This window comes from Bradyrhizobium sp. AC87j1 (assembly GCF_002936975.1).
GTDB lineage: Bacteria > Pseudomonadota > Alphaproteobacteria > Rhizobiales > Xanthobacteraceae > Bradyrhizobium > Bradyrhizobium shewense.
Map to the genome: position 1 here is coordinate 1 of NZ_PTFE01000027.1, position 85426 is coordinate 85426.

At 65.1% G+C, this 85426-nt stretch carries 65 protein-coding genes, 1 pseudogene and 1 riboswitch; of the genes and pseudogenes, 15 read left to right on the forward strand and 51 right to left on the reverse strand.

What is annotated here, in order from left to right:
* From CV770_RS16245 to CV770_RS16275, 7 genes are all read right to left on the reverse strand, one after another.
* Positions 1–606: precorrin-3B C(17)-methyltransferase (locus CV770_RS16245; RefSeq protein ID WP_104463057.1), on the reverse strand; the 606-nt coding region annotated here is incomplete at its 3' end.
* A complete protein-coding gene (locus CV770_RS16250; protein ID WP_104463017.1) occupies positions 603–1334 on the reverse strand; it encodes a precorrin-2 C(20)-methyltransferase in 732 nt (243 codons plus the stop codon). The genes CV770_RS16250 and CV770_RS16245, both read right to left, overlap by 4 nt.
* Before the next feature lie 2 nt (positions 1335–1336).
* Positions 1337–1966 carry a precorrin-8X methylmutase gene (locus CV770_RS16255; protein WP_091952801.1) on the reverse strand — a complete coding sequence of 210 codons (630 nt, stop codon included), beginning with the start codon at positions 1964–1966 and terminating at the stop codon, positions 1337–1339.
* Entirely contained in the window at positions 1966–3129 is a 1164-nt protein-coding gene (cobG, locus tag CV770_RS16260; protein WP_091952805.1) for a precorrin-3B synthase, read from the reverse strand. Before cobG ends, CV770_RS16255 begins: the two co-directional genes overlap by 1 nt.
* Positions 3126–6374, reverse strand: a complete 3249-nt coding sequence (gene cobN / locus CV770_RS16265; RefSeq protein WP_104463018.1) for a cobaltochelatase subunit CobN — start codon at positions 6372–6374, stop codon at positions 3126–3128. Before cobN ends, cobG begins: the two co-directional genes overlap by 4 nt.
* Positions 6374–7408 carry a cobalamin biosynthesis protein CobW gene (gene cobW / locus CV770_RS16270; protein ID WP_091952810.1) on the reverse strand — a complete coding sequence of 345 codons (1035 nt, stop codon included), beginning with the start codon at positions 7406–7408 and terminating at the stop codon, positions 6374–6376. The genes cobN and cobW overlap by 1 nt, the downstream gene beginning before the upstream one ends.
* The gene (locus tag CV770_RS16275; protein ID WP_018315957.1) at positions 7405–7779 is read right to left on the reverse strand and encodes a DUF1636 family protein; all 375 of its coding nucleotides are present in this window, start codon (positions 7777–7779) and stop codon (positions 7405–7407) included. Before CV770_RS16275 ends, cobW begins: the two co-directional genes overlap by 4 nt.
* Before the next feature lie 95 nt (positions 7780–7874).
* Positions 7875–8094: riboswitch (cobalamin riboswitch) on the reverse strand.
* A gap of 40 nt (positions 8095–8134) precedes the next feature.
* Between CV770_RS16275 and cobO the strand changes: the two genes are divergently transcribed.
* Together cobO and CV770_RS16285 are read left to right on the forward strand one after the other, a co-directional pair.
* The gene (gene cobO / locus CV770_RS16280; RefSeq protein WP_028142439.1) at positions 8135–8770 is read left to right on the forward strand and encodes a cob(I)yrinic acid a,c-diamide adenosyltransferase; all 636 of its coding nucleotides are present in this window, start codon (positions 8135–8137) and stop codon (positions 8768–8770) included.
* Between the two features lie 5 nt (positions 8771–8775).
* Positions 8776–10224, forward strand: a complete 1449-nt coding sequence (locus tag CV770_RS16285; RefSeq protein WP_104463019.1) for a cobyric acid synthase — start codon at positions 8776–8778, stop codon at positions 10222–10224.
* Here the strand turns inward: CV770_RS16285 and cobD are convergent.
* A complete protein-coding gene (gene cobD / locus CV770_RS16290) occupies positions 10213–11178 on the reverse strand; it encodes a threonine-phosphate decarboxylase CobD (RefSeq protein ID WP_201759879.1) in 966 nt (321 codons plus the stop codon). The two genes, CV770_RS16285 and cobD, sit on opposite strands and share 12 nt — an antisense overlap.
* Before the next feature lie 11 nt (positions 11179–11189).
* Positions 11190–12131 carry an adenosylcobinamide-phosphate synthase CbiB gene (gene cbiB, locus CV770_RS16295; protein ID WP_245453769.1) on the reverse strand — a complete coding sequence of 314 codons (942 nt, stop codon included), beginning with the start codon at positions 12129–12131 and terminating at the stop codon, positions 11190–11192.
* 121 nt (positions 12132–12252) lie between these two features.
* Between cbiB and cobU the strand changes: the two genes are divergently transcribed.
* Genes cobU through bluB form a run of 3 tightly spaced genes read left to right on the forward strand, consistent with a single transcriptional unit; the run spans position 12253 to position 14175 of the window.
* Positions 12253–12759: a bifunctional adenosylcobinamide kinase/adenosylcobinamide-phosphate guanylyltransferase gene (gene cobU / locus CV770_RS16300; protein ID WP_104463021.1), complete on the forward strand. Its 507-nt coding sequence runs from the start codon at positions 12253–12255 to the stop codon at positions 12757–12759.
* Entirely contained in the window at positions 12756–13538 is a 783-nt protein-coding gene (cobS, locus tag CV770_RS16305) for an adenosylcobinamide-GDP ribazoletransferase (protein WP_104463022.1), read from the forward strand. Before cobU ends, cobS begins: the two co-directional genes overlap by 4 nt.
* Before the next feature lie 4 nt (positions 13539–13542).
* Positions 13543–14175 carry a 5,6-dimethylbenzimidazole synthase gene (bluB, locus tag CV770_RS16310; protein ID WP_104463023.1) on the forward strand — a complete coding sequence of 211 codons (633 nt, stop codon included), beginning with the start codon at positions 13543–13545 and terminating at the stop codon, positions 14173–14175.
* Positions 14176–14277: 102 nt separating this feature from the next.
* Here bluB and CV770_RS16315 read toward each other — a convergent pair whose 3' ends face one another.
* The 3 genes from CV770_RS16315 to CV770_RS16325 form a co-directional block, all read right to left on the reverse strand.
* Positions 14278–15966, reverse strand: coding sequence for a ShlB/FhaC/HecB family hemolysin secretion/activation protein (locus CV770_RS16315; protein WP_104463024.1), 1689 nt, complete (start codon positions 15964–15966; stop codon positions 14278–14280).
* A gap of 11 nt (positions 15967–15977) precedes the next feature.
* A complete protein-coding gene (locus CV770_RS16320) occupies positions 15978–33014 on the reverse strand; it encodes a leukotoxin LktA family filamentous adhesin (RefSeq protein ID WP_104463025.1) in 17037 nt (5678 codons plus the stop codon).
* Between the two features lie 69 nt (positions 33015–33083).
* Positions 33084–33833, reverse strand: coding sequence for a hypothetical protein (locus tag CV770_RS16325; RefSeq protein ID WP_104463026.1), 750 nt, complete (start codon positions 33831–33833; stop codon positions 33084–33086).
* Between CV770_RS16325 and CV770_RS41630 the strand changes: the two genes are divergently transcribed.
* The 4 genes from CV770_RS41630 to CV770_RS16340 all read left to right on the forward strand — a co-directional run bounded on the left by CV770_RS41630 (position 33826) and on the right by CV770_RS16340 (position 39029).
* Positions 33826–34089 (forward strand): hypothetical protein, encoded by a 264-nt coding sequence (locus CV770_RS41630; RefSeq protein WP_146101295.1) that lies wholly within the window; start codon positions 33826–33828, stop codon positions 34087–34089. The genes CV770_RS16325 and CV770_RS41630 overlap by 8 nt on opposite strands.
* 38 nt (positions 34090–34127) lie before the next feature.
* Entirely contained in the window at positions 34128–35159 is a 1032-nt protein-coding gene (locus CV770_RS16330; protein ID WP_104463027.1) for an ABC transporter substrate-binding protein, read from the forward strand.
* A complete protein-coding gene (locus tag CV770_RS16335; protein ID WP_104463028.1) occupies positions 35156–37849 on the forward strand; it encodes a hybrid sensor histidine kinase/response regulator in 2694 nt (897 codons plus the stop codon). Before CV770_RS16330 ends, CV770_RS16335 begins: the two co-directional genes overlap by 4 nt.
* A 220-nt stretch (positions 37850–38069) precedes the next feature.
* On the forward strand, positions 38070–39029 hold the full coding sequence (locus tag CV770_RS16340; protein ID WP_245453770.1) for a c-type cytochrome: 960 nt from the start codon (positions 38070–38072) through the stop codon (positions 39027–39029).
* Positions 39030–39173: 144 nt separating this feature from the next.
* On the opposite strand, the gene CV770_RS16345 is transcribed toward CV770_RS16340, so the two are convergent.
* Positions 39174–39650 (reverse strand): hypothetical protein, encoded by a 477-nt coding sequence (locus CV770_RS16345; protein WP_104463029.1) that lies wholly within the window; start codon positions 39648–39650, stop codon positions 39174–39176.
* A 457-nt stretch (positions 39651–40107) separates the two neighbouring features.
* Complete coding sequence (locus CV770_RS16350; RefSeq protein ID WP_165637099.1) at positions 40108–41016, reverse strand: LysR family transcriptional regulator; 909 nt, start codon at positions 41014–41016, stop codon at positions 40108–40110.
* A 129-nt stretch (positions 41017–41145) separates the two neighbouring features.
* On the opposite strand from CV770_RS16350, the gene CV770_RS16355 reads away from it, so the two are divergent.
* Both CV770_RS16355 and CV770_RS16360 read left to right on the forward strand, forming a co-directional pair.
* Complete coding sequence (locus CV770_RS16355) at positions 41146–42084, forward strand: ring-cleaving dioxygenase (RefSeq protein WP_104463030.1); 939 nt, start codon at positions 41146–41148, stop codon at positions 42082–42084.
* A complete protein-coding gene (locus tag CV770_RS16360; RefSeq protein ID WP_091952844.1) occupies positions 42081–42707 on the forward strand; it encodes an alpha/beta hydrolase in 627 nt (208 codons plus the stop codon). Before CV770_RS16355 ends, CV770_RS16360 begins: the two co-directional genes overlap by 4 nt.
* 202 nt (positions 42708–42909) lie before the next feature.
* Here CV770_RS16360 and CV770_RS16365 read toward each other — a convergent pair whose 3' ends face one another.
* Positions 42910–43845: a LysR family transcriptional regulator gene (locus tag CV770_RS16365; RefSeq protein WP_104463031.1), complete on the reverse strand. Its 936-nt coding sequence runs from the start codon at positions 43843–43845 to the stop codon at positions 42910–42912.
* A gap of 97 nt (positions 43846–43942) precedes the next feature.
* Between CV770_RS16365 and CV770_RS16370 the strand changes: the two genes are divergently transcribed.
* Together CV770_RS16370 and CV770_RS42610 are read left to right on the forward strand one after the other, a co-directional pair.
* Positions 43943–44818, forward strand: a complete 876-nt coding sequence (locus tag CV770_RS16370) for an aldo/keto reductase family oxidoreductase (protein ID WP_104463032.1) — start codon at positions 43943–43945, stop codon at positions 44816–44818.
* 557 nt (positions 44819–45375) lie between these two features.
* Positions 45376–45528, forward strand: a complete 153-nt coding sequence (locus tag CV770_RS42610; RefSeq protein WP_201759880.1) for a hypothetical protein — start codon at positions 45376–45378, stop codon at positions 45526–45528.
* Positions 45529–45677: 149 nt separating this feature from the next.
* On the opposite strand, the gene CV770_RS16375 is transcribed toward CV770_RS42610, so the two are convergent.
* From CV770_RS16375 to CV770_RS16410, 9 genes are all read right to left on the reverse strand, one after another.
* Positions 45678–46883, reverse strand: a complete 1206-nt coding sequence (locus CV770_RS16375; RefSeq protein WP_104463033.1) for a calcium-binding protein — start codon at positions 46881–46883, stop codon at positions 45678–45680.
* 250 nt (positions 46884–47133) lie between these two features.
* Positions 47134–48336, reverse strand: a complete 1203-nt coding sequence (locus CV770_RS16380; RefSeq protein WP_104463034.1) for a calcium-binding protein — start codon at positions 48334–48336, stop codon at positions 47134–47136.
* A 258-nt stretch (positions 48337–48594) separates the two neighbouring features.
* Entirely contained in the window at positions 48595–48738 is a 144-nt protein-coding gene (locus tag CV770_RS42150) for a hypothetical protein (protein ID WP_161499997.1), read from the reverse strand.
* A 159-nt stretch (positions 48739–48897) separates the two neighbouring features.
* Positions 48898–50394, reverse strand: a complete 1497-nt coding sequence (locus CV770_RS16385; RefSeq protein WP_104463035.1) for an ABC transporter substrate-binding protein — start codon at positions 50392–50394, stop codon at positions 48898–48900.
* A 54-nt stretch (positions 50395–50448) separates the two neighbouring features.
* Positions 50449–51453, reverse strand: a complete 1005-nt coding sequence (locus CV770_RS16390) for an ABC transporter ATP-binding protein (protein ID WP_104463036.1) — start codon at positions 51451–51453, stop codon at positions 50449–50451.
* Positions 51450–52463, reverse strand: a complete 1014-nt coding sequence (locus CV770_RS16395; RefSeq protein ID WP_201759881.1) for an ABC transporter ATP-binding protein — start codon at positions 52461–52463, stop codon at positions 51450–51452. Before CV770_RS16395 ends, CV770_RS16390 begins: the two co-directional genes overlap by 4 nt.
* Positions 52464–52465: 2 nt before the next feature.
* Complete coding sequence (locus CV770_RS16400; protein ID WP_091952868.1) at positions 52466–53359, reverse strand: ABC transporter permease; 894 nt, start codon at positions 53357–53359, stop codon at positions 52466–52468.
* The gene (locus tag CV770_RS16405; protein WP_091952871.1) at positions 53356–54306 is read right to left on the reverse strand and encodes an ABC transporter permease; all 951 of its coding nucleotides are present in this window, start codon (positions 54304–54306) and stop codon (positions 53356–53358) included. Before CV770_RS16405 ends, CV770_RS16400 begins: the two co-directional genes overlap by 4 nt.
* Before the next feature lie 84 nt (positions 54307–54390).
* Positions 54391–55812 (reverse strand): amidase, encoded by a 1422-nt coding sequence (locus tag CV770_RS16410; RefSeq protein WP_201759883.1) that lies wholly within the window; start codon positions 55810–55812, stop codon positions 54391–54393.
* A 123-nt stretch (positions 55813–55935) separates the two neighbouring features.
* Here CV770_RS16410 and CV770_RS16415 point away from each other — a divergent pair, with 123 nt between their 5' ends.
* Positions 55936–56823, forward strand: a complete 888-nt coding sequence (locus CV770_RS16415; protein ID WP_091952876.1) for a LysR family transcriptional regulator — start codon at positions 55936–55938, stop codon at positions 56821–56823.
* 159 nt (positions 56824–56982) lie between these two features.
* Here the strand turns inward: CV770_RS16415 and CV770_RS16420 are convergent, their stop codons facing one another.
* The 15 genes from CV770_RS16420 to CV770_RS16490 form a co-directional block, all read right to left on the reverse strand.
* Positions 56983–57918 carry a carbohydrate kinase family protein gene (locus CV770_RS16420; RefSeq protein WP_104463060.1) on the reverse strand — a complete coding sequence of 312 codons (936 nt, stop codon included), beginning with the start codon at positions 57916–57918 and terminating at the stop codon, positions 56983–56985.
* A gap of 5 nt (positions 57919–57923) precedes the next feature.
* The gene (locus CV770_RS16425; protein ID WP_104463039.1) at positions 57924–59570 is read right to left on the reverse strand and encodes an FGGY-family carbohydrate kinase; all 1647 of its coding nucleotides are present in this window, start codon (positions 59568–59570) and stop codon (positions 57924–57926) included.
* A 40-nt stretch (positions 59571–59610) separates the two neighbouring features.
* A complete protein-coding gene (locus CV770_RS16430) occupies positions 59611–60384 on the reverse strand; it encodes an SDR family NAD(P)-dependent oxidoreductase (protein ID WP_104463040.1) in 774 nt (257 codons plus the stop codon).
* A 31-nt stretch (positions 60385–60415) separates the two neighbouring features.
* A complete protein-coding gene (locus CV770_RS16435; protein WP_104463041.1) occupies positions 60416–61423 on the reverse strand; it encodes an ABC transporter ATP-binding protein in 1008 nt (335 codons plus the stop codon).
* Between the two features lie 15 nt (positions 61424–61438).
* On the reverse strand, positions 61439–62269 hold the full coding sequence (locus CV770_RS16440; RefSeq protein ID WP_091952887.1) for a carbohydrate ABC transporter permease: 831 nt from the start codon (positions 62267–62269) through the stop codon (positions 61439–61441).
* Between the two features lie 3 nt (positions 62270–62272).
* Positions 62273–63145, reverse strand: coding sequence for a carbohydrate ABC transporter permease (locus CV770_RS16445; RefSeq protein WP_104463061.1), 873 nt, complete (start codon positions 63143–63145; stop codon positions 62273–62275).
* An 85-nt stretch (positions 63146–63230) separates the two neighbouring features.
* Positions 63231–64544 (reverse strand): ABC transporter substrate-binding protein, encoded by a 1314-nt coding sequence (locus CV770_RS16450; RefSeq protein ID WP_104463062.1) that lies wholly within the window; start codon positions 64542–64544, stop codon positions 63231–63233.
* A 222-nt stretch (positions 64545–64766) separates the two neighbouring features.
* Entirely contained in the window at positions 64767–65717 is a 951-nt protein-coding gene (locus CV770_RS16455) for a sugar-binding transcriptional regulator (protein WP_104463042.1), read from the reverse strand.
* Positions 65718–65724: 7 nt separating this feature from the next.
* Positions 65725–66387: an HAD family hydrolase gene (locus CV770_RS16460; protein WP_104463043.1), complete on the reverse strand. Its 663-nt coding sequence runs from the start codon at positions 66385–66387 to the stop codon at positions 65725–65727.
* Between the two features lie 72 nt (positions 66388–66459).
* Complete coding sequence (locus CV770_RS16465; protein ID WP_104463044.1) at positions 66460–68376, reverse strand: nitric oxide reductase activation protein NorD; 1917 nt, start codon at positions 68374–68376, stop codon at positions 66460–66462.
* Positions 68377–68386: 10 nt separating this feature from the next.
* Complete coding sequence (locus CV770_RS16470) at positions 68387–69196, reverse strand: CbbQ/NirQ/NorQ/GpvN family protein (protein WP_104463045.1); 810 nt, start codon at positions 69194–69196, stop codon at positions 68387–68389.
* 63 nt (positions 69197–69259) lie between these two features.
* A complete protein-coding gene (locus CV770_RS16475) occupies positions 69260–70606 on the reverse strand; it encodes a cbb3-type cytochrome c oxidase subunit I (RefSeq protein ID WP_104463046.1) in 1347 nt (448 codons plus the stop codon).
* A 100-nt stretch (positions 70607–70706) separates the two neighbouring features.
* A complete protein-coding gene (locus tag CV770_RS16480) occupies positions 70707–71159 on the reverse strand; it encodes a c-type cytochrome (protein WP_104463047.1) in 453 nt (150 codons plus the stop codon).
* A gap of 114 nt (positions 71160–71273) precedes the next feature.
* Positions 71274–71534, reverse strand: a complete 261-nt coding sequence (locus CV770_RS16485) for a cytochrome C oxidase subunit IV family protein (RefSeq protein ID WP_165637145.1) — start codon at positions 71532–71534, stop codon at positions 71274–71276.
* Entirely contained in the window at positions 71534–72112 is a 579-nt protein-coding gene (locus tag CV770_RS16490) for a cytochrome c oxidase subunit 3 family protein (RefSeq protein ID WP_104463048.1), read from the reverse strand. The genes CV770_RS16485 and CV770_RS16490 overlap by 1 nt, the downstream gene beginning before the upstream one ends.
* A gap of 173 nt (positions 72113–72285) precedes the next feature.
* Here CV770_RS16490 and CV770_RS42615 point away from each other — a divergent pair, with 173 nt between their 5' ends.
* Entirely contained in the window at positions 72286–72453 is a 168-nt protein-coding gene (locus CV770_RS42615) for a hypothetical protein (protein ID WP_085967637.1), read from the forward strand.
* A 99-nt stretch (positions 72454–72552) separates the two neighbouring features.
* Here CV770_RS42615 and mmsB read toward each other — a convergent pair whose 3' ends face one another.
* From mmsB to CV770_RS16555, 12 genes and pseudogenes are all read right to left on the reverse strand, one after another.
* A complete protein-coding gene (gene mmsB, locus CV770_RS16500) occupies positions 72553–73743 on the reverse strand; it encodes a multiple monosaccharide ABC transporter permease (RefSeq protein WP_018315912.1) in 1191 nt (396 codons plus the stop codon).
* Positions 73740–75317 carry a multiple monosaccharide ABC transporter ATP-binding protein gene (gene mmsA, locus CV770_RS16505; RefSeq protein ID WP_104463049.1) on the reverse strand — a complete coding sequence of 526 codons (1578 nt, stop codon included), beginning with the start codon at positions 75315–75317 and terminating at the stop codon, positions 73740–73742. Before mmsA ends, mmsB begins: the two co-directional genes overlap by 4 nt.
* 117 nt (positions 75318–75434) lie before the next feature.
* Entirely contained in the window at positions 75435–76508 is a 1074-nt protein-coding gene (gene chvE / locus CV770_RS16510; RefSeq protein ID WP_104463050.1) for a multiple monosaccharide ABC transporter substrate-binding protein, read from the reverse strand.
* Between the two features lie 72 nt (positions 76509–76580).
* Positions 76581–77459 (reverse strand): SMP-30/gluconolactonase/LRE family protein, encoded by an 879-nt coding sequence (locus CV770_RS16515; protein ID WP_201759884.1) that lies wholly within the window; start codon positions 77457–77459, stop codon positions 76581–76583.
* Complete coding sequence (locus CV770_RS16520; protein ID WP_104463052.1) at positions 77459–78535, reverse strand: aldose epimerase family protein; 1077 nt, start codon at positions 78533–78535, stop codon at positions 77459–77461. The genes CV770_RS16515 and CV770_RS16520 overlap by 1 nt, the downstream gene beginning before the upstream one ends.
* A 2-nt stretch (positions 78536–78537) precedes the next feature.
* Positions 78538–79464, reverse strand: a complete 927-nt coding sequence (locus tag CV770_RS16525; RefSeq protein WP_104463053.1) for a Gfo/Idh/MocA family protein — start codon at positions 79462–79464, stop codon at positions 78538–78540.
* Positions 79461–80225, reverse strand: coding sequence for a FadR/GntR family transcriptional regulator (locus CV770_RS16530; protein WP_104463054.1), 765 nt, complete (start codon positions 80223–80225; stop codon positions 79461–79463). Before CV770_RS16530 ends, CV770_RS16525 begins: the two co-directional genes overlap by 4 nt.
* Entirely contained in the window at positions 80222–81202 is a 981-nt protein-coding gene (gene yjfF / locus CV770_RS16535; protein WP_104463055.1) for a galactofuranose ABC transporter, permease protein YjfF, read from the reverse strand. The genes CV770_RS16530 and yjfF overlap by 4 nt, the downstream gene beginning before the upstream one ends.
* The gene (locus tag CV770_RS16540; protein ID WP_018315904.1) at positions 81199–82191 is read right to left on the reverse strand and encodes an ABC transporter permease; all 993 of its coding nucleotides are present in this window, start codon (positions 82189–82191) and stop codon (positions 81199–81201) included. The genes yjfF and CV770_RS16540 overlap by 4 nt, the downstream gene beginning before the upstream one ends.
* Positions 82188–83732, reverse strand: a complete 1545-nt coding sequence (locus tag CV770_RS16545; RefSeq protein ID WP_201759882.1) for a sugar ABC transporter ATP-binding protein — start codon at positions 83730–83732, stop codon at positions 82188–82190. The genes CV770_RS16540 and CV770_RS16545 overlap by 4 nt, the downstream gene beginning before the upstream one ends.
* A gap of 118 nt (positions 83733–83850) precedes the next feature.
* Entirely contained in the window at positions 83851–84816 is a 966-nt protein-coding gene (gene ytfQ / locus CV770_RS16550) for a galactofuranose ABC transporter, galactofuranose-binding protein YtfQ (RefSeq protein WP_018315902.1), read from the reverse strand.
* A gap of 268 nt (positions 84817–85084) precedes the next feature.
* A pseudogene (locus CV770_RS16555) lies at positions 85085–85426 on the reverse strand (IS481 family transposase); the annotation flags it as partial.

The window sequence follows — 85426 nt, forward strand, 5'->3', positions numbered from 1 at the left end:
CTCGTCGGCAGCGCTGATCGCGCGTGCAAAAATCACGAGGCGCTCGCCGCAGCCGGCGTCCTTCAGCAGCGCGAGCGCGCGGCCGAATCCTTCCGGCCGGCTTGCCGAGCGCGGATTGTACATCGCAATCGAAAAATCAGCTTCGGCGGCGAGCCGCAGCCGCTTCTCGATGACTGCCCAGGGCTTGAGATTGTCGGAGAGATTGATGGCGCAGAAATCATGGCCGAGCGGCGCGCCTACGCGCGCGGCAGCTGCCAGCATGGCCGTGATGCCAGGCAGCACGCGAATCGAAATATCCTGCCATTGCGGCGCCTGTTCGAGCGCCTCAAACACGGCAGAGGCCATCGCGAAGACGCCGGGGTCACCCGAGGACACGACAACGACCTTCCCGCCTTCGGACGCAAGCCGCAGGGCTTCGCTCGCGCGCTGCAGCTCCTCGCGATTGTCGGAGGGATGCAGCTTCAGCCCAGCACGCGGCGGTACGCGCGCGACATAGGGCGCATAGCCGAGAATATCAGTTGCGGCCGCCAGCGCAGCCGTGACCTCGGGCGTCACCAGCGCATCGCTGCCCGGCCCCAGGCCCGCGATGGTCAACGTGCCCGTCATTCTGCGGCGTCCAGGTGCCGGCCCTTGCCGTGCACCAGCACGATCGCGAAATAGGGACAGTCCGCACCGTCAATGTCGGCGAGCCGAACCACGCGCTCGCCCGCCATGGTGCCGCGCTCGACCAGCCAGGCATCGTCGAGCCGGCCGGCGGAGCGGAGCGCGCGGCGCACCTTTGCGAGATTGCGGCCGGTCTTCATGACGACGAGCGCATCGGAATCGCGCATGCGCCGCTCGAGCTCGCCTTCGGGAAGCGTCCCCATCAGCACGGTCGTCACGTCATCGCCGAGCGCGATCGGCTGTCCGACGCCGTTCCAGCAGCCGACCATGCCGGGAATGCCCGCAATCACCTCGATCTCGACACGGCCTTGCAGGCGCGTGTGCAGGTGCATGAAGGAGCCGTAGAAATAAGGGTCACCCTCGCAGAGCACAACGACGTCGACCGCGCGCGCCAGCCGCGCCAGGCGCTCCGCCCACTCGTCGTAGAAGCCGGCCAGCAGCTGCACGTACTCGGCGCTATCGAAGGCGATCTCCGTCGTAACGGGATATTCCATGGGATATTCGGTGACGTCGGCCCCCAGCATGCCCTGGACGATCCGCCGCGCCTGGCCCGGCCTGCCCTTCTTGCGGAAATAGGCGACGTGGCTAGCGCCGCGCACGGTGCGATCGGCGCGCACGCTCATCAGATCAGGATCGCCGGGGCCGAGACCGCAGCAGATGATGCGTCCCATCGCTATTCGCTCCGGCTCGCCAGCGCGTTCACCGCGGCAACCGTGATCGCGGAGCCGCCGAGGCGACCCTCGACCGTCAGCGCCGGCACCGGCGGATCAGCCATCAGCGCGGCCTTGGACTCGGCAGCGCCGACGAAACCGACGGGACAGCCGATGATCGCCGCGGGCCGCGGGCAATCGCCGTCCTCCAGCATATTGAGCAGATGAAACAGCGCGGTCGGCGCGTTGCCGATCGCAACGACCGCGCCATCGAGATGCGGCCGCCACAGCTCCAGCGCCGCGGCCGAGCGGGTGTTGTGCATCGATTGGGCGAGCGCGGGAACGGCGGCGTCGCCCAGCGTGCAGATCACAGCATTCGCCGCGGGAAGCCTCGCGCGGGTAATCCCTTCCGAGACCATGCGCGCGTCGCACAGGATCGGCGCGCCTCTCTGCAGGGCGGCGCGCGCAGTGGTCGCCATGCCGGGCGTGAAGCGAATATGCGCCTCCAGGCCGACCATGCCGGCGGCATGGATCATCCGCACGACAACTTGCTCCTCGTCGGGCAAAAAGCGCGCGAGATCGGCCTCGGCGCGGATGGTCGCAAAGGACTGCCGGTAGATCGCCGCGCCATCGGTCTCGTACGTGTGGGGCATCAGTTCCCTCCCACCAGGATGGAGGGATCGCTGACGATGTCGGCGCCGTTCAGGCCGCGCAGCACCGGCTCATCGCGGATCGAGCCATCACGGACGAGATCGAAGCCGGCGCGCGTCGCCACCAGCGTGACCGCGGCCGTGCCGGAATGGGCGCAACCCTTGCCGCAGCCGGAGACGTGGAGCCGCGTATCGGCGGCGATGCGCGGGGCGAGCGCTGCTGCGAGCGCGCGCGTATCGGCATGGGCTTCGCGGCAGCGCGGTGCGCCACTGCAGGCGATGACGCGCAGCGCGGGATCAAAGGGCTCGGTGATCAGGCCCGGCGCGTTCGGCATCTCCCGCTTACCCTCGCTCAGCACCATTCGCCAGGGCGTCATGCGCAGCGCATGCCCACAACCGGCGAACTGATGCAGCGTCGTATGCAGCATCTGCCCGAATGCGACGCCGACCATCGCACCTTGCGGATAGTGCCCGGGGCGCGAGGCGGCCATCACGGGCGCGGGCTCGGTCTCGCCGCGTAGCGATTGAGGCAATGCCGCGCCGGACGCAATGTGCGCCGCCATGCGCCCTCGCCCGCCCGTCGCGCCGCCGGAGACCAGGAACCAGCTTGCGAGCGCGAGCGCCGTGCTCACGGCCTCTCCACGTGCGACGGAGCGGCCGAGCTTTGCGCCATCGGCCCGCACCAGGAGGTGACCTGTGCGATCGCGCTCGATGCGTATGTCTGCGGAATCGCCGGCGAGCACGCGCGAGGTCCCGTCATCGATGGCGAAGCCGAATTTCGTTGGAAGCGCGAGCGCATTATCCTCGAGCGCTTCTTCGAGCTCGGCGGCGAGCGATTGTGTCGCGTCGCCAGCGCGCCAGAACGGCGTGACGAGGATGTTGCGACGGGCTTCCGTGGCCGGATCCGGATCGAGCAGCGCCAATCGTGCAAGGCCGTCGATTAACGGCCGATGGCCTTCTTCACTGACGCCCCTGATCTGCAGATTGGCGCGGCTCGTCACGTCGATCAGACCATTGCCGTGTTGCCCGGCGAGCTCGGCAAGTCCTGTGATTTGTGGTGCTTCGAGCCGCCCACCGAACGGACGCACGCGCACCACGAGCCCGTCGCCCGAGAGCATCGGGCGCAGCGCACCGGGACACCAGCCCTTGACCGTGGCCGCACTCATGAGGCCTCCCGCAGCGCCGCCGCGATCGAATTACGGCGCGTTTGCCAAAGCGCCGCATCGTGCAGGCGCGCAAAACAGGTTTCCATCGCGGCGAGAGCGGACGGATTTTCACGCGCCATGAAAGCGCGGACGTCGTCATTGCCGAGCGTCGCATCATAGTAGAGATCGAAAAGATGCGGCGGCACGGCGCCGGCGAGATGCGCGAAAGCGGCCATGTGCTCGAGCGTCGCCGTGATCTCGGCAGCGCCGCGAAAACCGTGACGCATCATCCCACCGATCCACGCCGGATTGGCCGCGCGCGCACGGACGACACGTGAGATCTCCTCGGTCAGGGTGCGCGCGTGGGGCTGCTCGGGACGCGTCGTGTCGAGGTGATAGAGCGAGGGTCCTGCCGCGCCGAGATGCGCCGCAGCCGCCGCAACGCCGGCTTCATGCGCGGCATAATCGGTCGCGAGCAGCAGATCAGTTTCCGGCAAGTCCTGGACATGGACGAAGGCATCGGCCGCAGCGAGGCGCTGTTCGATGCCGGCGCGATTCGGCTGCATCTCGCCGTCGGCCGAGAACGCCCAGGACGATGCCGACAACCAGGCTTCACCGGCGGCTTCGCGTGTCTCCGGCATGAAGGCATCGGGGATCGCGGATAGGCCCACGCCGTATTGTCCAGGACGCGGCGCGAACACGCGGGAGGCGCGGTGGCGGTACGGATTCTCGTCGCCCTCGTCCTCGCGCGCCGCAAGCGCTTCGGAGGCGGCCTCGAACAATTGAGCGAGACCTGCGAAGACGTCGCGGAACAGGCCCGACACCCGCAACGTGACATCGATGCGGGGACGGCCGAGCTCGGCCGGCGCGACGATGTCGTAGCCGGTGACGCGGCCGGAGGCGCGATCCCAGCGCGGCGCAAGGCCGGCCAGATGCAGCGCCATCGCGAACTCCTCGCCCGCGGTGCGCATCGTTGCCGAACCCCAGAGATCGACCACGAGCCCCTTCGGCCAGTCGCCGTGATCCTGCAGATGGCGGCGCAGCAGCTCTTCGGCGAGTTTTATCCCCTGCGCATGTGCCGACGGCGTCGGCACCGCGCGCGGATCGACGGCAAAGAGATTGCGTCCGGTCGGCAGCACGTCTTGGCGCCCGCGATAGGGCGAGCCCGACGGTCCCGGCGCAACGCGCTGGCCGGCAAGCGCGGCACGCAGTGCATCGCGTTCCGCTTCGGCGCAGGCACCGCGGCCGAACACGTGGAGGCCGTCGCCGAACTGGCTTTCCTTGAGATCGCAGACGAAGCGATCAATGCGCGGAATGGCTTCGGCCGGTGCGGCCGAGGCATCCAAACCGAGATCGTCTTCGAGGCCTGCCGCGCGCGCCTCTTCGCGGATCGCAGCGATCAATCGCTGACGGCGCGCGGGATCGAGACCATCAGCAGTCGAGTATTCGTCGAGAAGTCGTTCGAGCCGGCGCAGGGCCTCCGGCACCGAGGATGTTTCCAGCGGCGGTGGCAGATGGCCGATGGTGACGGCGCCAATGCGCCGTTTCGCCTGCGCGGCCTCGCCGGGATCGTTGACGATGAAGGGATAGATGATTGGGAGATCGCCGATCAGGGCTTCCGGCCAGCACGCGGACGACAGCGCCACGGACTTCCCGGGCAGCCATTCCAGCGTGCCATGCGCGCCCATGTGCACGACGGCATCGATGCCCTGCTCTCGGAGCCAGAGATAGAACGCGACATAACCGTGGCGCGGCGTGCGGGCGAGATCGTGATAATCGGTATCGCGCGTGGTTGCATCGCCGCGTTCCGGCTGAACCGCGATGATCGACTTGCCGGAAGCGACGGCTGCGAAGTGAAACGCGCCGTCCTGGCAGCTCGGATCATCCTCCGGCGCGCCCCAGGCTTGCGCGAGATCATCCTGCAAGACTTGCGGCAGGCGCGAAAGCGCCGCGCGATAATCGGCGATGCTCCAGGTGAGTTTCTGCTTGAGCAGCGCCTCGCCGAGCGCATGGACCGGAACAACATCGAAGCCGGCCTCAGCGAGATCGGACAGCAACGCCTCGACCGAGGCCAGCGCATCGAGCCCGACCGCGTGCGCGATCTGGTGCGGTCGTCCCGGATAGTTCGAGAGCACAATTGCCAGCCGCTTCTCGGCAACCGGCTTCACCGCAAGGCTCCGCCAGGCCGCGACGCGCGCGGCGACGGCTGTCACGCGCTCCTCATCGGCGCCATGCGCCAGGTGTGAGAACTGCAGATCGAGATCGCGCCCGGCTGCCGACTTGAAGCTCACCACGCCCGCGAACAGACGGCCATCGACCTCGGGCAGCACCACGTGCATCGCAAGATCGCCGGGCGAAAGGCCGCGCAGCGACTCCGTCCAGTCCTCGCGCCGGGCGGTGGAGAGCGCGACCTGGAACACCGGGCACGATGCGGCATCGAACGGCGTCGTGCCGTCATCGCCCAGGGCTGAGAACGCCGTCGCGTTGATGATCGCCGCCGGAGGATTTTGCGCGAGCTGCGCCCGCAACCAATCCGCTACGCCCGCAGCCTTCAGCGAGGTGACGAACACGCCGCAGGCATCAAAGCCGCGCTCGCGCAGCGCTGCGATCAAGGCATCGACCGGGCCCGGGTCCGCGGCGGTGAGATAGGAACGATAGAACGTTACCAGAGCGCGCGGCCTGCCCTCGCCTTGCGCCGGCGCCGCAATGACGCCGCGGGCGGGATCGTAGAACCCCATCTCGGGCACGGCCGTCTCGCCGATGACTGGCCCGGCATAGAGTCCCGAGGCTAGCGCGAGCTGTGCAATCGCGGCCTGCGCCGCGACCGGACCGCCGGCGTCGCAGAGCACCTTGAGCCGGCGCAGCGTCGAGACAGGCAAGGTCGAGTATGCATCGAGCCGCGTGTCGTCACGGCCATCGGCCGGCAGCACGGCGACCACAATGCCACGGTCCTTCGCGAGCTGCTGGAGCGCCGCAAGTCCATAGGACCAATAGGACTCACCGCCGATCAACCGCACCAGAATGCCACGCGCCTGCGACAGCGTGCGCTCGATATAGGTGTCGACCGAAAGCGGGTGACGCAATTCCGCGAGATTCGCGAGCCGCAGCGTCGGCAGGCTCTCGCGACCACGCCGCCAGCCGGCTGCGAACGCCGCGAGATCTGAATCCGAATACGAGAGCACCACGAGATCGGCCGGGTCCTGGCCGATATCCCTTGGCGTCGCGGTCTCCTCCAGACCGCGGCTCTCGCGGAAGACGACGTGCATCAGATACCTAGTCCTGCCTTGATGGCGGCCTCGTCGATATCGCCGTGCTCGCCGATCACGACGAGCTTCGACCGCCTGTGACCTGCGCCCCAGGGCTTGTCGAACTGATGGCGCACGCGCTGGCCGACCGCCTGCAGCAAGAGGCGCATCGGCTTGCCCGCAACCGCGATATAGCCTTTTGCGCGCAGCACGTTCTGCTCGCGCGCCAGCTTCTGGACGGATGCGACCAGCGCATCGACGTCGGCGACTTCAGGAAGGTCGATCACGACGGAGGCGAAATCATCGTGCTCGTGCTCTTCCTCGCCGTCATGATGCGAGGGACGCGCGGCGAGATCGTTCTCGGCGGCAGCGCCAAGACCGAGGATGACGCGCGCATCGATCGCACCGTCGGTCACGGGGAGCATCGGCACGCGGCGCGGCATCTCGGCGGTGATGGCAGCCTTGGCCGCTTCAAGTCCCGCCGCCCCAGCGAGGTCGGCCTTGGTCAGCAGCACGATGTCGGCGCAGGCGATCTGATCCTCGAACACTTCCGACAGCGGCGTCTCATGGTCCAAATTCTCGTCCGCGGCGCGCTGCGCTTCGACTGCAATCGGATCCGGTGCAAAGCGGCCAGCGGCGACAGCCTCGGCATCCGCCAGCGCGATCACGCCGTCGACGGTGATGCGCGAACGGATCTCCGGCCAGTCGAATGCCTTCAGCAGCGGCTTCGGCAGCGCCAGGCCCGAGGTCTCGATCAGGATGTGATCGGGCCGCACCGGCCGCGCCAGCAGTTTTTCCATGGTCGGAATGAAATCGTCGGCAACCGTGCAGCAGATGCAGCCGTTGGCGAGCTCGACGATGTTTTCCTCCGGGCAATTGGCGTCGGCGCAGGATTTCAATATCTCGCCGTCGACGCCCTCACTGCCGAACTCGTTGACGAGCACGGCGAGCTTCTTGCCGCCGGCATTGCTGAGCAGATGCTGGATCAGCGTCGTCTTGCCAGAGCCGAGAAAACCGGTGACCACCGTCACGGGGACTTTTGCGAGCGAATTCATTCGGCGGCCTCCGGCACGACGGCAATGGGGGGAATGCGGGCAAGCGACTGCTTGCGGAATATTTCCGGCCGGCTGCGCCAGGGCACGAGGCCGTCAGGCGCGGCCGCATAGGCCGCGGCGCCTGCGACCACATCCTGCGCATTCGCATCCGACAGGCGGCCATAGACGTAAGACCACCGGCCGGGCGCGCTGAGCGCGACCGAGCAACCCTGATTGCAGGCCGACAGGCATTCGACGGGAACCACATTGACGCCTTCGGGCACGCCGGCGTCGAGGATCGCACCATGCAGGCGCTTGCCGGGCGTCGCCTCGCCCTCGCCAGGCGTCTCGCCGGCACGGCAGGTGATGCAGACGTGAAGTGTGACGGTCATCGCCTCTTCCAGATAACAGCGGGAGGCGATGAGGCACACGGACCATTCTTCAGAAGGCCCGTTTTCCCCGTCGCGGAACACCCCGTCCGCCGGTCCAAAACTCGTCCGCGCAGGCAGGTCTCCCGGCTTGCGGAGCAGGGTTTTCCCCTTCGATCCCCGCCTTCCCGATTCCCGCGGGAATCAGTGGCTTCGGACATCTCTCCGGTCACGGTCGCGGGGGCGGCTGCATTTTGGACCCAAATCTTGCCGATTCGGACCCTATCGCATTCCCTCTTCGCCTGTCATAGGACAGGAACCAACGCTGGGCCACCATTTGCCGGTGGCCGCCACTTGTCAAGCCGAAGGACCGGGACCGATGACGCCTGAACCGGATACAAAAACGGCCGAGGAAACCGACGCTCGCCACGCCACGAAAATGGCGAAGAAGAAGGCCGCCCGCGACAAGATCATGGCGACCAAGAGCGGCGAAAAGGGCCTCATCATCGTCCACACCGGCGCCGGCAAGGGCAAGTCCTCCTCGGCCTTCGGCATGATCGTCCGCTGCGTCGCCCATGGCTTCCCCTGTGCGGTCGTGCAGTTCATCAAGGGCGCCTGGGATACCGGCGAGCGACGCCTGCTCACCGGCCATTTCGGCGACCTCTGCCAGTTCCACGCCATGGGCGAAGGTTTTACCTGGGAGACGCAGGACCGCGCCCGCGACATCGCCGCCGCGCGCGCCGGCTGGGAGAAGGCCAAGGAGCTGATTCTCGATGAGAGCCTGCGCATGGTCGTGCTCGACGAGATCAACATCGCGCTGCGCTACGACTATCTCGACATCGCCGAGGTCGTCGAGTTTCTGACCACCTCGAAGCCACCGATGACGCATGTCGTGCTCACCGGCCGCAACGCCAAGGACGAGTTGATCGAGATCGCCGATCTCGTCACCGAGATGACGCTGGTGAAACATCCCTTCCGCTCCGGCATCAAGGCACAGGCCGGCGTCGAGTTCTGAGTTCGATGGCACGCGCGCTGATGATCCAGGGGGCCGGCTCGGACGTGGGCAAGTCGCTCATCGTCGCCGGTCTCGCGCGTGCCTTCACGCGGCGCGGCCTGCGCGTGCTCCCGTTCAAGCCGCAGAACATGTCGAACAATGCCGCCGTCACCATCGACGGAGGCGAGATCGGCCGTGCCCAGGCGTTGCAGGCCCTCGCCGCCGGCGTCGAGCCGCACACCGACATGAACCCCGTGCTGCTCAAGCCCGAGACCGATGTCGGCGCGCAGGTGATAGTCCACGGAAAGCGCATCGCGACCGCGCGTGCGCGCGACTACGCGGCCATGAAGCCCTCACTGATGGGCGCAGTGCTGGAGAGCTTTGAGCGGCTGAAGGCGCGCGCCGATCTCGTTCTGGTCGAAGGCGCGGGCAGTCCGGCCGAGGTGAATTTGCGTAAGGCCGACATCGCCAATATGGGTTTTGCGCGCAAGGCCGACGTGCCGGTCGTGCTGGTCGGCGACATCGACCGCGGCGGCGTCATCGCCCAGCTGGTCGGCATCAAGACGGTGATCGACCCCGACGATGCCGCGATGATCCGAGGCTTTGTCATCAACAAGTTCCGCGGCGACCCCACGCTGTTCGACGATGGCTACAAGCTGATCGAGCAAAAGACCGCATGGCGCGGCCTTGGCGTGCTGCCCTGGTTCGCCCGCGCCGGCGAGCTGCCGGCCGAGGATGCGCTCGGCCTGAGCGACGCGCGAAAGCCCGGCCAATGCAAGATCGCGTGCCTGGCGCTGTCGCGGATCGCTAATTTCGACGATCTCGATCCGCTCAAGCTCGAAGCGAGCGTCGATCTCGTGATGGTACGCCCCGGCGAAGCCATCCCCGGCGATGTCCGCCTCGTCATCATCCCCGGCTCGAAATCCACCCGCGGCGATCTCGCCTTCCTGCGCGTGCAGGGCTGGGACATCGATCTGCTCGCGCATCACCGCAGGGGCGGCCATGTTCTCGGTCTCTGCGGCGGCTATCAGATGCTCGGGCGCAGCGTCGCCGACCCTGACGGCATCGAAGGCTCCGCAGGCGACACGCCGGGCCTCGGGCTCCTGGACGTGGACACGGTGATGAGTCCGCAGAAGACGCTGACGCGTGTCGCGGCCGTGCATGCCGACACGGACCAGCCAATCGAGGCTTACGAAATCCACATCGGCCGTACTGACGGGCCGGACCGCACGCGGCCGTTTGCGACACTGAACGGCGAGCCCGAAGGCGCGATCTCGCGCGATGGCCGCGTGCAGGGCAGCTATCTGCACGGCCTGTTCACGTCGGATGATTTCCGCAAGGCGTACCTCGCAAAGCTCGACATTCCCGCTGGCAACGAGCCCTACCACGCCAGGGTCGAAAGCGCGCTCGAGGCGCTGGCCGACCACATCGAAAAGCATCTCGACGTCGAAGGACTGCTCGCGCTAGCGCGCTAGCACCTCGGCAAGGCGCATCCATTCGGCTTCGCTGCCGGGAAGCCCGAGCCGAAGCCATGTCGGCTTTTGCGCGAAGACGCGCGACCAGATCTGGCTTCGTGCCAATCTGTCTTGCGCGGCGAGCGAGTCGGGCGTCTCGTAGAGACGGAAAAGCGGCGTCCCCCCAAGCAGCATCCAGCCCTGCGCTTGCGCAATGGCGTCGAGGCGAACACAGTCCCGGGCAAGTCGCGCTGACGTGGCCTCGGCCCAGGCGTCGTCGCGCAACGCGCGAGAGCCGATCGCGATCGCCGCTCCCGAAACCGGCCATGGCCCCGACATCGACGCAAGCTTGCCAATGTCGGCGGCATTGCCGATCACGAAGCCGAGCCGCAGGCCGGCAAGGCCATAGAACTTTCCGAACGAGCGCAGGATCAGCAGTCCCGGCCGACCGGCTTCCGATGCAAGCGACAGCTGCGGAACGGCATCGACAAAACTCTCGTCGATGACGAGACGGCCGACGCGCGACAGCAGTGCGAGCAGATCCTTTGGTGCATGATGCTGACCGCCGGGATTGTTGGGATTGACGACGATGGCGAGATCCGCGCCCGCCAGCGCGTCGAGCTCCCCGACCTCCTGGACATCCCAGCCTGCGGCCGACAAAACTCCTGCGTATTCATTGTAGGTCGGTCCGAGGATGCGGGCGCGGCCGGTTGGTACCAGTTGCGGTAGCAATTGAATGGCAGCCTGCGCGCCGCCCATCGCAACGATCGGTGCGCTGGTGCGATAGGCATGCTGCGCCGCCTGATGCAGGGCGTTGATGTCGGATCGCGAGGGCAGCGCATTCCAATGGTGCGGATCGATCTCGCCCACGGGATAAGGCAGCCGGTTGATCCCTGTCGACAGGTCAATCCAGTCCTCCGCGCGTCCGCCAAAACGCTGCTGTGCCAGATCCAGATTTCCACCGTGCTCGCGCATGTCCCGTTCTTTCACGCGAAAGCCAGAATCGCAAGGGTGCCAACGAGCAGCAGCATGGCGCGGCGGTAGACCGTCAGTGCCTCGGCGATATCAGCGGAGCGCGGATCGCGCGCGCCTTCGTTGAGCCAGGGCTCGTCGGTCGCGCTGCCTTGATAGATGCGGGGGCCGCTGAGCCGGACGCCAAGCGCCCCCGCCATGGCCGCCTCCGGCCAGCCGGCATTGGGCGAGCGGTGACGGCGTGCGTCGCGCGTCATGCACGACAGCGCCTCCGATCGCCGCGGCGCTAACAGCACGAACAAAAATCCGGTCAGCCGCGCCGGAATGAAATTGGCGACATCGTCAATGCGCGCCGCCGCCCAGCCGAAGGCCTCGTGCCGCTCGTCGCGATGGCCGATCATGGAGTCCAGCGTGTTGATCGCCTTGTAGCCGAGGATGCCCGGGAGGCCGAACAACGCGCCCCAGAACACCGGCGCCACGATGCCGTCGGAGGCATTTTCCGCAAGGCTCTCGATCGCCGCGCGCGCGATGCCGGCTTCATCGAGCGCTGCGGGATCGCGGCCGACGATGCGCGAGACCGCGTCGCGCGCGGCGGCGATATCGCCAGCCAGCAATGGATTTGCGACGGCGGCCACGTGATCATGCAGCGAGCGCAGCGCAACCAGCGGCCAGGCCAGGATACCGACCAGCACGATCTGGATCCAACTCGAGGAAAGCAAGGCCTGAAGCGCGCAGCCGATCGCAACGGAAAATGCGATCACCAGGAGCGCTCCGGCGACACCAGCAGCGCGGCGGAGCGCTGGCGGATCTGACGCGCGATTCCAGCCGTGATCGATTGCACCGATCAATCGACCCAGCCAGGTCACGGGATGACCGATCCGCGCGAACAGCCACGACGGCCAGCCCAGGAGGGCATCCACCGCCATCGCCACCACCATCGCACCCGCAAAGCCCACACACGCCTCCTGTCCCGCCCCTGTTGCGCAAAGCGAAGGCAGAGCGCAAGCCCCCGCCCGGCTGATTTCGGCTTTGTCTTTGGCCGCGTTTGGTGATTAGTCAGGCTCACAGGAGACCTTTATGGCCGTCATCTTGATCACGGGCGGAGCGCGATCGGGCAAGAGCACCCACGCGGAGAAGCGCGCCCTCAGCTTTCCGGGCCAGCCCGTCTACATCGCGACGGCCGAGGCGCTCGATGCCGAAATGGCGGTGCGCATCGCGAAGCATCGAGCCAAGCGCGCGGCCGTCGACTGGATCGAGCGTGAGGTATCGCTCGATCTCCTGCAAGCGCTGATCGACACCGACGGCGGCGGCCCGAGGCTGGTGGATTGCCTGACCTTGTGGCTCTCCAACATGATGCATGCGGGACGTGACTGGGAGTACGAACTGATGAAACTCGCCGCCTTCCTCCGCGGTCAGAAGAGCCCCGTCGTCTTCGTCACCAACGAGGTCGGCCTCGGCATCGTGCCCGACAACGCGCTGGCGCGTAGCTATCGCGACGCCGCCGGAATCATGAACCAAGTCATCGCGGCGGTTTCCAACGAGGTCGAGTTCGTCGTCGCCGGTCTCCCGATGAAACTGAAATGATGCTGCGCGCCGAATTTTTGCGGGACGTCATCGCCGATCTCAGGATGGCGGCGTCGTTCGTCACGATCCTTCCCGTGGCGTCGTCCAAGCCCGCGGCCGATGGCGCCGTCGCGCGTGCGACATGGGCGCTACCCGTGGCTGGACTGCTGGTCGGCCTTGCCGGCGCTTTCGTCTACAAGGTCGCCATCCGCTTCGGACTGACGCCGAACATTGCCGCCCTGCTCGCGCTGGCCACGACCGCCCTCATCACCGGCGCGCTGCACGAAGACGGTCTTGCCGATACCGCCGATGGGCTCGGCGGCGGCCGCACGCGCGAGCGCAAGCTCGAGATCATGCGCGACAGCCGGATCGGGACCTACGGCGTCTGCGCGCTGATCCTGTCGTTCGGCCTGCGCTGGAGCGCACTCGCGGCGATCGCCGATCCCTTGCTGGTTGCATTTGCACTGTTGTCAGCGCATGCCGCCGCCCGCGCCGGCGTGCCGGCCTTCATGTCACTGGTACCGCCAGCGCGGCCTGACGGGCTGTCGGCGAGCGCGGGGTCGCCGCCGGGCCGCAGCGTCGCCATCGCCTTCGCTCTTGGAACGCTCGCGCTCGCTCTCGCGTTGGGGCCGGGCAAGGCGCTGGTCGGCCTGATCCTGCTGTCGCTCGCCGGCCTGTTGCTGGCGCGGCTTGCCGTGCGCCAGATCGGCGGGCAGACCGGCGACATCCTCGGCGCATTCGAGCAGATCGGCGAGATCCTCATTCTGCTGGTCGCGGCATCCTTCCGGATGGGAGGCTGATCTCATGGTCGAGTTCGACGACACCTTCCGTCAGCACTTGCGCGAGCTGTTCGTGTGGCGCCGCGACGTCCGCCGCTTTCGAGCTGACCCGCTGCCGGCCGGCGCCATCGATCGCCTGATCGAGACGGCTTGCCTTTCGCCCTCGGTCGGCCTCAGCCAGCCCTGGCGCTTCGTCACCGTCGATGATGCTGCGCGACGTCGCGCCATCATCGACGATTTCACGGCGTGCAACGCCGAAGCACTGAATTGCTATTCCGTCGAACGTGCGGCCCGCTACGCCACGCTGAAACTGTCGGGCCTCGAACAGGCCCCCGGTCACCTCGCCGTGTTCGCCGATAAGGCCACCGACATCGGCCACGGCCTCGGCCGTGCGACCATGCCGGAGACGACCGAGTATTCCGTGGTCGGCGCCATTACCGCGATGTGGCTCGCCGCACGCGCCGAGAGCATCGGCATCGGCTGGGTCTCGATCCTCAATCCGGATCGTATCCACGCCGTTCTCGACGTGCCCGATACCTGGAAGTTCATCGCCTATCTTTGCATCGGCTATCCGGAAGTCGAATGCGACCAGCCCGAGCTGGAGCAGGCGAAATGGGAGCACCGGCGCGGAGCGGATGAGTTTACGTTGCGGCGTTAACCCCAAGCTCGTCATGCCCGGGCTTGTCCCGGGCATCCACGTCTTCGTTTCCACGTCAAAAGAACGTGGATGGCCGGGACACGCCCGGCCATGACGGAGACACTACGACCTGCTCCTGCCAGCCATCGCCGCCACAGGCGCGGGTGGCTCCGGCTTCTGAAACATCAGCAGCGGCCGGAAGATGACGCGGCCATAGGCCTCGTAATGGTTCTGGGTCGAGACCGCCATCTTCAGCGGCGTCGCGTAATTCGCCTCGAACGTCATGAACGACGCATAAGTCCAGGAGAAGCCGACGCCGACAGAGGCCATTTCGGTGACGCCGGGGAAGGTCGAATACACCGCACCCCAGTCGGTGAAGATGTAGGTGTCGAAACCCCTGAGCCATTGCGACCAGTTGTAGTGCAGCTCGGCGTTTAAATAATAGCCGCTGTCGCCGGAGGCCGCATTGGAGGGATAACCGCGTACGGTGGTGGGACCGCCGATCGAGAAGATCTGATCGCCCGGAAGCAGCTTCTCCTGCGTGTACTGCCAGCTCGCCAGCACATTGGCGCTGAAGTTCTGGGGCCCTGCAGCGCTCGTCGCGATCAGCGAGCCGGTATAGGTGTTGAACGCGCGGTTGTTGCCGAGCACATAGTCATGCCACGCGATGTAGTTCACTGCCGGCGAGACCGTGATCGAATAGGTGTTGCCGGACTTGGTCACCGAGATTCCAGTCGTGGTCTTGTCGTAGTGGTCGTCGGTCACGGCGACCGTGGCAAAGCGGCTGACGGTCTTGCCCTCGGTCAAGGCTGCGTTGAGCAGCACCAGCCAGTCCTGCGTCACCCAGACCGGCTGGCTGAAATTGACAGCGGCCTGGCTCGAGCGACCGGTGACGTCGAGCGCGACGAACGGCCCCTGGACGATCTTGATCTTGCCTTCGGTATAGCTGACGCCGGCGCGGCCGCCCCAGGGATTGACCGGGATGCTGTAGGCGACATTGCCGTTGAGATTGCCGTCGGAGCGGACGCCGTAGAAGGTCAGGCGGTCGTCGACGCCGAACAATCCATGGCGCTTGTAGAAGGCACCGCCCTCCCAACGCCCGGTGTTTTCGGAACCCTGGTTGTCGGTGAAGAGCTGCAAGGTGTCGACCGGCGGCTCGATCACCGCGAATTGGAGGTCGGTGAGGCCGAAGCTCGTGCCGGGCTGCAGCAGCGCCTTGATCTGGACGTCGTTGGTCCGGTTGAACCAGATCACGTCGCGGTTGAGTTTTGGAACGTCGAGGACCTCGCCTTCGGGCTCCTTCACGCGATCGAGGATGTAATCGGTGCGAGTCTGCTTGTTGCCCTCGACGGTCGTCTTCTGCAGCCGTCCCTCGGTCAGCTTGACGCGGACGACGCCGCCCTTGGCATCCTGCTCGGGCAGCGTCGCGATGCCCGTGACGATGCCGCGCGCGGCATAGACCGCATTGATGTCGGCAACGAGCTGCAACAGCGAGGCGATGTCGACGTCCTTGCCGACATATTTCTTCGCGATCTCATCCAGCTCCGCCGGCGTGATGAACTTGGACTCGTCGAACGTGACCTTGCGCAGGCGAAATTTCGGCCCGCCCGGCTTCAGGAGCTGGGATTTTTCCCGCTCGCCGCCGATCACCGCCGGCCCGGTGAGCTTGGGCGGCGCGCTCTGCTGCTCGAGCTGCCGCCGCTGCCGGTCGACGTCGTTCTGGATCACGCCGGGATTGATCGACTGGGCGCGCGCGGACGCGATGCAGCAAGCTGCAAGCCCGATCCCCAACGATGCCCCCAGAATCCGCATCCCGAATCCAATTACCATGCCTGTGCGAGACGGCCAACGGCCGGCTTCGCCGTTTCAACCGCCGCATCCTTCCAGCCCGGACGTCCCGCACGCTGCCCCTTCTGGCGCAGCTTGCGCATGTCGCTGAGCCCTTCGATGTTGACGGCGGGGCCGGACCCGACGGCCTCGACCGGCCGTGGCGTCAGCAGCGCGTCGAGCCGCGCCTGGCCGGAGAGACCGAGCAGGTAGAACGTCCCCCCGTCCTTCTTCGCCAGCCAGGTCTCGATGCTCTCTTTGCCCTCGCCGTCGACCGCGATGTTGCGCATCATGCTCGCGCCGGTGAAGGCGTTGCAGCAGGTGTGGCTCGGCCCGTAATTGGTGACGGTCGCCGAGACGTCGCCGGTGTAGAACACCACATAGGCATTGCTGACATTGGCGTTGCCGACCTGGCTCATCGTGAACACGCCGCCCGGCTGGTAGAGCTGCAGCGAGGGCCAATTGGACGGCGCCGGCGTGCGGTTGTTCAGGAGTATCTGCTGGGTCGCTGTGGTGAGCAGGAGCTGGCCCGGCACATAGCCGTTCAGGATCGAGACAGCCGGCGCGTCGGTCCAGAAGGTCGCGTCCACCACCCTGAACTGGTTGACGATGATTTGGTCGGGGTCGATCGAGATGTTGGCGGACTTCGCAACGCCGCCGTTGTAGCCGGTGACGTTCAGGATCAGCGGGACCGCCGGGTTCGAACGGATCTGCTCGCCCTTGACGTTGATCGTATCAGCCGCGAGGTCGAGCTCCCGCACGACGCTGACCCAGTTGATCGTCAAATCACCCGACGAGGTCATCTTGACGATGTCGCCGCTGATCCGGTCGAGCGAGACCGGTCCGACCACATCGAAATGCGTATCGCCGTGCGCGGAGATCGATCCACCGCGGAGCGAGCCCGTGTCGGACTTGATGTTGAGATCGCCGGCATCGCCCGGGATCCCCGTCGTGGTGAGCTGGCTGAAGACGACGTCGTTCACGGCATGCAGGGTCTGCGTGCCGCCGCTGATGGCGGTGCCGACGGTGAACCCTCCGATCGTCGCGGTGACGTCGAGCGCGCCGCCAACGTTAAGATTATCCCAATGAACGACCGTGCCGCTGAGGACTGCGTTGCCGGTCGTGGTCGTGAGGTTATGGCCGGTATTGGTACCCGCCGCGATCAAGCTCGCCGAGCCGTGGGCCGAGACCGAACCCAGCGTCGGCACGCCGCCTGAAATCACGGTCTGCGCGAGGATGAAACCGTTGCCCGCGGTGACGTTGATGCTGCCGGCATCGCCGTTGATGCCCGTCGCCGTCAACGCGTTGAAGGTGACGTTGTCATGGGCGCGGATGGTCTGCGTGCCGCCGCTCTGCGCGGTCTGGAACGTGATGCTGCCCTGCCCCGCGGTCGCGCCCAGCGTCGTCCCGACATTGAAGACGTTCCAGTTGACCGGGCCGCCGGCAGTCAGCAGGCCCGAGCCCGTCGAAGCCGCGAGCGTGTTGCCGCTGATGGTCGTGGCCGCAACGAGGCTCGCCGAGCCATGGGCCGAAACCGAGCCCAGCGTAGTCACACCGCCCGAGGTCACCGGCTGCGCCAGGATGAAGCCGTGGTCGGCGGTGACGTTGATGCTGCCGGCATCGTTGTTGATGCCCATCGCCGTCAGCGCGTTGAAGGTGACGTTGTCGCGGGCGCGAATGGTCTGCGTCCCGCCGCTCTGCGCGGTCTGGAGGGTGATGCTGTCCTGACTCGACGCCGCGCCCAGTGTCGTGCCGACGTTGAGGACGTTCCAGTTGATCGGGCCGGTTGCAGTCAGCAGCCCCGAGCCGGTCGTGGCGGCGAGCGTGTTGCCGGTGATGGTCGTCGCCGCCAGCAGCGTCGCCGAGCCATGGGCCGAGACCGAGCCCAGCGTGGTCACGCCGCCAGAGGTCACCGTCTGGGCCAGGATGAAGCCGTTGTCGGCGGTGACGTTGATATTGCCGACGTCACCGCTATTGCCCGTGGTCGCAAGCGACTTGAACGTCACGTTCTGGGTCGCATGGATCGACTGCGAACCGCTGCTGTCGGCGGTGCCGATGAGGATGCTTCCATTGTTGGCGATGGCGCGGAAAGATCCGCTCGCGCCCGTCGCCGTGCCCGCCAGCACCTGGTCGAGCGTCAGTCCGCCGGTGCCGATGATGTCCACACTCCCCTTCACCGCGGACAGCAGGCTCACCTCGCTGTCGGTGAGAACCTTGATGTAGATGTCGCCGGCGCTCGCGCTCGCCGACAGACGCGCGGCACTGAGGGTGAACCGGCCGGTCGCGCTGCCGATGCCGTTCGATGCGCTCACCGAGAGTTCGGCGTCCGCACCGGAGGCGATGAACTTGGTCTGGCCGTCGCCATTGTCGATGACCGCGCTGAGCGAAGCGACGCCGCCGGCGGTGACGATGATCGACGGGGTGTTCGAGGCGGCCGCATAGGACAGCGACGAATTCAGCTGGCCGATCGTCGCATCGCCCGTGGTCGTCACCGAGATCAGTCCGGCCGCGTTGATGGCGGAATAAGCGCCCATCGACAGGGTGGAAGCCACCAGCGTCACGCCGTCCGAGTTGCTGGTCGCAACCACCGGCGCCGCGCTGGTGCCGGCGGCAAAGGTCATGCCGCGGTTGGCCAGCAGCTGCATCAGGCCGTGGCTGGTGATGCCAGTATTGATGGTGAGCGCACCGCGCGCCACGTTCAGCGTCAACGCGCCGCCGGCCGTCAGCGCCCCATAGGGACCGCTCGTGCCGACCGCGAGATCGCCGGTCACCGCGAGGAGGCTGAGATCGCCGACCGCCGAGCCGGTCACCGCGCCGGAGATGTTCACCTGCAGCGGCTGGAAGGTCGAGCCGTTGAAGCCGATGCTGCCGCCGGCGCGCAGGTCGAGATCGGTGCCAAGGATGTGGATCGCGGAGCGGTCCGTGAAGCCGGCTTCGGCGTAGATGCTGCCGGTCGCGGCGAGCTGGATCGCATTGCCGGCGGCGATGTTGCCAAGGATGAGATCGCCGGTGGTCTGCTTCACATAGATGCCCTGCGCCGACGAGACCTGGTCGAGCTGGTCGTTACCCGGGTCGGCAAACGCGATCTGAAGCGCGTTCGCGTTGGTCGCGGGATTGCTTCCGGCGGCCCCGGGGGCGCCGACATTGCCGTGCTCGGCGATCAGGGTCAGGTTGGCGATATCGCCCGAAATCACGGCCCCGCCCACATTGGCGGAGATGTTGGTCACGGCGTCGAGCTTGACGTCGCCGCGGCCGGTCACCTCGATGCCGTTGGCCTGCGCGGCCGTGATCGGGCCGTAATTCGCGGTGACGCCGCCGAGCGCAAGGCTGTTCTTGCTGCCGAGATAGACGTTGGTCAGCGCCTTGGCCGAGATCGCGATCGGGTTGTCGACCACGACGAGGTTCTGCTGCGACAGGCTGACCGTATAGGTCGTGACATGGGTCGTCGGGTCCGTGACCGCGCCGACGGTGAGCTGACCGGGACCGGCTGTGGCGAGCAGGCCCCTCTGCTCCGGCGTCAGCGACGAGGAATCGACGCTGGTGAAAGTGAACGTCTGGGGCGCGGCCGAATTGCCGACCGAGCCGCGCGGCGCGTAGAGCATGATCTGGTTGGCACTGACATTGGCGATGACGTTGTCGTCGATCGGCGGCGGTGCCGCGCCAACAGCCGACGACGACACCGTGTAGGCGAGCTGGCTCTGGGTCCACTGCGAGCCCGCGGTGATGATGCCATAGACCCGCTCGGTCGATGCCAGCGTATAGGTGTAGGTCGAGCTGAAATGGCCCGGTTGCAAGGCCGACTGCAGCGCGGCATTGGTCGGCATGTACTGCTGATTGGTTGCGACGCCGTCGAACAGCTTGGTGAACAGGGTCGTCGAGAGCGAGCTGCCGAACACTGACGCCAGCGGGTCTGCAGGTGCGGTGCCGAGCAATGTGGTCAGCGAGCTCTTGAGCTCGGCGGTGTTGATCTGGCCGAGCAGGAACTGATCCCGCAGGAACCGCGTCGTGGCCTCGGTCTTCATCTGCGTCGTCGTGACGTTGGTTGGGTCGATGCCGAGCTTGGCCGCCACCTGCGCCCGCAGTACCGTCAGCCCAACAGACGTCGGGTTGTAGGTGCTGCCGTTCGGGAAGGCGATGTTCTTGAGCTGGAAATAGTCGTTGTAGGCCGACGTCACCATCGACTGGTAGCTGTTGACGGCGTTGGTGGCGGCGTTGCCGCTGAGCAGGTCGAGGCTCGCCCAGACGCTCTGGAGATGCTGGCTCTGCGCCTGGGTGAGACCGACCGCCGCCCGGCCGTTGAGGATGCTGGCCTGGTTGCCGTCTGAGCCGGCGGCTTCCAGGAAGACCGGGCCGCCGGTCGACTGGATCGTACCGAGGCGGAGGTCGCCCTTGGACTGGACGATGTAGGTGCCGGTGGCCGAGGCGCTGTCGAGCACGCCGCCATCGACGGCCCCGCTCGCCTGCACCGTTCCGGTCGCCTGGATCACCAGCGGATTGATGTTGGTCAGGGTGGACGCGCCGTTGACGACCGCGCTCGTCGCGCCGATCGCACCGGAGGCGGAGTTGATCTCGATGTTCTTGCCGATCACGACGGGATTGGCGGGGTTGTAGGCGGAGGCCGAGTTGATGTCGCCGGTCGCCGAGAGGAAGACGTTGCCCTGCGGCGTGGCGCCTGCCGAATTCACCTTCACCTGGTTGATCGACGGCGCGCCGATCGCCGAGATCGCGATGTCGTGGTCGATCGAGCTGGCGGTCAGGCTGCCGCCATAGATCTGCACCTGGACCGGACTCTTGCTGGCGCCGAGCGTGCCGATGCCGCCGTCACCCCGAAGCGTCACGCTCGTCCCCGAGATCACCGGGTTGTTGGCATTGGCGCCGACCGTGATGGACGAGTTGGCGCCGGCGGCGGCGAGCGTCGTCGTCCCCTGCTGGTTGTTGATCGACCCGTTGATGACGATACCGGAGGTCGAATTGACCACGACGTCGCTGCTGCTTCCGCCGGTGAACTTGATGTTGATCGGGTTCGACGCCTTCACCGTGTTGGTCAGCGTGAGCGTCAGGTGATCATAGATCGCCTGGTACCAGTTGTACTGGGCGTCCGCGCCGCAGCAAGCGTTGGAGTGGGTGTTGAGCGGATTGATGTTGCCTTGCGCGTCTACCCCATCTGCCCAGTGATAGCTGCCGGTGGCGGTGGTGACTTTCTGGTAATTGGTGCCCTGCGTACCCGAGACCAGGCTGGTCGTGGTGGTCCAGTTCGCCCCGGTGGCCTGATTGGGCGTGAAGTGCCAGCCGTAATCGAACTGCGTGCTGGTCGTGAGACGATCCAGCGTCGCGGTGTCGACCCACTGGTAGAGCATGTTCGCCTGCGTCCTGTACTGGATGCCTGCCGTACCGGTCCTGGATGTAACCATCGACGGGTCGATCGCGGCCGCAGTGACGCTGTTGGTCTCGTATTTGGTTACCTGCTGGTTGCTCGCCGCCTTGGGATCGTAGACATACCACGTCGTCTTCCCCTGGAGCTGGTCGACGATCTCGACCACGCTCTGGGCGGTGGCGCTGGTATTGATGGTGTTGGTGACGAGCTGGAGCCCGCTGGTGTTGTTGACAGTGACCGTGCCGGCGCCGCCTTTGATCTCGATGTTTCCCTGGGTCTGGGTGTTGTCGGTCGAGGTCGAGATGATCTTGCCGTTCAGATAGACGTAGCCGCCGGCGCCCTGCGCCACGCCGTTCAGGATGAGCTGGTCGGTAAGAGCGTTGTACCTGACCCCGATCTTGGCATCGCCGCTGGCCGACGCCGTTACGGCGCCCGAGACGTCGTAATAGACGCCGTTCCGCGCATTGGTCTGGGCCGCGGCAAAGTCCGCGCCGCCGTTGCGGTTCTTGAGGCCGTTGCTGCCATAGATGGCATCGTACGCCGCGGCGCCGATGTTGACGGAGTAATTGCTGCTCGAGCCGGCCTGGATGGTGCCGTTGATGTTGATCACCGACGCCGAGATGATCACCGCCTGGCCGCTGATGGTCCGGGTGTCTGTCACGGTCGCCGGCGTATTGGCTGTCTTCGGCGTGATCGCATCCGGCTGAATGTTGATCACCTGGAAGAAGCCCGAGCTGTCGCAGGCTGTCGCACAGTTGAACGGCGTCTTGTACGGACCGCTATCGGTGTAAACGTTGCGGCCGTCATAAGTCGTTTTCTTCCACTGCGCGAGCACGACATTGGTCGAGTCCGGCGACTGCCCCTCGATGATCTTGAGGGTCGGGACGTCAGGCACGCTGCCGGCATCGGGAGTGCTGGTGTTCCCAGGCGTACCCCTGCCCACCGGCAGGAAGATCGACGAATAGAGCGAGGTGCCGTCGTAATACGTCATTAGCATGCGCGCGGTGAAGATCGTGCTGGCGTCGGCATTGCCGACCGGTTGATACACGCCGTGGCTGCCGTCGGTGCAGCAGTAATAGAAATACGGATGATCGCTTCCGGAACCGATATGCGGAGCGGTGTAGTAATCGCCATACGCGCCCAGATAGGTCGCCGCCGTCATCACCGCGGTCAGCGCGTCTTCCGGCCTGTTTTCGGTGCTCGCCCATTGCGAAGTGACCGCGCTGCCGCTGTCGTAGAAGCTGCCGATGCCGCCGAGGAAGGTGAACGTGCCCTTGGGCACCACGATCTGGACGGTCGCGGCGCTGAGCGACTGCGATGCGACGACGCTACCCAGATTGTTGACGATCTTGAGCAGGCCGTTCGCGTTGTTGGCGGCGCCGTTGAAGTAGATGTCGGGCGTGCGGGTCAGCAAATTGCCGTTCTGGTCAATGCCCTGGCCGGAGTCGGGATCCAGGCGGTTGTAGGTGGCCGAGACATCGATGACCGGCGTCGCGCTCGGCATCGCGGTGAAGGTCACGTTGGAGTGCGAATCCGGGTCGACATGGTCGATCTGACGGTAGGTGATGTTTCCTCCGCTCACATCGGTGACCGTGAGGTTGCCCAGGCTCATGAAGTCGAGCCCCTTGTTCTCGATCTTGATCAAGGGCGAGCTGCGCGCGATGACTGCGGGCGCGGCCGGGTTCGTGCCGCTGTTGCCGGTCAGCTTCTGCGCCAGGATCGAGACGTTGCCGGCGGACACCAGCATGTCGCCGAACGCGAAGGCGTTGCCGGGCGCATCAGAGGTGAACGGCGCCTGCTTGATCAAGGTGTCGATCTGGCGCTGGATGTCGCCGGTCGGATCGGTGCCGGACGGCGCCATCGTCGCGGGCGCCGTCGGCGTCGCCGCCGCGAGCTGGGAGCGGACCTGCGCCTCCGTCAGGCCGGTCAGCGCCGCCAGCTGGTTGACCACCAGCTGGTAGGGATTGAAGTTGCCGACCACGGTGTACTGGACCGTCTGGTGGTTCCAGCTCATCACCGGGCTGAAGTGATTGACGTCGGAAACGGACTCGAGGGTCAGCGCGGAGTAAGGGCTGGTCGTGCTCAGGGTCGGCGTGCTCGCGCCGAGCTCGATCGTGATTGTCACATCGTTGTTGATGCCCGCCACCACCAGGCCGTTGAGCGCGACATCGCCGGTTCCGCTGGTGTGGCTGTGATTGTCGCTGTTCTTGGCGCTGAAGATGTCCAGATATGGATTGTAATTGCTGCCGTTGCCGGCCGCCGTGACCTGCCCCTGCGTTGCGCCCAGATAGATGTCGCGCGCGCCGAGGATGCTCGAGGTGGGCGCGAGCGTCAGGCTCGTGGTGTCGTCGGCATTGGCCGTGCCGCGGTAGAGCGCGGAGATCGGAACGGCGGTGTTGTTGTAGACGACCGTCGTCGCCGTCGCCTGCACGCTGCTGAAGACGCTGCCGTCGCCGGCGAGGCCCGCATAGATGTTGATGTCGCGCCAGGCCACGATCTTCGCGCCGTCGCCGACATTGACCGACTGGTTGGCGTGAACCCAGCTGTTGGTGCTGGCGCCGACGCCCGCGATCGCGCCGTAGAGGCTGGCATTGGCGTTATTCGCCGCCGCCATCTTCGCGGCCGTGCCGACATAGATCTTGCCGACGCTGAACAGCTCGCGGGCGTTGATGTTGACCGCGAGCGTGGCGGTCGCCGTCATGTTGGATTCGGCGCCGCCGCCGGCGAAGAAGCTGGCTGTGGCGAGGCTCGCCGTGTCGTTGGTGTTCAGCGTGTTGTAGGCCTCGATATTGATGAACGCCGCCGACGTGCGCGGATCGCCGTTGAGGCTCAGCACCGTGCCGGCGCCGATATTGGTGTTGACGGTCTGGGTGACGGTCGAGGTGCTCAGCGCGGCCGCGCCCGAGAACGTGCCGCCGGAACCCGAGCGCGCGCCACCGCCGCCCTGGTTGACGACGTCGTTGGCGATGACGACCATGTTGCCGCCCGCCGAATTGATGATCAGGTGCGTTCCGATCTCGGCCGTGGTGGTCGAGTTCACGTCGTTCTGCGCCTTGCCCGCCGAGACGCCGGCCGTGGACGCCTGGTAGGCGTCGCCGTTCGCGGCATAATTCGTGGTGTGCAGGGCGTTGATGCGAAGACCGCCGAAATAAAGCGTGTCGTCCGTCGTTCCGCCGTCGAACCGCGCGTTGGTCACGGCGGTCGAGCTGGTGGTGGCGACCGCCGCCGCGCCGGCATAGGTGCCGCCCGCGCCGACCGTTGCGTTGGAGACGTTGGTATCCGTGCCGGTGGCCGTGATCCGGAGGATGCCGGTGTAATTGCCGTGATTGAGATTATCCATGTCGGCAGGCGCGCCGAGATAGGCGTAGGTGTGCGCGCTGGACGAGGTCTGCGCGACCGTGGCGCCGAGCGCCAGGAACCCGCTCGAGAGGCCCGTCGCCTCGGCATATTGGGCGCTGTCGTTTTCAGCCGCGATGGTCACGTCGGCGTTGGGAAGCCTGATCCCCGTCCCGCCATAGGCGCTCACCGTCGCGTTCTCGGACGCCTTGGCGTAGCTGCCCTGCGCGCCGATCAGCGAGCCGCCGCCGCCGGCGAGCGCCTTGGCGTAGGTCGTCGTGCCATAGCTTGTCGTCGTGGTTCCGTCAGCGTTAGTCTGCGTACCGATGATTGGGACGAGCGCCATCGCGGTCACGCCGAGCGCGCCGCCCGAGAAGCTCGTGTTGTCGCCGACATCGGCAGTGACCGTGGCTCCGACCGTCGACTGGGCGATGGCGACGCCGACCGCACCGCCGCCGACCGAAACGCCAATCGCCTCGCTCGATAGATTGGGCGTGATCGAGGCCGACACCAGTGTGCCGACGCCGGTCGCGGATGTCGTGATCGAGGCACTGCTGCCGATCTCCGCCAGCACGGACGAGTTCTCGTGCGCCTCCGCATCCGCTCCGACGCCCGCGACGATGCCGCCGCCGAGCGCGGTAGCCGTCGTCGTCAGCGTGCCGGCGCCGCTAGCGCCAACTGCCAGGGTCGCGACGTTGACCGTGGAGCCGTTCAGAACCCTCGCGGCGACAGAGCTCGCTCGGCTTGCCGTTGCGACCGAAGCACCGACCGCCACGGCACCGCCGGTGACTCCGCCGGTGAAGACGACCTGGGTCGTCGAATCCTGCGCCATGACGGCGGCGCCATTGCCGGTGCCGCTCGCGCCGGTGATCTGGCCGCCGAGCAGCGCCACCACGGAGTTGCTGACATTGCCGACCGCGACAGCCGCCTGGGCGCCAAAGTAAAGCGCCGCACCGCCGGCGATGGCCTCGGTGTCGATGGTCTTGCCGGCATAAGGCCCGGTAGTCGCGTCCTTGACGACCGCCGCAACGGTGACAATCGGTGCCGAGACGGCCAAAGGCGTATCGGCCGCCACCAGCACGCCGGAGCCGTTGCGTCCGTAGTCACTCAGATTGGCGAGCACGGTGCTGTTGACGCTGGTGCAGCCAATGCCGGCCCCGATGCCGACGTTCTTCGCAAAGCCCGCGCCGAGCAGATACATCTTGGCCGCGTTGGCGCTGGTCGCGGCGACATTGACCTGTGTGCCCGTGACGTTGCCGCCCGCGATCTGCGCGACGACGACGTCGTTGCCGCCGCTCAGCACATTGCTGACGTCGTAGGTCGAGCTGACATTGGCGCTGTTCGGATTGCCGGCGGTGCCGCTGGCGACGGCGTTGCTGCCCTGCGCGTTGCTGGTGCGATTGTTCACGGACGCGATGGTGCCGTTGCCGTTCTGGTTGAGCTGGCCGGTCTGCTGGCCCTGGGTGTCGGCGTCCGCAGTGTTGGTGCCGATGATGATGACGCCGACGGTCGCGCCGATGCCGACGCTGCCGCCGATGCCGGCGGTGACCGCGTAGGACAGCACCTCCTTGGTGCTGAGCGCATTGACGTTGATCGCGCCTGACGAGTTCAGATTGCTGTTCCAGCTTTCGGCAACGGTCCGACTCTTGAACACGATGACGTTGGCTGCGGCGCCGACGCCGACGCCTCCCCCGCTGGCGCCGACCGCGAGCGCACCCGCGATCTCCTTGATCGCCACGTCCTCGTTGGCGTTGATGGTGACCGCGCCCGCCGCACCACCCGTCGCCGATTGCAGCGTGGTGTCGTAGACGCCGGCGATCGTGGTGTTGTTGGCGATCTCGATGTTCGCCATGCCCGCGATCGCAGCCGTGCCGGTCGAGAGCGCGCCGCCGATCGCATAGGCCTCGAAGCGGTTCTTGGTCTTGGCCTCGACGTCGAGCGCGCCGCTCAGGTTGAGCGCGGTGGTGTGTGCCGCGCCATTGCCCTGATAGTGGAATTCGTCGCCGACATAAGCCTCGGTCCGGTTCGAGGAGACCTGCACCAGGAACGCCGCGCCGATCGCGGCCTGGCTGCCATAGGCGCCGGAGCCGTTTGCAGAGAAGATGCCGGTGTTATTGGTGGCATTCACCGTCAGTGACGCGGCCGTCAGCGCGCCGCCGTCGACATAGGCTTCCGTGGTCGCCTGGAAGACGTTCAGACCGACCGAGCCGGTGTTGAAGCCGACGGCGATCGACGAGGCATCCTGCTCGGCATTGGCCTTGACGGTGACGGCGCCGACCGTTGCGCTCGACGACTGCACGCCGCCAACCGTGGCATTGGTGATGTAGGCCAAGGTCTCGCGCGACATCGTGGTCGAGATGATCGTGGCGCCACCGCCGCCGCTGCTGCCGTAGGCGATGCCGGCGCCGAACGCGCCGGAATAGGAGAAGCTCGACGCGGCGACCTCGATCTGCGGCGCCAGCGTCGACGAGCTCAGGCGCGTGTCGATGCTCGCGCTGTCGATATAGGCCCTGGTCGACCCGCTCATCACATTGGTGATGGGGTTGATCATGATGGCGATGCTGGAACTCGCAGCAAGCGAGGCGACGTTGGTCACCACGGCCTGGTGCGAGCTCGCCACCACGGCAAGGCCGCGCACGGTGTCCTGGTTCTCGGAGAGGTCGGGCGTAGTGTCGGTCGGCGCATGGGCGGCGCCGAGATCGAACGCGTGGACGAGCGTGCCGTTGTTGACCGACAGCGTATCGGACGAACTGGTTCCGAGCGCATCGACCTTGGTGTTCGCCCCGGTGATATAGGCTGCGGTGGTTCCCGTGATCTGGTTGGTCACCAGCGAACCTGCGCCGCCGGCCGCGCCCTTGCTGATCGACAAGGCGCCGGCGAACACGGCCGCCTTGTCGTTGTTGCCGGCGATCACGCCGACATTGTTGGCGGCGGTGACGTCGGCACCGTTGATGCCGTTGATACCGGCAGCGGTGATGCTGGCCGTGACGTTGGTCCCCATCAGATTGGTGGCGACCGAGCCGGCCAGCCCGACCTGCGAGGACATCGCGACACCGACGGCGACCGTCGAAATGCTGGCATTCGAGTTCGCACCGACGGCAACGCTGCCCGAGGCCGTCAGCCTGGAGCCGGTGACGCCGGCGCTGACATTGTTGGCGATGCTGCTGTAGACCAGCGCCAGACCTGCGGCGCTGCCTTGCGACGAGGCGCTCGCGATCGCGGCGGTCCCGGTGATACTGGAATTGTCGGTCGCACTGACGGAGATGTTGCGGGCCGTGACGGACGATTGCGTCGTGCTGGACAGATTGTTGCCGATGGCCGCCGAGACGGTATTGGCGATCGAGCTGATCGTCGTGCCGCCGACGCCTGCAAACTGTCCGGTCGCCAGACCGAGGCCGATCGTGACCGACTGGATCTTCGATGAATCGACCGCGCTCACGCTGACATTGCTGACCGCCGACATCAGAACATTGGCGATATAAGCCGAATGCGTGGTTGCGATGGTGTCATAGATGATCGAGGCGCCGACATTGTTCTTGCCGGCCTGGATGAGCCCCGCAACGGAGACGATGCTGGCGCCCGGACCATTCCCCGTGCCGTCGTTAAGCGCCGCCGCGCTGAAGTCGATGCAGTTCTGCCCGCCTGTGCCGCCGGCAACCGTGCAGGTGTCTGTGGCGAGATGATTGTTGTTCGACGTCCTGACGAGGTTTCCGAGCGCCGTATCCAGCGCCGACACCGCGCCGCTGTCCGCGAGCACCGTCACGCGCCCGACGTTGATGCTCACCGTCGAGCCGCTGTTGATGTAGGCCGTCGTGGTGGGCGAGATCTCGCTGACGACGATCGCGCCGGCCAGTCCGTTGGACCCCGCCCCGCCCGAGGCCGCACCGGCCGCAATCACGCTGGCGCTGTCGGCCAGCACCAGCAGGGTGTCGTAATTCGAGATCGAGGTGCTACGGATATGCGCGTCGGTCGCGTTCCCGCCGGTGGGATCGGCGATCGACGCATAGGTCAGCCCGATGCCGACGCCGGCCTGGCCACCCGAGATATAGAGCGAGCCGCCGCCGATCGCGATGTTCGTGGTCTGGTAGGCATCGACTTCGAGCGCGCGATTGACGCCAGCGGACTGGCCCGTGATCGTCGAGCTCTCGATATAGGCGTTGGCGCTGTCCGTGATGATGCCGACGGAGGCCGACAGCGACGCCGCATTGGATTTCGATCCCGCAACGCCGATGGCGACGACCGTCTCCGAGCCGCCATTGAGCGCCTGCACCGTCACCGAACTCTGGTTGTTCATGGTGGTGCCGTAGATATAGGCAAGTGTCGCGTTGTCGGACATCGCCGCCGCGATGGCGCCGCCGATTGCCGCGCCCTGAGCGGACGCCCCGGCCAGATTGAGCGCCGCGGACCCGGAACCATTGTTGAGCATGGTGTCGTTGAGCGCCTGAACGATCGTATTGGTCAGTACGGTGCCGGTCGTGGTGTACTTGTTGACCGTCGTGTTCCTGATATAGGCGCTGGTGCCGAGCGAGACGTCGCTTACCGACGAACTACCGGCGAGATCGATGCTGAAACCGTCGGTGCTCGATCCCGAGCTCGAACTGATCTTGCTCGCGGCCGTCGCAACACCGGCGGTCCCTCCGGTCGCACCGGCGCCGGCGGCGCCCGCCTTGTCGGAGAAACTGGACGCCTGCGGCTCGGAAATCGATGCCGCGACGGCGGCCGCCGTGATGCGTCCGGAGGTGGTCGCGCTGATCGTGAGATTGTCGACATTGACCGCGCCGCTGCCGCCGCCATTGCCGGCGAACGGATCGTTCGAGCTGAACACGCCGGGCCGAATGTCGGAATGGTTGTCACCGATATAGGCGGAGGTATCGGCATTTGCGCCGAGATAGGCAACGGCCAACCCGACCGCCGAACCGCCGCTGGTATTTCGGCTCATCGCGCCGGCCAGCGTCACGACCGACAGATCCTGCTGCGCCAGGATGCCGACTGTCGGCGCATAGACGGTGGCCTGGCTCGAGATCGACGCGTGGGTCGTGTTGTTCAGGAACCCGAGCGAAGTAATGCCGTTCAGCGCCAGCGTGCCGGCGGCCTTGCCGCTGGTCGGCGCGACCGCGATGAACTGATCCGAGGTGATCGCGTTGACGGCGATGTCGTCCGCCGCGCGCACTGTCGCACCGTCCGAAATGCCGGCGATGGTGTTGGTGTTGAACTGGACGAGATTGAGCGCGCCGCCGACCGAAGAGCCGCCCGAGGTGTTGCCTGTCAGGAAGCCGAGCGTGCCGACATTGCCGGCAGCGTCGATCGACGCGGTCGTCGTCGTCGCCGCGACCTGGAGGGTGGTATTGTAGGTATGGACGTCGCCATTGTCCATCCCGACCGACCAGCTGCTGCCGCAGGCCGCGCTGGTGCAGGTCGTGGTCAGGTTCGCATCGCCGGCAACCCAGGCCGTCGTGTTGTTGTTGACGACGAAATGGTTCAGCGAACCGGCGATGCCGATCGTGTCGCCGGCGTCCGCCGTGGCATTGGCGTAGCTGGTCAGGATGTTGCCGCCGACGCCGAGATTGCCGTTGAGGTGGCTCAGCACCGCACCCAACCCATCCCACTTCAGCCAGGAGTTGGTGATCGGCAATTCGGTGGTGGCATCGACGGCGATGTTCGCCGCGTTGATTCGGGCCCCCCCGCCGACATAGGCGTTCGAATTGTGGGTGAAATTGCCCCATGCAACGGCGGCGCTGATCGCCGTGCTCTCGCCCGACACCGGGTCCTTCGTGATCGCGCTGGAGGTCGCATTGCTGCGAACGCCGCGATCGATGACGTTGCTGGCAACCGCGACGTTGCCGCTCGCATAGATGCTCGGCGCGCCGCCGCTCGGATTCTGCGCGATCGCAGCGGTCGCGCTCTGGGTGCTGTTGGCCAGCGACAGTGCGCCCGCAACCTTGAAATCGAAATTCAGCGGCACCAGCGATCCCATGTGATCCCTGATGATCGACGTCGGCGAGGTGACGGCGCGCAGTCCTCGTTCGATCGCTGCGATCAGCGCCGGCAAACCGGCGATGGACGAAGCCATCGTGGAATTGCTCGTGGTGTCGGACGTCGCCTCGACCAGAACGGAGCCGTTCATCCGGTTGGCAGCACTGGTTCCGAGCGATGCGCCGAGCGTTGCGGTCACGGACGTCGTGATGTCGCTGATGGCCAACGCTCCCCCGACGGCGCCGCTCGCACCCGTCCCGGGTGCCGCGACCGACGTTGCGCTGGTCGAGAACGAGTTGTTGTTGATCGCACGCACTTTCAGGGTGCTGCCGCTCGTATTCACCAGACCCGCCGCAAGATGCGCGCCGGTCTCGACGTTGGCGGTCGTGGTCACTGAGCCCTTGGAATAGGCCACCGTCGGGACGATCTGCGCGCTCGTCGATGCCGCGAGGGCAGAGACGGCGATGGTCGCATCATTGAGCGCCTTGATTTCGAGGTTGCCGCCGGCATTGATCGTCGCGCCCGAGGCCACGTTGGTGGTGGCAGTGCCGTCGATCTTGCCGACGACGACGCCGGCCGCGACCGGCGTGAGGCTGCCGAGCAAGGTGGACGCGACGGCCGGATCCGAGGCGGTCTCCGATGCATGCGCGGAAATACTGACATCGCCGCGACCGTTGATGTCGGCATGGCTGTTGATGTTGATGGTCGCCGTGGCACTGGCCGCGACATAGCCGCCATTGAGCCCGAGCAGCGAGGCGGCGAGCGTCGAGCCGACGAGCGCGAAAGCACCGGCTGGCGAACCGTCGAGGAAACTCGACACGGCCGTCGAGGTTGCGGTGATCGAAACGATGCCGCCGGTGATCTTGCCGTCGACCGTGATCGACGTCGCGGCGGTGGCCTGGCCGGACAGCTTGATGTCGCTCGCCGTTGCCGTCAGCGTGACGTTGCCGTCGGTGTAGCTGGTCCCACCGAAATTGACCGACTGCGCCAGGATCTGCGCGCCATTCATGATCTCGATGTTCGGCGCGTCGATGATGACGTTGTTCGCGTTGCCGGTCGAATGGCCGGAGCCATCGAGACGGCGGGCATCGATCATCGCATGCGCGGCGAGCGTGATGGAATGATCCGCCTGAATGAGGTAGTCCGCGCCGGCGCTGAGCCCGGCGAGCGCAGCCGCGACAGAGCTGTTCGAAAGCGTCACGCCGGTGTCGCCTTGGGCGGCATCACCGACGACCAGGTCGGTCGGGTCGATCAGCAGCGTGCCGGCCTTGCCGCCGTCCGCGCTGAGGTTGACCTTGATGCCCTGGCCGATATCGATGATCCCGTTCGCGCTGAAATCGACGAGACCGGCGTTGCCGGCCTTGGCGCTGGCGTTGAACCTGGCCCCGCCCGCCACAGTCAGGTTCTGGGCCGCCTTCAGGCGGATCTCGCCGGCATCGCCGGTCTTGCTGGCAATGTTCAGCCTGGCGTTCTTGCCGATATCGATGTTGTTGCCCGCTTGAACCGTGATGTTGCTCGGCGTCGAGGTCTTGCTGTGCGCGGTCAGGCGGCCGTTGACGCGAGCGTTGTTGACGGCGCCGATATGGATCGAACCGTTGCTGACGGTGATCGAGCTGGCGCTGCGCAGGCCCTTGGAATTGACCGAGGCCGCGAACTTTGCGGCGTGGTCGAGATTGGCGATGTCGCGCTGGGTCGCGCCGCCGACGAAGACGTTCTGCCCGGTCAGGCGCACGCCGTCCTGGGCATTGACGCGGCCGTAGATGCGGATGTTGCCGTCGGGCGAGACCGGGAACGAGCCCGCCATGAGATTGCCGACCGCCGTGCCGTTGATCGCGCCTCCGGGACCGATCAGGCTGTCGGTGAACTCGCGCGTCGGGGTCGAGACGTTGAGGCTGCCGACATTGACCACGCCGCTGCGGCCGACCACGAAGCCCTTGGGATCGGCGAAATAGACGTTACCGCCGATTGAGCCGTTCATGTAGGAGTTCAGCGTGCCGTTGACGTAGACCGGCGCGTCGCGAACGATGTTGACGAGGTTTCGCGTCCCGGTCGGCAGTTGCAGGTTGACGGTGTTGCCCTGCCCGACGCTGAACTGCGAGAACGAGTTGAACGCATTGTTGCCCGAGACCGTCGACGTCGTGACGTTGGTGACGCTGCCGGAGGTCTGAAGGCTGGTCCCGGTCCGTCCATCGGGAACGATGACGTTCGCCGTCTGCGCCTGAAGGCGGACGCTGAACACCGGCAGGAAGACCATCTGCATCGCGCAGAGCAGCGACATCGAACGGAACCGCGCCAGCCGGCGCAGCGTCGTCCGCTCGTCATCGTTTCGCGCCGCAGATGGTCCGCGCATGTCAGATCCTCGTCATCGGCATGGGCGCCGATCCACAACCGGGTGGGAGAATGTCGTGCGATCCGGACATCAGAACTGGCCGGGCGGCAGCTTGAAGATGTCGGGGCTCTTGGCGTCGGCGACGTAGAACAGCAGCAGGCTGGTCGGCGTCAGCACACGCTGGTTGTTCTCCTTGTTCTCGAACGTGCCCTGGAGCAGCAGGATCACCGAGCGATCTTTGGCGTCGCTGCCGCGGAACATCACGATGCCGCCGGCGACGGGCATGTTGACGGCGATGGAGTCGGGCTTGAAGCCTTCGCCCATGAAATGGGCGCGCAGGATGTTGGCGTTGGAGAACAGCTTCTCCGGCGTGATCGCTGCGTCAGTCCCCTTCGACCAGACCGCGCCTACCTGGATCAGCGACTTCGACTTGTAGCCGAACACGTAGGAGAGCTCGGCGGTGCCGCCGTTCGGCAGCAACTCCGGAACGGACAGCAGAATGCTGTGCGTCAGCTCGGACGCGTTGTCCTGTGACTTGACGGCGTCAGGCTTGGCGTTGAAATCCTTCGTCATCGCCGCACGCACATCGGCCTCGTTCATGCCGAACTTGGCGGAGCGGAAACCGTCGATCGCCTTGATCTTGTCGTCCGCGGCCGGTGTCTCGGCCGAATTTGCCCCGGCGGCGACGGGTGTGCCGGCTGCAGCGGGAGCGCCGGCCGCAGCGGCTCTGGGTGCCGGCGCAGCCTTCTGCTTCGGTACAGCGCCCTGGGCCGCGAGCGGTCCGGCTGCAATGGAGGTGAGCAGGCCGACGACGGCCGGAATGAGATAGATTTTGCGCATCGAAAACCTTCGAAAAAACTTGAAACAACGCTTCAAAATCGGCAGCTGCGAAATCACCTTCCGCGAACCGTCGTCGCAACCGAGACGGAAAATGTTGCAACGCGACAAGGCGTTACAAGGCGTCACGAAGGAGACAACGCTCGAAACAGCGACTCTTTGGCAGCGTAGGAATACGGTATCGGGCTGCCAAACGCTGCGAATGAGCATTCATAAGCGCATTTTTTCATCAATTGTGGACGCCGGCCGTTCGCGCTAAGCATCCGCTCCGGGGCAAGCCATCATGCGAAGAGTTTCATGACCGAACGGCCTTCCGCTCTCGCGGTCGATCGCCGCGGGTTCATTCGCCTTGCGGGCGCAACTGCCGCAGGATGGGTCGCGCTCGGCGCAACATCGGATCGCATGCGGATCGTCGCATCGTTGACCGCATTGCCGCTCGACGACGAGCTGACCCGGCGGAGCCTGATCGACAGCACGACCTCCCGCCTCGGTGGCCTCGTCGCCGGCTTGAGGCAGCGCGGCTGGGTCGAAGGCGCCAACTTCCGCCTCGAGCTCCGTTCGACCTTCGGCGGACCGGACAGGCTCAAGGCCGCAATTCAGGAATTGCTGGAGCTGAAGCCGGACGTGATCCTGACGGGGTCGACGGTCGAAACCGCGGCGGTCCTTGCCGCCACCAGGACCATCCCGATCGTCTTCGCGACCGCCAACGATCCCGTCGGCAATGGCTTCGTCGAAAGCCTTGCGCATCCCGGCGGCAACGTCACCGGCTTCACCAACAGCACCGCCGAGATGGGCGGTAAATGGCTGCAGCTGATCCGCGAGGCCGTGCCTGATCTTGCGCGCGTCGGTATCCTGTTTAACCCGGCGACCACCCCTCGCGGCGGGCGTTTCTTCCTCGACTCGATCGAGCAAGAGGCCGCCGAGTCCGGAGTGTCCGCAATCCCCGCCCCCCTCAACGCGCCGACGGACATCGACGAAGCCGTCAGGCGCTTCTCCGAGCCGCCCAAGGCGGCAATGATTGCGCTGGTCGACAGCTTCCTGGTCGTCAACCGGAAGGCGGTCGTTGCGGCGGCGGCCAAGTATCGCGTGCCCACGATCTATCCGTTCCACTACTTCATGGAGGCCGGCGGATTGATGAGCTACGGGCCGACGCTCGAAGTGCGCTCGGCCGACTATGTCGATCTCATCCTGCGCGGCACCAAGGCCGGCGACCTGCCAGTGCAATCGCCGCGGAAATACGAGCTGCTGATCAACCGCACGGTCGCCCGCACGCTGGGATTGACCATACCATTCACGCTGCTCGCGCGCGCCGACGAGATCCGCGAGTGAACGAAACGGTCGACGAGGGACATTTGCGAACGCCTCCCGGCCGGCTGTTCCGCAAATATCTCTACTCGATCGTCGCCCTCGCCTTTGCCGCGCTCGCCATCAACACCGGCTTCGACGTCTGGTTCTCCTATCGCGAGCAGAAGCAGCTTCTGGCGGCGACCCAGCGCGAGCAGGCAGCGTCCGCGGCGATTCAGATCGGCCAATTCATCGGCCAGATCGAAAACCAGATCCGATGGCTCTCGCGCCTGCCGCCGGAGCTGTCGACCAACGAAGACGAGCGCCTGAACGCCATCCGTCTCCTGCGCCTCTCCCCGGCGATCGCGGAGATCGCCGAGCTCGACTCGCACGGGCTTGAACAGATGCGTGTGTCCCGCCGTGTGGCAGACCGAATCGGCAGTAAAGCCGACCTCTCCGCCTCGCCCGCCTTTCGCGGAGCCAACGAAAGCCGGGCCTATTACGGGCCGGTCTACTTCTTCGGCGACACCGAACCCTTCATGACGCTCGCCACGCGCGGAATTGGCCGCAATCCCAATGTGATCGTCGCCGAGGTCAATCTGCGTTTCATCTGGGACCTCGTCGCCGGGATCAGGGTCGGCAACACGGGCAAGGCCTACGTGGTGGACCGCACGGGGGTCTTGATCGCGCATCCCGATTTGTGGCGGGCCCTGCAACGCAGCGATCTCTCCGGCCATGCCGACGTCCGCGCCGCGCTTGACGGCGTGGGGCCGCCCTCCGGCGGCCTGGTCAAGGAGGACCTGTCCGGTCAGCGCGTGCTGTCGACCTATGCGACGGTCCCCTCGCTAGGCTTGCTGGTGTTCGTCGAGCTGCCGCTCAGCGAAGCCTATGCGCCGATCTATGCGTCGATTGGCCGTTCGACCTTTCTCCTCGTCGTCCTGCTGGCCGGAGCGGTGCTGGTCTCTCTCTTTCTCAGCCGGCGCATGACGGGGCCGATCCAGCTCCTGACGCAAGGCGCACGGCGGATCGGGAGCGGCGATCTCGGCCTGCGGCTCGCGATCAAGACCGGCGACGAGCTGGAAGCGCTCGGCGACCAGTTCAACCGGATGGCCGCGCAGCTGCGCTATTCCTACGCGACGCTGGAGCGCAAGGTGATCGAGCGCACCTCCGAGCTGGAGAAAGCGCGCGATCAGGCCCTCGCCGAGCACGATGCCGCCGAGCGCGCGCGCAGCGCGGCGGTGGCGGCCAATGAGACCAAATCGCGCTTCCTCGCCGTCGTCAGCCACGAACTGCGTACGCCGCTGAACGGCGTCATGGGGGTGCTTCAGCTGCTCGACGACGGCAAGCTCGGCGAAGCGCAGCGGCGCCACCTCACGACCGCGGCCACATCGGGTGAGACGCTGATCGCGCTGGTCGATGCCATCCTGGAATATGCGCGCCTGGAGGCCAGCGCCGAAACCCTGGAGCCGCGTAATTTCCGCCTCGACCAGCTGATCGAGACGGCCGCCGACCTGATGCGGCCCCAGGCCTTCGGCAAGGGACTGACTTTTGACCTCGCCTGCGATGCCACGGTCAATACCTCCGTGCACGGCGATCCCGTGCGGCTCAATCGCATCCTGCTCAATTTGATCGGCAACGCGATCAAGTTCACACCATCAGGCGGGATCGCCGTCAACGCAGCCGCCGAGCGCTATGACGGTCATATCCTGCTGCGCGTTAGCGTTCGCGACACCGGCATCGGCATCGCCCCCGACATGCATGAGCGGATTTTTGAGGATTTCGTTCAGGCGGACGACAGCATCGCGCGGCGGTTCGGCGGCACCGGCCTGGGCCTCGCGATCGCGCGGCGTCTCAGCCGTTTGATGCGCGGCGAGCTGACGGTGGAGAGCACGCCGGGCGCGGGCAGCTCGTTCATGCTTGAAGTGCCGCTCGGCCTCGCCGCGAGCGGTATCGCACAAGGCGCGCTTCCGCCGCCGTCGCGGCAGCTTCGCGTGCTGCTGGTCGACGACGATCCCGTCAATTGCGAGGTCGGCGAAGCGATCCTGAAGCGGCTCGGCCACCGCGCGATCATTGCCAGAAACGGTGCGTCGGCCATTGAGTTCGCCAGCGGTCAGACGTTCGACATCATCCTGATGGATCTGCACATGCCCGACATGGACGGCGTCGAGGCGGCGTCGCGGATCGGCAAGCTCGGTCTGCCGAAGATGCCGCGCATCATCGCCGTCACCGCGGACGTGTCCTCCAGCGCACGCGAGCGGCTCGCCGACGCAGGCATTGTCCAGATCGTCAGCAAGCCGATCCTGATCAACGCGTTGCGCGAGGCGATCGAGGACGATCCGGAGGTCGAGCCGGCAGGCGTGCAACTCGCAGCCGGCGCCTTGATCGACCGGTACTATCTCGACGACCAGAAAGAGCTGCTCGGCGCCGCGCAAATCACAAAGCTCCACCACTTGCTGGAGGAGACCAGCGAAAAGCTGATCGACGACATCACCAAGGCTGCCGCGACCGGCGACCACAAACAGCTCGCCCGACACGCACATCAACTCGGCAGCGCCGCTGGCGCGCTCGGCCTCGTCAGCATGTTCGAGCGCTGCCGCGAGATCGAGCTGGCGGCGGCCACGATGTCTCCACTCGAGTGCCAGAGTGCCGCGCGTGAGCTCGCTGCGCTGCGAGCAGCCTCGATGAGCGCGCTCGACGATCTGCTCCGGCCCGCCGAGCAGCGGTCGGTCAGCTAGATTTTCTCAGATCGTGCTCTTAGCGTTTTGACCCCGAGCAGGCCAAGACGGCTGAAATCGCACATTGACGTCTCCGAGTCCCCGGCGTTGAATGGTGTTTTCGATATGGCGGAGGAGCTGCGGCGTCCCGTCGCCCGACAAGCGGTCGGTTAGCCGCTCCTGATCTTCGCCTTCGGGAAGTACAGTTTGGCTTCACCGACGCGCTGGGAGGTCGAGGGCCATGAGATTTCCGACCGCTCTATGGGTGTTCTCGTTGGCATTGCTCACCGCGGCGGGGGCGCGTGCGCAAATCCAGGAGGGCCCGCCAGCATGGGCCTACCCGGTCAACCCGCCCAATTTTCAACGCACGCCAGACGATGGCACGATCAGGCGCGTTCCTGATAGCGCAGCCGGTTTTACGCTCACGCAGTTGCGCGATCTGTTCGCCGCGCCCGACTGGCATCCGGACGATCATCTACCAATGCCAGAGATCGTGGCGAGGGGGAGAAAGCCAGAGGTGTTCGCGTGCGGCGTCTGCCATCGGGCAGACGGACCGGGCGGCCCTGAGAATGCCAGCCTATTTGGCCTCTCCGCGGAATACATCATTCAGCAAACGGCGGAGTTCAAGACGGGTCTGCGCACGAACTCTGCGTCTCGCGTGGCCACCGACCTGATGATCAAGTTGTCCAAAGCGGTGACAGATCAAGAACTCGCAGAGGCGGCAGCCTACTTCGCCTCCATCAAGCCGAGATCGAATATTGTCGTCGTTGAGGCCGAGGCGGTGCCAAAAACACAGGTGAGAGACCTGTTCCTGGCTCCGCTGGACGGCGCCGAGAAAGAGCCCATCGGTCAGCGCATCATCGAGATACCGGAAAACGTTGAACACTTTGTCAGCCGGGACTCGCGCGCTCGTTTCATCGCCTACGTCCCGGTAGGCAGCGTTCAAAAAGGACAGACGCTGGCAACGAACAGCGATCCGCGCGTCCAGTGCGGGGCCTGTCACGGTGCTGACCTCAACGGGACTGCCATCGCGCCGGGGCTTGCGTCCCGTTCGCCCACCTACATGTTCCGGCAACTCTATGACTTCAAATCGGGTGCGCGGAAGGGCGCCAACAGCGAACTCATGAAACCGGTTGTCGAGAATCTCAGCGTCGACGACATGATCGCGCTGGTTGCCTTTTCAGCGTCGCTCAAGCCCTAACATTCTTCGGGGCTGTGCAGAGTGGCCCAGCCGGCGCGTCGGTTCTTCAGCAGGTCGCCCGGCCGCCAAATGTGCCGCCGGCCGGGCCAACACGCCACCCAAGGAATTAGCTTCCTTCGTGTGGGATCTGTGACCATTGCGCTGTCACGAACCGGACGCTTTAACGACGAGCTTTATGTTCAGCAGGTTGACGCCCTTGAATGGGTTCGGCGCGCTTTCGATTGTTCCCGTACCCGTGGCGTTCGCGTAGGCACCTGTGCCCGACAGGATGGTGTATTCGCCCGTTGATTTGCCGTCTTTGGCCGAACCGGTGTAGCGCGCCGTAATCGAGCCTTCCTCGAACGTGTACGTGCTGTAGCCGAAGAAGGGGCCCGACCCTTTGAGCAAGTCCGAAGTATTGACGAACTCTTTCACTCCGATACGGCCATCGTTGAAGACGGCGACCCCAAAGAATTTGCCAGAGACAACCGTCTGTCCCTCGACGTTTGCGGCCTCTATTACCTTGAGGTCGATTGGCTTCGTAACCAGCTTGAACTCAAGCACCCGCTCACCGGCTACAGCAGTCGATGCCGCGACGGCCAATGCCACGCCAGAAAGGAAAAAGGTGAGAGACTTCCGCATAGCTTCCTCCTGCGCTTGTTGAAATCAGTCGAGAAGTGTGAGCTACTCATCGTGCCCGGCTCTTCGCGGTGGCACCGAAGAGAGCCCTCGGAACGCCCCGACAGCGGCTGAACTCTCTCTGTCCTGAGGCGCGAAGTCGGGACGCTAATATGAGTCCCAAGGCACGGGAAGAAAGTTCAACTTTCCGGTGCGGTATAATCGTATCCAGCCACTGCGCGGACTCTCAGCAAAGGCACAATCATCATGGCCTTTTCTGGTCGCCGGACTTCATCCAATCGTTCGCGGGAGAGCAATTCCGGGAATCACTGTCAGCAACGTTGACAATAGGAGAACCCTTGCCGCTCACCCCTCAAAGGCAAATCCCCTGAGTGTCCGCCGTGTAACTCGCTTCTTGACTCATCGCGATAGATCGCTGCGAGCCGTTGCCCGGGCAGAGTCATGGCTTTCCGACCCAGCCTCAGCGCGTGCGCACGCGCTCATCTTCCCGCCCAAACCGCTCCACGAGAAAGTCGATGAACAGCCGCACCTTCACCGACAAATGCCGCGTCGGCGGATAGACCGCATAGAGCGCCAGCGGCGGCGCGGAATAGTCTTGCAGTACCGCCCGCAGCTCGCCCTTCTTCAACGCGTCGGCAGCGATGAACTCCGGCAGCAGCGCCAGCCCCCTGCCCTTGATCGCGACGTCGCGCAGCACCTCGGCATTGTTGACGCAGAGCGACCAGGCCGGCTGGATCCAGTGATCGCCATCCGCGCCGGTAAGCTTCCACTGATTGCCGGTGAGCAGGAAGCCGTAGGTCAGCGAGGCGTGCTCGCGCAGATCCTGCGGGTGCTTTGGCGTGCCGTGACGTGCGAGATAATCCGGCGAAGCGCAGATCATGCGCGCCACCGGCATGATTTTTCGCGCGATCAAGCTCGACGATTCCAGTTCCGCGATCCGCAAGGTCACGTCAAAACCGTCCTGGACGGGATCGAGCAGGTCGTCGCTGAGCACGATCTGGAGCTGGAGCTCGCCATAGCGCGCCATGAAATCGGCGAGCACGGGACCGAGCCGCATCGTGCCGAACGACATCGGCGCGTTGACGCGCAACAATCCGCGCGGCGCCGACTGGGCCTGCGTCACCGCCTGGTCGGCGGCCTCGATCTCCGAGAGGATGACGAGCGCGCGCTCGAAGTAGCGCTGGCCGTTCTCGGTCGGGCTGGCATGCCGCGTGGTCCGGTTCAGGAGCTGCACGCCGAGGCTCTCCTCGAGGTCGGCGACGTATTTGCTGATCGCCGAGCGCGACAGCCGCAACTGCCGGCCCGCTTCGGCAAAACTGCCGCTTTCGACCACTTTCACGAACGCGCGGAGGCTACCAAGCTTATCCAAGGGCTGCTTCAGCCGATTGTTTCCAAATCGTAGACATAGCCGTCATATTTGCATGGATTGTCTCCAATCCAAAGCGGAACGATATTTCCGGCCAGAGCAAGACGCTCCCCGAACTCTGGAGGAACGACAATGTCTGGACTGCACCATGTCACCGCAATCGCCGGCGACCCCATCAGGAATTTCGGCTTCTACACGCGGGATCTCGGCCTGCGCTTCGTCAAGAAGACGGTCAATTTCGATGATCCCGGCACCTATCACTTCTATTATGGCGACGAGACCGGCCGCCCCGGCACCATCCTGACCTTCTTTCCGTGGGCGGGCGTTCCGGCCGGGCGCCGCGGCGTCGGCGAGACCCATCAGACCGCCTTCCGCGTGCCGCAGCGCTCGCTCGGCTACTGGACCCAGCGTTTCACCGAGAAGGGCATTGCCTACGAGGCGCTGGAAAAGCGCTTTGGCGAGTCCGTGCTGCCGTTCACCGATCCCGATGGCATGGCGCTGGCGCTGGTCGGCATTCCCGGCGCCGAGAGCGAGCCCGGCTGGAGCAATGGCGACGTGCCGGCCGAGCACGCGATCCGCGGTTTCCATGGCGTGACCTTGCTGCTCGACAGCGCAGCGAAGACGGCCGCCGTCCTCACCGACGTGTTCGGCTTCAAGGAGACCGGCCGTGAAGGCACGGTGATCCGCTTCAAGGCGCCCGGCGATGTCGAGGGCAGCGTCGTCGACATCTACGAGGCCAAGGGCTTTTTGCGCGGCCATCAGGGCGGCGGCTCGGTGCATCACATCGCGTTCCGCGCGGCTGATGATGCCGAGCAGGGCAAGATGGCGCAAAAGCTCGTGAGCAATCACGGCCTGCATCCGACCGAGCAGAGGGACCGCAACTACTTCCGCTCGATCTACTTCCGCGAGCCCGGCGGCGTGCTGTTCGAGATCGCGACCGACATCCCCGGCTTCGCTGTCGACGAACCTGTCGCGACGCTGGGACAAGACCTGAAGCTGCCTGCCTTCCTCGAAGCGCAGCGCAAGCAGATCGAGGGCGTTCTGCCGAATCTGGAAGAGAGCGTGTCATGACCGAGACTGAATTCATCCATCGTTTCGAGCCCGCGACCAGCGCGGGCTCCCCTCCGCTGTTGCTGCTGCACGGCACCGGCGGCGACGAGAATGACCTGCTCGGGCTGGGCAAGATGATCTCGCCGGGGTCCGCCCTGCTCTCGCCGCGCGGCCGCGTGCTCGAGCACGGCATGCCGCGCTTCTTCCGTCGTCTCGCCGAAGGTGTGTTCGACGAGGACGACGTCCGCCACCGCGCGAACGAGCTCGGCGAGTTCGTCAACGCGGCGCGGCAGCGCTACGGCATCGCCGCGCCGGTCGCCGTCGGCTTCTCCAACGGCGCCAACATCGCAGCCGCGCTGTTGCTGCTGAAGCCGGACGTTCTGGCCGGCGCGATCCTGCTGCGCGCGATGGTGCCGCTGTCGGATCCGCCCACAGCCGATCTTGCAGGCAAGCCGGTCCTGCTATTGTCCGGGCAAGGCGACCCGATCGTGCCGGCCAGCAATTCGGCCAAGCTTGCGGCTCTGCTCTCGCAAGCAGGCGCGAGCGTGACCCACAGGGTCCTGCCGGCGGGCCATCAATTGTCGCAAGCCGATTTGACGCTCGCCCGCGACTGGATCGGCAACGTCGACGCCAAGGCAGCATGACCTGGCAGGCGGCGCATCGTTTCCAAACGGTGCGCCGCCGCCTTCACTCGAACCGCGCGTCGTGGGTCGCACCCATACGGCCTTGATCGCGCCGAAGGGATGCTCGACTGTCTCACGTCGCGTCCACATGGCGTCTGGAGTGGAATCGAGCCGCCTCTCAACTCTCAAGAAGCGAGCGTCTCGCTACTGGCAAACGCATTGCCTATGCGGTGGGCGTCGCGCCAAGCGCTGAGTGCGATGGTACACCCCTTACGAAGTCTATGAATGCGCGCAACGGCGCCGGCACGAGACGTCTGCCAGGATAGTAGAGAAAGGGACCCGAAAAGCTCTGCCACCAGGGTTCGAGGACCGGCTCGAGCTGACCACTGGCGAGATGGGGACGAAGCCAGTCCTCGAAGAGGCAGACAATGCCGGTACCGGCGATGGCGGCGGCAACGGCGAGATCTGTCGCTGTCCCGACGCTGACCAGCAGCGGTCCTTTGGGTTCGACGCGAACGATTTCGCCATCCCGTTCAAACTCCCACGGAGCCACCATCGCACCGGACGAAAGACGACCGCCAAGACAAGCGTGGTTGACAAGGTCGCGAGGATGATTGGGCCGGCCGTAGCGATCCAGGTAGTTTGGAGAGGCAGCGGTTGCAAAGCGCTGAACGCGAGGTCCGATTGGAATCGCGATCATATCCTGCTCCAGACGCTCGTCGTATCGGATGCCGGCATCACAACCGGCGGCCAGAACGTCGATAAAATTACTCTCCGCAATGACCTCCAGCCGAATGTCTGGATAAGCCGCGAGGAAGCGGGGCGCGATGGTGGGCAGCACGAGGCGCGCCGCGCTGACAGGCACGTTGAGACGCAGCGTACCTGCTGGCCTGTTGCGGGAGCTGTTGACAACATCGACGGCAGCTTCCACCTCGGCGAATGCTGGCCCGAGCCGCTCGAGGAGACGCTGACCTGCCTCAGTGGGCACCACGGTTCGCGTCGTCCGGTTCAACAATCTGACGCCGAGTTGCGCTTCCAGCCTGGTTATTGCTTCGCTGAGTCCTGACGCACTCGCCCCGCTCGACCGAGCTCCGTCCCGAAAGCCTCCGGCCCGCGCGACGGTCACAAAAGCGTTCAGTTCACCCAGATCGACTTTCACTGTTCGCTTCTCCGAACAACCCGTTCGGATTGTACCCGATTATCGAGCGCGCGGGCAACGTCTACCTACCGGCCATTGGTTCTTATGGAGATGACCTATGCCCAACACCGCCCTAACTGCCAGCTTTGAGCTCGGAGACCGCCGCGTGAAGCGGCTTGGCTACGGTGCCATGCAGCTTGCTGGCCCGCACGTGTTCGGTCCGCCCAGGGATCGCGCCGCCGCGTTGGCTGTGCTGCGAGCGGCCATCGCGTCCGGCGTGAACCATATCGACACAGCCGACTTCTACGGCCCGCATGTCACAAACCAGTTGATCCGTGAGGCGCTGCACCCCTACCCCGGGGATCTCGTCATCGACACCAAAATCGGGGCTCGGCGTGGCGCGGACGCCTCATGGAATCCGGCCTTCTCGCGCGAAGAGCTCACCCAGGCGGTCCACGACAATCTGAAAAATCTCGGGGTCGACGCACTCGATGTCGTCAACTTTCGCGTCATGATCGACCGGCATGGCCCCGCCGAAGGCTCGATCGAAGCGCCGCTGAACGTCTTGGCCGATCTCCAACGTCAGGGCCTGATAAGGCATATTGGGCTGAGCAACGTGACCGCGACGCAGGTCGCGGAAGGACGCAAGATTTGCAAGATCGTCTGCGTGCAGAACCAATACAATCTGGCCCACAGGTCTGACGACTCCTTGATCGACGACCTTGCTCGGGACGACACTGCCTACGTGCCGTTCTTCCCGCTCGGCGGGTTCACCCCCCTGCAATCGTCCACTCTGACCGATGTCGCTGCTCGCCTCGGTGCAACGCCCATGCAGGTCGCGCTTGTTTGGCTCCTTCGTCGCTCACCTAACATCCTCCTTATCCCCGGCACTTCGTCCGTCGCGCATTTGCGCGAGAATCTCGCCGCGGCCGAACTCGATTTGCCGGATGATGCGATCGATGAGCTGAATGGCCTTGCCGGGAGCCCCGGTTGAGACGGTTTCCGGGCGCAGCATGGTGACAGTGCGGCCTCATGCCAAATTGAGGCCGACAGTATGAAAATGGAAACGCTCATGGACACTCAAGACCCTGGCCGGCGCTTACGGCTACTACAACTCCGGCTGCGACTATGACAAGCTACGAACAGTATATTTGTCCGGGGCAATATACTTACGGGTATTGATCAGCCAAAGTTTGGGACGGTGGTTCGAAGCCGCCGTACTCATGCCTCGGCCAGAGCGCCGCTTCGTCAGCGGCCATCGTGAGTTTGTAAGATGGCCAAGATGCCCACCGCGTGGCGGCGTCTACAATCTGAGACTGGGACCTGAGTTGCAGCTTTTGCAGCAGCCGCTTCCGCTGTTCGCCAACTTGATCAGCTCTTCCGCCGATCTGAACCGCAATGGTGCGCTGAACTCGGGGAGTAACAGCCGATAATGCTCCTTCCGTCACCGCGAGACTGTTCACTTTTGGCCACAGCCGCCATCGCTAATGCAATTGGCTTATGCGCAGCAAGTGCGGGACGAACCGATCATAATTCGATAGAAACGGTCATATGACCGACCAAGGTGCTGACGTCCAGGCTGCTATGCAGTATTTGACCTGGGCACTGGAAAAGATCGAAACGGTGGGCAACCAAAAAGCAGCCCACCACGCCCGTATGGCCTTAGAGGCGCTGCGCAAGGGTTCAGCTGATAAGACTGAATAATCAGCTTCGGCCTGGCACAGAAGGCCCGCTTCGGCTCAGAAGCGCTCGTCCAAGCGCTGAAGTGGTAGCGCTGCTGGGCGGCCAAGAGTGCAACCCGCGTCTCGCCCCGCCGCGGGCGGGGCGAGATCGTTGCTCCCAGCGCAGCTCGCTCAGATGAGGAAGTCGGTCTGGTGCAGGCTCGCCGCTTGCACGCCGTCGAGCGTGATGCTGTCGCTCGCCGACAGATGAATCACGGCGTCGCCGGCGGCATTGTCGCTGATCAGGCTCGACAGAGCCGTCCAATCCGCAAACCCGTAATCGTGCACATTGATCAGGTCGTGCTCCGTCACCGTGCTACCGACCGCTTTGTTGCCCTGATCGAAGTCGGTGATCAGGTCATTGCCGGAGCCGGCGTTGAAGACAAAGGTGTCGCTGTTCCCCCCGCCCGAAAGCTGGTCATCGCCATTGCCGCCGTTGAGGATATCCCTGCCGCCGGTGATCGAGCCCGGCGTCGCGGGGGCATAGTTCGCGGCATCACCATAGAGGTGATCGTTGGTTGCTCCGCCGGTGAGAATATCGTTACCGCCTTGGGCATTGCCGGACATGGTCCGCGCATCGCCGAAGAGCTCCGGGTTCGTAAAATGGAGGGTGTCGGGGCTATCGGTCTTGAGCGTGAGAATGTCGTCGCCCCCCTGGGCATTGTCGGTCAGCGAGGTCGCCGAATCTCCGTAGCCAAATCCGGCGGTCCAGACGATGTCGGTGCCGAAGGTGAAGGTGATGTTGTCGTTGCCGCCATGCGCATCGCCGCTGATGGAGCCGATGGAATCGCCGCTAGCTGTCGCAAAGCCCTGCATGGTGTTCACAGTGATGTCGAGCGTGTCGTTGCCGCCCTGCGCCGTGCCACTCATGGAACCGCCGGCATCTCCGGCGTACACATTATCGTAGCTCCGCCAGCCCACCGCGCCGGTGATGACGTCGCTGCCGCCGTGTGAATTGCCCGACATGTCGCCAGCGACGTCGCCGAAAGCATGAGCGTTGGTGTACAGCGAATCGTCCTTGACGTTGATCGTGTCGTTGCCGCCCCTGGCGTCGTCGGTCATCGCCTGGGCATCGCCGACCACGAGGGCTTCGTTCCAGCCATAGTTGAAGTTGACCGTGAGCGTGTCGTTGCCGCCGTGAGACTGGCCGTGCAACGTCGTGTTGTCGTCGCCGAAGATCGTGACCTCTGCTTCGGGCTGGCTGATGGTCGCCGTCACGGTGTCGTTGCCGCCCCAGGCGTCCGCGGTGGTCGGAAAGTTCGGATCTCCGTAGACGGTTTCGATTTGACCAAACTGGTCGAGCAGGACGTCGATGGTGTCGTTCGGCAGATGCTGCATGGCGTAACTCCCATTTCATTGTCGGAAGCGGGCCTGACGGCGGCGAGATTCTTGCGCGACGTGCTGTGACCACGCTTCACGGAGACGAATCTAGTTCTGGTCGATGGCGGAGGTTTGCTGGAATTCGGGACAGAGTTTGATGGCGACGGGTTTCGCTGCGCCGTGCGGCGAAACTCGTCATTTGCGCAGCCGCGATCGCGATGCCGCTCCGCGCGTCGCGGGGCGACACCGCCGCTCTTGCTCTGCGCCTTCAGATGATGAAGTCGGTCGGATGCAGGTTTGTCGCGTGAATCCCGTCGAGCGTGATCGAATCGTTGGCGGAGAGATGAATCACGGCATCGCCGGCGGTGTTGTCGCTGATCAGCTTCGACAGCGCCGTCCAGTCAGCGAAGCCGTAGCCCTGCACGTCGATCAGATCCTGTTCCACCGCGGTGCTGCCGACGGCCTTGTTGCCCTGATCGAAGTCGACGATCGTATCGTTGCCGGAGCCGGTGTTGAACACGAAGAAGTCGCTGCTTCCCCCGCCCCACATCCGGTCGTCGCCGGCTCCGCCGTTCAGCGTGTCGACGCCGCCGGTTATCGAGCCCGGTGTGGCCGGTTCGTAGATTCGCGCATCGCCGTACATGAAGTCGCGACCCGCGCCGCCATTGAGGACGTCGTTGCCGCCATGGGAATTGCCGACCATGGTCGGCGCATCGCCGTACATCTGCGCGCCGGCTTCCGCGTACTGGCCGTCGAGCTTGACGGTGAGCACATCGTCGCCGCCCTGGGCGAAATCCATCAGGGATGCCGCCGAATCCCCGAACAAGGCTCCGCTCGAGATGGCGCTGCCGCCGTTCAAGGTGACGGTCAGGTTGTCGTTGCCGCCATGCGCGAGCCCCCTCAGGGAACCGATGGCGTCTCCGCTGACAGTCGCCGCGCCGTCCGTCGTGAGCACGCTGACATCGAGTGTGTCGTTGCCGCCGTGCGAGGTGTCCATCATGAAACCGCCGGCATCGCCGGCGAACAAATTGGCGCCGCCGCGCCACGCGATTGAGCCGGTTATGTCGTCATGGCCGCCCTGCGCATTGCCCGACATGTCGGCCGCGACGTCACCGAAGGCAGAGATCGTCGTGTAGACGGTGCGGCCAGCATCCGCGACGATCGTGTCGTTGCCGCCCTTGGAATCATCGATCATCGACTGGGTATCGCCGATCACGATGGCGGTGTCCCAGCCGCCGTCGATGTCGGCGATCAGCGTGTCGTTTCCGCCTTGGGAATGACCAAGCAGCATCGCGTGGTCGTCGCCGAAGATCGTGAGTTTGGCATTGAGCCCGGCTACGGCGGCCGTCACGGTGTCATTGCCGCCCACGACGTCGGTGGCTACTGGAAAGCCGGGGTCTCCATAGACGGTCGCGATTTGGCCAAATTGGTCAAGCGTGACGTCGTAGGTGTCGTTCGGCAGATGCTGCATGGCGTAACTCCCATTTCATTGTCGGAAGCGGGCCTGACGCCTGCAGAGTGCTTTTTTTTGCAAGACGCGTTGTTGACCACGCTTCACCGGGAGCGAATCTACCTTTGGTAGATGGCAGAGATTTGTTCGGGAGAGAGTTTGATTGCGCACATGGAACCGCGCTGACATCGCGAGGAACCTCGCCGCAGGTTGCGCATCCGTGAAGGCCTGATGACCTGCCTGCAAAAGCGTGCTGGCGAACGTCGGAGTGTCTGCTTGCTACGGCACCAGGCGGAACTTGCCTCCGTCGACCTCGGTCAGGAAGGCGGAGCGCTCGTCATACCCGTTGTGGTCGGTCGGGCTCGTCGTCGACAGGGCGTTGTTGAGATAGTGTTTTGCCCGACGGGTCAATGTCCAGCGCATCGCGCCGGCATTGAACCTCGCAACGCACAAGCCATTGAAATGACTACGCCCGGCTACTGTGCATGGGGTTGTTTTTCAGGTTTTTGTTTTGAACGGGAGGCGCCCTCTCCCACAAGGGAGAGGGCGCAGAGCAACACGGATGCTGCGCCGATGCAGCCCCTACTCCCAGGACCACGTCGAGAAGTCGTTCTCGTATTGCGGCACGTCCTTCCAGACGCCCTTCAGCTTCTTGTTGGTGATGGTGATGAGCTGCGGTTGGTACAGGTAGGCGGAGACGGCGTCGGTCGCGAGCATGCGCTGGGCGTCGCCGAGCAGTTTTGCGCGCGCGGCATCGTCCGGCGTCGACACGATCTGCTTGTAGAGTGCGTTGAACGCCTCATTGTTGTAGCCGAGATAGTAGTCCGCCTCGGTGATCTTGACGAGATCGAACGGCTCGACATGGCTGATGATGGTGAGATCGAAATTGTGCGGACCGTTGCCGGCGAACACCTGCGACAGCCATTGCGCCCATTCGACGTTCTCGATCTTGGCGACGATGCCGACCTTGGCGAGCTGGGCTGCGGCGATCTCGCCGCCCTGCCGCGCATAGGACGGCGGCGGCAGCTTGAGCGACAATTCGAGCGGCGTGGTGACGCCGGCTTCAGTGAGCAGCTTCTTGGCCTTCTCGGGGTCGTAGGGGTTGATGCCGGTGGTGTCGACATAGCCGAGCGCCCCCGGCACATAGAAGCTGCCGATCGGCGTGCCGAAACCGTCGACGGCGCCGTCGATCATGGCCTTGCGGTCGATCGCGGCGAGGATGGCGCGGCGGACGCGGACGTCGTCCAGCGGCTTCTTGCGGTGGTTGATCGCGACGATGGTCTTGGCCCTGGAGCCGCCGACCAGCACCGAGAACCGCGGGTCGGCCTTGAACTGGCCCATGGCGCGCGCCGCAGCGACGCGCGGAAATGCATCGACGTCGCCCGACAGCAGCGCTGCCACCTGCGCCGCCGGATCGGAGATGAAGCGGATCGTCACCTTGGAGAGCTTGACCGCGGAGGCGTTGCGGTAGTCCGCCCATTTGGTCAGCGTGATCGAGGAGCCCTTGGCCCAGGCACCGAGCTGATAGGGCCCGGTGCCGACCGGCTGCGTGACGTTGGTGGCAGCGCTCTTCGGCTCGACGATCGAGCCGCCCGCCTGCCCCAGCAGGAACGGCAGGTTCGGCTCGCCGTATTTCAAGGTGATCACGACCGTGTCGGCATCGGGCGCCTCGACCTTCTCGAAGGCCTGGTAAAGGCTCTTGTCCTTGTTGGTGCTGTTCGGCGCGGCGTTGCGCTCGAATGAGAACTTCACCGCGGCAGAATCGAACGCCTCGCCGTTATGGAATTTGACGCCCTTGCGCAGCTTGAATGTATAGGTCTTCAGATCAGGCGAAGCGGTCCAGCTCTCCGCCAGCAGCGGCGAGACCGAGCCGTCCTCGTTGATCTTGGTCAGCGTCTCGTAGATGTTGTAGAGCGTGACCTCGGCGATCGCTGCAGCGGCGGCATTGGTCGGGTCGAGCCCCGGGGGCTCCAGCGCCATCGCCATGACGACGCTGTCCTTCTTGCTCTGCGCCAGCACGGGCAAAGGCGTTGCGACCAACGCGGCGGCAAATGCAACGATCGACAATTTCCTGAACATGCGTAACTCCCCGGCCAGTTCTGTTCTAAGCCTACGCCAATCCTGCTCCGGACACTAACCTTCCATGGCCGCCTGCGGCAACGCCATCACAGCCTCCGCCTTGTGGCAGGCGGCAAGATGCCCCTCGCCCACCTTGCGTAACTCAGGCATGGCCTCGCGGCAATGCTGGTCGGCGAGCGGACAGCGCGCGACATAAGGGCATCCGGTCGTGGCCGCCGATTGCGAGGCGATCGCCTGGCCCCCGCGTCGCCGCCGGCCGCCGCCGGCGCGCGCCCGCGGCACGGCATCCAGCAGCGCCCGCGTATAGGGATGGGCGCAGTGCTCGAACAGGTCTTCGGGCCGTCCCTGCTCGACGATCCGGCCGAGATACATCACCGCGACCTCGTCGCAGAGATAGTCGACCACGGCGAGGTCATGGCTGATCAGGATGTAGCTCAGGCCGAACTGCTCCTGGAGATCCTGCATCAGGTTCAGCACCTGCGCCTGCACGGAGACGTCGAGCGCGGAGACCGGCTCGTCGGCGACGATCAGCTTCGGCTGGGTGATCAGCGCACGCGCAATCGCGATGCGCTGGCGCTGGCCGCCGGAGAATTCGTGCGGATATTTCTCCATGTCCGCATCGCGCAAGCCGACCTGGCGCAGCGCTGCGGAGACGCGCGCGCGAAAGGTGGCGCGATCTGCGTCCTCCAGCACGGTGAGCGGCTCGGCGACGATGCGGGCGACGGTCTGGCGCGGATCGAGCGATCCGTAGGGGTCCTGGAACACCATCTGGAAATCGCGGCGGGTGCGGCGCAGCTCGTCCGCGGAGATGCGATTGAGGTCGCGGCCGAGCAGCGCGACCTGGCCCGACGTCGGCCGCTCCAGCGCCATCACCAGCCGCGCGAAGGTCGACTTGCCCGAGCCGGACTCGCCGACGACGCCGAGGCTCTTGCCGGCGGCGACCTGCACGCTGACGCCATTGAGCGCGCGCACCTGGCCCGGCGGACGGAACAGGCTCTCCCGCGGCAGGGCGTAGCGCTGCTCGAGATCCTTCACGTCGAGAAGAGGCGCAGCGGTCATGCGGACAGCGCTCCGACGTTTTCAGCCATCGAGACATCCGTCCTGATGCAACGCACGACGTGCCCGGGTCCGACGTCCACCATCGGCGGCAACGCGGCGCGGCACTGATCGATCACCAGCGGACATCGGTCGGAGAACGTGCACCCCGCCGCCAGATCTGCAAGCTCCGGCACGGTGCCCGAGATCGTCTTCAGCCGCGTCCCCTTGCGCGCGCCGAGCTTCGGCCGGGCGCGAAACAGGCCCTGCGTATAGGGATGCCCCATCCGGCGGAACACCTCGTCGGTCGGCCCGCTCTCGACGACGGTGCCGCCATACATCACCATCATGCGCTGCACGTTCTCGGCGATGACGCCGAGATCGTGCGAGATCAGGATCATCGACATGCCACGCTCCTCGACGAGATCGGCGATGAGGTCGAGGATCTGGCCCTGGATGGTGACGTCGAGCGCGGTGGTCGGCTCGTCCGCGATCAACAGATCCGGCTCGCAGGCGAGCGCCATGGCGATAGTGATGCGCTGGCGCTGGCCGCCGGAAAACTGGTGCGGATAGGCATCGACGCGCTTGGCCGGATCGGGAAGCCCGACGCGATCGAGCAAGGCGATCGCCTCTTTGCGCGCCTGCGCCGCCGAATACTTCTTGTGACGTCGCAGCGGCTCGGCGACCTGATGCCCGATCGTGTGCATCGGATTGAGCGCAGTCATCGGCTCCTGGAAGATCATGCTGATGCGGTTGCCGCGCAGGCGGCAATAATCGGCATCCGGCAATCGCGCGAGCTCGTCGCCGTCGAGCTTGACGCTGCCCGAGACCACTGCGCTATCGGGCAACAGCCCCATCAGGGACATCGCCGTGACCGACTTGCCGCAGCCGGACTCGCCGACCAGCCCCAGTGTCTCGCCGCGCTTCAGGGCAAAGCTGACGCCACGCACGGCCTGCGCCGGCCCGCGGCTGGTATTGAGGCGCACGCCGAGATTTTCAACTTCGATCAGCGGCATGACGCGTTGCTCGCCCATCGTCATCGCTCCCGTGCCAGTCGGGGATCGAGCAGGTCGCGCAATCCGTCACCGAGAAGATTGAGGCCCAGCACCGCGATCGCGATCGCTGCGCCCGGATAGACGGCGAGCATCGGCGACTGGAACAGCAGCGTCTGGGCATCGTTCAGCATCCGCCCCCAGGACGGCTGCGGCGGCTGCGTGCCGAGACCGAGATAGGACAGCGCGGCTTCGGCGAGAATGGCGAGCGCGAACTGGATGGTGACCTGCACGATCAGGATCGACAGAATATTCGGCAGCACGTGCTCGATGGTGATGCGGAACGCACCCTTGCCTGCCGCGCGCGCGGCCAGCACGAATTCGCGCGCCCAGATCGCGTTGGCCGAGCCGCGCGTCAGCCGGGTCAGCGTCGGGATCTGGAAGATGCCGATCGCGACGATCGATGTGACCATCCCCGGCCCCACCACCGCGGCGAGCATGATCGCGGACAGCACCGCCGGAAAGGCGAAGGTGAAGTCGGAGAAGCGCATGATGATCTCTTCGGTCCAGCCGCGCCGGGCCGAGGCGATCAGTCCGAGCGTGACGCCGAAGCTGAGACCGATGCTGACGGCGATGACGCCGACCATGATGGTGGCGCGGGCGCCGGCGAGCAGCAGCGAGACGATGTCGCGGCCGAAGGAATCGGTGCCGAGCCAGTGCGCCGCCGACGGCGGCCGCAGCTTCGAAGCGATATCGATCTCGTAGGGCGACCACGGCGTCCACACCAGCGAGAGCAGCGCCGAGGCAAGCACCAGTAGGCTCAGCGAACCGCCGAGCACGAAGCTGCGATGGCGCAGCGCTCGGCCCCAGAAGGTCTTGGCCGGCACGCGGCGCGCCGCGAGCGGCGCGTCAACCGGAGTGGTCAGGGGCGCGCTCACAGGTCGTGGACCTTGATGCGGGGATCGATGAAGGCATAGAGCACGTCGACCACGAAATTGACGATGACGACCATGGTCGCCAGCAGCATCACGCAATTTCGCACCACGATCAGGTCGCGGTTCGCGATCGACTGGAAGATCAGGCGGCCAAGGCCCGGCAGATAGAACACGTTCTCGATCACGATGGTGCCGGCGAGCAGATTGGCGAATTGCAGCCCCATGACCGTCATGACGGGGATCATCGCATTTCGCAGCACGTGGCTCCACAGCACCTCGCGCTTGCCGAGCCCCTTCGCGCGCGCCGTTCGAACAAAGTCCTCGCGCAGCACTTCCAGCACCGCCGAGCGCGTGACACGCGCAAGGATCGCAGCCTGCACCACCGCAAGCGAGATCGCCGGCAGCAGCAGCGACTTGACGCCGAGCCAGATGCCGTCCTCCCAGCCGGAAAATCCCCCTGCCGAGAGCCATTGCAGCCGCACCGCGAACAAGAGCACCAAGAGGATCGCGAACCAGAAATTCGGCAACGCGATGCCGACCTGCGTCAGCGACATCACGCCGACGTCCCCGAGCTTGTTGTGGTTGGCGGCGGTGTAGATGCCGGCCGAGAGCGCCAGCGTCACCGTGATCGTCATGGCCATGATCGCGAGCGGAATGGTCAGCACCAGCCGCTCCGCGATCAGGCTGGCGACCGGGGTGCCGTAGACATAGGAGTTGCCGAGATCGCCGACGAGGAGGCCCTTGATCCATTGCAAATAGCGAACCGCCAGCGGCTGGTCGAGCCCGAGCTTGACGGTGAGCGCGCGGACCGCATCCGCCGAGGCATCGGCGCCCATCAGCATCTGCGCGGCATTGCCGGGAAGCGCATCGAGCACCAGGAAAATGATCAGGGATGCGCCGACCAGCGTCGCCAGCAAGGTCAACAGACGTCGGAGGACAAATACGCTCATGCGCGCTCGGCTTCAGGGCTCAGCTGCGGCACGATCAACATGTCCGGGCGGCTGAGGCAAGCCTTTTGCTGCATGCCCATCTCCTCAAGCCGGCCAGCGGGACAGAAGGTCGCTTGAAGCCTCGAACAGCGCGCTGACGCGCAGCAATTCCGCATCGGCACGGAAGCGGCCGACGAGCTGAAGCCCGATCGGCAGGCCGTCGCGGCCAAAGCCAGAGGGCAGGCTGACGGCGGGATGGCCGGTCATGTTGAACGGCATGGTCCAGGGAAACCAGTGCGGCCGGACGCTGTCGAAATGGGCTCCGTCGATCTCGATGGAGCCGAACAAATCCTGCTTGATCGGCAGCGCGGTGCGCGTGAGCGTCGGCATCGCGAGGAAGTGTCCGCGCGCAAGTAGCGATTGCACGCGGCGGAACAGCGCGGTGCGCGCGAACATGGCCTCCTGGTAGTCGACGCCGCTGACTTCGGTCGCAAGCGCGAGCTGCTTGAGGAAGGCCTCGCTCAGCTCGTCCTTGTGCTCGGCTGCGAGTTTTGCAAAGCGCGTGCGCCAGACCGTGTGGTTGATGGCGCGCCAGATCGGCTCGATATCGAAACCGTCGCCGGAAAATTCCTCGAGCTCGGCGCCGAGCCCCGCCAGCCTGTCGAGGCTCGCCTTGAAGCTGGCTGCGACCTCGGCGGACACCGGACGGCCCGGCGGCGTCAGGCAATACAGAATCCGCTGCCCGCGCAGATCGCCATGCGGGGCGGCCGTGCCGATGAAATCGGGCACGGGAACGCCGATCGACCAGGGGTCACAAGCATCCTCGCCTGACATCGCCTGCATCATCAACGCGGTGTCCGCGACGGTCCGCGTGGTCGGCGTGACATAGGTCTGGTTGCCGAACGCATCCAGCGCCTGACTATGGGGGATAACTCCGTTGCTCTGCTTTAAGCCCACCACGCCATTGCAGGCGGCGGGAATTCGCGTCGAGCCGCCGCCGTCGGTCGCGATCGCGAGCGGCGCGATGCCGCTGGCCACGGCAACGGCCGCGCCGCCGCTGGAGCCGCCGGAGGACCGGCACCGATCCCACGCATTGCGGGTGCGGCCGAACAAAGGCGAATCGGTCAGGCACTTGCTGCCGAATTCCGGCGTCGTGGTCTTGCCGATCAGGATCGCGCCTTCGGCGCGCAGCCGCGCCACCGCGAGGGCATCCTCGTTCGGCACATTGTCCTTGTAGGGAACGGCGCCGAAGGTGGTCTTGACGCCCTTGGTGTTGACGATGTCCTTGACGGTGACGGGGATGCCGTGGAGCAGGCCGAGCGGCTCGCCGGCCATCATCTTGCGCTCGGCGATACGCGCCTGCGCCATCGCCTCGTCGCCACACAGCGTGATGAAGCAGTTCAACTCGGGCTGGAGCGCCTCGGCGCGCGCGAGCACGGCACTGACGATCTCGACTGGCGAAATCCGCTTTTCGGCGATGAGGCCGCGCAGCTCGGTTGCGGACAGCAGACAGGGATCGCCGTTCATCGTCACATCACGCTCCGAAGCGGGCCGCCGTTGGCCCAAAGCATTGACAGCGAGAATGACAGTTTTGTTAACTCGCCGTCCAATACCATTTTGATGTGCAACCCATACGTTTTCGGTATGCCAATGGATCTTCGCCGCCTCCGCTATTTCGTCGCCGTCGCCGAGACACGCAGCGTCGGCAAGGCCGCCGAGCGGCTACGGATGGCTCAGCCTCCGCTGTCCGTCCAGATCCGCAAGCTCGAGGCCGAGATCGGCGCGCCGCTGTTCCGCCGCGGCACCCGCGGCATGGACCTGACCGAGGCAGGCCAGGCGTTGCTGGCGCGTGCGAGCGAAGCGCTGGCGCTGGCCGTCGATGGGGCCGAAGCCGCGCGCGCGGTCGCCGCCGGCAAGCGCGGGCGGCTCTCGGTCGGCTACATGTTCGTCCTGGCGAATGCGATGCTGCCGCGGCTCATCCCTGAACTGCGCCGCTCGGTTCCCGGCGTCGATCTCGACTTTGCCGAGCTCAGCGCATCGACGCGCGAGGCCAGGCTGCTCGACCGCAGCGTCACGGTTGCGCTGTGCATGCCGGCCATCAACCATCCCGAGATCCAGGTGGCTCGGATCGGTGCGCAGCCATTTATGCTGGCAATGCCGATCCGCTCGCCGCTCGCGCGGCTCGGCGCCGTGCCGATGGCGCGGTTGCAGGGCCGTCCGCTGATCGCGTTGCCGCCTCCGGAGCAAGATCCCGCCTCCTCGGCGGTCGCAGCCCTGCTGCGACGACATCAGATCGTGATGCCGATCGCGAGCCGGGTGGAGACTGTCCATTCGGCGATGAGCCTGGTTCTCGCCGGCGAAGGTCTTGCGATCGTGCCGGCCTGCGCCCAGCTCGGCGCGCCACGCGGCATCGTGTTCAGGCCGCTGCGCGATGCGGCCGATTCCATCGACATCGCGGTGTGCTGGCGGAGGGATTCCCAGAGCCCGCTGATCTCAAGGTTCATAAAATGCGCCGAGAAAGCCGTGGCACGGCTGTAACGCGGCGCCTTCCCCTGTGGGAGAGGGTGGATCGCCGCGAAGCGGCGAGACGGGTGAAGGGTCTCGCGCGGCAAACGAAGCTCTCGCGCTCGTGGACGCATACCCCTCATCCGGCGCTTCGCGCCACCTTTTCCCACAAGGGGAGAAGGGAAGAACGGGCTACAAGCTCCATGTGATCTCACGGCTCCAGGGCGGATCGGCGCCCGGGCGGGTGCAGGTCAGGCCGGCGCAATTGGCGGCAAAGGACAGCGCCCGGCGGAGCTCGTCGGCGCTAATGTCCTTCAATGCTTGCCGGGCAATGCGACCCTGCTTGTGCAGGGCAAAGAGCAGCGCAGCCTGAAAGCTGTCGCCCGCGCCGATCGTGTCGGCGACTTCGACCTTGGGCGCGGCGACCTCGATCTGCCCTGCCCCCGCGTGCCATGCGATGGCGCCATTGTTACCGCGGGTGATGACGACGAGGCTCGTGCCCTGCCCGAGCAACGCATTCGCCCGCTGCTCGTAAGGCTCGTCGCCGAAGAGATAGGCGAAGTCGACGTCGGACATTTTGATGAGATCGGCGCGGCCAGCGAACTCGGCCATGCGCGCCAGATAAGCCGGCTTGTCCTTGACCAGATTGGGCCGGCAGTTCGGATCGAACGAGATCGTCGATGACGCCCGCGCGTCCGCGATCAGCGCTGTCGTCTCCGCCGCGCCCTGGTCGTTGACGAGCGTGGTCGAGCCGACATGAACGGCTTCCACATTCGCGAACGGAATCGCCCCGCGCCGGTAGGTCCAGTTCCGCGTCGCGGTTCCGGCGTCATAAAAGGCGTAATGCGACTCGCCCGCGACGATGCGGACGAAAGCGAGCGTGGTCTGGTGATCACTGCGGGTGGCGAGATTGAGGTCGACGTTGGAGGCCGCCGCATGATCTGCAATCATCCGCCCGAACATATCGGTCGAGATGCCGCCGACGAATCCAGTAGGTGCGCCCAGCCGGGCCATGCCGATGGCGACATTGAGACAGGAGCCGCCGACCGCCGGCATCACGGCCTCGCGGCCTTGCGCATTTCGCGTCGGCACGAAATCGATCAATGCATCGCCGCAGGCAACCAGCATGTCCTTCAACCTCTCGCGATGTCGGCCATCGCCGCGCGGCTGCCGCGATCGACGTCGCGCAGGAGCTTATAGACCTCGCGCTTGCGGGCGTGAAACGCGGCCATGTCGGGCGCGGTCGGCTCGCTCTTCCGTCCCAGCGCCGACATTTTTGCCATGGTCTCGCCGATCGAGGCATAGGCGCCGCCGGCCACCGCCCCCAGCATCGCAGCCCCCAGCAGCACCGGCTCCCTGGTCTGCGGCAGCGCGACGGTGAGGCCCGTCGTATCCGCCATGATCTGCCGCACCAGCGGGCTGCGGCTCGCACCGCCTCCCATGATCATGATGCTGGAGCGGACGCCATGCGCGGCAAAAGCCTCGATCACCTCGGCGAGCCCATAAGCGAGTCCGCACAGGCCGGCGACGAACAGCCGCTCCATCGCGGCGATGTCGGTGTCGAGATCGAGGCCCGCGATCACCGCGCGCGTATCGGGGTCGGCGTAGGGCGAGCGGTTGCCGATAAATTCGGGGAGAACATGGATGTCGCGGGCGAGCAGCGCGGCACGGCTGGCGCTGCCTGCGCGCGCGATGATACGGCGCTCGAGGAAGTCGATGAGGTCGAGACCCTCGCTGCGTGCCGCCGCGCTCGCCTCGGTGTGGCCCGGATGCGACTTGAGGAGATGGTCGATCGCCGCGCCCGCGGCCGACTGGCCGCCCTCGTTGAGCCAGAAATCGGGAACCATCCCGGAGTAATAAGGCCCCCACACACCGGGAACGAAGCACGGCTCCGTCGTCGTCGCCATGATACAGGCCGACGTTCCCATGATGTAGGCAAGCCGGTCACTGACATCGCTCGCCCCGCCCGATCCGTCGCGGCCGCCGATCGCGCCGATGCCGCCGGCATGGGCATCGATCAGCGAGGCGCCGACCGGTATGCCCGGCGACAGGCCGAGCTCGGCCGCGGCCGTGCGGGTGAGCCCCGCGCCGAGCTGCGTACCGGGGGCGACAATCTCGGTGCCGATGCGGGCATATTTTTCGGCGACGAAGTCAGACAGGCCGATGCGCTTGAAAAACTGCGCGCTCCAGCCGCCGCCATCATGGGCGAGATAGTTCCACTTGCAGGTGACGGTGCAGGTGGAACGCTGGAGCGAGCCGGTCGCGCGCCAGGTCAGATAATCCGCGAGATCGAAGAAGTGGCCAGCGGCGTCGAAGCTCCCACGAAGGTGCCGCTTCAGCCATAGCAGCTTCGGCATCTCCATCTCGGGCGAGATCGAGCCGCCGACATAGCGCAGCACGGCGTCCTCGGTCTCGTTGATCAGCCGCGCCTCGGCGATGGCGCGATGATCCATCCAGACGATGACATTGCGTTGCTTGTCGCCGGATGCGCTGACCGTGAGCGGCTCGCCATGCTTATCGAGGACAACCAGCGAACAGGTCGCGTCAAAGCCGATGCCGCCGACGCTGTCAGGCGCGATGGCGGCTTCCGCCATCGCGGCCCGCACCGATGTCGCGCAGGCGTCCCAGATGTCCTGAGACGATTGCTCGACGATATCGCCGGCCTCGTGCCAGATCCGGATCGGATGCCGGGCGGTGGCCAAAAGCGTGCCGGCCTCGTCAAACACTCCGGCTCGCGTGCTGGTGGTCCCCACGTCGACGCCGATATACGCTCGCGGCATTGTCGCTCCCGGTCGCTTTCCGTCAGCTTTGACGGTGAGCCTACCAGCAAGTATAGCCGCCATCCACCAGCACGATGCTGCCGGTCATCAGGCTCGCCGCTTCGGAGCTCAGGAACAACACGACCGAGGCGATCTCCTCGACCTGCCCCATCCGTGCCATCGGGGTTCCACCGATCCAGGCGTCGTACATTTTGGCGTTGCTCTTCACGAAGGCGTTGAGCGGCGTCTCGATATAGGTCGGCGCCACCGCATTGACGCGGATGCCGCGCGCGCCCCATTCGGCGGCCAGCGATTTGGTCAAATGATGCACCCCCGCCTTGGAGGCGTTGTAGAAGCACTGCTCCTGCGGCTTGTTGACGATGAAGCCGGACATCGAGCCGACATTGACGATGGCGCCACTCTTCGCCTTGAGCATGTGCTTGCCGAATTCGCGGCAGCACCAGAAGGTGCCGTTGAGATTGACGTCGATGACGTTGAGCCAGTGCTCATCGGTAACGGTCTCCGCCGGGGTTTCGCTGCGGGCAATACCGGCATTGTTGACGAGGATATCGACCTTGCCGTAGCGGGCGACGAGGTCGTTCGCGACCTCCGCCACGCGCTTGGTGTCGGTCACGTCCATGATCGCGGTCTCCACGTCAAAGCCCTTCGCCTTCAGGCTGGCCTTGGCGCTATCGGCGACCTTGTTGTCGCGGTCGCCGATGATGACCCTGGCGCCGGCTTCGGCCAGCGCTTCCGCGCAACCAAGGCCAATGCCCTGCCCGCCGCCGGTGATGAACGCGGTCTTGCCGTTCAACTTGAATTTTTCCAGGTACATGGTGGTCTTTCCGTTTCTTGCCGTTTTCTTGTCAGTTCCGAAGCGCGTTGCCGCTCGCGTCGAAGCGGTGAATGCGCGCGGGGTCCGGCACCAGCGACACATGGTCGCCGGCATGCAGGCTCAATTCGCCGATATAGCGTGCGGTCAGCATCCCGAGCGGGCCGGCATCGACATAGAGGAAAGTGTCGCTGCCAAGATGCTCGGCCACCGCGATGGTCCCCTGCCAGCCTCCGGTGCCATCGCGGTCGATCTTGAGGTGCTCCGGCCGGACGCCGATGGTGGCCGCACCACGTTGCAACGCGAGCTCTCCGGTGACGAAATTCATCTTGGGCGAACCTATGAAGCCGGCGACGAAGAGATTGGCCGGCCGCTCGTAGAGCTCCAGGGGCGACCCATATTGCTCGATCTTGCCGCCGTTGAGCACGACGATCTTGTCGGCCATGGTCATGGCCTCGACCTGGTCGTGGGTGACGTAGATCGCGGTGGTGCCGAGCTGCTTCTGTAGCCGCGTCACCTCGATGCGCATCTGCACGCGCAGAGCGGCATCGAGATTGGAGAGCGGCTCGTCGAACAGGAACGCCTTGGGCTCGCGCACGATGGCGCGGCCGATCGCGACGCGCTGGCGCTGGCCGCCGGAGAGCTCGCGCGGCTTGCGGTCGAGATACGGCGTAAGGTTCAGCGTTGCGGCGGCGGCCTCGACCTTGCGGTTGATCTCGTCCTTGGCGAGCCCCGCCATCTTCAGGCCAAAGCCGATATTGCCGCGCACGCTCATATGCGGATAGAGCGCGTAGGACTGGAACACCATCGAGAGCCCGCGCTTGGCTGGCGGCGTGTCCACGACGTTCTTGCCGTCGATCACGATCTTGCCGCCAGAGACATCCTCGAGCCCCGCGATCAGCCGCAAGAGCGTGGTCTTGCCGCAGCCGGACGGACCGACGAACACCACGAAGGAGCCGTCGGCAATTTCGAGGTCGGCGCCCTTGATGATGTGCACGGGGCCGAAGGATTTCTGCACGCCCTGAAGTGTGATCTGACCCATGATCCGGCAGCCCCTCTACTTCACCGCGCCGAAGGTCAGCCCGCGCACGAGCTGCTTCTGGCTGAACCAACCGAGGACGAGAATGGGCGCGATCGCCAACGTCGAGGCCGCCGACAGCTTTGCCCAGAACAGCCCTTCCGGGCTCGAATAGGAGGCGATGAACGTGGTGAGCGGCGCCGCGTTCGACGTCGACAGATTGAGCGTCCAGAACGCCTCGTTCCAGGCCAGGATCAAATTGAGCAGCATGGTCGAGGCCAGGCCCGGGATCGCCATCGGCGTCAAGACATAGACGAGCTCGCGGCCGATGGTGGCGCCGTCCATGCGCGCGGCTTCCAGGATGTCGCGCGGGATCTCCTTGAAATAGGTGAACAGCATCCAGATCACGATCGGCAAGTTTCCGAGGCACAGGATGAAGACAAGGCCGATGCGAGAATCGAGCAGGCCGAAGGTCTTGTAGATCAGGTAGATCGGCACCAGCACGCCGACCGGCGGCATCATCTTGGTCGAGAGCATCCAGAGCAGGATGTCCTTGGTGCGCTTGGTCGGCGAGAACGCCATCGACCAGGCGGCGGGGATCGCGATCAGAAGCGCAATCAGGGTCGAGCCGCCTGCGATGATGACCGAGTTCATGGCGTGGTGGAAATAGTCGCTGCGCTCCTGAACCGTCGCATAGTTTTCGGTGGTCCAGTGGAAGAACAGGAAGGATGGCGGGATGGCGAAGGCCTCGAGCTCGGTCTTGAAGCTCGCCAGCACCATCCAGAGGATCGGGAAGAAGATCAGGAAGCCGAACAACCAGGCCACCGCCGTCGATATCACCACCCGCCGCGTCGTCGCCATCCGTGCCATGCTTCAAGCCTCCAGATTGCGGCCGACGATGCGGACGAGGAAGAAGGCGACGACATTGGCGATTACCACCGCGACGAGGCCGCCTGCGGAGGCGCTGCCGACGTCGAACTGGATCAGCGCCTGCGAATAGATCAGGAAGGCGATGTTGGTGGTCGACAGTCCCGGGCCACCGCCCGTGGTGACATAAATTTCCGCAAAGACCGTGAGCAGGAAGATCGTCTCGATCAGGATCACCACGGTGATGGGCCGCGCCAAGTGCGGCAGCGTGATGTAGATGAAGGTCGAGACGGCGCTGGCGCCGTCCATCTCGGCGGCCTCTTTCTGCTCCTCGTCGAGCGACTGCAGCGCGGTGAGCAGGATCAGCGTCGCGAAGGGCAGCCACTGCCACGTCACGATCAGGATGACGGCAAACAGCGGCAAATCGTTGAACCAGTCGATCGGCGTCAGATGGAACAGCGAGGCGAGCCAGGCGAACAGACCGGACACCGGATGCATCAGCAGGTTCTTCCAGACCAGCGCGCTCACCGTCGGCATCACGAAGAACGGCGCGATCACCATCAGCCGCACGAAATTGCGTCCGATCACCGGCTGGTCCATCAAAAGCGCCAGCGGAATGCCGAGCAGGATCGTCAGCGCGAGCACCGAGCCGACCAGCACCAGCGTGTTCTGGAGCGAAGCCAGGAAGGCTGGATCGGTGAGGAAGTAGCGGAAGTTTTCCAGCTTGACGAATGATTCCGAGCCGGGATCGAGCAGGCTGTAATGCAGCGTCGAGAAATAGATCGTCAGCGCCAGCGGGACGATCATCCAGATGAACAGCAGCCCGACGGCCGGCGTCAGGAGCGAGCGCGCAAGAGTCTGCGTCTGCCGGGTTGCCATCAACGCTTCTCCGCTGGCGGGAAGAAGGCGGCCATCCATGACGCTGGATGGCCGCAAGTCTGAGCTCAGGAGGAAGAGCTCGGGTTCACTTGATGTAGCCGGCGCGCTTCATCTCGCGCTCGGTCGCGGACTGCGCCGCGGTGAGCGCGGCGTCGACGGTCATCGAGCCCGCAAGCGCGGCGGAGAATTGCTGGCCAACCTGGGTGCCGATGCCCTGGAATTCGGGGATCGCAGCGTATTGCACGCCGACATAAGGCACCGGCTTCACCGTCGGCTTGTTCGGATCGGCCGCATCGATCGAGGCCAGCGTCAGTTTTGCAAAGGGTGCGACCTTCAGATATTCATCGTTCTTGTAAAGCGAGGTCCGCGTGCCTGGCGGCACGTTGGCCCAGCCCTCCTTCGATGCCACGAGCTTGGTGTAGTCCTTGCTCGTCGCCCAGGCGATGAACTTCTCGGCGGCTTCCATCTTCTTGGAGCCGACGGGGATCGCAAGATTCCAGGCCCACAACCAGTTGGCGTTCTTGCCGAGCCCGGTATTGGGCGCGAGCGCGAAACCGACCTTGTCGGCGACCTTGGAATCCTTCGGATTGGTGACGAAGGACGCCGCCACCGTGGCGTCGATCCACATCGCGCATTTGCCGGCATTGAACAGCGCCAGATTCTCGTTGAAGCCGTTGGAGCTTGCGCCGGGAGGGCCGGCTTCTTTCATCAGATTGACGTAGGTCGTGAGCGTCGTCTTCCATTCCGGCGTGTTGAACTGCGGTTCCCATTTCTCATCGAACCAGCGCGCACCGTAGGAATTGGCCATGGCCGAGAGGAACGCCATATTCTCGCCCCAGCCGGCCTTGCCGCGCAGGCAAATGCCGTAGGTGCCGGCGCTCTTGTCGGTCAGCTTCTTGGCGGCGTCGATCACGAAATCCCAGGCCGGCTTTTCCGGCATCTTCAGGCCCGCCTTCTCGAACAGGTCGGTGCGATACATCACCATCGAGCTTTCGCCATAGAACGGCGCGGCATAGAGCTTGCCGTCGACGGAGACCGCGTCCTTGATCCTGGGCAGCAGGTCGGCGACGTCGTAGTCGCCGCCGAGATTGGCGAGCGGCACCAGCCAGCCCTTCTTGGCCCAGATCGGCACCTCATAGGTGCCGATGGTGAGCACATCGAACTGACCGCCCTTGGTGGCAATGTCGGTGGTGACGCGCTGACGCAGCACGTTCTCCTCCAACGTCACCCATTTGACCGAGATGTCCGGGTTTTTCTTGGTGAATTCAGCTGTAAGCCCCTGCATGCGGATCATGTCGCCATTGTTGACGGTGGCGATCGTCAGGGTCGTTTCGGCCATCGCGGGGACGGCCAGCAACAGAACAGACGCGCCGCAGACGGCGCCCAAGACATCTTTCACGGTGACCTCCCTCAAACTCGCGTTTTGAGCATATGCCCACGCGTTGGGCGTATGTTCAACGCAAGGAAGGAGGATTGTCAAGCAGGCGCACGGACGTTTGCGCAACTTATGAGTGCTGCGGTGCGGGAGTGGGTGGAGTGAATCGAAACCGGTGGCGCGGCATGCTCCACCTCTCCCGCTTGCGGGAGAGGGAGCGCAGTCCCGACGCAGCGTAGCGCCCGCCTACCGCTCCAAAATCGCCTGCGCGGTCGTCTCGTCAGTAATCAGCCCGTTGACCAGGCCGCCGTTCAGCGCCGCCGCGATCGCCGGCACCTTGGCGGCACCGACCGCGGCGGCGATGGTGGTGGTCTTCGCCGGCACTTCCGGCGGGATGCTGGTGAGGCGCTTGTTGGTGCCGGTCTTGAGCAGGTGGCCCTTGGAATCATAGGCCCAGCCGGTGATCTCGCCGATTGCACCCAGCCGCATCATCTCGAACAATTCGTCGCGGGTGACGAAACCGTCGACATGCACCTGCGCCTTCTGGTCCATCTGGCCGATGCCGACGAGGCGCAAGTCCGCCTTGGCCGCGACTGCCTTCACCTTGGCGATCGGCTCGATGCGGACCATCTTGTTGCGCTCGTCCTCGGACGACATCAGGAACGGCAGCGGCATCGGATAATGCCGCGCACCGGTGCGGTCGGCCAGCCGGCCTACGGTGTCGTAAAAGCTCGCCGAACCGTCGGCGGAGATGTTGCCGACCAGCGAGACGATCTGGTGATTGGGCCTGTCGATCGGCGTGACGCGCTCGACCGCGGCGCGCACCGCACGGCCGGTGCCGAGCGCGACGATCACCGGCGTCTCCGAACGCAGCGTCGCATCGAGCAGATTGGCGCAGCGTTCGGCGATGCCGGAAGTAGCCTGCGGCGCCGCGGGATCGGCGGGCACCACCTCGCAATGAGCAAGGTCGAAACGCTCCTTCAGGCGCGCCGCAAGCTCCATGCAGGCGGCGATGGGGTGTTCGAGCCGGAAAGTGATGAGACGCTCGGCAAGGCACAACGAGACCAGCCGCTGCGCCGAGGCACGCGAGACCTGGAGCATCTTTGCGATCTCGTCCTGGGTGTGACCGGCGATGAAATACAGCCAGCCGGCGCGCGCGGCGTCGTCGAGTCGGGATTTGTCGTTCTCGGCGGCCATGCGGGCCTCACGCCTCCCAGAAATCGCTCATGCGCGCGAAGACCCGGTCGGCCCCCGCCTCGGACAATATAGCCCGGCCGTCGCGACCGCGATAATGGCTGCCGCCAACAAATCCCCAGACCGTCATGCCGGCTGCCTTGCCCGCCTGCACGCCGCTGACGCTGTCCTCGATCACCAGGGTACGCGCAGGTTGTGCGCCCATCTTCTCGGCCGCAAGGAGGAACAGATCGGGCGCCGGCTTGCCATGCCTGACCATTTGCGCGGTATAGATCCGCTCGCCGACATGCGCCCGCAAGTCCGTGACGTCGAGAGAGAGCGAGACGCGGTCGATATCGCTCGACGACCCCACGCAAAACGGCATTCGCAGGTCGGACATGATGGCGGCAATGCCCGGGATCGGCCGGAGCGAGCCCGCAAACGTCGCCAGCACATGCGACTTCAGGCGCGGCAGAAAGCCATCCGGCACGACCTGCCCGAGATCACGATAATGCTGCTCGATCGCCTTGGTGCTGCGCCCGAGGAAAAGCTCGAGCGCCTGTGTCTGGGTGAGCGCAATGCCGAACTCGGCCAGCACCTCCGACAGGCATTGGCAGCTCAAAAGCTCGCTGTCGACGAGCACGCCGTCGCAGTCGAAGATGATCAGGTCGGGTTTTGACTGGAAGTCGTCCATCCGGCCATTCGATCATATACCCAGCTGATGAGCAATAGTTCGCGTGGGAACGCGGCGCCGCGGCTTCCCCTGTTAGTGCGCGACCTGCCGGTAGATTGCCGGCAGCGCCGCGGGCAACCGCTTGATGTTACCGACGATGGCATAGCCGCCGCGCCCGAACAGGGTCGGGAAGTAGGATTGCGCGGTGGCGTCCACCGTGACGCCGAAGGCGGCGATGCCGAGTCGGCGCGCCTCCTGCACCGACTTGCGGGTGTCCTCGAGCGCGAAGCGGCCCTCGTAATGGTCGACGTCGTTCGGCTTGCCGTCGGTGAGGACGAGCAGCAGCTTCTTGCGCTGCGGCTGGCGGGCGAGTTCGGCGGCGGCATGGCGTACCGCCGTGCCGATCCGCGTGTAATAGCCCGGCTTCAGCGCGCCGATGCGGCGCTCGACCGTCCCGCCCATCGGCTCGCCGAAGGCCTTGACCGTCTCGAGCCGCACCCAGGACCGCCGGCGCGAGGTGAAGGTGAGAATGCTGTGGTGATCGCCGCAGGCCGAAATCCCATGGGCGAGCGCCAGCAGCGCCTCCTTCTCGACGTCGAGCACGCGGTAGCCGTCGACCCAGGCGTCCGTGGACAGCGAGACGTCGACGAGCAGCGTGACGGCGAGATCGTGCCCTTGCGGGCGCATCGCGACGTGGATGCGATCGAGGCCGCTGCTGCTGCCGGCGCGCAGGTCGCACCGCGCGCGCACCAGCGCGTCGAGGTCGAGATCATGTCCGTCGACCTGGGCGCGCATCAATTCGTGACGCGGCCGCAACACCTCGAAGCGGCGGCGCACCTGACGGATGTGCCGGCGCATGGCGTCGTCAGGCGCCCAGCTCTCACCTTGCTCGGAGGCCGCACCCGCCAGCACGCGGCAATGATCGGGCAGATAGGATCCGCTGCGGTAATCCCATTCGGGATAGGTGAGGTCCGCTTTCAATCGCGATGCATCGAGGGCCTCCGGCGGCAGGTCGAGATCGAACTTGAACCGGCTCGCCGGCTTGCCGGTGCGGCGGCTGAGCGTGATCTCCTCGAGATCGTCGGCCGCTTTCTGCGCATCCTCGTCCTCACTGTCGTCGGCCGGACGATCGACATTGACCATCTCGGCCATCGCAAGGATCTTCTCGAAGCGGTTGAGCACAAAAGGATCGCGGCGGTTGGCATTGTCCTCGCGGTCGCGGATGGCAAAGCGCTTGCGATTGTCCTGTGCCTCGGGCTCGGCGCCCGGGGCACATTCGTCCTCGCCTGCATGCGCGGGCGAGAGCTCGCGCGTCCAGCAATCCCCCCAGAGCGGGCACGGCAGGATCGAATGATAGCCCGGCGGCGCCTTGTCTGGCAGCAGGCCCGTCCCCATCATCGCCGGCCACAGTCTGCCCGCAGGCGCCTTGCCGGCGCCGAGCAAGGCCAAGACGATCTGCTCGACCTCCTGCTCGATGCGTGGCAAAGGGCGACGAGGCCGAGCCTCGGCGGTTGCCGCGGCGAGCTGGGCATAATCGGCGACAAGCCCGGGGAATTGCGTGAGCACCCAGACCGCCGTCTCACTTGCCCGGCGCAACACCAGAAGATCCCGCCGCAGCGGATCGGCTTCCGTGATCGTCTCGATCGGTGCAGCTGCGAACCATGCCGCAAGCCAGCGATAGAGCGCCGCGTTCAACGCGCGGTCGGGAAAGATCGAGATCCGATCGGGCAGGAAGATGGTCGCCGCGTCACGGCCCGGCTGCTCTAACCGCTCGTCACCGAGGCCGATGCGCTGTCGCCAGCCGAGACGGTGCCCCGATTTTCGCGCGCCTGCGCTTGCAATCTGCACCCCGGTCTCGCCGCCAAGCGCGCGGAACATCACCGCGAGCCGGCCTCTCACCTCGGTCAGTGCAACGGCGTGCTCATCGTGAACCGGATAGCTCGCGGTGCTGCCGACCATCCTGTGCCAGGCGCGGCCGACCGTCTCCTCCAGTTCGAGGAAGTCGAGCATGGGAGCGGCCTCACCCGATGACAGCGCGTGCGACGTCCAGCAGCGCCGCCTTCACGTCGGAATCGTCGGTCAGCGGCTCGATCATGCCGGCCAGCACGGCATCGGCGATCGGCGTGCCCGCGGCAATCAGGGTCGCGCAATAGACCACGAGCCGGGTCGAGACGCCCTCTTCCAGATCGTGGCCCCTAAGCGCGCGCAGCCGGCCAGCCAGCCCCACCAGCGGCCGCACGCGCTCCGGCGACAGTCCGCTTTCGGCGGACACGACGGCGATCTCCTGCTCGGGCGGCAGGAAGCCGAATTCGATGGCGATGAAGCGCTGCCGCGTCGATGGCTTCAGCGCCTTCAGCAGCGTCTGGTAGCCGGGGTTGTAAGAGACCACGAGCATGAAGCTGTTCGGCGCCACCAGCTCCTCGCCGGTCCGCTCCAGCGGCAGGATGCGGCGGTCGTCGGTCAGAGGATGCAGCACTACTGTGACGTCCTTGCGGGCCTCCACGACCTCGTCGAGATAGCAGATGCCACCCTCGCGCACGGCGCGCGTCAGCGGACCATCGGTCCACACGGTGTCCCCGCCCCTGAGCAAATAGCGGCCGGTGAGATCGGCGGCAGTGAGGTCGTCATGACAGGCGACGGTGTGAAGCGGCAGGCCCAACCGCGCCGCCATATGCGCGACGAAGCGCGTCTTGCCGCAACCGGTCGGCCCCTTGAGCAGAACCGGCAGACGACGTCGCCAGGCATGTTCGAAAAGCTCACATTCGTTTCCGGATGGAACATAGGCCGGCAGGTCGGGCGCCGAGGTTACCGTATGAAGGGCAGCTTTCATGATGTCTCTCCGGATTTTCCAGGAACCAGGCGGCCGCGGCAAACCGCGACCGCCCTTTCTCGTTTACTCGGCCGGCTGCAGCACGGCGGGAATGGTCGCCTGCTTCTCGCGGCCCGGCACCAGCACGGCCCACACGAACATCAGCGCGGAGATCGCGACGAACACGCCGGAGCCGAGCCGGACCCAGTAGAACATCGCGAGCTGGTCCTGCACGTCCATGTAGCCCTGGCCGAGCACGCGCTGGAGATGGACCTGCACCACGCCGGCAAAGGTTAGCGCGAAGGTCATGGTCATCATGGCCGTGCACATGATCCAGAAGCTCGTCATGGAGAGCCATTGGTTATAGGGCGCGCGTCCCTTGATCTGCGGGATCGCATAGGCCATCACCGACAGGTTCAGCATCACATAGGCGCCGAAGAAGGCGAGATGACCGTGCGCGGCGGTGACCTGCGTGCCGTGGGTGTAGTAGTTCACCGAGGACAGCGTGTGCAGGAAGCCCCACACGCCGGCACCGAGGAACGCCATCACCGAGCAGCCGACCGACCACAACAGCGCAGCGCGGTTCGGATGCTTGCGGCCGGCCTTCCAGGTCATCTGCACGGTGAAGATCACCATGGTGAAGAACGGCGCAACCTCGAGCGTGGAGAACAGCGAGCCGATCCACTGCCAGTATCCGGGCGCGCCGATCCAGTAGAAATGGTGGCCGGTGCCGAGAATGCCCGAGAACAGGGCAAGGCCGATGATGACGTAGAGCCACTTCTCGACGACCTCACGATCGATGCCGTTGAGCTTGATCATGAGATAGGCGAGCACGGAGGCCATGATCAGCTCCCAGACTCCCTCGACCCAGAGATGGACGACGTACCACCAGTACATCTTGTCGACGGCAAGGTTCGCCGGGTTGTAGAAGGCGAACAGGAAGAAGATCGCAACGCCCCACAAGCCGAACAACAGGATGTTGGTGACCGTGGTCTTGCGGCCCTTCAGCGCCGTCATCGTGACGTTGAACAGGAACATCAGGCAGACGACGACGATGCCGGCCTTGATGATGAAGGGCTGTTCGAGGAACTCACGGCCCTCGTGGTAGTGGAAGAGATAGCCGACCACGGCGACGCCGGCTGCGCCGAAGAACATCCAGAACTGAATCTTCGCCAGCAGCGGGCTATAGAGCTCATTCTCGGTCTCTTCCGGGAGCAGATAGTAGGTCGCGCCCATGAAGCCGATCAGCGACCACACGATCAGCGCGTTGGTGTGGATCATCCTGACGATGTTGAACGGCAGCAGCGTCGACAGCGTATTGGGTAGGACGTAGATGGTGCCGGCGAGCAGGCCGAACACGACCTGGGCCAGGAACAGGGTCAGCGCGCCGTAGAAATACAGCATCGCGACTTTCTGGGTTTGGTACTTCATCTCGGGTTCTCTCTGTCTTGAAAGAGGAAAGCTGTGCGCCTTGCATGTCGTTTGAGCATGATCTCTTCGGAAAACCGCTTCACACTTTTCCGGATCATGCTCAGCCCGCCTTGTTCGGCGGCCAGCTCTGACGCTTGATCGTGCTGGTCCATTGCAGGAAGTCGGCGAGATCGTTGAGTTCCTGGTCGGTCAGGTTGAACTGCGGCATCTGCCGCCGGCCCTCCGCGCCCGAGGGCTGCGATTGCATCCAGGCCTTCAGCGTCTCGCGCGCGGCGGCCGGATCCTCGTTGCCGCCCCAGCGATCCCAGACGTTGCCGACCTCTGGGGCGAAATAGGCGCCCTCGCCCAGCAGCGTGTGGCAGTTGATGCAGGAGTTCTTCTCCCACACATGCTTGCCGCGGGCGACCGACGACGTCAGCGTCTCCGCGTCGGTCGAGGTCGTGGCCATGTAGTAATGGCTGTGCGCCGTCAGCCCTATGAAAATGGCGAAGAAGAAGGCCGAACCGCCGTAGAAGACATTTCGAGCGGCCGACTTGGTCAGGCGTTCAGCCATTGCCAATCCTTTCCGTTTGATTCCTGAGAAAGATGCGATCCTGCGATTTATTGCCGATTGCCAGGAGACACTCTTTGACGAAGCGCAAGCAGCGCGACGATGCGCAACCGCCAGTCAGATCAAGGCAACGACGGCCGATGCGAGCCAGGCAAACAGCACCACGATGAAGACCCAGGCGCTGACGATGCCGCGCCAAAGCGCCGGCGCTGAGCGAAGATCGAGGAAATCGAGCACGATACGGCGGCCCTTGAGGGCGGCGAACGTCAGCAGCAAGGCATTGGCGAACAAGGGACGCGACACCAGCGGCGGGACCAGAATGGTCGCGAGCGCAAGGCCGATCAACGCGATCCAGGTGATGTCGAGACGATCCGGAATCACGGGTGCACCAGATAGATGATGGGAAACATGACGATCCAGAGCAGGTCGACCATGTGCCAGAAAGCCGTTCCGGTCTCGACGCCCGCCGCTCGGGCACCCCGGGACACTACGGCCAGAATCACGATGCCGAGGCCGACATGCAGGAGATGGAAGCCGGTGAGGAGGAAGTACAGCGTGAAGAACGGGCTGGTCTCCAAGCCGTTTCCTAACGCGATCTCGCCGGCATATTCGAACAGCTTGACCGCGATGAAGACGACGCCAAGGGCCATGGCGCCGAACAGCCAGCCGCGCGCACGCCGGCTTTCGCGCGCCCGTGCAGCAGCCGCCCCGCGCGCGGCAGCCCAGCCGCTGGTCACGAGCACGATGGTGTTTATTCCGGCCAGATGCGCATCGAGACTGGCCTGACCGGCCGCGAAGACCGCCGGGTGAAGCGCGCGCGCGATGACGAAAGCGCCAAGGAACAGGCCGAAGGCGGCGAGCTCGCTGAAGATCAGCACCCAGATCATGGGATCACCGGGAAGATCTTCCAGGATTCCCCAGCCGGTTCCTTGTTGTTCGCAATCCGTTGCCGACATCTGACTTCCGCATCAAGACGCCGAACAGATATCCCACCGGCGCGATTCCAACTTTGTCGCCGGACAAATAGTGCAACTGGCCAGAGGCGGGTTTGCGCTATCGCAACGTCCCGCCCGCCTCACCGTCATAGGGTGGATGCATCCGGCGGTTCCGCAAAATGGCGAGCGATGCAATGAGCGATGCACAAATCGGGCTGATAACCGCGACCCCCATCATCATCGTGTTCGCCATCGCGCTGCGGCGAATGGGGGTGCTGTCGACCGTAGCAACCGTATCGGCGGTAACGCTTTCCGTCGCGATCGCGACGGTGCTGTTCACGACGCAATCACCGCTGCCGTAGGGTGGGCAAAGCGAAGCGTGCCCACCATAGTGCCACGAGAGAAGATGGTGGGCACGGCGCTTACGCGCCATTGCCCACCCTACCAGACCGTCAATGCGTCTACCGCCGCTGGTTATACACGTCGATACACACTGCCCCGAGCAGCACCAGGCCCTTGATGACCTGCTGATAGTCGATGCCGATGCCGAGGATGGACATGCCGTTGTTCATCACGCCCATGATCATGGCGCCGACCACGGCGCCGCCGACGCGCCCGACCCCGCCATAGGCCGAGGCACCGCCGATGAAGCAGGCGGCGATGACGTCGAGCTCGAAGCCGAGGCCCGCCTTCGGCGTCGCGGTGTTGAGGCGCGCGGCGAAGACGAGACCGGCAAGCGCGGCCAGCACGCCCATGTTGACGAAGGTGAGGAAGGTCAGCCGTTCGGTCTTGATGCCCGACAGTTTTGCCGCCTTCGCATTGCCGCCGACCGCGTAGACCTGCCGGCCGATCACGGTGCGCCGGGTGACGAAGCCATAGAGCGCGATCAGCGCGGTCATGATGACCAGCACGTTCGGCAGGCCACGATGCGAGGCGATCAGATAGGTGAAATAGAGCACGGCGCAGGCGAGCAGAACGCTTTTCCCCAGGAAGAACGCGTAGGGCTCGACCTCGATGCCGTGCGATTGCTCGCGCGAGCGGCCCTTGGCGCTGGCATAGACGAGCCCGAGCGCGAGCACGGCACCGATCAGCATGGAGGTCGGATGCAGCGTGCCGGCTTCGGGCAGCAGTTCCGGAATAAAGCCCGACGACAGCTTCTGGAAGGTCGCCGGGAACGGGCCGAGTGATTGGCCCTGCAGCACCGCGAGCGCCAGGCCCTTGAACACCAGCATGCCCGCCAGTGTCACGATGAAGGATGGAATGCCGAAGAAGGCCACCCAATAGCCCTGCGCCGCGCCGATCGCCGCACCCAGCAACAGGCAAGCGATGAAGGCGAGCGTGTAGTCGATCTTGTAGGTCACCATCAGCACGGCGGCCACCGCGCCGACGAAGCCGGCGACCGAGCCGACCGACAGGTCGATATGGCCGGTGACGATCACCAGCAGCATGCCGAGCGCCATGATGACGATGTAGCTGTTCTGCAGCACCAGGTTGGTCAGGTTGAGCGGCTGCAACAGCGTGCCGCCGGTCATGACCTGGAAGAACAGCATGATCGCGATCAATGACATCAGCATGCCGTAGTTACGCAAATTGTTCTTGATGAAGCTGCCGTGCCGGCGCTCCTCGGGCAGCGATACCGTCTTGTCGGTCATGGCTGCATTCCTCCCATTTCCGCGGCCGCGGGCGCGGCGTTCCCAATGTTTCGTTCGTTGCGCATGATGGCGCGCATGATCTTCTCCTGCGTCGCGTCCGCACCCTTGAACTCGCCGACGAAGGCGCCGTCGTTCATGACGCAGATCCGGTCGCAGATGCCGAGCAGCTCGGGCATCTCCGAGGAGATCACCACGACGCCGCGGCCAGCCTCCGCCAGCTCGTTGATGATACAGTAAATCTCGTATTTGGCACCGACATCGATGCCCCGCGTCGGCTCGTCCAGGATCAGGACTTTGGGATCGGTCATCAGCCATTTCGACAGCACCACCTTCTGCTGGTTGCCGCCGGAGAGCTGGCCGGTCTCCTGGTAGACGTCTGAACAGCGGATGCGCATGCGGGTGCGATAGTCGCTGGCGATCTTCAGCTCGGCGATGTCGTCGATCACGCGTTTAGGTGCAACCTGATCAAGGCTGGCGAGCGTGATGTTCTTGCGGACGTCGTCGGCCAGGATCAGGCCGAACTGCTTTCGGTCCTCGGTGACATAGGCAAGGCCGGCGTCGATCGCAGCCGCGACACTCGGCAGCACCATATCTCTGCCTTCGAGCCGGATGCTGCCGCTGATATTGGTGCCCCAGGAACGGCCGAACAGGCTCATGGCGAATTCGGTGCGGCCGGCCCCCATCAGGCCAGCAATGCCGACGACCTCGCCGCGCCTGACGCCGAAATTGACGTTCTTGATCACCTGCCGCTCGGGATGGATGGGGTGATAGACCGACCAGTTCGCGACGTCGAGCACGGGCTCGCCGATCTTCACGCTGCGCTCCGGGAAACGGTGCGCCATGTCGCGATTGACCATGCTGCGGATGATACGGTCTTCCTGAATCGGCTCGGCGCGGCAATCGATGCTGTCGACGGTGCGGCCGTCGCGGAGCACGGTGATGTGGTCGGCGACCTTGGCGACCTCGTTGAGCTTGTGCGAGATCAGGATCGAGCCGATGCCCTGCTCGCGGAACGCCATCAGGCGTTCGAGCAGCGCGGCGCTGTCGGCCTCGTTGAGGCTCGCGGTCGGCTCGTCCAGGATCAGCATCCGCACCCGCTTGGACAGCGCCTTCGCGATCTCGACAAGCTGCTGCTTGCCGACGCCGAGATCGGTGATCAGGGTGTCCGGGGATTCCTTCAGGCCGACCTGTGCCAGCAGCTCACGCGTGCGCCGGTACACCTCGTCGCGGTCGATCACGCCGAGCTTCGAGGGCGGATGCGACAGGAAGATGTTCTCGGCGATCGACATCAACGGGATCAGCGCGAGTTCCTGATGAATGATGATGATGCCGAGCGCCTCGGAATCGTTGATGTCGCGGAAGCGCCGCTCCTCACCATCAAAGACGATGGTGCCCTCGTAGCTGCCATGCGGGTAGACCCCGCTCAGCACCTTCATCAGCGTCGACTTTCCGGCGCCGTTCTCGCCGACGAGCGCGTGGATTTGCCCGGCGTGAACCGAGAAGTTGACGTCGCGCAGCGCCTGCACGCCTGCAAAGCTTTTGCTGACGTTGCGCATCTCCAGCATGGCGGTCATTGGCTTTGTGTCCTTAGATCACCGTCATTCCGGGGCGATGCGAAGCATCGAACCCGGAATCTCGAGGTTCCGGGTTCGCCCGCCGGGCGCCCCGGAACGACGGAGCAAGAGAAAGTCCTACTGGAACTGCGACTTCTTGTAGTAGCCGCTTTCGACCAGGACCTTCTCCCAATTGTCCTTGTAGACCACGACCGGCTTGAGCAGGTAGGACGGCACGGTCTTGACACCGTTCTCGTAGGTCTTGGTGTCGTTGACCGTGACCTGCTTGCCGGCCAGCGCGGCGTCGACCATGTCGGCGGTCACCTTGGCGAGGTCGCGGGTATCCTTGAAGATGGTCGAGTACTGGTCACCGCGCAGCATCGCCTTGATCGAAGGCACCTCGGCGTCCTGACCCGAGATGATCGGCATCGGCTGATCGGCGCTGCCGTAGCCGACGCCCTTCAGCGAGGAGATGATGCCGATCGAGATGCCGTCATAGGGCGAGAGCACGGCGTTGATCTTCTTGTTGCCGTAATAGGCGCTGAGCAGATTGTCCATGCGGGCCTGGGCGGTGGCGCCGTCCCAGCGGAGCGTCGCGACCTTGTCCATGCCCATCTGGCCCGAGGCGACGACGAGCTTGCCGCTGTCGATATAGGGCTTCAGCACGCTCATCGCGCCGTTGTAGAAGAAGTAGGCGTTGTTGTCGTCGGGCGAGCCGCCGAACAGCTCGATGTTGAACGGGCCCTTGCCGTCCTTGAGACCGAGGCCCTGCACGATCGACTCGGCCTGGAGCACGCCGACCTGGAAATTGTCGAAGGTGGCGTAATAGTCGACGTTCGGTGTGCCGCGGATCAGGCGGTCATAGGCGATCACGGTGATGCCCTTCGCCTTGGCCTGCTTGAGCACGTCGGACAGCGTGGTGCCGTCGATCGCGGCGATCACCAGCGCCTTCGCGCCCTTGGTCACCATGTTCTCGACCTGCGAGAGCTGGTTCGGGATGTCGTCCTCGGCATATTGCAAGTCGGTGTTGTAGCCGCGCTCCTTCAGCACCTTGACCATGTTGTTGCCGTCGTCGATCCAGCGCGCCGACGATTTGGTCGGCATCGCGATGCCGACGGTCGCCTTGTCTTGGGCGGAGGCGGTGAGGCCTGTGGCCATCGTCGCAGCGCCGGCCAGCGCCAGCGCGAGGAATGTCGTCTTCAGTTTCAGCATGTTTTACTCCCTTGGGTGTCAGACTGTTTCTTTGTTTCATCGAGAACGTCGTCGTGGACTGCCTCTGATCTCCTATGCGAGCTTGACGTCTGGCTCCGCGCGACCGCGCGCGGATGCCTCCAATAGAAAAGTGCAACCGGCTTGCGGATCGGCGGCGCGCGCCGCCGCGTCCATATCCTGCCACGCTGACGTGACAAGGAGGCGCGACAGATCGGGGCCGACGAAAGCGGGACAGCTTGCCTGTTTTGCCGGCACGCTCAGTGAGCGCAGACGCTCGCCTTGCGGAGAATAGACATCGATACGGCTCGCGCCCCAGCAGGCATTCCAGATCTTTCCGTCGGCATCGCACACTGAGCCATCGAGGCCGCCGATACCGGTGTGTCGCAACAACACCTCCGGCTCGCCGCGCGGCAGACCGGTCGCGGGATTGAGCGGGACTGCGTAGAGCACGGCGCGCGCGGTGTCGGTGAAATAGCCGGTGCCGCCATCCGGCGAGAAGCAGATCGAATTGGGAATGCTGATGCCGGGAAACAGCGTCGCGATCGTGCCGCGATGGAGCGCATAGATCGCCCCTGCCTTCGGCTCAGCCTTCTTGCCCATGGTGCCGATCCAGAACGTGCCGGACTGGTGCACGCGGCAATCATTGGAGCGCGTCACGGGATTGTCCGCCTCGAGCGGAAGGAACAGCGTCATCGCGCCGTCGGCGAGCTTGCGGATGTAAAGCCCATCCTCGGCGACGATCAATTGCCGCTCGGCATCGATGCGCCCGAGCGCGCTCGCCATCCGGCCGAGCGCATGAACGCGGACGCTGCCACTGCCAAGCTGTGCCTCGAACAGCCGCCCCTCGCGGATGTCGAACCACCAGGCGGTGTCTGTGGTCACGTCATAGGTCGGGCCCTCGCCGAGATGACAGGGATCGTCCGAGAGAACTGATGTCGGCACCTGTTCCATCATGACGCCCTCATACCGAAGCGATAGACCGTGTGGTGCCGATATGCTCCGCCGGGATCGAGGCGCGGGCTCGGGAAATCCGGCCGGTTCGGCGCGTCAGGCCAGATGTGCGGCTCCAGACACATGGCATCCGACTGCCGGATCAGCTTGCCGCCCTTCCCCGAAATCGTGCCGTCGAGATAGTTGCCGGAATAGACTTGCAGGCCGGGTTGGTCGGTGAACAGCTCCATGACGCGCCCCGAGCGCGGTGCCTCCAGCCGCGCCGCGAGTGCAAGCTTGCCGTCGCGCGCAAGGCAGTAGGTGTGGTCGTAACCCCTGCCGTTGCGCAATTGCTCATCGCTCTGCCGGATGCGCTCGCCAACGGGCCGAGCCTCGCGGAAGTCGAACGGCGTGCCGGCCACCGCGCGCGGCGGTCCGGGCAGCGGAATGGCGGTGGGGTCGATGGCGAGGAAATGTTCGGCGGCAACCGTCAGCCGGTGGTCGAGAATGGGCGTGCCTGACGTTGCGCCTTCCAGATTGAAGAAACTGTGGTTGGTCAGGTTGACGATGGTGGGACGGTCGGTCCGCGCCTCCATGCTCAACGACAATTCGGTCGGGCCGGTGACGCGATAGGTCAGGCGGACATCGAGGTGGCCGGGATAATTCTCCTCGCCATGCGGACTGACATAGGTCAGCGTCACCGCGGGCTCGGCGCCGTCGTCGATCTCCGCAATCTGCCAGAGCTTGCGGTCGAATCCATCGAGGCCGCCGTGCAGCGCGTTCGGCCCGTTGTTGACGGCAAGTTGCACCGTCTCGCCGTCGAGCGAGAACTGTCCTTTGGCAATGCGGTTGGCGTAGCGGCCGACGGTGGCCCCAAGGAACTTTCGCTCCGCGAGATAGCCGGCGAACGCGTCATGGCCGAGCACGACGTCGTCGTGACCGCCCTTCGCATCCGGCGCAATCAGCGCCTGGATCACCGCGCCGTGGGTGATGATGCGCGCCTCGAAGTCGCCCTCGCCGCGCAGCACGATGCGCTCGACCTTGCGACCGTCAGGCAGTGTTCCGAAGATGTCCTTTGTGATTTTTGATTCGGCCATGTCTAATCCACAAACGGTTCGACGACGGTGCGCCTGCCGAGCAGGAAGGCGTCGGCGACGAGGCGAAGCGGTGTCAGATCGACGTCGCTTGCGCCGGTCGCCGCGAGCTCGACGAAGCGCCGGTAGAGTCCGCGATATTCCTCATCGGGCGCCTCGGCAAGCACCTTGCCGTCGACCTCCATCCGCGCGCCACCGCCGGACAAAGTCATCCGGCCCTGGTCGGTATCGACGAGGATATCCCAGCTCTGCGGTCCGGTCTGGCGGAAATCGAACTCGGCGGTGACAGCAAGGCCGTCGATGTCGGTCAGCGTCAGGTTCGCCGCAATCGGTGCCTGGCAATTGGCGGGAAACGCCAGCTCAGCCGCGGTGACGAACACGGGCTTCGGCAGGATTTTGGTCAGGATCGACAGCGCGTTGATGCCGGGATCGAACACGCCAAGGCCGCCCGGCTCCCAGATCCAGCCCTGCCCGGGATGCCAGACGCGAACATCCTCCTTCCAGCTGATGTGCACCGACTTGATGCGCCGCTCAGTGAGCCATTGTCGCGCGGGCTCGACGGCCGGCGCATGGCGCGAATGCCAGGTCGCAAACAGCGTTCGCCTTCCCTCCGCCGCCATCGCGATCAGCGGATCGAGCTCGGCGACACCGATGCCCGGCGGCTTCTCCAGCATGACATGCTTGCCGGCGGCGAGCGCCGCGGCAGCCTGCGCGCGACGCACCTGCGGCGGTGTGCAGAGCGAGACCGCATCGATCGGCGGTCCCTTTTCCAGCAGCTCCTCGATGGTCGCGAAATGCGGCAGTCCAGGCAGCGAGGCGTTACGGCTGGCAATCGCCGCCAGCGCCGCGCCCGGCACGGCGGCGATTGCGCCGACATGCTGGTCGCGCGCGATCTTGCCGAAGCCAACGATGGCGATGCGGAGTTCCGTCACGATCCCTCTCCAGATTCCACGGAGGCCGGTGCGGTCTCGATGACCGTGCCCTCATGGCGATGCATGCCGTTGTGAATGACGAAAATCATCGCCTCAGAGGCGGCCTCCGCATCGCCGGCCGCAATCGCATCGACGATCTTCTGGTGCCAGAGCAGCACCGTGTCGCGGTCCTCCAATTCGACCGGCGCACTCAGCAGGAACGAGGCGCGAAGCGCGGCCTCGATGACGTGGCCGATCGAGCGCATGAACAGGTTGCCGGAGGCGCGCGCCACGGCGACGTGAAGCGCGAGGTCGGCATCGGCAAAGCCGACCGAATCGGACGCTTCGAGCCGCATTCGCTCCATGCTGCGCCGAAGTTCGGCCAGATCCTCCTCCGACCGCTGCTTGGCCGCCAGCATGGCCGCGCGCGGCTCGACCGCGAGACGGATCTCGGCGAGGTCATTGAGGAAACGCTTGTCGATACCTGCGTCCAGATGCCAGGCCAGCACGTCGGCGTCGAACATGTTCCAGGCGGCACGTTCGCGCACGACGGTGCCGACGCGCGCCTTGGTCGTCAGCAGTCCCTTGGCGACCAGGGTCTTCACGCTCTCCCGCAGCACTGGCCGCGACACGCCGAACATCGCGATCATCTCGGCATCGCCAGGCACGCGCGTCCCTTCCGCGTAGCGGCCGGCGATGATGTCGATGCCGATCGAGCGGGCGACCTCCGCATGATTGGAGTGAGCCCGCCGCGTCGGGATGACGACGATGCGCGATGTCATGTGGCGGCTCCTGCGCTCTTTGCCAGCGGCCGGCGCGCGAGCGCGACGAGACCCTGCTGCAAGGCAATGAAGGCGAACAGCAAGATTCCGGTCGCGATCTTGGTCCACCAGCTCGACAGCGTGCCGTCGAAATTGATGTAGGTCTGGATCAGGCCCTGGATCAGCACGCCGAGGAAGGTTCCGACCACCGAACCCTGCCCGCCCGTGAGCAGCGTGCCGCCGATCACGACGGCCGCGATGGTGTCGAGCTCGACGCCGACGGCGGAAAGCGAATAGCCGGCGCTGGTGTAGAACGAGAAGACGATGCCGGCGATGCCGGCGAGCAGGCTCGACAGCATGTAGATCTTCACCGTCATCTTCCCGACCGCAACGCCCATCAGGCTCGCCGTCGTCCGGCTGCCGCCGAGCGCATAGACATTGGCGCCGAACCGGGTGAGATGCAGCAGCAAGGCTCCGCCGATCACGATCGCGAGCATGATGATCGCAATCGCCGTCAATCGCCCTCCACCCGGCAATCGCAAGGCGAAGTCCGACACGGTGGAATAGATCGGCGCGGTGATCGGTATGGATTCGGTGGAGAGCAGGAAGCTCGCACCGCGCGCCAGGAACATGCCGGCGAGCGTCACGATGAAGGGTGGCAAATCAAAGACATGGATCACCGCGCCCATCGCCGCACCGAAGGCCGCCGAGAGTGCGAGGACGGCGACAAAAGCAACCAGCGGCGACATGCCCCAGCGCTCGATCGCGAGCGCAACGAAGACGGTGGTGAAGCCGATCACCGAGCCGACCGAGAGATCGATGCCGCCGGAGATGATGACGAAGGTCATGCCGGCCGCGACGATGCCGAGAAAAGCGTTGTCGGTGAGGAGATTGCCGACGACGCGGGTCGAGGCGATGTTGGGAAACTGCACCGCGCAGGCTGCGAAGCCCGCAACGAGCACGATCGCCGTGATGAGGGCGGGCGGCAGACCTCTCATGCTTTCGTCCTCCGCAGTCGCGCGGCAATGCCGGCAAAACCAGTCAGCTTCGGCGATTGCAACAACAGCACCGTGAGCACCACCACCGCCTTGACCAGCAGGTTGAATTCCGGCGGATAGCCGGACAAGAGGATGCCGGTGTTCATGGTCTGGATAATCAGCGCACCGAGGACGGCCAGCACGAGGCTGAAGCGGCCGCCGAACAACGAGGTGCCGCCGATCACCACGGCCAGAATGGCATCGAGCTCGAGCCAGAGGCCGGCATTGTTCGCGTCCGCTCCCATGATGTCGGCCGCCGCGATCACGCCGGCCAGCGCGGCGCAGACGCCGCACCAGACATAGACCGACAGGATCATCGCACGGGTGCCGACGCCGGCAAGCTCGCTCGCGCGCGCATTGCCGCCGGTCGCCTCGATCAGGAGCCCGAGGGCGGAGCCGCGCACCACCGCGCCGGTCAGGATGAGCATGCCCAGGGCAATCACCACCGGTACCGGCAGGCCGAGCACCGAGCCATTGCCGAGCCAGACCAGATCGGGCGACGAGAAGGTCACGATGCGCCCCTCGGTGATGAGCTGGGCGATGCCGCGTCCCGCCACCATCAGGATCAACGTCGCCACGATCGGCTGCATGCCGAGTACCGCGACAAGGAAGCCGTTCCACAGGCCGCAAATCAAGCCCGCGCCGAGCGCTGCCGCCAGAACGACGGCCAGACTGTGAGTGTCGGCGAGGCTCGCCGCAATCGCGCCCGCGATCGCCATGACGGCCCCGACCGACAGATCGATGCCGCGCGTCGCGATCACCAAAACCATGCCAAGTGACAACAGTGCTACCGGCGTGCCGCGGTTGAGCACGTCGATCAGGCTGCCGAACAGACGGCCGTCCTGGAGGCGCAGGTCGAAGAATTGCGGCGACACCACGCGATCGACCGCGAGGATGACGATCAATGCGAGTATCTGGGCGAGACCGCGGCGCGGCAGCAGCGCTGTCATGTGTGGGCCTCAAGCGCAACGGCGGCGCCGTCGGCGGCGATGGCCGCGAGAATGTTGCCGACGTCGACTGCCTCGCCCGCGAGCTCCTCGACATGGGCGCGGTCGCGCAGCACCACGACGCGGTCGGAATAGGTCACGATCTCATCGAGCTCGGAGGAGATCACGAGTAGCGACAAGCCGTCGTCGCAGAGCTCGCGGATCAGGCGGATGATCTCGGCATGCGCGCCGACGTCGATGCCGCGGGTTGGCTCGTCCAGCACCAGAAGCCGCGGCGAGGTCGCGAGCCAGCGCGCCAGCAGAACCTTCTGCTGATTGCCGCCGGACAACAGGCCGACGGGGCGCTCAGCATCGGGCGGACGGATGTCGAACATCTTGACGTAGCGGCGCGCGATCTCGTCCTGCTCGCGGCGCGACAGCGGCCGATGCAGGCCGCGCTTGGCCTGGAGCGCGAGCACGATGTTCTCGCGCACCGTGAGCTCGGCGACGATGCCGTCGGTCTTGCGCTCCTCCGGGCAATAGCCAAAGCCGTGGCGTACGCCGTCGCGGGGCGACTGCAGCCGCACCGACGCGCCCTCCACTCTCGCCTTCCCGCCATCGGCGCGCTCGGCGCCGAACACCAGCCGCGCCGTCTCGGTCCGGCCCGAGCCGAGCAGGCCGGCGAGACCGACGACCTCGCCATGGCGCAGCTCGAGATTGAACGGCGCGACATAGCCGGCCTTGCCGTAATTCTCGAAACTCGCGCAGACCTCGCGCACCTTGTGCTCGCCCACTGATGCGCGCGCGCTGGTGGTCTCGGCCAACTCGCGGCCGAGCATCAGCCGGATCAGCTCGAGGCGCGGCAGTGAGGCGGTCTCGCGCTCGCCGACGAGGCGGCCGTTACGCAGCACGGTGATGCGATCGGAGATCTCGTAGACCTGGTCGAGAAAGTGGCTGACGAAGACGATGCCGATGCCGCGCCTGGCAAGCTGACGCATGATGCCGAACAGTATCTCGACCTCGTGGCGGTCGAGGCTCGCGGTCGGCTCGTCCAGGATCAGCACGCGCGCGGAGAGATCCATCGCGCGGGCAATCGCTGTGACGTGCTGGATGGCCACCGAATAGTTGCCGAGCGGCGCGGCGACGTCGATGTCGAGGCCAAACTCCACAAGCAGCGCCTTGGCGCGGCGGCGCATTTCGCCCTCGCGCACGATGCCGAAGCGCATTGGCTGGCGATCGAGGAACAGGTTCTGCGCCACGGACAGGTTCGGCAGCAGGTTGACTTCCTGGTAGACGGTGGCAATGCCCGCTGTCAGCGCTGCCTTGGCCGAGCGCGGCGCGACCTCTTCACCGCCGATCCTGACGATGCCGGCGTCGCGCGGGAATACGCCGGTGACGACCTTGATCAGCGTGGACTTGCCGGCTCCGTTCTCGCCGAGCAACGCATGGATCTCGCCGGCGCGCAGCGTGAAGTCGACCTCCTGCAGCGCGCGCACAGCGCCAAAGCTCTTGCTGATCCCACGCACCTCAAGAAGAGGCAGAGCAGGATCGGGGCTGTTCTGCATGGCAAATTCACTCCCACCGGTGCCCGCCATTGAAGCGGACACCCAGCCTAGCCGTTCGTGCAGCGGTTTCGAAGGGGGATCGCCGGACCACAGGAAGCGGTCCGGCGCGGAGCCCGCCTCAGTAACCGAGGCCCTTCTTGCTGTCGTAGATCTTCTGCGGATCGTCGGCGGCGGTATAGAGCTTGGACTCGGTCTGGATCCACTTCGGCGGAACCGTGCCTTTGCCCTTGAAGGCCGCGACGGCATCCAGTGCTGGGCCAGCCATGTTCGGCGTCAGCTCCACCGTGGCGTTCGCCTCGCCGGCAACCATCGCCTTGAAGATATCGGGGACCGCGTCGATCGAAACGGTGAGGATGTCCTTGCCAGGCTTGAGGCCGGCTTCCTTCATCGCCTGAATCGCGCCCACCATCATGTCGTCGTTGTGGGCGTAGACCGCGCAGATGTTCTTGCCGCCGCCTTCGGCCTTGATGAAGCTTTCCATCACCTCCTTGCCCTTGGCGCGGGTGAAGTCGCCGGTCTGGCTGCGCACCACCTTCAGATTGGCGTGCTTGGCGATGGCGGTGTCGAAGCCTTTCTTGCGGTTGGTGGCGACGCTGGCGCCGACCGTGCCCTGCAGCTCGACGATGTTGCAGGCCTTGGCGCCGACCGTCTTGGCCAGCCAGTCGCCGGCGACCTCGCCCTCATGCACGCTGTCCGAGGTTACGGCGGTGAGATAGAGCTCCTTGCCGGACGGATCGATGTCGCGGTCAAGCAGCACCACCGGGATCTTGGCTTCCTTGGCCTCCTTCAGCACCGAGTCCCAGCCGGTCGAGACCACGGGCGCGAGGAAGATCGCATCGACGTTCTGCGCGATGAAGGAGCGGATCGCCTTGATCTGGTTCTCCTGCTTCTGCTGCGCGTCGGCGATCTTGAGATTGACCTTGCGCTTGGCGGCCTCCTGCTTGGAGACCGACGTCTCGGCCGCGCGCCAGCCGGATTCCGATCCGATCTGCGAGAAGCCGATGGTGAGCTCGGCGGCATTCGCCGGCAGCGCGAGCAGCAAGGCGGCCGTGGCGCTGGCCGCAAAGAGGGCTTTGAGGATCATCAGGCGAGTCTCCCAAGATGTTATCCGGGGCGCCGATTGGTAACATGGCACCCACAGGCCGGCCTTCGAGGCGGCACGAGGGACTATTTCACGGAAGATAGGTTCCGACTAGTCATATTATTTGACTATTTGGAGGAAATCGCAGCGGGGCGAGCTGAGCAGCCAGATGACACGCCAAGCGCGATTTTGTTCCGCGGATACAACGGGAAGATGAAGGGATTTTGTAGTTGGGTCCAGCCGCGGACACCGTCATGGCCGGGCTTGTTGTTTAGTCCGGGGACATGGCTGACACCTGTTCGGACACATCACTGACAGGTTGGCCATTGGTCAAGTCGATCGATGCGACCTGCCAGCTGGCGAAGAAGATTCCGTAGTGGCCGTCACGATCCAGCGGCCGGATGGCGAGACTTTCGCGCGCGAAGGCCTGGGGAACCTTCCAGAAGCGTCCTTTGAAGGAGATGTAGGGTCTCGTCGATGAGACCCTACGGACGATCTCGCCGCTGTCGTATTCAACTTTTGGAACGCGGGTCGGCATGGCGCGGGCGCTCGGCCAGAAGCGATCGGCGGGGACGCGCATATCGAGGCCTTGGTGGGGACGCTCCAGATTGTA

Coding starts and splice junctions, on each gene's coding strand:
- bluB (WP_104463023.1), top strand. CDS start 13,543: ATGGTCGAGTTCGACGACACCTTCCGTCAGCACTTGCGCGAGCTGTTC.
- mmsA (WP_104463049.1), bottom strand. CDS start 75,317: ATGACCGCCATGCTGGAGATGCGCAACGTCAGCAAAAGCTTTGCAGGC.
- CV770_RS16410 (WP_201759883.1), bottom strand. CDS start 55,812: ATGAACGGCGATCCCTGTCTGCTGTCCGCAACCGAGCTGCGCGGCCTC.
- CV770_RS16460 (WP_104463043.1), bottom strand. CDS start 66,387: ATGGACGACTTCCAGTCAAAACCCGACCTGATCATCTTCGACTGCGAC.
- CV770_RS42150 (WP_161499997.1), bottom strand. CDS start 48,738: ATGCGCTGGACATTGACCCGTCGGGCAAAACACTATCTCAACAACGCC.
- CV770_RS16390 (WP_104463036.1), bottom strand. CDS start 51,453: ATGACCGCTGCGCCTCTTCTCGACGTGAAGGATCTCGAGCAGCGCTAC.
- cobS (WP_104463022.1), top strand. CDS start 12,756: ATGATGCTGCGCGCCGAATTTTTGCGGGACGTCATCGCCGATCTCAGG.
- CV770_RS16445 (WP_104463061.1), bottom strand. CDS start 63,145: ATGGCAACCCGGCAGACGCAGACTCTTGCGCGCTCGCTCCTGACGCCG.
- CV770_RS16250 (WP_104463017.1), bottom strand. CDS start 1,334: ATGGGACGCATCATCTGCTGCGGTCTCGGCCCCGGCGATCCTGATCTG.
- CV770_RS16480 (WP_104463047.1), bottom strand. CDS start 71,159: ATGGCTGAACGCCTGACCAAGTCGGCCGCTCGAAATGTCTTCTACGGC.
- CV770_RS16455 (WP_104463042.1), bottom strand. CDS start 65,717: ATGGCCGCCGAGAACGACAAATCCCGACTCGACGACGCCGCGCGCGCC.
- CV770_RS16540 (WP_018315904.1), bottom strand. CDS start 82,191: ATGACAGCGCTGCTGCCGCGCCGCGGTCTCGCCCAGATACTCGCATTG.
- ytfQ (WP_018315902.1), bottom strand. CDS start 84,816: ATGATCCTCAAAGCCCTCTTTGCGGCCAGCGCCACGGCCGCCTTGCTG.
- cobW (WP_091952810.1), bottom strand. CDS start 7,408: ATGAATTCGCTCGCAAAAGTCCCCGTGACGGTGGTCACCGGTTTTCTC.
- CV770_RS16395 (WP_201759881.1), bottom strand. CDS start 52,463: ATGGGCGAGCAACGCGTCATGCCGCTGATCGAAGTTGAAAATCTCGGC.
- CV770_RS16255 (WP_091952801.1), bottom strand. CDS start 1,966: ATGCCCCACACGTACGAGACCGATGGCGCGGCGATCTACCGGCAGTCC.
- CV770_RS16515 (WP_201759884.1), bottom strand. CDS start 77,459: ATGGAACAGGTGCCGACATCAGTTCTCTCGGACGATCCCTGTCATCTC.
- CV770_RS16425 (WP_104463039.1), bottom strand. CDS start 59,570: ATGCCGCGAGCGTATATCGGCGTCGACGTGGGGACCACCAGCACGCGA.
- CV770_RS16375 (WP_104463033.1), bottom strand. CDS start 46,883: ATGCAGCATCTGCCGAACGACACCATCGACGTCCTGCTCGACCAGTTT.
- CV770_RS16380 (WP_104463034.1), bottom strand. CDS start 48,336: ATGCAGCATCTGCCGAACGACACCTACGACGTCACGCTTGACCAATTT.
- CV770_RS16520 (WP_104463052.1), bottom strand. CDS start 78,535: ATGGCCGAATCAAAAATCACAAAGGACATCTTCGGAACACTGCCTGAC.
- CV770_RS16330 (WP_104463027.1), top strand. CDS start 34,128: ATGACCGAACGGCCTTCCGCTCTCGCGGTCGATCGCCGCGGGTTCATT.
- CV770_RS16490 (WP_104463048.1), bottom strand. CDS start 72,112: ATGTCGGCAACGGATTGCGAACAACAAGGAACCGGCTGGGGAATCCTG.
- CV770_RS16440 (WP_091952887.1), bottom strand. CDS start 62,269: ATGGCACGGATGGCGACGACGCGGCGGGTGGTGATATCGACGGCGGTG.
- CV770_RS16430 (WP_104463040.1), bottom strand. CDS start 60,384: ATGTACCTGGAAAAATTCAAGTTGAACGGCAAGACCGCGTTCATCACC.
- CV770_RS16420 (WP_104463060.1), bottom strand. CDS start 57,918: ATGCTGGTTGCCTGCGGCGATGCATTGATCGATTTCGTGCCGACGCGA.
- yjfF (WP_104463055.1), bottom strand. CDS start 81,202: ATGAGAGGTCTGCCGCCCGCCCTCATCACGGCGATCGTGCTCGTTGCG.
- CV770_RS16345 (WP_104463029.1), bottom strand. CDS start 39,650: ATGCGGAAGTCTCTCACCTTTTTCCTTTCTGGCGTGGCATTGGCCGTC.
- CV770_RS16545 (WP_201759882.1), bottom strand. CDS start 83,732: ATGCAGAACAGCCCCGATCCTGCTCTGCCTCTTCTTGAGGTGCGTGGG.
- CV770_RS16370 (WP_104463032.1), top strand. CDS start 43,943: ATGCCCAACACCGCCCTAACTGCCAGCTTTGAGCTCGGAGACCGCCGC.
- cobG (WP_091952805.1), bottom strand. CDS start 3,129: ATGAGTGCGGCCACGGTCAAGGGCTGGTGTCCCGGTGCGCTGCGCCCG.
- chvE (WP_104463050.1), bottom strand. CDS start 76,508: ATGCTGAAACTGAAGACGACATTCCTCGCGCTGGCGCTGGCCGGCGCT.
- CV770_RS16285 (WP_104463019.1), top strand. CDS start 8,776: ATGGCACGCGCGCTGATGATCCAGGGGGCCGGCTCGGACGTGGGCAAG.
- CV770_RS16435 (WP_104463041.1), bottom strand. CDS start 61,423: ATGGGTCAGATCACACTTCAGGGCGTGCAGAAATCCTTCGGCCCCGTG.
- CV770_RS16530 (WP_104463054.1), bottom strand. CDS start 80,225: ATGACATCGCGCATCGTCGTCATCCCGACGCGGCGGGCTCACTCCAAT.
- CV770_RS16475 (WP_104463046.1), bottom strand. CDS start 70,606: ATGAAGTACCAAACCCAGAAAGTCGCGATGCTGTATTTCTACGGCGCG.
- CV770_RS42610 (WP_201759880.1), top strand. CDS start 45,376: ATGACCGACCAAGGTGCTGACGTCCAGGCTGCTATGCAGTATTTGACC.
- cobD (WP_201759879.1), bottom strand. CDS start 11,178: ATGCGCGAGCACGGTGGAAATCTGGATCTGGCACAGCAGCGTTTTGGC.
- CV770_RS16340 (WP_245453770.1), top strand. CDS start 38,070: ATGAGATTTCCGACCGCTCTATGGGTGTTCTCGTTGGCATTGCTCACC.
- CV770_RS16465 (WP_104463044.1), bottom strand. CDS start 68,376: ATGCTCGACTTCCTCGAACTGGAGGAGACGGTCGGCCGCGCCTGGCAC.
- cobO (WP_028142439.1), top strand. CDS start 8,135: ATGACGCCTGAACCGGATACAAAAACGGCCGAGGAAACCGACGCTCGC.
- CV770_RS16325 (WP_104463026.1), bottom strand. CDS start 33,833: ATGCGCAAAATCTATCTCATTCCGGCCGTCGTCGGCCTGCTCACCTCC.
- CV770_RS16360 (WP_091952844.1), top strand. CDS start 42,081: ATGACCGAGACTGAATTCATCCATCGTTTCGAGCCCGCGACCAGCGCG.
- CV770_RS16470 (WP_104463045.1), bottom strand. CDS start 69,196: ATGAAAGCTGCCCTTCATACGGTAACCTCGGCGCCCGACCTGCCGGCC.
- CV770_RS16385 (WP_104463035.1), bottom strand. CDS start 50,394: ATGTTCAGGAAATTGTCGATCGTTGCATTTGCCGCCGCGTTGGTCGCA.
- CV770_RS16315 (WP_104463024.1), bottom strand. CDS start 15,966: ATGCGGATTCTGGGGGCATCGTTGGGGATCGGGCTTGCAGCTTGCTGC.
- cobU (WP_104463021.1), top strand. CDS start 12,253: ATGGCCGTCATCTTGATCACGGGCGGAGCGCGATCGGGCAAGAGCACC.
- CV770_RS16355 (WP_104463030.1), top strand. CDS start 41,146: ATGTCTGGACTGCACCATGTCACCGCAATCGCCGGCGACCCCATCAGG.
- CV770_RS42615 (WP_085967637.1), top strand. CDS start 72,286: ATGAGCGATGCACAAATCGGGCTGATAACCGCGACCCCCATCATCATC.
- CV770_RS16405 (WP_091952871.1), bottom strand. CDS start 54,306: ATGAGCGTATTTGTCCTCCGACGTCTGTTGACCTTGCTGGCGACGCTG.
- mmsB (WP_018315912.1), bottom strand. CDS start 73,743: ATGACCGACAAGACGGTATCGCTGCCCGAGGAGCGCCGGCACGGCAGC.
- CV770_RS16415 (WP_091952876.1), top strand. CDS start 55,936: ATGGATCTTCGCCGCCTCCGCTATTTCGTCGCCGTCGCCGAGACACGC.
- CV770_RS16320 (WP_104463025.1), bottom strand. CDS start 33,014: ATGCGCGGACCATCTGCGGCGCGAAACGATGACGAGCGGACGACGCTG.
- cobN (WP_104463018.1), bottom strand. CDS start 6,374: ATGCACGTCGTCTTCCGCGAGAGCCGCGGTCTGGAGGAGACCGCGACG.
- CV770_RS16275 (WP_018315957.1), bottom strand. CDS start 7,779: ATGACCGTCACACTTCACGTCTGCATCACCTGCCGTGCCGGCGAGACG.